We start from the raw sequence: 114070 nt of genomic DNA on the forward strand, positions 1-114070 counted from the left end.
AGCAACGCCGAAAGCGTGACCGCTTTGACCATGGCCATCAGCGCATCATTGCCAAAGTAACGCATCACCGCTCGGTACATACCGAAGCGAATGAAGAAAGGTACGGCTATTAGCGGTGCGACACCGAAGAGCCAAGCGTGCCCGCCAAGCGGCTCGACGAAGCTGAAATCTCCGACACGAACCACAAACGCCAGCCAAAGCGCAGCCCATACCAGAACAACATCAGTCAGCACCTGAATCATTCGCTTGTAACGCCGCGGAACGCGTATCAAGCGAGAGCGCAGCTTCTCGGCAATTCTTAGCACTGCCACCTCACTTTCCAACGGATCCGAGCCATGTAGCTATGCCCGACGTGTCGCATCAGCCATCACCTCGGCCAACACTTCGCATGTTCTGTCTATTTCAAAAGATGTCAGTGTTGGATGGACTAGGAACATAAGGCTTGTTTCACCTAATTCTTGAGCGACAGCAAGACGCTCCGCAGGCCTCCATCCAGTACCGTCAAATGCTTTTTCCAGATATACCTCGGAGCACGACCCAGAGAAGCAAGGGACACCTTTCGCTGAAATCTCTTTCAGGACACGATCCCTTGTCCATCCTTCAGCCAATTCCATCGGTTCAACAAAGACATAACATTTATATCCGGCATGTGAGGTTATTTCTGGCACATCGGGAACACGAAGCCCCGGCAAGCTCTTAGCCACGGTCCAGATGCGTTCGCAATTTTCTAAACGGTTTACGTGCCAAGACTCCATACGCCGCAACTGGATGCGACCAATAACAGCCTGGACCTCCATCATCCGCCAATTAGTGCCGAAGCGCTCATGAAGCCAACGAAACCCAGGCGCATGCTCACGTCCATATACAGTATCCCAACTCTTGCCGTGATCCTTGATAGACCACATGCACTTCCAGAGCGAGCGATCATTGGTGGTGACCATTCCACCCTCGCCACCCGTGGTCATGATCTTGTCCTGGCAAAACGACCAGGCACCTACATCCCCAATCGACCCTACTGAGCGCCCCTTATACCGAGCACCATGAGCTTGGGCGCAGTCTTCGATAACCTTCAGCCCGTGCTCGGTCGCCAATTGCATAATCGGATCCATGTCGCAAGGCCAGCCAGCAAGATGTACACAGACCACCGCCCGAGTCCGCGACGTCAGAACTGCGCGAATGGTAAGTGCCGTAATGTTCTGCGAGTCGCGATCCACGTCTGCGAACACGGGAACCGCGCCGGCATTAACGATGCTCGAAACAGAAGCAAGAAAAGTTCGCGGCGTAACGATAACCTCATCACCCGCCCCGATATCTAAAGCTTTCAAGGCAACATCAAGCGCTACGGTGCCGTTGGCTAGCGAAACGGCATGCTCGGTTCCCACCCATGCAGCGAACTCTTTTTCAAACTCACAACAATGCAGTCCTGTCCAATAGTTAACCTTGTTTGACAGAACGACGTCGCGGACTGCATCGGCTTCCTCTTCGGTGAAGCTCGGCCAAGGGGAAAATGGTGTACTAAGCATAATCGATTACCTTAATTCTTTAGCCGGCACACCAGCGACCGTCATACCATTCGAAATATCACTGACAACTGCCGAACCAGCCCCTACGACTACTCGCTCGCCGATTACAACAAGCTCTCGCACACTGGAGCCGATGCCAACCCAGCTTTCATCGCCAACAAACACACCACCAGCTAACCGAGCTCCAGGGCTTATATGAACAGCATTCCCCAGCTTGCAATCATGATCGACGCTGCACCCAGTGTTAAGAATTACGCCTTGTTCGATAAGGGCACCGGCATTTACTATCACTCCCGCGCAAACGACCGTACCCAGGCCAACTTTAGCGTAACGGCTGATAGTTGCGGAGGGGTGAATCAGCTTCACTAACTGGCAACCGGCAGACCGCAATTCGCGCAATTTGGCGTGCCGGATACGGTTGTTGCCGATAGCTACGAGCACACCATCAAAGCTAGTCAGTCGGCTCAAAAGAGCAGCAGTATCGCCTAGAACAGGCCAAGTGCCGTTTTCCTGAACGTCCGGCCATGCGTCATCAAAAAACACCACAGATTCCCAGCCGCAACATTCAGCCGTATCCGCAACCACCTTGCCGTGACCGCTAGCGCCCAATATGGCTAGTCGTTTCATGATTGACGGCCCGTGAACTTTGGCATGGTCGCTTCACCGGCGGCACTGATGCCATCCCTAAGAACAACCTTCCATATAGTCATCAAGATTATCTTTAAGTCCAGCCATAACGTCCTATTGTCAACATACCAGACGTCCAGATCAAACTTGGCCTCCCAGCTTAGTGAATTGCGACCATTAATTTGTGCCCATCCGGTCAGTCCGGGACGTACCTCATGGCGCCGGAATTGGTCCGCGCTGTAAAGCGGCAGATATTCCATGAGTAATGGGCGAGGGCCAACCAAACTCATGTCGCCTCTTAGTACGTTCCACAGCTCGGGTATCTCATCAAGACTGGTGCTGCGCAGGAAGTTGCCGAGCGCGGTTATGCGCTCAACATCCGGCAGAGGCATACCCTCAGCGTCGAACACATCACGCATGGTTCGGAACTTGACCATCTTGAAGGGTTTACCATGCCGGCCGGGCCGTTGCTGGACGAACAGAACTGGGCCGCCAAGCTTCAGTCGGACGAGCAATGCAACTACCAGCAGGGGTAGCATAAAAAACAACAGCGCCACAGCAGCGGCGCTTATGTCCAGAATTCGCTTGATCATCGGGTACTCTTGTTAGTGACAGACTCTGCCCAGCAGAGGGCGATAATCATAAAACGTGGCGGCTGCAGATCGAACACCCAGAATGACAACCACACTTAGCCGGAACAAACCTGGATGAAACGCTCGGCCAGTAATTGATAATCGTGTTCTTCCAGCACAAACCTGTAGCCCTTTTGACCTAGTGTCTCTCGCTCCTGTGGAGACATCGCCACTAGACGTAAGATCGCTTCGACCAACAACTCTGGACGCTGCGGGGCGGAATCAAAACCGCAACCGGATAGGGCAACCGGATTATCGACGGAGTCGATGCATTGCACGATAGGTTTGGCCGCCTTCATAAACTCAAAAATCTTATTGGCGCTGACACCATATTCATAGAGGTTCTTTTTCTGCCAACCAATAAAGCAGGCATCAGCATAGTGGAGAAGATGCTGCACCTGCGCAGCCGGTACAGGTGCGAGAAAAAACAGGTTGTCCAACCTTAACTCCTCTGCCAACCGTTGCAATCTGGCCTTTTCACCGCCGCTACCAACTAGCACAAAGGCGACCTTGTCGCCGCGCCGCTGAAGTATTTCAGCAGCCTCAAGCAATTGATCCAAAGCATTGGGAACACCATGGGCACCGGTGTACATCACTACGAACTGAAAATTCCGACGAATCTGCACCAAACACGAATCATGTGCCGAAACCACAGGCTCGATAGACTCAGAGGTGAAATCGACACCATTGGGAATATAGGTGAAGCGCTCTGCATTCAAACCTCTGCGGCCCATATGCTGCAAGCCGTTGACCAACAGTGAGATTACTTCATCGGCACTGCGATAAGCCAAGCGCTCGATGCAGGCCAAGACGACATACAATGGGTGCCATTTAGGCACGCCCATCAACTCATGCAGAGTCAAAGGCCAGATATCACGAACCTCGAAAACGAGCCTCGCCCGATAACGCCAAGACAACCACAGAGCAACTGGGTAGTGGAACGGGTGAACCGAGGATACGACAATAACATTAGGGCGAATGTATTCAGTCGGCAGGCTTTTACTCAAGAACAACAACTGCCAACTGTAGACCAGCATATTGATGACTCGCCCCAGGCCATTGCCCTGATAGGCCGGTGTCCGCGCCCAGCCAAACAGCAACTCTCCTACAGTTTGAAAACGAAATCGCTCGACTTGCTCATCCGCACTTTCGGCAAGATGATGCCTGGCGGCCCCCACCACGGCTACCTTATAGCCGCGCCGGGCCACAGCATCGAGAAGATAAAACGCACGCCCCTTCTTCGGTGCCCGGGCCGACGGAATATAGTGATTGAGGTACCAGAATGTGGGCTTCATGGCTTGCGGCCCGTTTCCAGCAACTCGTCATACAGGGCCCACAAACGCTTTTGCTCCACAGTGCGCGCGGCCAACTGCTGGATGATATTACGGTTCACAGATACGACCTGCTGCACACGATCGCCATAGTAGTGATCCCGGTACAATTCAAACATGCGGAGAATTGACTGTGGTTCATCGTTATCACACAGCAGCGCATTCTCTTGCTGAATCAGTAGTTCGTGGTAACAGGGCAGATTGGTAAAAATCGGAAAGCAGCCGACAGCCATGGCCTCGTAGAGACTTTGCGGCATACCATCGTGACCCGCATAGGAAATGACAACATCCGCAGCCGCATAACAGTCAATCATCCCGCTCTTATCCAGTTGTTCCAGACGCAACACTCGTCCAGCCAACTCACTACTGGCCAACATAGCATCTATTTCCGCGCGCACAGCCAGAGCAGGGTTCATGCCGGCCAGTATCAAATAGGCATTGGGTTGCTCGGCGGCAAAAGCCAGGAAAGAACTGACGATATCCGGAATTCGATACAGCGCTTGCATGGCCCTTGGTGAAAAAAACACCATAGCGTCCTGAGCGATACCGAACTTATCGAGCACTTGATCTCGCCGTTGCTTCGCGGAAAAAAATTCTTCGCCTACCCCCCAGGTAAAACGCCGGATGCGAGCCGTCTTTCCTTTCAGCCGCTGAATCGCCTGGTCCATGGAGGCAGACTTCGAGGTAATAACCACCGCACGAGCGAAAGCAAGTCTCGCGAAGAACCGACGACTACCAAAACGCCCTGGTAAGTTGACGTCGCTGCCCATCACGCTGACCATAAGGTTCTTCCACCGCCTCCGAAGTACCAGAGGGAAAAACAAAGCCCAGTGGATATGCAGGATATCAGGCCGTTCGCGCCAGTAAACATACAGAAAAAAAAATGTTGCACAGAGTTTGTTCAAAGGCCCGAGCGGCAGAAATTTGCGGTAGTGATAGACGCGACAATCCGCAATTGGCCTCTGCGCGGACTCACTATACCAGACCACCTCATGGGGTCCCTCTGCGGCCATCTGCACCCGGTCCACCAGCAAAGGGCTATCAGCATTGGCAACGAGGAGGACTTTAGACATGAATTTCACAGGCAAGACGAGATGAATTGCAAGCGTTTGCGCTCGATAATCCGACTATCGAGTCGAGCTTCCGCAAACGCCCTCGCGGCATGTCGAAACTGCTCATCGCGAAAAACCCTGATGACAAAATCACCGAGTGCGGCAAGCGAGTCCGACACATTGGATTCGGTATTGGGCAACTGATAGACAAAGTCCTTTGCCGCAATATCGGTATCATCATAGGCGCTAATAAATGGTATTCCCTGCGCAAGATACTGCCGGGATTTCAAAGGGGAGGCTTCATTCATCGACTTACGGTGTAAAGCCAGAGTGGAAATCCCCACATCCATCGACTGTAACAAATCCTTGGACGCCTGACCGGATAAATAACCGTGAAAAACTATATTCGGCCCCGGCTGAATACCCGAAGCAGAATACTCATCACGCCCTGGGCCAATAATGTGAAAGGTCCACTGCGGATAATAAGAACTCAGCAGGTTGATCTTGTCCAGCCCATGCCAACACTGGCCTGGCGAACCGATAAAACATAGATTGACCTGATCGTTAGCAGTACTACCGACAAAAGGGTAATCACCGCAATCGATACTGTTGGCAATTACATCAGTCTTACCGCGGTACCAATTGAACGAAGGCGACGTGGCCATTTCCCGAGAGATAAAACACAACCCGGCGGCATTGCGCATAAAGCCCTTGCGAAAAAATCGATTGAAACGGCCAGTCCAGGAACTCTTCAGCCCATATTCAACAAGGTCATCGGAGTTGATTTCGATTACATAAGGACAGACCGCACCGAAAAACTGGTGAATACCGGGAAATGGCAAGGCATAACGGGTGTAGACAATATCGGGGCTCAAGTCGGTCAGCACTTCCTTAAGAAAAATGTACTGGTGGCGCAATGCAGCAAGTCGACGAATTTTGCTCAGCTTGATGTCGTAGTAAGCCTCCAGCTTTTTCGCTCGTGCGGCCGGCAAGCTGCTCACCGTATTACCGAGGCAATCGATAACCCGGCCTTCGGAATAGAGCACCACTTTAACTTGGACGCCGCTGGCGGCCCACAACCGGGCGGCACCCAGCACTTTGGAATGCAAACCCGGGTGATGGCGCCACAACCCACCTACGACATAAGCAATATCTTTCATCTAGCCCCTGAATCCATACTTTGAGTCAGCGCTGTCCACAAATCGCAAATCCGCTGTAGTTTTCGTCTCCGAGCGACAGGTGCCACTATCGATTCGATATCTGGCTACAAGCGATTGCGTGGTTACATCCCAAATGCTTCGACTATAACTGCCCTTTATCACGAACCCAGGACAGGCCAAACCCACCGTAACGTACATCTTAAACGCAGATAAATAATATCGAAAGCCCCCGGATAACAGCTCAACGAGGAAGCGGTACGGCCGTCGCTCCAGGGACCATAGATTACACCATACACAAAGCTGTGAAACAGCGGTATGTCGCTAACCTTTAAAGGGACATGACAAAACTCATCGCCAGTTCGATCATGTAGCGTCACAAAAGACTCGATACGATCCGGCCCACTCCCACTTTGAAGAACAGATAGAATCTAATACCGAAGTAAAGCCGGTCAAGTCATTTTCGACACTCGCCCATAATACGCCTCGCCCACAGCTGCTAAAATGAAAAACGCAAAGAAGATAAAATCCCCCAGGACGCTTGAAGGTATACTCGAGGCCACGACAAAAATACTAAAAAAGAACCATCTCCTTTTCCCGACAAAAATAAAAAGGCAAAAAAGAAATAAAAACAACAGAAAAAGCCCTAGCCACCCCAGCCAATAGCCCACCTCAACCACTAGCGAGTGAGGGTTCTGAAACATTAGCGACTTATCGAAGCTTGCTCCGCTAGAATAAGCGTAATAATCGTTCAACTCCATGCTCCCCAGGCCCAACACAGGGAGCTTAGTAACGAAATGCAGGTACGAAACTATTCTGAGCGACATAGAGTTGTCGCTAGAGATCCCCTCGGTGAGAATGCTACTGATAGATGAAAGTTTCGTTATAGACCGCAAGATGGGCCCACTCCCAACCACATTACCGTCCATAAAAAAAACAACGCCAACCGCCGCCCCCACCAATAAAAAAAAGTAGATGATAAGCCGGTTATTTAGCCCACCACGAAATAGAAATATGAATACCCCAACAACTAGGGAGGCACGTGAAGCAGTGAGCAAAATCAAGGAAAAAAACATTATCCAAAACAGCGATGAGTGCGATACCCGGTCTCCTGCCTCGATGACAACATAAACTAAAGAGACCACTAGCACGACAGCGGCCAGATCATTCGGATTATTATATGTGCCGGTGATTAAATTTGAATCCACATAAAACTCGCTGACCGGAAATCCAAACCCATACCGATAGGTTAATAGCTGCCCAGCACAAATCGCAAGCTGAACTATTAAAAAGAAGAAAGCAGAGAGCTTATAAAAACCGAATAACTCTCGCCTACATAATGATGTGTTGATCTTAATTGATGTTAAAACTAGCAACGGAAGAATAGCCATTAAAATGGATACCTTCGTTACAAGTTTTCCTTCAAACGGGGCGCTGCTGTGATACATCAAGGCCAAGAGCGAGAACGGCATGGCCGAACAAGACAAAAACCACCCCAACAAACTAAAACGCGACTCAGAGAGAAAAACTGATAAACAACAAAGTAACAGAAAAAGCAGCATTGGTCCGTAAGATATTACACCATTACCTGACCAGTAAGCCAAAAAACCAAAAGCAATAGTAGCGAAGTAAAAACCCTTATATATATTTACAGTAAACATCACATAAGCTAAACGCTTAATCGAATCTAAGGCCAGATTTTTGGAAGAGCGCAACGAGTTCATTTTTAGCCACAATTATCGATCTTTTATAAAACGAAAATCCTACACACCCAGCCACAAACCAAACCACAGCAGAGAAAAATCTGAACTCTACCTGTATTAACGACACGGTAACGGCTATAGCCAAACATAAAAAGGTCGTACTGTAAAGTTTAAACCTAGGGACTCTTCGCCAAGCAACACATGCAAGCTCGGTGCGACATAGCAAAAAAATCCAGAACGATAAGGCCGTGGAAGCGGCTGCACCCGCAGCCCCATACGTCGGCACAAGCATATAGTTACCAACAAGGTTTGATGAGACTGCAACAACGGAAGCCAGCATAGAGTAGCTAGTTTTTCGCTTGATACTAATACCGATAGCGGCAGCTTCTGACAGTGCGTAAAATAATGGTGCGGCTATGCATGCCGTTATTAAATATTGTACCGGCTCGTAAATATCGGGCAGAAAATAAGGTAGCGTCCAAGATAGCAGGCCGGTTATGACAAAAATAAAAAACGCAGCGGCCGCGACATGCTCCGATATTTCGTCTATCTTTTCAGGGCTAATACCTTCAGCGGCCCACTTAAAAACGGTCGGAGCCCATATAGTGGTAAAAATACCTGAGAAAACTCCTATGCCGGCAGCAATGCTTGTTGTTACCGAGTAAATGCCCAATTCTGTGAAGCCAGATAAAAAACGGAGGAATAACTTGTCCATGAAGTTCAATCCCCAGGAAGCAATACCACCGACAACCAGCGGTAATCCAAACTGTAGCAGATGATGGAGCCTGGCCTTATTTAACGGGCGGCCTGCTGCTAATACCCAGTCGCTGCGGGTATTCCATGCAAAAACCAACATGGCAGTCACGATCGAAATAGCGTGCACTGTAATTAGCGTATAAAAACTAGCCCGAATAGTCATCAAGGCGCCAACACTTATAACAATTATAAATAACAGCTTGGGTAGCAGTTGGCTCATAGAAAAGGCGAGTGCCTTTTCCTGCATTCGTAATATCAATGACAAAAAGCGAGAAATTAGCGCTGCAGCAAAACATCCTATTGTCAATAAAGAAAAAGTTGTACTGGGCTCTGCATACATAATTCGAGAGAGCAATTCGGTATCATAAAACAAGACTACAAAACCCGATATCGCTAATGATAACAAGCCAGGTAACAGTGCGTTTTTTAATAAGGCAGGTCGGTCTTTTTCTTCGTGGTACTCACGCACGTAGGCTTGATCTAAACCAAGGCAAAACAGCAGCACGCAGAAGCTAGTGGCGACCTGCAGCATGGCGATTCGGCCAACATCCTCAGCCGAATAAAACCACGTTATAATTGGTAAAGAAACGAATCCGAGCAGCGCCGAGCCTACTGGACCAACAGCATAACCGAGTACTTTTGATTTATTCATATGCGCCGCGGGGCTTTTTTTAGCTCTTTGAGATGACTGTGGCATAGACTGATTTCAATTGCTGCGCTATAGCTTTTTCGCCAAAACGAGCTACACAAGACTGCCTGATTTCATGGTGATCATACAGTTCGCGATTGTTGTAGATCTCATTCATTGCTGCTGCAAGCCCCACAACATCATCAGTGGAGACTAATATTCCGTCTTGTTTGCGCACTATGGATTCTGGCCCGCCGCAGCGGGTCGCTATTACAGGTTTCCCTAAAGCTAATGCTTCAATAACCACAACACCAAAGGTTTCAAATTTGCTCGACAGCGCAAAAGCGTCTGATTTCGCCATTTCCTCGACGACTTGATCCCGCGTTAACTTTCCAAGGAAGGTAACTTTGTCATTAATTCCTAGGCTAATTGCAAGTTGCTCAAGCTTAACTTTCTCGGGCCCGTCGCCGCCTATCTTTAGCGCTATATCATTGTTTTCTTTGGAAGCGACATTGAACGCACGAATCAAGATATCTAATGACTTTTTTTTTGTTAATGATGCAACGTTTATAAATGTGAACTTACCCTTTCCTTGGCTCTCTAACGGACGTTCCGAGAATTTGCTATTTACAATATTAGCGATGTAATTCCAATTCGCGTGCGCGAGATTGTAAAAACCCTCTAAAAGTTGCGAAAATTCTTTGCTGACGGCTATTCTATAATTAGCTTGCGCAATTGCCGCTGAGCAAAGCGTTTTAAGATCTCCGCTAATTCGATTTCGTGCGTAAGCTGTGCTGTGTTCGGTGATTATATACGGTATACCGTGTTGCGTTGAGAGTTCAAAGGCTAGACATCCCCCATAAATAGCAGAGTGCGCGTGAATGACGTCAGGTCGTCCATGTTCTTTAACATACTCGTTATAAAGGTACTTCCCATGTTTTATCCAAAGCCAAGCACCAATTCGTGCAATTCGTGGAAACCAGCTGATGCCATGGCTTCTATATGTAGGCAAACCATAGTCATCTTCAACGGTTAATCCATATTCACCTTGCAAGACCTTTCGCCAGTCTTTTACCGACCGAAGCTGCGGAAATATTACACCTATTTTGCAGTCGTTTTTCTTAAGTGCTAGCGCCTGCTCGCGAAAGAAGCAGCCACTTAGATCGCCAGGGTATTTCGGATACCACGAAGGGATTATTAAAATGTGCACAGATGTGGTCGTCCATTTAAAAGCGATGAAACGATCTTTTCTTGCTCTTTTTCATTCAAATATGGGTGCATCGGTAAACTCATCACCTCTTCCGATAGCTTATCGCCTACCGGCAACTGTACGACGCTATCAGCAACAGCAGGTTGCTTATTCAGCGGAATTGGATAGTGGACCGCAGTAGGTATGCCAGCTTCCTTGAGACTAGCTTGGATGGCTTCGCGGTTGCTGACGCGTATGGTGTACTGGGCGTAAGCACTGATATTGTGCGGTTCTATATAAGGCATGCTATCAATACCGGCGGCTTGCAGTAGGCAATCATAACGCGTCGCAGCTTGTTGACGAAGTTGCATTTCCTCTTCGAGGATTTCCAGTTTTGGCAGCAGAATAGCGGCTTGCAGCGTATCCAAGCGACTATTCATGCCAACACGAATATGGTGATAACGGCGATCCTGACCGTGACGAGCAATCTCGCGAATAACCTTGGCTATCTCCTCATCGTTAGTGAAGAGCGCCCCGCCGTCGCCATAACATCCCAGCGGTTTGCTGGGAAAGAAGCTGGTGCAGGCAATAGCGGTTAAATTGCAGGAACGTTTGCCCTTGTAAGACGCACCAAAGCTCTGCGCGGCATCCTCTATTACCGGGACGCCATATTTGCATGCAATAGCATTAATGGCGTCGTAATCGGCGCATTGTCCGTACAAGGATACCGGGATAATCGCCTTGGTTTGCGGAGTAATGACAGCGTCTAGCAGCAGCGGGTCAAGGTTATAGGTATGCGGGTCGATATCCACGTACACCGGCTTGGCACCGAGCAGGGCCACGGTTTCGGCAGTGGCGATATAGGTGAAGCCGGGGGTGATGACCTCATCTCCTGGACCGATGCCCAGCGCCATCTGAGCGATCTGCAGCGCATCGGTGCCGTTTGCGCAGGTGATGCAGTATTTAGCGCCGACAAAAGCTGCGAGTTTCTCTTCCAACTCGGCCACTTCTGGGCCGAGAATATACTGGCCGTGAGTCAGGACACGCTGGATGTTTGTATCGATCCGGTCTTTAATTCGGGCTTGCTGGGCTCTTAGGTCAATGAATTCGATCATTACAGCGTGTCCATTTGTTTGAGTAGTGTATTGCCGCTTAGCACGTAACGGGTACCAGTGTGCGGGCAGACGACTTCGCCCTCACCCGTCACCGGCAATTCCAGTCGTTCACCAAACTCGCTCATCCAGCCGATCTGTCGGGCGGGTACGCCGACCAGCAGGGCATAGGCCGGTACGTCCTTGTTGACTACCGCACCCGCTCCGACGAAAGCGTATTCCCCAATAGTCAGTCCGCAGACAACGGTGCAATTGGCCCCGAGAGTGGCGCCCTTCTTTACAAGCGTTTCACGGTATTGGTCTTTGCGCGCTACCAAGGAGCGTGGGTTATAAACATTAGTGAAAACCATGCTTGGGCCGCAAAACACCCCGTCTTCAAGGGTAACGTTGTCGTACACCGAGACGTTATTCTGCACTTTGCAGTTGTCGCCGATAAAAACCTTGTTTCCGACGAATACGTTCTGACCAAGGGATACGCCCTTGCCAATGCGAGCACCGCCACAGACGTGAACAAAATGCCAGACGCGCGAGCCTTCGCCGATCTCTGCGCCGTCATCGATAATGGCGCTAGGGTGCTGATAGTGGGTCATGACGGGACTTAAGCCAGGTGATGGTTAAAAAACGGGTGATAATCTCCTTGCATGCCGACAGGCTGGGCGTCTCGAATGGCGGAGACTGTTGCTATGGCGGTGCGGTTTTCCTCCAGGCCAAAGCCACGGCCGGAAAGAATTTCCTGATAGCTGCGAATATGTAGATCTGTGAAGCCGCCCGAAAACTCAATTTCCTCCTTATCGACCGTGATGGAGCGGAAGGTGCGCTGCCCTACATCCAGTTGTGCCTGGGGAACGTCTTTCACATCTACCGAGAGGTACCAGCGTACACGTGCGTTTTCATACTCCAAATAGCCGGCTGCCCTGGTATCGGAGCGATGATGAAGTCGATTGTCTTGCAGTTCACCAAAGACGAAGTGCAGCATGTCGAAGAAATGCACGCCAATATTGGTAGCAATGCCGCCTGATTTTTTGTTATCACCCTTCCAAGACTGAAAATACCAATGGCCGCGGGAAGTGATATAAGTCAAGTCGACCTCGTGCTTGGATGCGCGTTTTTCTTTTAGGACCTTCTCGCGCAAGGCAATGATGGCAGGGTGCACACGAAGTTGCAGAATCGTGTTGACCTTCTTACCGGTATCCTTTTCGATTTCCAGCAGGCCATCAATGTTCCAGGGATTCAGTACCAGCGGCTTTTCGCAGATGGCATCCGCACCGGAGCGCAGTGCAAAGCGCATATGGGAATCGTGCAGGTAATTGGGTGAGCAAATCGAAACATAGTCCACTTTCTTGTCGTCGTTGCTACGACGGAGTTTGTCGAGGTGGCGATCGAAACGCTCGAATTCAGTAAAAAAATCAGCTTCAGGGAAGTGGCTGTCGATAATGCCGACCGAGTCGTTCGGATCCAACGCTGCGACGAGATTGTTGCCAGTAGCCTTGATTGCTTGCATGTGACGCGGAGCGATATAACCCGCCGCGCCGACCAGAGCGAATTTTTTCATGATTTAGTTCTTCCAGTGTTTGGAATTTTTCAGATTGGCAGGAGGTAATCAACCAACCGCATTTGTGTTTACAGTTAATGGTCAGATCAAGCATGGGCTATATACCAAGGCATAGCACTGGCGAGACCGTCCTGAATTGAGTACTGCGAAGCATATCCGAGCAGGTCTTGGATTTTATTAATGTCGGCCTGGGAGTGGCGTACATCACCAGTGCGAAAACCACGATAAATCGGAACCTTGTCATAGCGGACGCCATTTCCCGCTAGCGTGTCCCTAATAGCGGCAAACAACTGGTTGAGGTTAGTACGGGCGCTGACCGCAACGTTGTAGACTTGATTGCGCGCCGCATCGTCGGTGGTCAGAGCGGCTAACAAGTTAGCTTCCACAGTGTTATCGATGAAGCAAAAATCTCGACTGGTTTCGCCGTCACCGTTGATGAACACGTCTTCACCCTTAATCATTGCCGCTGTCCACTTAGGGATTACGGCGGCGTAGGCACCGTCCGGGTCCTGGCGTTTGCCAAATACATTGAAATACCGTAGGCCGATGGTCGTGAAACCGTAGGTGCGAGCGAATACGTCAGCGTATAGCTCGTTGACGTATTTTGTAACGGCATAAGGCGACAGCGGCTTGCCAATTACATTCTCGACTTTAGGTAGGCCGGGATGGTCACCATAGGTGGAGCTGCTGGCCGCGTAAGTAAAACTTTTCACATCGGCGTCACGGGCGGCGACCAACATATTAAGGAAGCCATCAATATTGGCGCCGTTGGTGGTAATCGGATCGTTAACAGAGCGCGGGACCGAGCCGAGTGCGGCTTGGTGGAGCACGTAATCCACGCTCTCACAGGCCTGGCGGCAGTCATCCAGGTTACGGATATCACCTTGAACGAATTTGAAGCGGGCCCACTGCTGGCATGTGACGAGGCCTTGGATTTCATCCAGGTTGCGCTGATGCCCGGTGGCGAAGTTGTCTAATCCCACCACGCGTTGATCGAGCTTCAGTAGTGTCTCGAGCAGGTTGGAACCAATAAAGCCAGCCACTCCAGTGACAAGCCAGGTCTTAGGGGTCTTTGGAAGCTCTTGCAGCAAAGACTCGTAACGGGTCATATAGCTCTCACCTTTATTCGGCGCGGGTAGTCGCATTGAACAAACGCCGACATTTCGTGACGGCCTGTTCTTCAGCTATCACAAGCGCAGATCTGCCTCTTCGGAACTAAGCAAATATTTCAGATCGTAGAGAACGTGCTCGGGCTTGCCATAGCGCCTAATGTTTTCGGACCCTAGCGCGCGAAATTCGTTGTGAGCGACAGCCAGGACGATACCGTCGTAGGCACTGATGACCGGCTCACCAATCGGACTAATTCCATGTTCATGCTGCGCTTCCGCAGCGGAGACCCAAGGATCGTAAACATCGACTCGTATATTGTACTCCCCCAGTTCGGCGATGATGTCCACTACCCGGGTGTTACGCAGGTCTGGGCAGTTTTCCTTGAAAGTCAAGCCCATCACTAAGACCCGTGCACCGTCGACATGAATACGGCGTTTGAGCATTGCCTTTACCAATTGCGACACAACGTACGCACCCATCCCATCGTTGAGGCGGCGCCCGGCCAGGATGATCTCCGGGTTATAGCCAACGCTCTGGGCCTTATGGGTCAGGTAGTAGGGATCGACCCCTATGCAATGGCCACCCACCAAGCCTGGACGGAACGGAAGAAAATTCCATTTGGTTCCGGCTGCCTGGAGTACGGCTTCGGTATCGATACCCATCCGATTGAAAATGATTGCCAGCTCGTTGATTAAGGCGATATTAAGGTCGCGCTGGGTGTTCTCAATGACTTTCGCCGCCTCAGCAACCTTGATACAGCTGGCCTTGTGGGTACCGGCCGTAATAATCTCCTTGTATAGGTCATCTACTAGGTCGGCTACTACCGGGGTCGAGCCCGATGTTACCTTCCTAATCGTCGTAACACGGTGTTCCTTGTCTCCTGGATTGATGCGCTCAGGGCTATAGCCCGCAAAAAAATCTACGTTGAACTTCAAGCCGGAGACCCTTTCAAGAACGGGTACGCAATCTTCCTCGGTAGCGCCTGGATAGACCGTCGATTCGTAAATTACGATATCGCCTCGTTTCAAAACGGAACCAATGCTTTCAGACGCCTTGATCAGCGGCGTGAGATCGGGCTGTTTATGTTCATCAATAGGCGTAGGAACGGTAACGATGAACACATTGCAACTTTTCAGGTCAGCGAGGCTGGCACTGTAGCTGAGTTTAGAGGCTTCTTTCAGCTCGTCGTCGCTTACTTCTAAGGTAGAGTCATGGCCGGCCCGCAGGGCATTAATGCGCTGTTGATTGATATCGAATCCCACCACTGAACGGTACTTACCGAATTCGACCGCAAGCGGCAGGCCGACATAGCCAAGGCCGATAATAGCAAGTTTGATCTCTTGTAAGCTGAGCATACGAAACATCCATCTAGACAAAGTTTTTCTGAATTAACTGCTGGTACGTTATGGGGCGTTGGTCCAGTCCTGCTTGGCTAGCGCCGAGAACTATCTGAGCGTCACCACGTTAAGTTTCTTGTCCCCCCGTTTGTATTGCTTGTGCAGCTGAGCTGCTAATACTTCCTTGGCCGACGCTTCCCCAGAACCCCCGTATCTCAGTCGACCATTGCCGCATGTCAGTCAAAAAGCCCACTAATCCGTTCTGATCCGCATGCGCTGAGTAGCCGCCAATGCTGGAGATCCCAGCGCGGATTTCGACGCGTTCGCTATCAAGGTCAACATAGCCGCCCTTCGGCCCATAGGCTGGTATCTCATGTCCTGGGGTGCCCTTGGCTTGAAAACCGACGAACAGAACGTTGTGCCTTTTGTCGCCAAGCACGGCCTTCAGATGATTGACGATACGGCCGCCGCTGCACATGCCGCCGCCGGCTATGACGATAGCCGGTCGTGCGGTTTGGGCCAGATGCTGGACGATGCGCTGGTGGTCCATGTGACTGTCTATCGATCTCCACGTAGGCAGACCCGAAAATATGCCCGGCACGCTGCAGCCGAATGCGAGCCAGCAGCTCGTCCGTATCCCTCAGGGTGAACCACTGTTTATTGGGCAGCGCGACGATCCGCTGCCCTACGAGTTGGATATATTTCTCGACCTTTGCCCGGTCACGGCTGAAGCCTAACTTGAAGGCATCTTCCAGCACGATCGGCAGGAGTTTGGCGGAAGGCTCGCTACATAAGATGGGGCCATAGAAGCGTGCCGTTAGCAAATAGGGGATGCGCCCAACGTGGTCGATGTGCACGTGGGTGGCGACCAGCGCTTTTATCGTATCAAGAGGGAACTCAATGGCCAGACGATCCGCGCTTGGCTCACCTGGGATCGAGGCGTCGTTACCTTGGAACAGGCCGCAGTCGGTCAGCAAACTATTGGGAGCATTCATGCGCAGTTGATGGCAGGAGCCGGTTACGCCGTCCTTGGCGCCGTGGTGCTGGATTTGGGGATATCCCACGAACTAGTCCTTTAACTTAGTGGCGATAGCGGCATCACGCCAGATAGGCATGCTTAGCCTTTGCTAATTCGCTTTTTGTACATGATTCGAATCAGTGCAACGAATACACCGAGCATTCCGCCCAGCACGAAGCCCAGCGAGATAATTAAGTTTCGCCTTGGTTTTACAGGGGCCGAGTTGACGGCCGCCGGCTGCTCTAGACGATAGAGAGAGCCAGGCTCGACGCGCTGGGTTATACCGAGACCTGAGAGATAGTCATTTATTTGAGCCGCGGTAACGCGCGAGGTATAAATGAGATAGTTTTCAACCGCGTCCTTCGCTATATCGGCTGCACCTGCAGTTGCTGAGATAGCGATCGGATCAGAAGTGGTACGCCCTTTTGAGACCGTGAGTGCAAACGGCGCCGCGGACGCGAGACTATCTTTAAACACGCGCTGCTCGCTCGGTGAATTCAGATTCATGACAAACACAGAGAAGGTATCGTTCGCCACCTGGGTACCTGCTGCGATACCAGAAGAAGAACGGTCAGACTGCCGAGCCTCAAGCGCGCCGGCAAGAGAGCCAAACGCATTGAGCGGCGCTGACGCAATGGTTGCCTGGGAAGCAAATTGAGGCGCAACGGAGAGATAGTACCCAAGCGCAGCCGATGTCGCAGCGACGATAAAGGCAAGAATTATGATTTTTTCGGCCCAAAGCGCTTGAGCCAATTCGATAAGATCTATTTCGCCATCGGTAGTTCGAAATCGCCTGTCGTTAGTCATGTCATTCTGCCATCCAATAACAAAAAGGCGCGAATCATGTCATAAGCGTGCACGCACTTCCATTACTTGACGATAATCGGCTGCGATAGCCAGCACCCATCAATGCGAGTAGTTCTCAATAAGCTAGAGAATAGCGCTTAAGACAATTTACTCATCTTCGTTCACCCGATCCCGCAATTCCTTCCCCGGCTTGAAATGCGGGACGAACTTGCCGTCGAGCGGGACGGATTGGCCGGTCTTGGGGTTTCGGCCGACGCGGGGGGCGCGGTAATGGAGGGAAAAACTGCCGAAGCCGCGGATTTCAATGCGATCACCAGTGGCCAGTGCCTGAGCCATTTGCTCAAGCATGGTTTTGATTGCCAGTTCCACATCCTTGGACGACAGCAGCCCTTGTTGGGTGACGATACGCTCGATCAACTCCGACTTGGTCATGGTTTTCCCTTCGTTTTCAAGCGGCTAGATCATTTGGGTTCCGGTCGTTTGTAGCATGTTGCTCAGAGTTTGAACAGCCTAGACGTTTGGGTCAGGTTTTTGGATTTGGTAGCGAGGTGCGGACGTTGTGCTTTGGGTTGGTGGATCGGAGAAGCGCGATCACCCTACCATTCCAGCAGCGATACGTGCCGTTTTGGGGACCTTACACGGGCCAGCCAGCAGCAAAAAAGGGCAACTAACGGAGGGTGGATAACGCTTTTCTCATCCACCATAAGCGCCAGTGGTTCTGTCGATTTGTTGGGCGGATTGGCGAAGTGCGATCCACCCTACCGTTCTGGCAAATGGCAGATGCAAAAAAGGGTGGACCGAAGTCCACCCTTTCTTTTCTGACGAGGCATAGCCTCATCGCGTGCCGCTACATCTAAGCATCAATCTTCGCGATAGCGGCGCAGCTTCAGTTGCTTACCACCGACGCGGGTGTCCTTGAGCTTACCCAACAGACGCTCGAGGCCCTCTTCCGGCAGTTCGACCAGGCTGAAGCTGTCGCGCACCTGGATGCGGCCGATAGCTTCGCGGGCCAGGCCGCCTTCGTTGAGGATGGCGCCGAGCAGGTTGCGAGCAGCGATGCCGTCACGGGCGCCCAGTGGGCTGCGGCAGCGAGCGCGGCCTTCAGCCAGCGGGACCGGGGCACGACGCTCGCGGTCACCGCTACGCTCTGGACGATCGGAGCGTTCACCCCGAGGCGCGCTGGTGGGAACCAGCGGCTGCTCTTTCTCGACTTCCGCCAAGGTCAATGCTTGCCCATTAGTGGCTTTGCGCAGCAGCGCAGCGGCCAGTGCGCGCGGACTGCAGCCGATGTCGGCTACCAGCTTGTCAAGCAGCTCGCCATGGCTCGCTTCAGCATCTGCTACCAGCGGAGCCAAGCTGTTGGTCAACTTCTTGATGCGTGCTTCAAGTACTTGCTGACCGTTAGGCAGACGTGCTTCGGCAACCTTTTGATTGGTTACACGCTCGATGACCTGCAGCATGCGGCGCTCACGCGGGGTCACCAGCAGCAGTGCGCGACCTTCGCGACCGGCACGGCCAGTACGGCCGATACGGTGCACGTACGACTCGGGGTCGTAAGGCATATCCACGTTGAAAACGTGGGTGATACGTGACACATCGAGGCCGCGCGCGGCGACGTCGGTTGCGACCACGATGTCCAGGCGACCATCCTTCAGCGATTCGATGACGCGCTCACGCTGGTTCTGGGCGATGTCGCCGTTCAGCGCAGCGGCCTTGTAGCCTTTGGCTTCCAGCGCGGCGGCCAGATCAAGGGTGGCCTGCTTGGTACGCACGAACGCGATCAGTGCGTCGAAGTCTTCGACTTCCAGCAGGCGCAGCACAGCTGCAATCTTCTGGTCGGCATGAACCATCAGGTGCGCCTGCTCGATGCGGGCGACGGTCTGGGTCTTGGTGGCGACTTTGATGTGCTGCGGCTCGCGCAGGTGCTTCTCGGCGATGGCGCGAATCGAATGCGGCAGGGTCGCGGAGAACAGCACGGTCTGACGGCTTTCCGGCATGGCTTCGAAGATGACTTCGAGGTCGTCCATGAAGCCCAGCTTGAGCATTTCGTCAGCTTCGTCGAGTACGAGGTACTGAATGGTGCCGAGCAGTGCGCTGTTACGGCTCAGGTGGTCGACCAGACGACCAGGCGTGGCGACGATGACTTGCGCGCCCTGGCGAATGGCCTTGAGCTGCGGGCCCATCGGTGCGCCACCGTAGACCGCAACAACGGTCAGGCCAGGCATCTGCTTGGAATAGGTTTCGAAAGCGGTGGCAACCTGCAGTGCCAGCTCGCGAGTGGGCGCGAGAATCAGCGCCTGCACTTCCTTACGGGCCGGATCGATCTTTGACAGGATTGGCAACGCGAAGGCGGCAGTTTTGCCGGTACCGGTCTGGGCCTGGCCGATCATGTCGTGGCCGCCGAGAATTACCGGAATAGCCTGGCTCTGGATGGCCGACGGCTCTTCGTAGCCCACAGCGACAACAGCTGCGAGTACGGAGGGGTGAATACCGAGTGCGGCAAAGCCGCCGATTTCTTGGGTCATGGGTCTTTTCCTGATGCTCCGCAAAGACCCATGTTCCGAAGCTGCGCATGCCATGCAAAACCCGAAGGTCACCCTGGCAGCCTTGGTCGGCGGGGTTTGCGAAAACGTAATGAATGATGAATCGTCAAGGACAGCCGCGAGAAGCGGACAGCAGCCGAAGCAGCGCTTCGTGTGTTGCAGTACCTAACGCAAGCTGAGTTTCAGCCGGCGCGTACTATACCGGAATTATGTGACGGTGTGCGTGCAAATTTGTCTTGAAAGTTAGGTTCCCGAACACGGTCTGATCGACAGGACCGCCTCCGACGTTGCATCCGCGATGCGAGCTAGCCTCTACAGATGAGCCGTGCACTGCTGCGCCTGTTTTCAGTAAATCTCATCGAAGCGAGTTCAGAGAGAGGAAACCGAGATGGAACTCAACTCGCCGTTCGCAGCGCATCGATCAGCGAATCGAGCGAGTAGCCCAGGCGCGGAGCAAGCGCGGCGGCCCGTTCACGCAAGGCGGAAATGTCAAGCGCCTGATCAAGATCCGCAGGCACGAACAGCACGACATTGCCCTCCTTTACTGGGCACTCCCAGTAATGACGATGGAACAGGCCACGCAATAGTGCTGCGCCGAGCGGCTTGTCTTCGTCCGTGCCCCACTGGTTGATGATCAGCCAGCCATCGGGATTCAATTTCTGCTGACAGCGTTCGAGAAAGCGCCACGCCAGGTGGGCGGCAGCCGGACCTACGTCGGTATAGAGATCGACGAATATCAAGTCAGCCGTTTCGGCGGATTCGAGCAGTTCGATTGCATCTCCAATGCGAACGTAGAGCCGCGAATCGTTCTGCAGGCCGAGATAGCGCATCGCCAGATCCGGCACGTCGGGACGCAGCTCAATGGCTTCAACGTCTTCCAGGGGTAGGAATTCCAGACACGCCTGTGTCAGGGTGCCGGCGCCTAGGCCAAGAAACAAAGCGGTTTCCGGTGCTGAGTGCATCAGGCCACCCATCAGCATGGCGCGGGTATAGTCGTACTCCAGCCAGCTGGGGTCCTGCGTGAAGACACAGCTTTGCTCGACCGCCGCGCCGAATTCAAGAAACCGATACTCCCCGACTTCCAGCACACGGATCAGGCCGAAAGCGTCCTTCACTTCCGCCAGCAACACTTCCTGCTCGTCCATTGCGCGCTCTCCAAACCGGTCGGCGCATCTTACCAGCCCGATCGGCAAGGGCTATCAGCGCCGCGGCAGCGCATCAGGTAAAATCCGCGCACTTTTTCGCGGACGGACACGACCCTCATGAGCCAAGCCTGGAGCCCCACCAGCTGGAGAACCAAACCCATCCAGCAGCAGCCTGAGTACCCGGACGCCGAACATCTCAAACGCGTCGAGGACACACTGGCGAGCCTGCCTCCGCTGGTATTCGCCGGTGAGGCGCGGGAGCTGCGGCGGCAGTTCGGTGAAGTGACCCAAGGCCGCGCGTTCCTGCTGCAAGGCGGCGATTGCGCTGAAAGCTTCGCCGAGTTCTCCGCGCCGAAGATTCGCGACACCTTCAAGGTCCTACTGCAGATGGCCGTGGTGATGACCTTCGCGGCCGGCTGCCCCGTGATCAAGGTCGGCCGCATGGCCGGTCAGTTCGCCAAGCCGCGCTCCTCCGGCAACGAGACCATCAACGGCGTCACCCTGCCCGCCTACCGCGGCGATATCGTTAACGGCATCGGCTTCGATCAAAAAAGCCGCGTGCCGGACCCGGAGCGCTTGCTACAGGCCTATCACCAATCCACGTCCAGCCTGAATCTATTGCGCGCCTTCGCTCAGGGCGGTTTCGCCGACCTGCATCAAGTGCATCAGTGGAATCTGGATTTCATCGCCAACTCACAGATGGCTGAGAAATATCACCAGCTAGGCGCACGGATCGACCAGGCACTGCGGTTCATGCGCGCGTGCGGGATGGACAACGCACCGCAGTTGCGGGAAACCAACTTTTTTACTGCCCACGAAGCGCTGCTGCTGAACTACGAACAGGCATTCGTGCGTCAGGATAGCCTCAGCGGCGGTTGGTACGACTGCTCTGCGCATATGCTGTGGATTGGCGATCGCACGCGTCAGCTGGACGGCGCCCATGTGGAATTTCTGCGTGGCGTGGGTAACCCGATCGGCGTGAAAGTTGGGCCGAGCATGGGCAGCGAGGATTTGATCCGCCTGATCGACATCCTCAATCCCGAAAACGATCCGGGTCGCTTAAACCTCATCGTCCGAATGGGCGCAGACAAGGTCGAGGAAGGGCTGCCACGTCTGATCCAGACCGTTCAGGCCGAGGGCCGGCAGGTGCTGTGGAGTTCCGACCCGATGCATGGCAACACGATGAAGGCCTCCAGCGGCTATAAAACCCGCGATTTTGCGCGGGTGCTGGCCGAGGTCCGTCGGTTCTTCGACGTGCACCGCGCCGAGGGCAGCTATCCGGGCGGCATCCATATCGAAATGACCGGACAGAACGTGACGGAGTGCATTGGTGGGTCGCGCCCGATTACAGAAGACGGCCTCTCGGACCGTTATCACACGCACTGCGATCCGCGCCTAAACGCCGATCAATCGCTGGAAATGGCGTTTATGATCGCTGAGACACTGAAGCAGGTGCGGCCGGACTGATCAGTTTTCACCGGCGCTTTGATTCAAGCGCTGGTGAATCCTCCACAATGTAGGGTGGCGCTTCAGCCCACCGCTTTTCAGGCAAAAAGATGGTGGGCTGAAGCCCACCCTACCTCGCTATCTCACGCGTACTCGCTCCCCCCGCCGAACGAACGGCACCGGCTCTGGTCCGCGTTATAGAAGCCGGGCGCGTCGCGGGCGTCCTGGTATGGCTGCTGTCGTAGCGGAGTTGCCTGTCATGACTGGCTCACCTCAAAGCAAGGGCGCAGCCCTGGCCGCTTGGATCGGACTGATTTTGGGGCCTTTGCTGTTGATCACCTGCCTGCTCACTGAGCCTCCGGGCGGGCTGTCCGGCGAAGCCTGGTTGACGGTGGGCCTGGCTGGCCTGATGGCAATCTGGTGGTCGACCGAAGCGATCCCGATACCGGCGACCTCGCTGCTGCCCATCCTGCTAATCCCACTGCTGGGTATCGACACGCTGGCCAGAGCCACTGCGCCGTACGCTAACCCGACGATTTTTCTGTTTTTCGGCGGCTTTTTGCTCGGCCTGGCCATGCAGCGCTGGAACCTGCACCGGCGGATTGCGTTGGCGACATTACTGGCGGTAGGCAATCAACCCAGTCGCCAGATTGCCGGGTTCATGATTGCGACTGCCTTCATCAGCATGTGGGTCAGCAATACCGCCACCAGCATCATGATGCTGCCCATCGGATTGTCCGTCATCGGGTTATTGGTGGCGGGCAGCGAGGAGAAGGAAGGCAGTCGGTTCGCCATCGCCCTGCTACTTGGGATCGCTTATTCAGCCAGCGTCGGTGGCATTGCGACACTGATTGGCACACCGCCCAACGCGCTGCTGGCGGCTTTCCTTCGGGAGAATTACGACGTGCAGATCGGCTTTGGCCAATGGATGCTACTCGGGCTGCCGCTGAGCATTGGCATGCTGATCTTCATCTGGTGGTGGCTGACGCGCAGTGGTTTCACGTTGGCCGGCGGCGACAGCCGTGGCCTGTTGGAAACGGAGATGGCCAACCTTGGGCCAATGTCGCGTGCTGAAAAGCTCGTCGCCATGGTGTTTTCCCTGGCAGCTGCCGCCTGGATTCTGCAACCGCTTCTGGCTGGTTACGTCGAGGGCGTGAACGACACCAGTATCGCCATCGCTGCCGCCTTGGCACTGTTTCTGATCCCGGTAAATCTACGTGAGCGGGTTTTTCTGATGGATTGGGAACAGGCGAACAAGGCCCCCTGGGGTGTGTTACTGCTGTTCGGCGGTGGCCTGTCGCTCGCCGGCGCAATCGGCGAATCGGGCCTGGCCGAATGGATCGCCGAAAGCCTGGGTATTTTCGGCGCCTTGCCGTTAGTTCTGATGATCGGCCTCGTTGCACTGGTCATCATTTTTCTTACGGAAATCACCTCCAACACAGCAACAGCCGCAGCCTTCCTGCCCCTGCTCGGCGCATTGGCGGTTGCCCAAGGCATGTCGCCTGAGATGCTGGCGATTCCTGCCGCCGTTGCGGCCAGTTGCGCCTTCATGATGCCGGTGGCGACCCCGCCCAATGCCATCGTGTTCGGCACGGGCCAGCTACCGATACAGGCCATGATCAAGGCGGGCTTCGCCTTGAATCTGTTCGGCGTCGTGCTGGTTACCTTGCTCTGCTATCTGCTGGTCGGCTGGATATGGGGCGGGTGATGCATCCCTCAACGACGAACGCTGAGTGTTGAAAGCGGCGTTGCGGCCAGACAATACGCAGGCTGAAAAACACCACTCCATAAAAGACAAAACCCCGCTATTAAGCGGGGTTCGTCGTCCAATCAGCCAGCGCCGGGCTGGACCAGCAGGGAGCCAGCTGAATCAAGCCTTGATACGGGACTTGTATTCGCCAGTACGGGTGTCGATTTCGATCGAGTCACCAATTTCGCAGAAGGCAGAAACCTGCAGCTCGGCACCGTTCTTGAGGCGGGCAGTTTTCATAACCTTGCCGGACGTGTCGCCACGTACGGACGGCTCGGTGTAAACGATCTCACGAACGATAGTGTTCGGGAGTTCTACCGAGATCACCTTGTCGTTGTAAAAAGTCGCTTCGCAGACGTCAGTCATGCCGTCTTCGATGAAGGTCATCACGCCTTCCAGATCGCTTTTTTCGATTTCGTACTGATTGAACTCTTCGTCCATGAAGACATACAGCGGGTCGGCGAAGTAGGAATAGGTCACTTCCTTGCGCTCGAGAATAACCGGCTCCAGCTTGTCATCAGCCTTGTACACGGTTTCGGTCGCCGAACCATTGAGCAGGTTCTTCAGCTTCATCTTGACCACGGCACTGTTACGACCGGACTTGTTGAACTCGGCTTTCTGGATAATCCAGGGTGCGCCGTTGATAACGGCCACTTGGCCGGCACGGAACTCTTGTGCGGTTTTCATACGAATATCCGAATGGAATTAGAGACAAAAAACAGGCCGCGTATCATAGCCAATCTGTGTAAAAAAACACCAGCTTTCCAGCCAGATCCCCGTTGGCGACCTGCTTGTGTGTCCAGCGCTCGGCATGGGCGTTCAGCTCGGCCTCGTGTTCCAGGATGCTTGACCATGCTGCGGCGCTGCCCTCGCCTGCGTTCCAGGCATACCAGAATTTTCGCAGCGCGCCAGCTGGCCCTGGCGCCAAATCACGCAGATAGAGATCGAGGAACGCGTTGAGCTTGTCCCAATGCGCATCCTCCTCCTGGGGGTAGATGTGCCAGACCAGTGGGCGCCCCGCCCATTGAGCGCGGATAAACGATTCCTCGCCGCGCACAGCGTTGAAATCACAGCACCACAGAAGCATGTCGTACTGGTTCTGCGTCATGAACGGCAACACATCGATCTGCAATGCGCCACGCCCATGGCGGTCGCCCGCGCTTAGCTGTTCCAGCCCTAGCCAATGCGCAACATCGGCTAGAACCCGCCCCTCCGGGACCAAAAGATGCGTCGACCGCCGGTCCGCCGCCAGCGCATCCAGCCATCCTGCGACTGCCGGGTTTTCGTACGCGAACAGCGAGAGCAGTCGAGCACCGGGTTGCACATTCAAATCCAAACCGTGCAAAAAGGCTTCACGCAGCGTCGGATCATTCTGAAATGCCTCCCGGCGCGCCAGCAGATCGCCTTCGCGAATAAGCCCGCCGGTACCCTGCTCGAATCCCGGAAAGAAAAAGTATTTCTGCAGGCCATCGGGCTGCATCGAAGGCAACGCGTGGCAGCCCACCACCCAATCTTCGGCACTGAGGTATTCAAGATTGAGCCAGAGGATGCGGCGACCGCTGCCCGCCATCGCCTCGATATAAGCGGCAGGCAATTGGCAGGCGAAGGCTTCGATCACGATGTCCGCCGGTTCAGCGCCCGGCCATTCAGGCGACCAGTGCCGAACCTCAACACCCTCATGCCATTGCTGGCCAGCCGTAGCGCTGGTGCCCGGGCACAGCCGAGCGAACGTAGCGAGGTCATCGACCCATAGCCGAACGCACTGACCGTGCTCGGCGACGAGCTGCCGCGCCAGCCGCCAGGTCACGCCAATATCACCGTAGTTATCCACGACAACGCAGAAAATGTCCCAGCTCGCCTTGACCGACAAACCGTTCTCCTTCGATACACGAGGTAGTAGACCGCTCTGGCGCAGCCTTCTTGAGCGGTAAAGAATACAGGTTAGAAGCACCATGCATCTGTGCAGGCGCAAACGACAACCACGCGAAATCGCCGGAGCCTATGGGCGCCAGGGCGAAATAAACGAAGGGGAAAAGTCAGAGCGTTATGGAGGTGAACCCTACCAGCCACACCCCGGCACACAATGTCACCGCTGCGGCTGCTCCCTTCCGGGCCTGACCGGGTTCACGGCTGATCGTTGCGGGGGGACCGGCAGGGCCCACCATAACAAAACCCGCCTGGCGGCGAGCGGCGCCATTGTACCGGCTTATTCCTAACTTACAACCGGTCTCCGCACGGGTAAGACATTGAGTCTTCGAGCAATAACGACGCGCGGCCTTTTGGCGCGTTGCGCATCAGACCCACCCATCACAGAGCCGCACACCCAGCGACTCAGAACGAACTGGCCGCAGGGTCCTGCAAATCTATCCGTAATGTCGCGCCCCTCAGGCCAAAGCGCAGATGGCCCGTGCATTACCCGCCTGTAAAAAAATGCCGTGAGCCAAACCGCACCGCTCGTCAGCAAGATAAAAGATAGCCCCGCCGTGTGTCTCTCTGCCGCACAGAACCCCTATGCAAATTCGACGGCGTGTTCGAGGATAGGAAGTGCTCGAACGTGCCCACCAACGCGAATGGCACGAGGACCGAACGAACCAGCGCAGTTGTCGCGCAGCGGAGACTGGCGGCGCTATCGAAAGAGGTAAGCATGAGCGAAGCTCCAATTGCCATCGTCGGCACCGGCATCGCCGGGCTTTCCGCCGCGCATGCATTGCATGCAGCGGGACAGCCTGTTCAGTTATTCGACAAGAGCCGCGGTCTCGGCGGACGCATGACCAGCAAACGCAGCGAAGCTGGGCATCTCGACCTCGGGACTCAATACTTCACCAGCCGAGATCGTCGCTTCACTGAAACCGTTCGCCACTGGCAAACCCAAGGCTGGGTTGCCGAGTGGTCGCCCAACCTTTATCAGGCGCGAGAGGGTCTGCTGTCGCCGTCCGCAGATGAACAATTGCGCTGGGTGGGCGTGCCACGCATGAGTGCGATTGCGACGGGCCTGCTTGGTGACCTACCGATCAAGCTGTCCTGCCGGATCACCGATGTATTTCGAGGCGAGGAAAACTGGACGCTGGTCGATGCCGAAGGGAATAACCACGGACCATTCAGTCAGGTGATCATCGCTATTCCGGCGCCGCAGGCAAGCACCTTGCTGGCCTCGGCGCCAAAACTGGCCGCCGTCGCGGCCAGTGTTGCCATGGAGCCTACCTGGTCCGTTGCCCTGGGCTTCGCCAAACCACTCGAAACCAAGGTGGAGGCCTGTTTCGTTCAGGACGACGCCCTTGATTGGCTGGCTCGACACCGCAGCAAGCCCGGGCGCGACGACCTGCAGGATGTCTGGGTACTACATGCGAGCAGCGCGTGGAGCCGGCAACACCTGGACATGTCCCGGGAATCTGTCATCGAACACTTGCACGGCGCCTTCGCTGAACTGATCGACTGCGTCGTGCCCGCACCAGAGTTCACCCTCGCCCACCGCTGGCTCTATGCGCGCCCGAGCCAGTCTCATGAATGGACAGCACTGGCCGACGCTCACCTCGGCCTCTATGCCTGTGGCGATTGGTGCCTCTCAGGCCGCGTCGAAGGAGCATGGCTGAGCGGTCAAGAAGCTGCACGGCGTTTACTCGAACAGCGTTGATCGCGCCCTTGCCGCCGCCTACAGCAGCGGCACTGACATCCATCACTGATGAACCTAAATCTCAGTGAAGGCATGCGTCGTACCCCGTGCGCTCTACCCTAAGGCAGTATCTAGAAACATCATCACCGCAAATCCGCCCATCAGGCCGACCGTCGCCGGCGTCTGATGGCCGTTGCGGTGGGTTTCTGGAATGACCTCGTGCGACACCACAAAAATCATCGCACCGGCTGCCAAGCCGAGACTGACGGGGTACGCGACAGCCAGCCCGCTCGATATCCCCAAGCCCACCAGCGCGCCAATCGGCTCCATCAGCCCCGAGGCGGCGGCAACCAATATCGATCGCCAGGCGGAGAGACCGGTCGTCCGCAGCGCCAAGGCAATCGCCAGGCCTTCCGGAATGTCCTGTATAGCAATTGCCGTGGTGAGAGGCAGCCCCACTTCCAGATCACCATTAGCGAAACTGACCCCGATCGCCATGCCCTCCGGAATGTTGTGGAGGATGATCGCGAAGACAAACAACCACACCCGACTCACTCGCTGATGATGAGGCCCAAAGGCCCCGGCGGCCTCGTGCTCGTGCGGGGTGAAATAATCCAATCCGAGCATCAACAGCACGCCGAACCCGAGCCCAACGACCACCGTTAGCGCCGCAGCTGGCCCACTGCCAAATAGATCACGCGCAGCAGCAAGACCCGGAAGAATCAGCGAAAAGGAGCTGGCCGCGAGCATCATCCCAGCTGCAAAGCCCAGCATGGTGTCCTGTGTGCGTGTGGAAATGTTGCCCAGCGCAATGGCTAGCAGCGCGCCGAAAGCGGTCGTGACGAACCCTGCGGTACCGCCCAATAAGGCATAACGGATATTGCTCTCATCGCCATTCTGGAACGCGCTATAGCCACTGGCACCCAACAACAGCACAACAATCAATACGGTGCCAATCAGCCCCACCGCAATGATCGGATTCGCCTGAGCATGAGCGATCCATGCCGAGCGTAGCGTCGCTGCAGCGCTTTGAGTGCTTGCCATGATGTCAGCCCCGAGATGTAAGTCTTGTCGTCTGCCTACACTGGCGAAGGGGCAACCGAGCGGTCAACCATCGATCTACCCGCGGGCACCACTTCGTGCTAGGCGCGACGAGCGTCTATGTATGGGACCGTAACCGGCTTGCTGAGTTTTGACGGAGTGCCTGGATAAGCTGACTGAGCCCAAGCGGCACCGGTGGCGGCTGCTGATAGGCCAGCGCTGCCCGAATTCCGGGCACAAAAAAAGCGACGCTAAGGTCGCTTTTATTGCGCTGACGATGGGCCTTAGCCTCACACCAGCAAATTTGGAGCGGGAAACGAGACTCGAACTCGCGACCCCGACCTTGGCAAGGTCGTGCTCTACCAACTGAGCTATTCCCGCGGGGTTTACAGCAAATATGGCGTCCCCTAGGGGACTCGAACCCCTGTTACCGCCGTGAAAGGGCGGTGTCCTAGGCCACTAGACGAAGGGGACGCAGCCCGGAAACTACAGCTTTCATTCCGGCTTCCAGCGTCTGCGATGTGCTTCACGCTGCAAGTGGCGCGCATTCTATGGAGCGACGATTAGGCCGTCAAGCGCGATGTGAAAATTTTTTATAGCCTGAATCCACGCGCAGCGTTGCGCTATCAGCTTGCCATCTAACCCACTACACTCGCCATAAAACCGCCCGGTTCGAGAGGTGTGTCTCGTGTCTCCAGTTCTCATTACAGGATTGGTCGTTGCTGGCCTGTTCGTTTTAATAGCGATTGGCGTGATCAATCAGATCGTCGAAAAAAACAATTTGGAAAAGGCCCGCATGCGGGCCGAACTCAGTGATCGCATGCGCCGCTGCGCCAATCTGTCCGAGAGCTTTCCAGGCCAGATGATGACACCCCCGCTGAAGTTGCTGCTGACGCGTCTGGAACTGCATTTGGGCGAACGACTGCTGCCGCTCGACAAAAAGAACCCAGCGCTTGGCGCGCGCGTCGACGCCCTGCGCACCGCCGCGGCCAAGGGTGAAGATATTCCGGTGCAAAACGCGCCGGTAAACGTGGCTACCGAGGCGCAGGCGAAAGAGATTCGCCTGTTGCTCGAGGATTTGCACGCTCTAATCGTTTGGGCGAACAAACAGAATCAGCTCGATACGACTGCCGCCAAACGGTGGATCCAGCAGATCCAGCGGATGATGGTGATGCTGCATGTTGAGTATTTTACCAATGCGGGTAAGCAGGCCCTGCAACAGGGCAGCGCACACAAAGCGCGTTTGGCATTCGAGCGTGGCATTCAACATATTCGCAAGCAGTCGAACCCCGCGGATTATCAGCCCCAGCTGGCGCAGCTCGAGGCGAGCTACGCCCATGCCAACAAGCTGGAGCAGACCCAACAGCAACCGAAACTTGACGAACCCAGCGAGCTGGCGGAAGGTTTGAAAAGCCTCGAAAGCGAAGATGACTGGAAGAAAAACAACATTTACTAAGCGTCGGGCGGGACGAGCACGATCGGAGACGTAGCAGCGCGGCGCGCCAGCACCTCGGTACGTGACACTGCGATTGGAACGCTCGGCGCCCGGCTGCGTAACCTGTCTTGCTGTGGAGAATTTCGATGTCCTTAACCGTATTCGGCGCCCCACTGTCGCCATTCGTTCGTAAGGTACGCCTCTGCCTTCTGGAGAAAGGCCTGGATTACCAGCTCGAAGTCGTCATGCCGTTCACTCCCCCTGATTGGTACCTGCAGCTCAACCCTCTGGGGCGCATTCCCGCCATGAAGGACGGTGAGCTTTGCCTAGCCGACTCCAGTGTGATCTGCCAGTACCTCGAAGACGCCTATGAGCAGGCGCCGAAGCTGTACGGCAGCACCGCTGTGGAGCGGGCGCAGGTCCGCTGGTTCGAAAAATACGCTGACTACGAACTTGCGCCGCTGACGACCTTTGGTGTGTTCCGCAACCGGGTGCTAAAGCCGAGCTCGGGCCACGCCTGCAATGAGGAGAGCGTACAGGCTGCACTCACCCAGAAATTGCCGCCGCACTTCGATTACCTTGAAAGCCAGCTAGGCCAAAAGGCATTCTTTTTGGGCGACCACGTTTCGATGGCTGACATCGCCTTCACGTGCCAGTTGATCAACATGGAGCACGGCGGCGAAGTGATCAATGGAGACCGCTGGCCAGCGCTGGCAGCCCTCTATTCGCGTGTGAAGACGCGCGCTTCTGTGGAAAACGTGCTCCCAGGTGAACAGCGCATGGCCGCCAAACTCATCGAAATGGGCAAGAAAGCAACGCCGCCTAACTGAGGCTAGTTCCGCGCACGTCTTTGCCTCAACGCGCACCACCTAATCGCTGTACTAGCGAGCTCGAACGAGGCAACCACGTGCCGGGGGTTCTAAAGGCTCCCGCTGCGCCCTGTTGCAACTCAAAGCAGGCGAATCCCCACCCACTGCCGGGCAAATTGATAGGCGCAGCGGCCGTTGCGATTGCCGCGCGCCGTGGCCCAGCGAATCGCATCCTTTTCCAACTCCTCATCCCAGCTCCAGCTGAGACCAACCTGATCGGCCAGGGCGCCAACCCAGTGCCGGACGACATTCAGATAGTGCTCCTGACTAAACGGGTAAAACGAGAGCCAAAGACCAAAGCGATCCGACAGGGCAATCTTGTCTTCTACCGCTTCATTTGGATGCAGCTCGCCATCAACCATCTGCCAATTCTCGTTATCGCTCTGTCGCTCAGGCACCAGATGGCGACGATTGGAGGTGGCATACAGCAGCACGTTTTCAGGCGCTCGTTCAAGCGAGCCGTCTAGCACGCTCTTCAGCACACGGTAGTCACCTTCTCCCGCTTCGAATGAAAGATCATCGCAGAAGACTACGAAGTGCTGCGGCTGACCAGATAGCTGATCTACAACTTTCGGCAAGTCGGCCAGGTGATCGCGCTCGATCTCGATCAGGCGAAGGCCTGCCGCCGCATGCTCCGCCAGCAGCGCCCGAATCAAAGACGATTTCCCCGTCCCTCGCGCCCCCCAAAGCAGAACATGATTCGCGGGCAGGCCCGAGACGAACTGCCGGGTATTGCTCGATAGCAGCTCCCGCTGCCGGTCGATACCAATCAGATCAGTCAGATTCAGATCCAGCGACACATTCAAAGGCTGCAGGTAACCGCCCTGCCCTTCACGGTGCCAGCGCGCGGCCAGGCTGGCGCTCCAGTCGATCGATGCACGCGGTGCAGGCAGCAGCGGCTCCAGTCGCGCCATCAACGCATCGGCGCGCAACAGAAAGGCTTTGAGCTCGGCGTCCATCACAACACTCCAGAAATCCACAAACAGGGGCTACACCGTTACAGGCGTTGTCGCAGCGATAACTACAGGTGAGCTTCGATGTGAGAGGCCAGCGAATCGGGCGACGTTCGCGATGAAAAACGCGCTACCGACCGCCCCTCATCGGTGATCAGAAACTTCGTGAAGTTCCATTTGATCGCCTTGCTGCCGAGCAAACCGGGGGCGCGCTTCTTCAGCTGCACAAACAAGGGGTGCGCTTCACCGCCATTGACCTTGACCTTGGAGAACAGGGGAAAGCTGACACCGAAGTTGCGCTCACAGAACGTGGCAATCTGCGCCTCGCTCCCTGGCTCCTGATGGCCGAACTGGTCACAGGGGAACCCAAGCACCACCAGCCCCCGCTCGTGATAACGCTTCCAGAGCGCTTCCAACTCCTTGTACTGGGGTGTGAAGCCGCATTTACTGGCCGTGTTGACCACCAGCAGAACCTTGGCATCGAAATCACCCAACGTCTTTTGTTGGCCATCGATCGTGAGGCAAGGGACATCCAATAGCGCATCGTGCATGGCGGTATTCCATTGAAGCGTTGCGAAGCGGTCTCAGGCGTCGCGCGGCTTGTGATTGAGAGAGGCCGAGTTAATGCAATAACGCAGACCGGTCGGCGCTGGGCCATCCGGGAACACGTGCCCCAGATGGGCATCGCAACGCGCACATTTAACCTCGATACGATGCATCCCGTGGCTGAAATCATCGACGCTGGAAATGGCGGTGTCGCTGACGGGCTGGAAGTAGCTGGGCCAGCCACAGCCGGAGTCGAACTTCGCATCCGAGTCGAACAACGGCGCGTCGCAGCAGGCGCAGTGATAATTGCCGGGCGTCTTGGTGTCGTTATATCTACCCGTAAAAGGGCGTTCTGTTGCACCCAAACGACAAACCTGGAACTGCTCGTCAGAGAGCTCTTCACGCCAGGTTTCGAGCGGTTTTTCTAGCTTATCCATCGATACACTCCTCAGCTCAAAAAAGGCCGATCTGTACCTTTTCCGGTGGTCGGGCCGCACGTATGATGCGTTGCTCTTAGACGCCTAGTCTGGCAGCGGGGTTGCACACTGCCAAGGCGCCCGGGTTCACGCTAAACGTTGCCAGCCATCGAGAGCCGGGCGCGTCTTCACTTCGGGACACTCAGGATCATGCAGGTCAGCAAATCGAACAAGCTCGCCAACGTCTGCTACGACATCCGCGGGCCGGTGCTCAAGCACGCCAAACGCCTGGAAGAGGAAGGCCATCGCATCCTCAAGCTGAACATCGGCAATCCGGCGCCGTTCGGTTTCGAAGCCCCGGAGGAAATCCTCCAGGACGTGATCCGCAACCTGCCCACCGCGCAAGGCTACAGCGATTCGAAAGGCCTGTTCAGTGCGCGCAAGGCGATCATGCAGTACTACCAACAGAAGCAGGTGGAAGGCATCACCATCGAGGACATCTACCTCGGCAACGGTGTGTCTGAGCTGATCGTGATGTCCATGCAGGCATTGCTGAACAATGGCGACGAAGTGCTGATTCCTGCGCCCGACTACCCGTTGTGGACAGCGGCGGTGAGCCTGGCCGGCGGCAAGCCGGTTCACTATCTGTGTGACGAACAAGCCAACTGGTGGCCTGACCTAGCCGACATCAAGGCCAAGATCACTCCGAACACCAAAGCGCTCGTGCTGATCAATCCCAACAACCCGACCGGTGCGGTCTATCCGCGCGAAGTCTTGGAAGGCATGGTGGAACTGGCGCGCCAGAACAACCTGGTGCTTTTCTCAGACGAAATCTACGACAAGATTCTCTATGACGGTGCAGTCCACGTCTGCACCGCATCGCTGGCACCCGACGTGCTGTGCCTGACATTCAACGGGCTGTCAAAGTCCTATCGTGTCGCTGGCTTCCGCTCAGGCTGGGTCGCTATCTCCGGTCCCAAGCACAAGGCGCAAAGCTACATCGAAGGGATCGACATACTGGCGAACATGCGGCTCTGCGCCAATGTGCCGTCCCAGCACGCCATCCAGACCGCGCTAGGCGGCTACCAGAGCATCAACGACCTCGTTCTTCCGCCGGGCCGTCTGCTGGAGCAACGTAACCGGACGTGGGAACTGCTCAATGACATTCCCGGGGTCAGTTGCGTAAAGCCGATGGGTGCGCTCTACGCGTTCCCCCGGATCGATCCGAAGATCTGCCCGATTCACAATGATGAAAAATTCGTCCTTGATTTGCTCTTGTCCGAAAAGCTGCTGATCGTGCAGGGCACCGCCTTCAACTGGCCGTGGCCGGATCACTTCCGCGTGGTCACGCTGCCGCGCGTGGATGACCTTGAACAGGCCATCGGACGCATCGGCAGTTTCCTCAAAACTTACCGCCAATAGCCGCGTATATGGATTTGCAGATCGACGACTTCTACCGCGACGCCGCGTCCGGTCTGCTGTTGCTCTATCAGGCCTTCCCGCGAAAAATCACGCTGTATGTCGAAGACCTCATCGGGCATGAAGAGCCCGATGAGTTTGGCCTGCCCAGTAAGCGGCATCAGAGTTGCCTGGGTGCCTTGCTGTGGCTGGCGGAGGAAGGCTACCTGCGCTTCGAAAGCACCATTCAGTTTCTCGCCATCGACCAGGCCGTGCTGACCGAAAAGGGGTTTCTGCGGCTGACCCGCGTGTCTCGTGAAGCTGAACGATCCGGGACATTGCCACCTGCCGTTGAACGTGTGCATGCAAGCACAGCGTTTCAGCTGCGACAGGCGCTACGGGATGAGGATGGCGAACAAATCGCTCGGCTGACCCGAGCGCTGTTTGGCTAACTACGCAAGCCGGTCCGAGCGCAACGGCGCGGCAGGCGACATAGCTTGAAATAGTCGCCCGGTTGAATAGCACCGAGCCGCACCTTATATAGCCTATCGTTCTTAATTGTTCCCCTTGGAGTTTGCCGCAACATGATGCGCATTTTCTTGTTCCTGGCCACCAACCTGGCTGTATTGGTCGTCGCCAGCATCACCCTGAAGCTACTCGGAGTGGATCGTTACACGGGTCAGAACTACGGCAGCCTGCTGGCGTTCTGCGCCGTTTTCGGCTTTGCTGGCGCGCTCATTTCGCTGTTCATCTCCAAGTGGATGGCGAAGATGAGCACGCGGACCGAAATCATCAGCCAACCCCGCACCCGCCATGAACAGTGGCTGCTGCAGACCGTCGAGCAATTATCACGAGATGCCGGCATCAAGATGCCCGAGGTCGGTATCTTCCCCGCCTACGAGGCTAACGCCTTCGCGACCGGCTGGAACAAGAACGACGCGCTGGTCGCCGTTAGCCAGGGCTTGCTCGAGCGCTTTTCCCCGGATGAAGTCAAGGCCGTGCTCGCCCATGAAATCGGCCATGTGTCTAACGGGGACATGGTGACATTGGCACTGATACAAGGTGTCGTGAACACCTTCGTGATGTTCTTTGCGCGAATATTCGGCAGCTTCGTGGATCGCGTGATCCTAAAAAACGAAGACGGTCACGGCATCGGCTATTTTGTCGCCACCATATTCGCGGAGCTGGTGCTGGGCATTCTCGCCAGCATCATCGTCATGTGGTTCTCACGCAAACGCGAGTACCGCGCTGACGAAGCAGGGGCGCAGCTGGCCGGCACCAACGCGATGATCGGCGCACTGCAGCGGCTACGCACCGAACAGGGTGTGCCGGTCGATATGCCGGACAGCCTCAAGGCGTTCAGTATCAACGGCGCACTGCGTAACGGCCTGGCCGGGTTGTTGATGACGCACCCGACACTTGAGGATCGCATCGAAGCCCTGCGTCAGCGCGGCTGAATGAACGGAGCAACCAAAGGGCGGCCATGAGCCGCCCTTTTTTTCGCCCGCGTTTTGCACGTAGTGGCTGTATGCCTGTCGAAACAAACGCATTCATCGAACAAGGAATTCATCATGCGCTACGCCGCCGTACTCGGCTTCGCCCTGCTCACCCTCACCGGTTGCCAGAGCGCCTATTACTCTGCGATGGAAAAAGTCGGACTGCACAAGCGGGATATCCTTGTGGACCGCGTCGAAGAGGCCCGCGACTCGCAGCAACAGGCCAAAGAACAGTTCAAAGACGCGCTCGAACGCTATCGCAGCGTTGTGCAGGTCAAAGGGGGCGAGCTGGAAGAGCGTTACGAAGCACTGAACAGTGAGTTCGAAGCCAGCGAGAACAGTGCCCGCGACGTGAGAAACAGAATCGAGGCCGTGGAAGATGTCGCCGATGCGCTGTTCAAGGAGTGGAAGCAGGAGCTCGGCGAGTACAGCAATGCGAGCCTGAAGGCCGCGAGCGCAAAGGATCTGGCGCGCACCCAGAAAGACTATCGCGTGCTTCTGCAGCGCATGAAAGCAGCGGAGAAGCGTATTGACCCGGTGCTCGACGTGTTACGCGATCAGGTGCTGTTTCTCAAGCACAACCTCAATGCTCGTGCCATCGGTGCTCTGCAGGGGGAATACCGCACGCTTGAAGGTAATGTCGATCAGTTGCTAGCCGACATGCAGCGGGCGATTGACGAGGCCGACCTGTTCATTCGCCAGCTTCAGGGCAGCAAGCAGTAATTCAGGTGAGGGCGGGGCTAGAACATAGCTGCGCCCTCCTTGGCTATCAGCGATCAGGCTCGGCGGAAACCGCTAGGGATTCCTGACGAGCCGGTAGCAGCTTTCCTCCAGCCGCGTCAGGCCACGCTGCAAAAATTTCCAGTTGCCTTCATTGTCCAGTGCGTCGACCCGCTCCAGCCGTTCGATGTCCCAGTGAGCGCCAAAGAGCCGCCTGACCTCTCCTTCACTCACTGCAAAGGGTGGTCCAGACATCTGCGGCTGCTCGTAATCCAGCGTAATCAACAACGCTTGGCAGCTTTTCGGGAGGATTTTCGTCAGATGCTCGGCATAGCGTTGTCGCATCTCGGCAGGCAATGCAATCAGCGCCGCACGGTCGTACAAGGCCTGGCAATCGGAGACGTCGCTTTGGGTCAGGGCGAAGAAATCGCCACGGCGGATCTCCAACGCACCGGCACGATACAGTGCGTGTTCACCCTGAACGGCCACTTCGGGAGTCAAACCCTGCTCGGCAAAGAAGTCATCCACAGCGCGTTCACTTAACTCGACACCAAGCACTGCAAAGCCCTGCTCTGCCAACCATGCCATGTCGAGCGTCTTGCCGCACAACGGCACCAGGACCCGGGTGCCATTGGATAGCCCGATAGCCGGCCAGTGACGACGGAGATAAGGATTGACCTCGTTCAGATGAAAGCCGATTTCGTTGCGTGACCAACGCCGTTCCCAGAAGCCCTCGTCCACGTTGCTACCCTCATAACGATGATGTGGGAGCTTATCAGAGCCGATCGCTAACGCTCGTCTTAACCGGCCAGAAGCGCTTCGAGGTCCATCCCGGCGTCGCGCATTTGCGCCAGCTTATAACGCAGAGTCCGCGCGCTGATCCCCAAACGGTCGGCGGTCTCCTTGCGACGCCCGTGTTCGGCACGCAAGGTATCGAGGATCAGTTCAAATTCTCGCCGCCGCAGGTCATCACCCAGCGCGCCCGACGTATCGGCTACCACTGGCGGAACCACAGGCGACGGCACAAACCGCTCGGCATCATGTGCGGCGCCCCGTGCCTGCGACGCGAAACCAGTCGGAGCGGTCAGGCAGAGGTCGTCTGGCTCGATCACGCCACCCTGCTGCAGGATCAGCGCACGCTGAATGGCGTTATCCAGCTCGCGGACATTCCCTGGCCATGAATGGGAGAGAAGGCATTGGCGGGCCTCGTCCGAAAGCCTGGCGATCGGCTGGCGCATCTTGGTCGCGTGGTTAACCAACAACCGCTCGGCAAGCGGGATAATGTCGGCCGGCCGATCGCGCAACGCTGGCCAGGCAAGCGGAAACACCGAAAGACGATAGAACAGATCTTCACGGAAATACCCGCTACGAACCGCCTCGGCCAAGTCACGATTGGTCGTGGCGACGATTCGAATATCGAGCGGTATCGGCTTGCGCCCACCGACGCGCTCGACCTCGCGCTCCTGCAGCACCCGAAGTAACTTGGCCTGGAGCGCCAACGGCATTTCGGAGATCTCGTCGAGGAGCAACGTACCGCCTTCGGCCAGCTCGAACTTGCCCGGCTGCATAGCAATGGCACCGGTGAAAGCGCCCTTCTCGTGACCGAACAGAGTTGCCTCGAGCATGTTGTCGGGTATTGCCGCACAGTTGATCGCAATGAACGGCTTGTGAGCGCGTGTGGATTGCTGGTGGATGTATCCCGCCAGGACTTCCTTGCCGGTCCCGGACTCACCGGAGACCAGTACGGTTGAATCGCTCCGCGCGACTCGCGCCGCCAGCGCCAACAGCTGCAGGCTTGCCGGCTCGACCGCGACCGGTCCATCCAGATCCGCAGCGCCGAGTCGGCCGCAAGCATGTCGCGCCACCAGCCCGAGCAGTACCTTCGGTTCGAACGGTTTGACCAGATAATCGACAGCGCCCTGACGCATGGCTTCGACTGCTCGCTCGACAGCGCCGTATGCCGTCATCAGCAGGACGGGCGTCTGTGGGTACTGGTTGCGGACCAACACCTGCAGCGCGTGACCATCCATGCCCGGCATGTTCACGTCGCTGACCATCAAGCCAAAGGCTTCATGTTCCAAGGCCGACAATGCCGCTTCGGCGCTATCGACAGCCCGATAGGAATAGCCACCGAGCTCCAGCGTATCGCCTAGTGCCTCGCGCAATGCGCGGTCGTCCTCGACCAAGAGAATCTTCGCGACCATATGCTTCACTCCGAACCTACCGCCGCAACTGCGCAAAGCAATGGCAGCTGCAAGATGGCACAGGTCCCGCGACCGGGTCGGGAGCGCAGCTCAAGTGCCCCTGAGTGCGCGCGCGCGACCGATTTGGCGACGGCCAGACCCAGCCCGGTACCGGTCGCCCTGGTGGTGAAAAACGGCTCACCGAGCCGAGCCAGGATGACCGCATCCATCCCGGCGCCGTTATCGCTGATGCTGATGCGCAGGACCTGCCCGCGCGCGTAAAGATGGACTTTCAGCCTCGGGTCACGCCCCGACGCCTGAACCGCATTCTCAATCAGATTACTCAGTGCACCCACCAAGGTGTCGCGGTTGCACAGAAGCGCGCCTTCATGCACGTCACACTGCCAGCGGACGTCCATGCCCTCCAGAAGCGGCTCGGAAGCGGTCCGCAAAGCCGTGAGCAGATCGACCGGAGCCAGCCGATTTTCCAGCGGCAGGTCGCCACGTGCGAAGACCAGCATGTCACGGACCTGGTTTTCCAGTTCGTTCAGACGATCTTTAAGACGTCCCGCAAAGCGCTGCTGATGTTCGGCAGACAGCCCGCCTTGCTCAAGATGGCTTGCATACAACAATGCCGTGGAGAGCGGCGTGCGAATCTGATGAGCTAACGAAGCCACCATCCGCCCTAGCGCAGACAAACGTTCATGACGAGCCAACTGCTCTTGAAGCCGCCGGGTTTCGGTCAGGTCGGTCAGGAGCACCAGTTGGCCGGGCTCGCCATTCAGTGAGCGCGTAGCGATGGAGACACGACGTCCATCCTTCAGCGAGACTTCATGACCATCGTCCCGGCGAGGGGCGAAACTTCGAGCAATCACGTCGCGCCACAGCTGCCCATCGAGCGGCCCACCTAAAAGCTCCAGCGCCACCGGATTGGTCTCGCGGATCACACCCTGCCCGTCTATAACGATCACGCCGCCTGGCAGCAAATCCAACAGGCTTTGCAAGCGGTTGGCTAGACGCTCTTTCTCGTCAAGCTCTTCGAGACGCCGTGCGCTGGTGTCCGCCAGTTGATCCTTTAACTCGGCTACGCGCGCCTGTAGCAATTGCCGGGACTCGCCCAAACGCCCGGACATTCGGGTAAACAGCTCGAGCGACTGTTCGAGCTCGCTAGAGGCTGCAGCGCTGGCGGGACGCACATTCAAAGCCGATGATGAGGACGCTGAAGTCACTGCACTCGTATCCGTCAAAAGATGGTCGGTCATTTGACGGGAGCAAGGATCATGCCTGGCTAGGCGGGACAGCTGAAGAACTACCACACCGCCGGAATCGGCGGCGTGGCGAGACACTCACTCGTCGAGATCGTCGTCCCGTCGATTCATGCCGTACTTGCGCATCTTTTCAACCAGAGTGGTTCGCCTGATGCGTAAACGCTCAGCCGCCCGCGCCACGACGCCATTGGCATCATCGAGCGCCTGCTGGATAAGCCCTTGTTCCAGATTACCCAAGTAGTCCTTGAGATCGAGGCCTTCGGAGGGGAGCATCGCATGGGCATCCGACGCGACGATGGGGGCGTTGATCGCGGCGCGCTCTTCCATCTCATCGTGCATGCCGACGGCATACTGCTCGTCATCATCATCGACATGGCGGAACTTCTTAGGCAGCTCCATCACCCCAATGACCCCGTAGGGATGCATGATCGCCATGCGCTCGACAAGGTTCGCCAGCTCGCGCACGTTGCCCGGCCAATCGTGACGGCACAGCGACATGATGGCAGCGGAGTTGAAACGGATCGAGCCGCGCTTCTCATGCTCCATGCGCGAGATGAGCTCATTCATCAACAGCGGAATGTCCTCGATACGCTCGCGCAACGGTGCCATTTCGATTGGGAAGACGTTCAGACGGTAATACAGATCCTCACGGAAACTACCGTCCACGATCATCTTCTCCAAATCCTTGTGAGTTGCCGCAATGATGCGAACGTCCGCATTTTGCGTACGGTTGCTACCCACGCGCTCAAAGGTACGCTCCTGCAGCACGCGCAGCAGCTTGACCTGCATAGGCAGCGGCATGTCGCCGATTTCGTCCAGGAACAGCGTTCCGCCATCAGCCAGTTCGAAGCGGCCCGCACGCGATGAGATGGCGCCGGTGAACGCACCTTTCTCGTGGCCAAACAGCTCGCTTTCAAGCAACTCCGCTGGAATCGCCCCGCAGTTAACGGGTACAAAGGGCCCGCCGCGGCGCTTGGAGTGGTAATGCAGATTGCGCGCGACTACCTCTTTGCCGGTTCCGGACTCACCCAGAATCAACACGCTCGCTTCGGTGTCAGCGACCTGTTGCATCATCTGCCGAACATGCTGAACGGCACGACTGGTCCCTACCAGGCTACGGAACAGATTCGGCTCACGCTGCCGTCCGCGCGCCTTCGCCTGGTCATTCATCTCACGGTAGATCTGAGCGCGATGAAGCGAGTCGAGCAACTTGTTGTAACTTGGCGGCATCTCGAGGCTGGTCAGTACGCGTCGCCGGATATCATCCGGCCAGTCTGCGGGTACCGGCTCGCCGATCAGCATAAGCGGCAGGTTCTCATCCCACTTGCTGAGCTGTTTAAGCAGTTCCACCGCGCCGCCCTTGGCGGAAACCTCACCGAGCATCACTCCCAGTACGCTGCGGCTTGACTCAAGCCCATCGACAGCACCCCGCCACTCACTGCTGGCGCAGGCGAGATGGTCTTCACTCAGAAAATTGAAAATGACCGTCAAGTCTCGGCGGCGGTCCTGATCGTCATCTATCAACAATATTTTCGTTTCACGCCACATCTTATTAATAGCTCTAGAGGCTGAAAGAAAGCCTGCGCTCGTCTCCGGCAGAAACGACTGCGTCATCGGCAGATAGCCAGTAGTTAATTAAAAAAAACGGCGCGAGTCAAATTTATGACGTGATTCAACGACAAAAAGACTAGAAACAGGGCGTGATGAGTTCAGTTGGGAAGAAATGGCGACCTGACAGGACACAAGAGGGCTACCGGGGGAATCGCCCTTCCACACCACGCGCCGAATGCTCAATCAGAAGCCACGCGGTATGTGAGTAATTTGAAGTGCGGATCGCCAATTCACCTTGCGCTTGATCTGATACGTCACCAATGACGAATACTGCGGCTGTCAGACTGGCAAACGTGGATCGATCGTCACATCAAATGTCGGCGTAACGAGCGGTATCACCGCAGAAGCCAGCTCAACCAAATAGCTTGTAGACATTGGCACCCTGGCGAGACTGATTAAGCTGGATCAGTTCATCCGCAACCCGACGTTGTTCAGCCTGGCAAGTCGTAACCAATTCGCGGTAGAGATTCACCAGCTCTTCCAGACGTTGACGAATAGCCGACTCGTTCTCGCGCGGCTCTTCCATTACCGCGTCGATAACCTGCCGGCATTGCAGATCAAGGACGCTAATCGCCGTCCAGTCCTGTTGCACCATCGCATCGCGCAGCGCGCTGCCAGTTTCTTCGAGACGCTTGACTGCTGCACTCATGGATCCGCTCCGGATGAACTGGTGACAAGGCCGAGCCCGTGCAACGGCCGCACGCCTTAGCCGTGCTTGAAGCTTATCGGCACCTTGCGATTCGTCTTTAGCCCGTTAACACAACGGGCCTAGACGGAATCAATGCAGGCTACGCAGCCCCGTCGGGACGCTGGGGGGGGCTACCGGCTCCCAAGGGCCGTCGGGCCGGCCGGCGCAGTACCAGTCACCATCCCAGCGGTAATAAAGGCGTTCGCGGTAGAACATGTTTCGCCCTTCCACGACGTACACGTTCAGCCGATTGTCCCAATGAGCTGGCGCATGGGGGGGAGGCGCATAGCGAGGGTGGCTTTTCTGGGTCGCCGGCGGACGCGGTGCTGGCGGCGTGCGAACCGGCGGAGGGCTTACAACGGGTTCGCGCGGCTCTTGCATCGGCGGTGACGGCGGCCGTGTCGGTTCCGAGGCCTCATATGGGTTTCCCGCACAGGCGCCCAGCAGCAGTGCCAGCACCGCTACCCCACCCGCTCGTGAAGCCGGGCAAATACTCCTCGAAAACGATTTTTTCAGCGTCATCTTCACCTTCTTGAGCGCTGCGCAGATCAGCGCGTTTCCGGTTGATCGATGGTCAGTTTGACCGCGCCGTCGGCACCCAGCGCAAGCGGCTCGCTGCTACCCGTCCACTCACCGCGCGTCGCATCACCGGTACGGGAGATCCGGGCGACCAGCCTGACCTGTTCGAAGTTGGACAAGCGAAGTTGCGGAGTCATTGCATCGTCATCGCTCAAACTGACCGTAGCTGGCAAATCCGCTACCGTCAGCCGCTTCACAGCCAAGGGCATCGGCGGGCCAGAAACTGCGCGAGCGAAGACAAACACGGTATCAGTGGGTTGCACTTGATCTGACAGCGATGTATCCAACCGAACATCTACGGTCAGGCTGGGCGCGGCAACCGTCGCCGTCTCGTCAGCCGGTTCCGGCACTTGTGCCGGCGCGGATTGGCCTAGCTGCTCGCGAGCCCGCGCAATCCCACCCTGAATGGCTTCACGGGACGGATCTTCTGCCGGCAGTGTCGCGACCAACCGCTCCCAGAACGCTACCGCCTCTTCGAACCGCTCACTCTCATAGGCCGCAATGCCCAGCAAGCCAAGGCTGGTAACTTCGTGCGGATCGCCTTTTAGCGCCTCGTCGGTAAGCTGCTGCATCTGCGGAGACCACTGGCGGTTCTCAGCAAAGTAAAGCGCCTGCGCCCATTGGCCCAACAGTTCAGGCTGGCGACCGGCACGCTTGATGAGCTGCTCGTACGCCGCAGCGGCTTCCGCCGGGCGCTCCTGATTCATATAGGTCCTGGCCAGGAAATACCATGCTTCCGTTGATTCGGGCTGCGCCTTCACCGCACGCTCCAGTCGCCCGATCATCTCTTCCATGTTTCCGGGCTGCTCGGTGAACTCCCGCGCCAACTGGACCTTATCGCTCGCGCCCCAGTGCGAATACAACCCGAGACCCACTAGCGGCACGAGGATCGCAGCGATCAACGGAACCACGCGGCCCAAATTGCCGTTGCGGCGTACGTCGCCACCTTCGGTATCGTCGAGCAGTTCGCGCGCCGCATCGGCCCGGCCCATCTCGAACTGCTCCGTTGTCAGGGTTCCGGCGTTCTGCTGGGCGGCCAGCTCAGCGAGCCGCTCTTCGTAGAGCGCCACGTTCAGCGCCGTCCGATCCTCCTCCGCTTGTAAACGACGCCCCCGTAAAAGCGGGAGCAGCAGGAACGCCAGGGCAGCCGCCAATAGCAGGCCCGCACCTATCCAGAAATCGATCATGGTTCTTTTTTATCCAGCAACATGGCGAGGCGCGCACGCTCGGCCTCGGAAAGTGTGTTCGACGCCTGACTGGCCGAGCCCCGGCGACGGCGTACTAGGATGAGCGCAAGCACCCCGATACCGATAGCGAGTAACCCGAACGGCCCGTACCAGAGCAGAAATGTCTTGGCATTAACGGGCGGCTTGTATCGCACGAAGTCACCGTAACGGGCCACGAGGTAATCGATGATCTGCTCGTTGCTCTGACCTTCTTCGAGCATGCGGTAGATTTCACGACGCAGATCCATGGCAATGGGTGCGTTGGAATCGGCAATATTTTGATTCTGACACTTCGGGCAGCGCAGCTCCTCGACCAACGTGCGATAGCGCTCTCGCTCAGCCTCGTCTTTGAACTCGTACGCATCGATGGCCCCCTGTGCGCTGAGCACCAGGCACAGTGTCAACAGAACGCCCTGGATCAGTTGTTTCATTCGTCCACCAGTTCCTGATAAAGCGCGGCGAGCTCCTCACGCCACACGCGTTCATCGATCACGCCGACGTACTTGTGACGAATGATGCCCTGCTTGTCGACGAGGAATGTTTCCGGCGCGCCGTACACGCCCAAGTCCAGCCCGAGGCTGCCCTGCTCATCACGAATGTTCAGCTGGTATGGATCGTGAAAATCCCGCAGCCATTTTTGCGCGGATTCGTTTTCATCCTTGTAGTTCACCCCGTGGATATTGACGCCTTGGGCCGCTAGCTTGTTGAGCACTGGGTGCTCAACCTTGCAGGCCACACACCAGGTCGCCCAGACATTGACCAGCGCCGGCTTGCCCTTAATGTCCTCTGCGGTGATCAGCGTCTGCGGATCCTCGACCGAAGGCAGCGAAAAGGTAGGGAGCGGCTTGCCGATCAGCGCCGACGGTAGCTCGGTCGGATCCAGAAAAAGCCCGCGATAGAGAAACACGGCCACCAGCAGGAATATCGCCAGCGGCAGCAACATCAGCAAACGTTTCATCTCAAGCTCCTTGCTGGGCCAAGCCGAGCGCATCACGGACCCGGGTCCGGACTTTTACCCGGTAGCGCTTGTCGGTTACGGAGAGCACTCCACCCAGCGACATCAGCAACGCCCCCAGCCAGATCCAACGCACGAACGGCTTGATATGCACCCTCACCGCCCACGCGCCGTTTTCCAGCGGCTCGCCCAATGCCACGTAAAGATCCCGGGTAAAGCCTGCGTCGATACCGGCCTCGGTCATCGGCATCTGCTGGACGGTGTAGAGGCGCTTCTCTGGATGCAGAGTCGCGATCTGTTTGTCGCCGTCGAACACCCGAATGGTGCCCTTATCCGAGGTGAAGTTAGGACCGTCGAAATGCTTGGCACCGTCAAAGACGAAGCTGTAACCGCCCAACTGTAGCGACTCGCCTGGCGCAAGACGCAGGTCGCGCTCGTCGCTCTGCTGGCTTGTCAGCACCACACCCAATGCGCACATTACCAAACCGAAGTGCGCCAGCTGCATGCCCCAATAACTTGGCGCCAGGCTGCGCATGCCTTTCAGCAGGCCCTTGTGTCGGGTCTTGTCCAGAATGTCGCGCACCCCCGCGGTGACAACCCAGGCGGCTAACATCGACACAGCCAACACTGCCCAATGGAAATCACCGAATAACATTGAGCCCAGCCCGCCCAACACGGCGCTCGTGATCAGCACCGGTGTCAGCATGCCGATCAGCCATTTCACTGGCGTATCTTTCCAGCGCACCAGCACACCGACGCCGAGTGCCAGCATCAGTGCGCCAACGAGCGGCAGGAACATGGCATTGAAATAAGGAGGACCAACCGACAGTTTGGTGTTCGAGAGCGCGTCGAGCAGCAGCGGGTACAGGGTGCCGAGCAAGATCATCGAGGTAGCGACCACCAAGAGCAGGTTGTTTACCAGCAGCAACGTCTCGCGCGACCACAGGCCGAAGCCGATCTGACTTTTCACCACCGGCGCGCGGAGAGCAAACAGGGTCAGCGAACCGCCCACGACCAACAGCAGGAAGGCGAGAATAAAGACGCCACGCTCAGGGTCCGTCGCAAAAGCATGGACGGACGTCAGAACACCGGAGCGGACCAGGAAAGTACCCAGCAGACTGAGCGAGAAGGCCGCAATCGCCAGCAAAACAGTCCAGCTCTTGAATACGCCTCGCTTCTCGGTCACCGCCAACGAGTGAATGAGCGCTGTGCCCACCAGCCACGGCATGAAGGATGCGTTCTCAACCGGGTCCCAGAACCACCAGCCTCCCCAGCCCAGTTCGTAATAAGCCCACCAGGAGCCCAAGGCGATACCGGTCCCCAGAAACGCCCAGGCGATCAGCGTCCAGGGGCGCGACCACCGTGCCCAGGCCGCATCCAGGCGACCCCCTAGCAGCGCCGCGATGGCGAACGCAAACGCTACGGAGAAACCGACATAACCCATGTATAGCATCGGCGGGTGCACAACCAGACCGAAGTCCTGAAGCAGCGGGTTGAGGTCTCGACCATCCATCGGCGCTTGCGGCAGCAAGCGTTCGAAAGGGTTGGAGGTGACGATTAGAAAGAGCAGAAAACCAATGCTGATCAGTCCCATAACGCCCAGGACCCGCGCCAGCATGTCTTCGGGCAGCTGCCGTGAAAAAATAGCCACCGCGAATGTCCAAGCCGACAATATAAAGGCCCAAAGGAGCAAGGAGCCCTCGTGCGCGCCCCACACGGCGCTGAACTTGTAGTACCAGGGCAGCGCACTATTGGAGTTCTGCGCGACGTACGCGACAGAGAAATCGTCGACCATGAACGCGTAAGTCAGACAGGCGAAAGAGAACGCCAGAAAGGAGAACTGTCCCCACGCGGCTGGCTGCGCCAACCCCATCCATTGGTGATCACCGCGCCAGGCGCCGATCAGTGGAAGCGTGCCCTGAACGACCGCCAGGCACAGCGCCAAAATCATTGCCAGATGACCTAGCTCGGGGATCATTTCGCATACTCCTGCTTGTCGCCTTCGTAATGCTTCATCATCCCGCTCTGCTCCAGCGCCTGGCTGACCTCCGGCGGCATGTAATTTTCGTCGTGTTTGGCCAGTACTTCATCAGCAATCAGAACACCATCGGCATTCACGCGCCCCAGAGCGACGATGCCCTGCCCCTCTCGGAACAGGTCAGGGAGAATGCCCTGATACTGGATAGTGACCGTTTCGTTGTTATCGGTGACACGGAACGACACGGTAAGTGAATCGCTGCTGCGGTTCACCGAACCATTTTCGACCAGCCCACCCGCGCGAATCCGCGTGCCTTCGGGCGCTTCGCCCGCGGCAATTTGAGTCGGGGTGTAGAAGAGATTGATGTTCTCTTGCAAGGCAGACAATGCCAGCGTTACCGCAACACCTACACCGGCCAGAATGGCCAGGATGATGAACAAACGCTTCTTGCGCACAGGATTCACTTCATTTCCTCCCGGCGCATACGACGCGCCTCGTCTTGCAAGTAACGCCGACGCGCCATTGCGGGCAGCGCGACGTTTAGAATCAGGACCGCGAGGCTGATGCCATACGAGGTCCAGACGTAGAGTCCATGGTTGCCCATGGCGATGAATTCGGAAAAAGACGAGAAATTCATGTCGCTTTACCCACCAGCGCTTTTACTTCGGCCTTAACCCAGCTGCTCCGCGACTCGCGGCGCAGCACTTCCAGCCGCATGCGCATCAGCAGCACCAGGGTGAAGAAGCAATAGAAGCCAAGCACCATCACCAATAATGGCATCCACATTTCGACTGGCATGGCCGGCTTTTCCGTCACAGTAAAGGTGGCGGGCTGATGCAGCGTGTTCCACCACTCCACCGAATATTTGATGATCGGAATGTTGACCACGCCGACGATGGAGAGCACCGCGCACGCCTTGGCCGCACTGTCGCGGTTGGAGATAGCCTGTCCCAAAGCAATGATGCCGAAGTAGAGAAACAGCAGAATCAGCATCGATGTCAGACGCGCGTCCCATACCCACCAGGCGCCCCAGGTCGGCTTGCCCCAGACCGCTCCGGTGAGTAGTGCAATAAATGTCATCCAAGCGCCAATGGGCGCCGCCTGCTGCAAGGCGACATCGGCGAGCTTCATCTTCCATACCAGCCCGACGACCCCTGCTACTGCCAGCATCACATAGATCGATTGCGCCAGAAATGCCGCCGGAACGTGGATATAAATGATCCGGAAGCTATTCCCCTGCTGGTAATCCTGGGGCGCAAAGGCGAGTCCCCAAACCGTTCCTACCCCAATCAACAGCAATGCGGCCACCGCCAGCCAGGGCATCCAGCGGCTGCTGATTTCGTAGAACCATTTAGGCGAACCCAGTTTATGAAACCACGTCCAGTTCATAGCCCCTGCCTCACATTCACCATACGAGGCGATAATGCCTCTAAAGGGGACGGTCGCTTCTTGTTCGTAATCAGTAAAACCGCCGCTGCCGCAGCAGCTTGTCTGGCACCCGCGACACAGGTTTCGTTATTCGATAAAAACATTGTGCAATCCGTCATTCGCCAACACTGATTTTCAGGCCGGCCGCTATTGCGAAAGGTGTCAGGGTAACCGCTAGAGCAGTCAGGCTGGATAGCCAAAGTAGATAACCGAGCGCAGGTAAACCTTGTAACGCAGCCTGCAGTGCCCCGCTCCCGAGAATCAGTACGGGGATATAGAGCGGGAGGATCAAAAGTGCCAGCAACAGGCCGCCGCGCTTGAGCCCGACGGTCAGGGCCGCTCCAACTGCCCCCAGCAGGCTCAGCACCGGCGTACCGAGCAGCAGCGCCATCAGCAGCACCGGCAAGGCGCTCACCGGCATACCCAGCATGAGGCCCAACAGTGGCGCCAATAACACCAAGGCGAGGCCTGAAAACACCCAGTGTGCCAACACCTTGGCGAGCACCAGAAGCGCAAGAGGGTGCGGCGAAACGACCCATTGCTCGAGCGAGCCGTCCTCGAAATCACTGCGAAACAAGCCGTCCAACGACAGCAACACCGCCAGCAATGCCGCCACCCAGATCAGCCCCGGGGAAATCGTTTGTAGCAATTGCGACTCGGGGCCAACCGCGAGTGGGAATAACGCAATGACAATGGCGAAGAACACCAGCGGGTTGGCCAGCTCAGCCGGGCGGCGGAACAGCAGGCGGCTTTCGCGGGCTAAAAGTAGCGTAAACACGTTACTCATGCGGCTCGCTGCCCCAGATCTATTTCACGAAAGCCTGCCGGCGTCTCTGTTAACAAATGATGCGTGGTCAGCACGACCAAACCACCCTGCTCACAGTGCCCCGCCAAGTGTCGCTCGAGCTGCGCCACTCCATGTTTGTCGAGCGCAGTAAAGGGCTCGTCGAGGATCCATAAGGGTGGTGGTGCGAGGTACAACCGGGCCAGCCCGACACGACGCTGCTGGCCGGCCGACAAGGTATGGCAGGCCACATCCTCGAAGCCGCGCAGCCCCACGGAATCCAGCGCTTGCCAGATCGCATCGCGGGACGCAGGCTGATGCAGAGCACAGAGCCACGTGAGGTTTTCCTCGGCGGTCAGCAGCCCCTTGATGCCCGCGGCATGACCGATCCACAACAGATTGCGGGCCAGCTCGCCGCGCTGACGCTCGAGGTCCTGCCCATTCAGGAGCACCTTCCCGGCGGTTGGCTGCATCAGCCCGGATAGCAAGCGCAACAGGCTGGTCTTGCCGCTGCCGTTGGGGCCGGTGATCTGCAACATTTCCCCTTGGGCGATCTGCAGGTCTAACCTCTCAAACAGAAGACGCCAGTCCCGCTCACAGGAAAGCGCTACAGCTTCTAGAAAGGGACTGGGCACGCTAGGACTACCTCAAGATGAAAGGGGCCCGGCCGCTATATCAATGGCAGCTTGGCGGCCGGAATTATACATGCCGAGCCCCTGTACCAAAGGGCACAACGGTGAAAGGTTGTAAGAGCATTTAAGTAAGATGACCGAGATCAAAAGTACCCAGGCAATGCCCGCCTCCGGCCCTGCTCGCCCCCTCGCGAGCTCCGCCGAAATGGCGCTGAAATTGCTGCAGCCTATGCAGGGGTTATTGGTTGCAGGAGAAAGCGCAGACGCTGAGGTCATCAGCATCAAGGAGGCGCTGCAGACGTTCCAGTTGACGCTGCGCCTGACGCTCAACAACGGCCGACAGGCGGTCGTCGAGACCAGCAGCCCCAAAACCGCCCAGCCGGGAGCGGCCATGCTCGTCACTGCCCTTTCCGACACGCGCCTGATTGCCGCTCTGCAGCCGGGCAACCGTCAGCCGCAGAACATCATAGACCTCGGTCAGCTTCCAATAGGCACGGTCGTGCAGGGCAAGGTAACGGCCAGCCAGCAGACACAGCAGCCAGGCAAAAGCCTGTTCAATGTGGTTATCACACTGCTCAATTCGCCGCTGGCGGGCCAGAAGCTGAACGTTGAATCCACCATGCCGCTCGCGCCCGGCAGCCTCATAACAGCCCGCGTCCAGAGCGACCAATCACTGTCGTTCATGCCACTGAGTGGGCGCCTCGATCAGCTGGTGCTGGGCCAGCAGTTGACCGCACAGCATAGTCGTCAAGGGTCATTCGAAGCGTTGTTTGGCGCGCTCGGATCTCCTTCGGCGTTGCCGGAGCAATTGCGAGGCGCCGCGGAGCGTTTACTCGGCCTGGTCCCCGACATGCAACAGCTCAGCGATTCAAAGACCTTGAGTCAGGCCCTGGCACGCAGTGGTGTGTTTCTCGAATCAGGCTTGCTCAGCAGCCAGGCGGGCAGTTTGCCCACGGATATGAAAGCCGCCCTGCTCCGCCTGATTGCTCAGCTGCCCGGGCAACCGGGCGGTGGGGCACTCGCTGCCGCACAGGCGGGTGCAGCGCTGGGCCAGGCATTGCCAGCGTTTGCCCGCAATGCATTGGGTGCGCTGGGGCAACCAAACGTCCGCCACCTCGCACAGAGCTTTCCGTTGCCAAGCCGCTCTGCACCAAACGCCGAGGATGAGACTGACTTGGAATTGATACTGAAACTGGCCGCCGCCGCAGTATCCAGGTTGCAGACGCATCAGCTGTCGAGCCTAGCGCAAACCCAGACCAGCCCGGACGGCACGCAAGTTACGACCTGGCAGATCGAAGTGCCTATGCGTGACCACCGCGATATCGTTCCACTGCAGGTGAAATTTCAGCGCGAAGACGAACAGCCACAAAACCGCAAGGACAAGCAGGAAACGTTGTGGAAAGTCGAACTTGCGTTCGATGTGGCCCCACTCGGCCCGCTACAGGTCCAGGCGCAGCTGGCTCAGGGCAGCCTGTCCAGCCAGATATGGGCAGAGCGCAGCGGAACCGCCGAGCTGATTGCAGCGGAACTGGATCATCTGCGACAGCGCCTAGTTACGGCCGGGCTGAATGTCGGTGAATTGGCCTGCCGACAGGGGACGCCGCCACAGGGGCCGCGGACATCATTGGATCAACGTTTCGTGGACGAAACCGCATGACTGCTAGTACACCGCGTCAAGCGATCGCGCTGACCTACGACGGCGCGAACACACCGACCCTCTCAGCCAAAGGCGACGATGAGTTGGCGGAAGCGATACTGGCGATTGCCCGGGAGCACGACGTACCGATTTACGAAAATGCCGAATTGGTGAAACTGCTGGCTCGCCTGGAACTGGGCGATGCCATTCCCGAAGCGCTCTACCGCACCATCGCCGAAATCATTGCGTTCGCGTGGTATCTCAAAGGCAAGTGCCCGCCGGGCTTTGCGGCGTCACAGGAGGGAACTGCCATACCGCGTATCAGTGGGCCTGAGCATTAAGGGTCGTAACCCCGTTAAACCGGCCCTTGTCCAGCGGAAAATCTGCCAGCATCCAGGCAAAGTAGCCTTCGCGGAAATAGAACACCTGTTCGTAGCCCCACTCCACTGCCAGACGAACCGCCTCGGCACTGGCTGGGCAGACCTCGCTGTCGCAATACACTACCAACGGTACGGTTCTGGGCCATTCAGTCTGAGAGAGGCCGAAGAATTCGCGTGCAAGATCCATATGCACCGCGCCCTCGATATGTCCCCAGCTCCACTCCCGGCTCGGTCGAACATCGACGAACACCGCACCAAGCTCATGAAGTTGCCTGGCCTGGTACACGTCGATGGTCATCGCACCTTCGACCTCGGCGGGTGCCTCTGCTGCATTGAGCCAGGGTGGGCTCACCAGCAGGCACAACATCAGAATGCGCAGCATCACATCCTCCTCGCCCGGCGTCGGGCCCAAGCCTACGCCAGACATGGCGAAGCTCTGTCCAACTTGGAGGAAGCAAAGATGAGATCGTTCAGTGCCACGGCCGGACGGCCGGACTTGCATCACAAAGATTCGAACCGAAAACAGTGTCGATTTGCGGTTCGTTAGCTGGGGTTTCGCCTGGCCTGGTGCAATTTGCGTACTAGCTCGGCTTCGGACTGAGACAGGCCGCAAGATTGGGTCAAGTCATCCACGCTGGCACCCATGCCGACCAGCTTTGCGGCTTGAGTGAAGGAGAAGTTGTTCGGATCGCGCTGTTCCAGCTGACTGAGCTGTTCTGGCAGCGGTGCCACGATGCGCGACAGGTCGCGCAATTCCTGGCCCATGCGCACGCTGCCCTCCAGGTAGCTGTTCAATCGAGAGCTGAGCTCCTTGATGCGCTGATCACGGGCCGCGTTATCAAGCGCTTGCAGCTGAGCCTGCTGTCGCTGGCGTCTGAACAGCCAAATGCAGCAGCCCAGCAACGCCAGGCAACACAGCGCAAGCGCAACGACCGCCGCCACCAGCGACTCGATCATCTATCAGATACTCTCAAGTTCCGCCCATTCTTCTTCGCTCATCATCTTGTCCAGCTCGACCAGAATCAGCAGCTCGTTGTTCTTGTTGCAAACGCCCTGGATGAACTTCGCCGACTCGTCGTTTCCGACGTTGGGTGCGGTTTCGATCTCGGACTGACGCAAGTAAACCACCTCAGCGACGCTGTCGACCAGAATGCCAACCACCTGACGGTCCGCCTCGATGATCACGATGCGGGTGTTGTCGGACACCGGTGCGGTTTCAAGGCCGAAACGCTGGCGCGTATCGATCACCGTGACAACGTTGCCGCGCAGATTGATGATGCCGAGAACGTAGCTCGGCGCGCCTGGCACCGGTGCGATTTCGGTATAGCGCAACACTTCCTGAACCTGCATCACGTTGATGCCATAGGTCTCGTTATCCAGACGGAAGGTTACCCACTGCAGGACCGGATCATCGGAACCCTGTGCGGAAGTCATCTTCATAGCCCCACCTCTTCATGTACCGCTGTGGCGGTTGATTCTATCGATTACACGGCGCGCTTATGCGCGCCCTAAGTTTTGTTCAGTTCGCTTACGACGGGATGCCCTTGAGATGGCGAGTTCCGCCGCTGGCTATCAGCTCGGCAAGCGCGGCAACATCCACCAGCGCGCACATATGATCGATGACCGTCCCGGCTAGCCAGGGTCGCTGGGTACGCTGCGAGCGCCATTTGACTTCCTTCGGATCCAGGCGAATCGAACGACTGACCTGGTGCACGGCCAACCCCCACTCGTATCCCTGTACCGAGATCACATACTGCAGACCCTCGCGAAAATCGTCGCGATAGCGCTCAGCCATGACCCAGCGCGCAGTATCCAGCACCTTCAGATTACCGGCCTGGCTCGGCAAGATGCCGAGAAACCACGCGGGCTGGCCGAACAGCGGTGTCAGCTCCTGTCCTGCCAGCGGGTAGATCGAACCCAGACTGACCAGCGGCACCGCAAGCGTCAGGCCCGCGACGTCAAACAGCAGACATTCGAACGGTTCCTCGCCCCACTTCGGCTGGTCGTTCCGCTGCGCTGGTGGGCCACCAGGCGTCTGAGCTTGCGACTCGAAATTGGCAATCGGCTCGACGCGCACAGGCTCAGGCAACGGCTCGACCGGCGCTTCGGGCGGCAGCTCGAGCAATGCCTCTGGCTCCGCCACGATGGGGGCGACTATCAGTTCGGGCTCGGGCAGTACAACCGGTCGCAGCGGAACCACCCGCAGAACGTCACGCTGCTGCTCTTCCAGTACCGCAGCCTGGAATTCGTCATGGCTGACCGAGTCGGTCAGCTCCATAACCGCATCCTGCAAGAGTGCATCGAGATAGGACTGTAGCGTCTGTTGCGAACGGCTTTCTTTAAGAAGGGTACGGCTCATGGATCCAACTCGTGCGAACCAACTGGGTAGGCTATCGGCCGCAACCACGGCGAACTTGAACCGCTTAGGTGCCCGTATGTCGACATCAGGCCACCTGCGGAGCAGCTTGCGCAGCGAGCAGTGTTTTGAGCAGCGCGCGGTAGGCCAGTACAGCTCTACCATTGGGGTCATGCTGCGAAGGCGTGACACCCGCCCGACTGGCGTCACGCAAGCGCGTGTCGATGGGTATGAAGGCCTGCCAGAGATTGGCCTGGTAGCCGTGACGAAGGACTTTCAGCGTACTCATAGACGCCTGGGTACGCCTGTCGAACATGGTCGGGACGATGGTGTACGGCAGCGCTTGCTTACGTGAGCGATTGATCATCGCAAGCGTGCTGACCATCCGCTCCAGGCCCTTCATTGCCAGAAACTCAGTCTGGACCGGAATGACCAGCTGCTGGCTGGCGGCTAGCGCGTTGACCATCAATACGCCGAGCAACGGCGGGCTGTCGATGATGGCGTAATCGAAATCCTGCCAGAGCTGTGAAAGGCTTTTGGCAATCACCAGACCGAGGCCATTCTGCCCGGGGGATTGACGCTCCAGCGTCGCCAACACTGGGCTCGACGGCAGCAGAGAAAGACGTTCGTGACTGGTAGGCAACAACAGCTGCCAGGGCAGACCTTCCGGAACGGAGCCCTGATGCTGAAACAGATCGAAGACGCTGTGCTCGAGGTTATCCGGATCATGACCGAAATAGCTGGTCATCGATCCGTGGGGATCGAGATCCACTGCGACGACCCGTTTGCCGGAATCGGCCAGCAACCCCGCAAGCGCGATGGACGTGGTGGTTTTACCCACGCCGCCTTTTTGATTAGCTACAGCCCAGACTCTCATAACTCTCTTTCCATCCGGATCGAAGCAGACCGGGAACGGCCGTGACGGCGCGGCCGACGACGGTGAATTGACGACGCCGATAGCGGCACCTGACGTTTCTAAGGACTAGCAGGTTGTGTGCCAGAGTGCAGATTCGCTCCGGCAGCACGGGCATTGCCGCTGCCCACACCGCTGACGCTGCGGCGTACGTCGAGATTGCGCGAGATCACCAAAATCACCCGACGGTTGCGTGCCCTCCCCTCCGCCGTGGTGTTATCAGCGATAGGCTGAAACTCCCCGTAACCCACGGCCGCCAGGCGTGACGGGTCGACGCCGTCCGCGGCCAACATCCGCACAACACTGCCGGCACGTGCGGCAGAAAGCTCCCAGTTCGTGGGGTATTTATCCGTACGGATCGGAAGGTTGTCCGTGAACCCTTCGACGTGAATCGGGTTATCGAAAGGCGCCAGAATCCTGGCAACCTTCTCCAACAGATCGAAGGCATGGTCGTTCGGTAACGCGTCCCCGCTGGGGAACAGAAGGCTCGAGTTCAGCTCGATCTCTATCCAAAGCTCGTTGCCACGCAAGGTCAGCTGCTTTGCGTCGATCAGATCGGCGAACGCTTCCTGCATGCTGTGCATGATGCTTTCCAGCGGATCGATCGGCTGCGGCGATGATTGCGGTTCGTCTACCTGCGAGACGTCGGGCTGCGTAGTACGGGGTCGCTCCTCACCAATCGGGATCGGTTTAACGGCACGGTCGGCCTGATTGAACACGCCGACCAGTGAGTCAGAAAGAATCTTGTACTTGCCTTCGTTGAGCGATGAGATCGAATACATCACCACGAAGAAGGCAAACAGCAGCGTAATGAAGTCCGCGTATGAAACCAGCCAGCGCTCGTGGTTCTCCGGCTCTTCGTGTGTACGGCGGCGACCCATGATCAGGCAGCTCCAGGCAATGACCGATCGCCGACGGACACCGCTCTGAGGCAAGCCGTCACGACGTCGTTAGCGCAGGCTGGAACTGTGGTGTGAGCGTTTGCCATGTTCATTCCGTTTTGACGGTGCGGGCTGCGCACCGTCGGCACCTAGCCGATCAATCCATAAAGCCTTGAAGCTTCATTTCGATCGACCGCGGGTTCTCACCTTCGGCGATCGACAGGACACCTTCGAGCAGCATTTCGCGATAGGCAGTTTGCTTCTGCACAACGCTTTTGAGCTTGTTACCCATCGGCAACACCAGCAGGTTGGCAAAGGCCACACCATAAATAGTGGCGACGAAGGCGACGGCGATACCGCTGCCCAGCTGGCTCGGGTCGGCGAGGTTGCCCATCACATGAATCAACCCCATCACCGCACCAATGATGCCGACCGTCGGGGAGTACCCTCCCATGCTCTCGAACACCTTGGCGGCACGGAGATCACGGGTTTCCTGCGTATACAGATCCACCTCGAGAATACTGCGGATCACTTCGGGCTCGGCACCATCGACCAGCAGCTGCAACCCTTTGCGGGCATAGGGATCGGGCTCGGTTTCTGCAATCGGCTCGAGCCCCAGCAATCCTTCTTTACGTGCCGTCGCGCTCCACCCCGTAACCAGGCTGATGCCACCCGCCATGTCGACACGCGGAGGAAAGAAAATCCAGCCGACCACGGACATCGCGCGCATGAACACCGCCATCGGCGTCTGCAGTAACACCGCGCCCAAGGTACCGCCCAGCACGATTAGGGCTGCCGGACCGTTGAGCAGTGCCGAGACGTGGCCGCCCTCAAGAAAGTTGCCACCCACGATGGCAACAAACGCAAGAACCAGCCCGATGAGGCTGAGCACATCCATCAGAGGCACGCCTCGCTCAAATGCCGCCCGATGTCATCGAGGCCGTACACCGCATCGCTGAGGTTGGCTTTCACGATCGCCATCGGCATGCCATAAATCACGCAGCTCGCCTCATCTTGCGCCCAGACCTGGCTGCCGCTCTGCTTCAGCATTCGCGCACCTTCACGGCCGTCAGCGCCCATACCGGTCAGCACAACCGCCAATACCTTGTCGCCATAGGCCTTGGCGGCAGACCCAAATGTGACGTCCACACAAGGTCGGTAGTTGAGTCGTTCATCGCCGGGGAGAATGCGCACCGAGCCACGACCGTCGACCATCATTTGCTTGCCGCCCGGCGCTAGCAAGGCCAGGCCGGGACGCAGCAGGTCACCGTCTTCGGCTTCCTTGACGCGGATGTTGCACAGCTTGTCCAGCCGTTCGGCAAATGCCTTGGTGAAGGCCGCGGGCATGTGTTGAATCAGTACGATCGGCGCAGGAAAACTGGCGGGAAGTTGGGTCAGCACACGCTGCAGCGCTACTGGGCCACCGGTGGACGTGCCAATCGCTACCAACCGATACGACTTACGACGCGGAGCCGGCGCATGCGCATGTACTGGCGCAGTACGCGGCGTCGAGGAGGCCAAACCCGCCGAAGTGGAATGACTGCGCACTGCGGGCGTTGCAGGGGCCGGCTCGCTGGCGTTGCCGCTATAGCGACGGTTGCTGCGCGAAATCGTATGGATCTTCTCGCATAGCAGTTGCTTGACCTTGTCCGGGTTGCGCGAAATGTCTTCGAAATTCTTCGGAAGAAAATCCACCGCCCCGGCGTCCAGAGCGTCCAGCGTGACGCGAGCGCCTTCGTGCGTAAGCGAAGAGAACATCAGCACAGGCGTCGGGCAACGCTGCATGATCTGCCGGACGGCAGTGATGCCGTCCATCATCGGCATCTCGTAATCCATGGTGATGACGTCGGGTTTCAACGCCAGCGCCTTGTCGATGGCTTCGCGCCCGTTGGTTGCGGTTCCGATTACCTGGATATTCGAATCTGCCGAAAGGATCTCCGATACCCGACGACGGAAAAAACCGGAATCGTCCACCACCAGGACTTTTACTGCCATAAAACACTCCTAGTGGCAGCGGTCCGTATGGGCCGCTGCCGGCTGATCAGATCCGACGCGCGTAACGCTTGAGCATGCTCGGAACATCGAGGATCAAGGCGATACGACCATCGCCGGTGATTGTCGCGCCGGACATGCCCGGAGTGCCTTGCAGCATCTTGCCCAACGGCTTGATCACCACTTCTTCCTGCCCGACCAACTGATCGACGACAAAACCGATGCTCTGGTTGCCGACATTCAGGATCACCACATGCCCTTCACGTTGCTCCTCGTGCTCGGCACCGCGCACCAGCCAACGCTTGAGATAGAACAGCGGCAGTGCCTTGTCGCGCACGATCACCACTTCCTGACCGTCAACCACGTTGGTACGTGAAAGGTCGAGGTGGAATATTTCGTTGACGCTGACCAGCGGGAACGCAAACGCCTGGTTGCCCAGCATCACCATTAGCGTTGGCATGATTGCCAGCGTCAACGGCACCTTGATGACGACACGGGAGCCCTGGCCCTTGCTGGAAAACACGTTAACCGTGCCATTGAGCTGCGAGATCTTGGTCTTGACCACGTCCATGCCCACACCGCGGCCTGAGACGTCGGAAATTTCCGATTTGGTGGAGAAGCCCGGCGCGAAAATCAGGTTGTAGCATTCCAGATCGTTCAGACGGTCGGCTGCATCTCTGTCGAGCAAGCCCTTCTCTACCGCCTTGGCACGCAGCACGTCGGCGTCCATTCCTTTGCCGTCATCGGTGATGAGCAGCAGAATGTGGTCCCCTTCCTGCTCGGCCGACAGCACCACCTTGCCAGTACGCGGCTTGCCGGCGGCCTCACGCTCTTCCGGCGTTTCAATGCCGTGATCGACCGCGTTGCGCACCAAGTGCACCAACGGATCGGCGAGCGCCTCGACAAGGTTCTTGTCCAGATCGGTCTCTTCGCCAACCAGCTCCAGGTTGATTTCTTTTTTGAGGCTCCGAGCCAGATCACGAACCAGGCGCGGGAAACGGCCGAATACCTTCTTGATGGGCTGCATGCGCGTTTTCATCACAGCGCTCTGCAGATCAGCCGTCACCACATCCAGATTGGACACGGCTTTGGCCATGGCTTCGTCCGCGCTGTTGGAGCCCAGGCGTACCAAACGGTTACGCACCAGCACCAGTTCGCCGACCATGTTCATGATTTCGTCGAGCCGTGCGGTATCGACCCGTACGGTGGTCTCGGCTTCACTCGCCGGTTTCTCAGGCGCCGGGGCGGCTTTGGTCGAAACGTCCGCCTTCGCCGGCGCCGCTGCGGGCTTGGGCACAGGTGCCGCTACCGGCTTCGCAGGTGCGTCCTTCTTCGCAGCAGGCGCCGCGGGGACAGGCTTTGCAGCCGGAGCGGCCGCAGTTGCCGACGGTGCGGCGTCTGCCTCGAACTTACCCTTGCCGTGCAATTGATCGAGCAGCGCTTCGAACTCGTCATCGGTGATTTCATCGCCACCCGCCGCGGCGGGTTTGGCATCAGCCTTAGCGCTTTCGGCAGGCGCAGCCGCCGCCGGCTCAGCAAACTGGCCTTTGCCATGCAACTGATCGAGCAGCGCCTCGAATTCGTCGTCGGTAATCTCGTCACTCACCGGCGCCTTAGCTGCGTCGGGGATCGGTGTGACTACGGGCTCGGCAGCGAAAGCCCCTTTGCCATGAAGCTGATCAAGCAACGACTCGAATTCTTCGTCGGTGATTTCGTCACCGGCCTGGGCAGGTGCGGATTCAGCCGGCTGCTCCAACGCGCCAAGGAATTGCTCGAACTCGTTGTCGGCAGTCGTGATCTCAGGCTCCGGCTCTGGTGCTGCCTCGACCGGCAACTCATGCGCGCCGGCCGGCTCGGCCAAACGCGTCAGCGCGGCCAGCAGCTCAGGGGTCGCAGGGGTTACGGCGGTGCGCTCTCGCACCTGCGTAAACATTTCGTTGACGGAGTCCAGTGCCTGGAGCACGACGTCCATCAATTCCGAATCGACGCGACGCTCACCCTTACGCAGGATGTCGAAGACGTTTTCCGCGATGTGGCAGCACTCGACCAGCTCATGCAGCTGGAGGAAACCGGCACCGCCTTTTACCGTGTGGAAACCGCGAAAAATCGCATTGAGCAACGCGGCGTCGTCGGGGCTGCTTTCCAGCTCCACCAGTTGCTCTGACAATAGTTCGAGAATCTCGCCGGCCTCAACCAGGAAGTCCTGGAGGATTTCTTCATCGGCGTCGAAGCTCATATTCACCTTCCCCTAAAAGCCCAGGCTCGAAAGCAGATCATCGACATCGTCCTGCCCGGATACGACATCCTCACGTATATCGGCATGCATCTGCGGACCTTCACCATGGGAAGGCTCTTTTTCTTGTTTTTTCTTTTCCTGCTCGGCGCGCATGGCGTCGCGGTCATGCTGAATGCCGGCGACGCGATCAACTTGCCCCGCCATCAGAACAAGATTGAGCAGGTTGCTTTCGAGTTCGGTGATCAGGCGCGTGACGCGTTTGATGACTTGTCCGGTCAGGTCCTGAAAATCCTGAGCCAGCATGATCTCGCTTAGATTCTGAGAGAGCTGGCTGCCATCGTTCATGCTGCGCTGAAGAAACTGATCGATTCGCTTGACCAACTCACGGAACTGCTCAGCGTTCATTTCGCGGCGCATGAAGCGCTGCCAATCGGCGGTCAAGCTCTGCGCTTCGTAGCTGACGTAGTTCACCAACGGCGCTGATTCTTCCACCAGATCCATGGTGCGGTTGGCCGCTTTTTCGGTCATCTCCACGACGTAGGAAAGGCGATCGGTCGCATCGGTAATTGGCGATGGATCACCACCTGTCGCGCAGGTATCCATTTCAAGCTTGACGATGGCGTTGTGCAATTCGCGGGTGAGCTTGCCAACTTCGAGATAGAGCCCGTGATTACGCGCCTGATTGAGCTCGTTGAACATCTGCGTGGCTTCGTCGAAGCGGCCCTGTTGCAGACTTTCAATTAATTGGGGTGCATGAGCCTTCAGAGTTGCTTCGAACTCTGCCAGGCTTTGGTCTGCTTGCGTCATAGTGCCCTCGCGGCGTTACTGCTTCAGCCGTTGACGCGCTCGAAGATCTTTTCAATCTTCTCTTTGAGCACTTGAGCCGTGAATGGCTTGACGACGTAACCGTTTACCCCGGCCTGCGCGGCCTCGATGATCTGATCGCGCTTTGCTTCGGCGGTCACCATCAACACAGGCAGGTGCTTCAGACGTTCGTCGGCACGCACGGCGCGCAGCAAGTCGATACCGCTCATGCCAGGCATGTTCCAGTCTGTAACGAGGAAATCGAAGCTACCGCTTTTCAACATCGGCAAGGCAGTGGTGCCATCATCCGCTTCGGCGGTGTTGGTAAATCCCAGATCACGCAAAAGGTTCTTGATGATCCGTCTCATGGTCGAAAAGTCGTCGACGATGAGGATTTTCATGTTCTTGTCCAAGTACACCTCCGTAAATCACGAATCTCAGAACCTGCTCACGGTCTGTTGCGGGCTTCACGAATGAAGCGCGTAAGCGGTCTAATACTTTATTGCCGACCTGCCGTTAACGAGCGCGCCATTCACCCAGGCGAGCCCGCAGACGTGCCGCGCACTGACTGTGCAGCTGACTCACCCGCGATTCGCTCACACCTAGCACCTGGCCTATTTCCTTCAAATTCAACTCTTCGTCGTAATACAGCGAAAGCACCAGCTTTTCACGCTCAGGCAAGTTGCCAATGGCCTCGGCCAGCGCCTGTTGGAATCGCTCATCTTCGAGATCGCGAAACGGCTCCGGATGAGTGCTTGCCGCATCTTCCTCGAACTCGCCGTGCTCACCTTCCTGAAGCAGATCATCAAAACTGAACAAACGGCTACCCAAGGTGTCGCCCAGAATGCCGTAGTACTCATCGAGACTCAATTTAAGTTCGGCCGCAACGTCCTGATCTTTAGCGTCGCGACCGGTTCTGGCTTCAATTGCCCGAATCGCCTCACTGACCATCCGCGAATTGCGATGCACCGAACGCGGCGCCCAATCGCCCTTGCGCACCTCGTCAAGCATCGCGCCGCGGATGCGGATACCGGCATAGGTCTCGAAACTGGCGCCCTTGCCTGCGTCGTATTTTTTTGACGCTTCCAGCAAGCCGATCATCCCGGCCTGCATCAGATCATCGACCTGCACGCTCGCCGGCAAACGCGCCAGGAGGTGATAGGCGATGCGTTTGACTAACGGCGCGTATTGGTCGATGAGCTGATATTGCGAGTCTTTAGCGTGAGCTTTGCTGTAATACATACTGAACCCAGCCGCTTGTTATTCGTGAGGCTCTGCGGCGGGCCTGACGAGGCGCTCCACAAAGAATTCCAAATGACCACGTGGCGATGCGGGCAGCGGCCAGCTGTCCACCTTCTGCGCGATGGCCTTGAATGCCAATGAGCACTTGGCTCGCGGATAGGCTTCGTACACGGCGCGCTGCTTCTGTACCGCCTTGCGCACCGCTTCGTCGTAAGGAATCGCGCCGACATATTGCAACGCCACGTCGAGAAATCGCTCGGTGACTTTGGTCAGCTTGGCGAACAGGTTGCGGCCTTCCTGCGGCGCGTGTGCCATGTTTGCCAGGACCCGAAAACGGCTGATGCCATAGTCGCGGTTGAGCAACTTGATCAATGCGTAAGCATCGGTGATTGAGGTGGGCTCGTCAGTCACCACCAGCAGGACTTCCTGCGCCGCGCGCACGAAGCTCACTACGCCGTCGCCAATACCGGCGGCCGTGTCGATGATCAGCACATCGATGTCGTTGCCGATGTCGCTGAAGGCCTGAATCAGCCCCGAATGCTGCAGCGAAGAGAGCTGCACCATGCTCTGCGTACCGGATGCCGCGGGCACGACGCGAATACCGCCCGGTCCCTGAATCATCACGTCACGCAAATCGCATTCCCCGGCGATGACATCAGCCAGCGTGCGCTTGGTGGTCAACCCCAGCAGCACGTCCACGTTGGCCAAACCAAGGTCGGCATCAAGCAGCACCACCCGGCGACCGAGCTCAGCCAGGGCCAGCGACAGATTGACCGACACGTTGGTCTTGCCGACGCCACCTTTGCCGCCAGTCACCGCAATAACCTGTACGGGATGAATACCCATGTTCAAACGCCTATCTCTTTCTGGAGCCCTAGGGCCATCGATGCGTTCAGCCAGAACGCGTCTACTTGGTGTGCGTCACGGAGCAAAGCGTTCATCCGACCCTCCGTGAAGATGCGTTGTACAGACCCGAGAACATATCAGCCATGGTTTCCTCGCTGGGATCTTCCTGGGTCTGCAAGCTCACCGCTCGGCTCACCAGTTGATGGCTGCGCGGCAGATGCAGATCTTCAGGGATGCGCGGCCCGTCGGCGAGGTAGGCGATGGGCAGATGCTGGCTGATGGTAAGACCCAGCACATCACCCAGGCTCCCGGCCTCATCCAGTTTAGTCAGAATGCAGCCAGCCAGCCCGCAACCGCGGTAATGATGCCAGGTCGCCTTGAGCACCTGGCTCTGGCTGGTCGCCGGCAAGACCAGGTAATTCTTCGACTTGATACCGCGATCGGCCAGCGCCTCGAGCTGCGCACGCATCATCGGGTCACCGGCAGGCAGGCCAGCCGTGTCGATAAGAATCAGACGCTTGCGGGCCAGAGGGGCGAGACTTTTGCTCAGCGGCTGGCTTGGGTCGATCTGGATGACCGGCACGTTGAGGATGCGGCCCAGTGTATTCAGCTGCTCCTGTGCGCCGATACGATAGTTGTCCATGCTTGCCAGGGCGATGCTCTGAGGGCCGTGCTTGAGCACATAACGGGCCGCGAGCTTGGCGAGTGTAGTGGTTTTGCCGGCACCGGCAGGGCCAACCAACGCGATGATCCCACCCTCTTCCAGCGGCTCGGTCTTGGTAACCTTGATCGATTGCGCCAGGTGCGCCAGTACCATACGCCACGCCTGGCGCGGCTCGGTCACGGCCGATACTTTTTCAAGCAGGGCGCGAGACAGGTCTGCCGGCAGGCCGATGCGCTGCAGACGACGCCAGAGGCTGGCTTGCTGCGGACGGCGGCTCTGCTCGTGTCCCCAGGCAAGCGATCCGAGTTGCACCTCGATCAGCTCGCGCAACCCCTGGAGCTCCGATTGCATGGCCTCCATTGCTCGGGAATCCGACGCGGCAGGAGCGGCAACCGGCTTCGACTGTGCGGGCGCGGCAGGTTTCTCGGCATGCAGTTGACGGTCCTGTCCGGCCGGATGGCGCGACGGCGCTTGCAGCTCGGCGTGAGCACTGGCGATGCGTGCCTGAGTCTTGCGCAGCTCGGCTTCGAGCGCCGCATTCGGCTGCTTCGGGGCTGCTGGCTCCATCGGGTAATCAAGCACAGCGGTCAGCTCGACGCCGCCAGCGACCCGACGGTTTCCCGTGATCACCGCATCGGCGCCCAGTTCGTCACGGATCATTTTCATGGCGATCCGCATGTCGGCTGCGAAGAAACGTTTGACCTGCATGGCCTGTACCCTCGATTAATTCTGGCCCACCGTTGAAACGATGGTGACTTGCTTGTTATCCGGTATTTCCTGATAGGCCAGCACATGAATGTTCGGTACGGCGAGTCGGGCGAAGCGCGACAGCATCGCGCGGACCGGACCTGCCACCAGCAGAATCGCTGGCTTACCCATCATTTCTTGACGCTGTGCCGCTTCTACCAGAGACCTTTGCAATTTTTCGGCCATTCCTGGCTCGAGGAGAATGCCATCTTCCGAGCCCTGTCCAGCCTTCTGCAGACTGTTTAGCAATATCTGTTCCAACCTGGGCTCAAGGGTGATCACAGGCAGCTGCGGCTCAAGCCCTACAACGTTTTGCACAATGGCACGGGACAACGCGACCCGCACCGCCGCCACCATCGCGGCGGGATCTTGACTCTTGGCTGCGACATTCGCGATGGCCTCGGCGATGGTTCGAATGTCCCGAACCGGTACCTGCTCCTGCAGCAGCGCCTGAAGCACCTTGAGCAGCGTCGACAGTGAAATCATCCCCGGCACCAGCTCTTCAGCCAGCTTCGGCGAGCTCTTCGCGAGAAGCTGCATCAGCTGTTGAACCTCCTCATGACCGAGGAGCTCGTGCGCATGCTTGTGCAAGACCTGATTAAGATGCGTCGCAACCACGGTGCTGGCATCCACGACCGTGTAGCCCAGCGATTGCGCTTGATCACGTTGACTGGCCTCGATCCATACCGCCTCCAGGCCAAAGGCCGGATCTTTGGCGGCGATGCCGTTCAGAGGCCCGAACACCTGTCCCGGGTTGATTGCCAACTCGCGATCCGGATACACCTCGGCTTCAGCCAGACTGACGCCCATGAGCGTCAACCGATAGGCGTTCGGCAACAGGTCAAGGTTGTCGCGGATGTGCACCGACGGCATCAGGAACCCGAGATCCTGAGACAGCTTCTTACGAACGCCCTTGATCCGCGCCAGCAACTGGCCACCCTGGTTGCGATCGACCAGCGGAATCAATCGGTAGCCCACCTCCAGGCCCACCATATCCACGGGGGTTACGTCGTCCCAGCCCAGCTCTTTGGTTTCGGCGGTGCGCTGCGCGGGAAGCAATTCCTGCTGTTTCTGAACCTCTTGCTCAGCGTGTTGCTTGACCTGCTTCTGACGATGCCAGATCCAGTACGCGCCGCCAGCAGCCACCGCACCGAGACCAAGGAAGGACATATGCGGCATGCCGGGCACCAGGCCCATGGCAATCATGATGCCCGCCGACACGGCCAGGGCCTTGGGCGAGGCGAACATCTGCCGGTTGACCTGCTGGCCCATGTCTTCCGAGCTGGTGACGCGCGTCACCATAATGGCGGCGGCAGTGGAAAGCAGGAGCGAGGGGATCTGCGCGACGAGGCCGTCACCGATGGTCAGCAGCGCGTACACCTGGCCGGCTTCGCTGAAGCTCATGCCGTGCTGCGCCATGCCGATACCGACGCCGCCGATCAGGTTGATGAACAGGATCAGCAAACCCGCGATGGCGTCACCGCGCACGAACTTGCTCGCACCGTCCATCGAGCCATAGAAGTCCGCTTCAGACGCCACTTCGACACGGCGCAGCTTGGCCTCGGACTGGTCGATCAGGCCGGCGTTGAGGTCGGCGTCGATGGCCATCTGCTTGCCGGGCATGGCATCAAGGGTAAAGCGCGCGCTGACTTCGGAAATCCGCCCGGCACCCTTTGTCACCACGACGAAGTTGATGATCATCAGGATCGCGAACACGACGATACCGACAACGTAGTTGCCGCCGATCACAACATTACCGAAGGCTTCGATCACGTGACCGGCCGCCGAACCGCCTTCGTGACCGTTGATCAGTACCACCCGCGTCGACGCGACGTTCAATGCCAGACGCATCAGGGTCGCAACCAGCAAGATCGTAGGGAATACCGCGAAATCCAGCGGGCGCAGCGCATAAACGCTGACCAGCAACACAACGATCGACAGAGCGATGTTGAAGGTGAACAGCAGATCCAGAAGGAACGGCGGCACCGACAGCATCATCATGCCCATCATCACGAGCAACAGCAGCGGCACGCCAAGGTTGCCGCGGCCCGCGCCTGTTATCCCGTTGCGGATGCCGATGAGTTGAGTGCGATCCAACGTAGCCCCCGGTAGAGCAGAACAAAGAATTGACGCAATACGCGCCCTGCCGAAGCTATAGCAAGAAGGGGTCCAACTTCGCCGGGGCGAGCCGGCGTGCACCGCGCGTCAGACGCTTGCCCTCGCGAAACGGGTTCGAACCGACTGGCCTTGGGGCAGTCTCACCCCTAGCGGGATAGACGGCCGTCGCGTAGCCGTTCAGTGCTCGCTCCTCTGCGGCACGTCCGCTTTGTCCACCCTCAACAGGAGTCTTTGCCATGAAACAGTGGATCATCGCAGCCCTTGCCGGCTGCACGGCCATGAGCCTGCAAGCCGAAACCCTCAGCGTGCCGGTGAACGCGGTATCGGCTGACGGCGTCGGCAAATCCGTCGGGACCATCAAGATCGAGAGCAGCGAGTACGGGCTCGTCTTCCGTCCGGAGCTATCGGGTCTGGACGCCGGCGCCCATGGCTTCCATATCCATGCCAAAGGCAGCTGCGACCCAGCGGAGAAAGACGGCGAGACCATCGCAGCAGGCGCCGCCGGAGGGCACTGGGACCCGAAGAACACCGGTACGCATGGCGAGCCGTGGGGCGAAGGCCATATGGGCGACCTCCCCGCGCTCATGGTGAGCGGCGACGGCACCGCCAATCAGCCGGTCCTCGCCCCACGCTTGAAAAGCCTGGGCGACATCAAGGGCCTGGCACTGATGGTTCACAAAGGTGGCGATAACCACGCTGACCACCCACAGCCACTCGGTGGCGGAGGCGCTCGAGTGGCCTGCGGGTTGATCGAGTAACGTTGCGGGAAGCTCAGGACTGGGCCGATTGGGTTGTATGCCGAACAGCGCCCAGTTGTGCGCCCTGTCACGACTGCTCACAGCCCGCCCGGGGGTGGGCTTCAGCCCACCACATTCGGTCTGCAGTCCCGCAGCAGGCTGACCTCATCCTGCAAAGCCCCAGGCTCAACGTTTCAGAGCGACCGCCCGCCGCTCATTCGTCTCGGCGAAGGTCCGGCGGGATCGGCAGGTTGCTCAATGGATCTGGCCGTTTACCCTTGCCGGAGCGGTACTGGCGAAGCTGGTAGACATACGCGAGCACCTGCGCCACGGCGAGGTACAGACCCGCGGGAATCTCCTGATCAAGCTCGGTGGAGTAATACACCGACCTCGCCAGCGCCGGCGACTCGAGTACTGTCACCTTGTGCTCGTTGGCAATCTCACGAATCTTCAGCGCAACAAAGTCGCCGCCCTTAGCCACCAGCATCGGCGCGCCGCCCTTATCGCCGTCATATTTCAGTGCTACGGCAAAGTGGGTCGGGTTGGTGATGACCACGTCAGCCTCCGGCACCGCCTGCATCATCCGGCGTTGCGCTGCGTCGCGCTGCAACTGACGAATCCGCGACTTCACCTCGGGCTTGCCTTCGCTGTCCTTGTACTCGTCGCGCACTTCCTGCTTGGTCATCATCATTTTCTGTTTGTTGTCCCAGAGCTGGAACGGGACATCCACCGCGGCGATCAAGATCAGCCCACAGGCCATCCACAGTGCGCACCAGCCCACCACTTCGGCACTGTGCATGATGGCGAGATCCAGCGGTTGCTTGGCGATGGACAGCAGGTCGTCCTGATAGGCGCTGAGAACCGCCAGCGCCACCATTAACACCACCAGAAACTTGCCGAGCGCCTTCAGCAATTCGACCAGTGCTTTGGTCGAAAACATCCGTTTCAAACCGGGCCCGGGATTCATCCGACTAAATTTAGGTGCCATCGATTTGGCCGAGAACAGCCAGCCACCCAACGAAATCGGGCCGATGATGGAGACGATCATCAGCACGATCAGCAACGGTATGACAGCCTCGAGTGCGATCATCCCGCTGCTCATGAGCAGCCGCACCATGGCACCTTCATCCAATAGGGTTTCCCGGCTCAGCTCAAAGCTGCCCTGCATCATCGCCATCAGGCTGCCCGCCAGGCTGCCGCCAGACGCCAGTAAGCCGCCAATCCCTCCAAGCGTCACCGCGACCGTATTCAGCTCTTTGGAGCGGGCAAGCTGACCTTTCTCGCGAGATTCACGGATGCGTTTCTCCGTGGGTTCCTCGCTTTTGTCGGCACCGCTTTCGCTCTCAGCCATGAATGGCCTCCGGCAGCTCTGTAGTAGGAGTTGGCATCAGCGCAAGCCGATCAATTCACGAAGCATTGCCAGCGCTTCACTGACGAAGGTCTGATACTGCGCCAGGATGTCGGCCATGCCGATCCAGACGATGATCAGGCCAAGCACCAGGGTCAACGGGAAACCGATGGAGAAAATGTTCAGCTGCGGGGCCGCCCGGGTCATTAGGCCGAACGCCAGGTTGACCACCAGCAGCGCGGTAATCGCTGGCAACACCAGCAACAAACCGGCGCCGAGCACCCATCCCAGCTTGCCGGCGACTTCCCAGAAGTGATTGGTACCAACCAACCAGCCGCCGATGGGCAGCGTTGTGAAACTCTCGGTGAGAATCTCCAGCACCACCAGATGACCGTTCATGGCCAAAAACAGCAGGATCACCAGCATATTGAAGAACTGGCCAATCACCGGGACCGAGACGCCGTTGGCCGGATCGACCATTGATGCGAAACCCAGGCCCATCTGCATGGCGAGCAGCTGACCGGAAACGATGAACACCTGAAAGAACAGCTGCAGCACAAAGCCCAGCATCACGCCGATCAGGATCTGCTCGGCGATCAGCACTAACGCCTGCCCGCTCAGCGCTTCCACCACCGGGACGGCCGGTAGCCCAGGGACGAGAACAACCGCGATTGCAACGGCCAGGTAGAGGCGCACGCGCATCGGTACCAGTTGCGTACCGATAATCGGCATGCTCATGAGCAGTGCCGCGATCCGGAACAACGGCAGCAGAAATTGCCCGACCCAGGCGCCGATCTGCGCATCGCTGAGCTCAAGCACGGGCGCAGGCCTTGCGCGTGGTCTTGTTCATCATGGCTAGCCGATGATCAACGGGATGTTCTGGATCAAGCCCTGGGTGTATTCCATCAACTCGCGAACCAGCCAGGGGCCCGCCCAGATCAGCGTCATCAGCATCACTAACAGTCGCGGCAGAAAACTCAGGGTTTGTTCGTTGATCTGCGTCGCCGCCTGGAACATCGCGACCACGAGGCCGACCAGCAGACTCGGCACCACCAGTACACCGACGATCATGGCCGTCATCCACAGGCTTTCTCGAAACAAATCAACCGCGACTTCGGGTGTCATGCGTGTCTCCCTTTAGCCGCTAAAGCGTGCCGAAACTGCTCGCGAGCGTACCGATGATCAGCCCCCAGCCATCGACCAGCACGAACAGCATGATCTTGAAGGGCAACGAAATGATGAGCGGCGAGAGCATCATCATGCCCATCGCCATCAGCACGCTGGCCACCACCATGTCGATGATCAGAAACGGAATGAAGATCATGAAACCGATCTGGAAGGCCGTCTTCAGCTCTGACGTCACGAATGCCGGGACCAAAATTGTCAGCGGCGCGGCGTCCGGCGTCTGGATGTCGGTGCGGCGCGACAGCCGCACAAACAACTCCAGATCGCTCTCGCGCGTTTGCGCCAGCATGAAGTTCTTCAACGGGATCTCTGCCCGCGCGATCGCATCAGGCGCCGACAATTGTTCGTTGAGGTAAGGCTGCACCGCCTCGTTGTTAATCCGCTCGAACACCGGCGCCATGATGAACAGCGTCAAGAAAATCGTCAGACCCACCAGAATCTGATTCGACGGCGTCTGCTGCAAGCCCAACGCCTGACGCAAAATGGAAAAGACGATGATGATCCGGGTGAAGCTGGTCATCAGCATGACGAACGCCGGGATGAAGCTCAGCGCCGTCATGATCAGCAGAATCTGCAGGCTGACCGAATACTCCTGCTGCCCTTCGGCATCGGTACTCAGCGTAATCGCCGGTATCGACAGCGGATTGTCGCCCTGAGCAATCAAACCACCGGCATCCTGACCCACGGCAAACGGGGCGGCCAGCATCAGCACGGCCGCCAACAGCAATCGAAGCATCAGGGCTTGTCCTTCTGGTCCCTGCCAAGCAGCTCCATGAGGCGCTGGGCAAACTCCGGGTTGGCAGGCTCAGCGTCCGGCAGATGAACCGGCTCTTCAAGCACATGCAGAGGGGTGATCCGGCCTGCACTCAGCCCGAGCAACACCTGCTCACTGCCGACCTGCACCAGCACCAACCGTTCGCGCGGGCCCAGCGCATGGCTGGAAATCAGCTTGATCGCCTGGTTACTGCGCGGATTGATCTGCTGCATGCGTCTGAGCAACCAGGCGAGCAAGAAGATCAGGCCGATCACCAACAGCAGGCCGAACAGCAGTTTGGTCATCTGAGCGCCCATACCGGAACTGTTCATGCTCGCCGCGGGCTCGGCGGCCATTACCGGCACGGCCAGCAATAGCGAAAGAAAGGCCAGAATTCGCATGTCAGCGCAGCTTCTTGATGCGTTCGCTTGGACTGATTACATCAGTCAAACGGATGCCGAATTTTTCGTTCACCACCACGACCTCGCCGTGGGCGATCAGGGTGCCGTTCACCAGCACGTCCAGCGGTTCACCCGCCAAACGGTCAAGCTCGACCACCGAGCCCTGGTTGAGCTGGAGCAGGTTGCGGATGCTGATTTCGGTGCTTCCGACCTCCATCGAGATCGAAACCGGAATATCCAGAATCACGTCGAGATTCGGCCCTTCAAGACCGGCCTGCAGCGGCGCGCCCTTCGGACTGCTGCCGAATTCTTCCAACGGCGCCCGTGGCGGGGCCACAGGCGTCGCCGGGCCCTGATTGAGCAGCGCGTCGATATCGTCCTGATTCGCGTCCCCCGCCTCGGCCAACGCCGAGGCCCACTCATCGGCCAGGGCCTGCTCTTCAGGAGATGTGTTTTCGTAATCGTCTGCCATCGCTAAACCTCGACCGGCTGGTAATTGAATGTGGACTTAATCAACGAGGTCGCATGACCGACTCAAGCACCTGCAGGGCCAGGTTGCCCTTGTGCGCGCCCAGCTTGACCTTGAACGTCGGCATGCCGTTGGCACGCATGATCATGTCTTCGGGCATTTCAACCGGGATCACATCGCCCGGCTGCATGTTCAGGATGTCGCGCAGCTTGAGCTGACGGCGCACAACGGTCGAACTGAGCGGGACCTTCACGTCCAGCACGTCTTCGCGCAACGCATTGATCCAGCGCTCGTCCTGGTCGCTGACGTCCGATTGGAAGCCGGCATCGAGCATTTCGCGGATCGGCTCGATCATCGAATACGGCATGGTCACATGGAAGTCACCACCACCACTCTCGAGTTCGATGTGGAAGGTCGACACCACCACCACTTCACTCGGGCTGACGATGTTGGCTAATGCCGGGTTCACTTCCGAATGCACATACTCGAAATTGACGTCGAGCACCGCGTGCCAGGCTTCCTTCAGGTCAACGAAAGCTTGATCCAACACCATGCGCACCACGCGCAGCTCGGTTGGCGTGAACTCGCGCCCCTCGATCTTCGCGTGCCGCCCGTCCCCGCCGAAGAAGTTGTCGACCAGCTTGAACACCAGCTTGGCGTCCAGAATGAACAGCGACGTGCCGCGCAGCGGCTTGATTTTCACCAGGTTGAGGCTGGTAGGTACGTAGAGCGAATGCACGTACTCGCCGAACTTCATCACCTGAACGCCACCGACCGACACATCAGCCGAGCGACGTAACAGGTTGAACATGCTGATGCGTGTGTAACGAGCGAAGCGCTCGTTGACCATTTCCAGCGTCGGCATACGGCCGCGGACGATACGGTCCTGGCTGGTCAGGTCATAGCTTTTGATGCTGCCCGGTTCGGCATCGCTCTCGGTATCGACCAGACCGTCGTCGACCCCGTGCAGGAGCGCGTCAATCTCGTCTTGCGAGAGCAGGTCTTGAACAGCCATCTACAACGACCCCTATTGCAATACGAAGTTGGTGAACAGCACTTGCTCGACGGCAAGCTTGCCGATTTCCTTCTGTGCCAGCGCCTGAACGCTAGCGGTCGCCTTTTGCCGAAGCATCTCCTGGCCGACCGGAGTCGCCAAGCTGGCAAACTCTTCGCTGGAGAACAGCATAACCAGTTGATTGCGCAACAGCGGCATGTGTTCCTTCAACGCGTCGAGCGCGGCCTGGTCACGCGACATCAACGCCACGCTGACTTGCATATAGCGCTGACGCCCATTGGTATTCGTGAAGTTGACAATGAATGCAGGCGCTAATACTTCATAGATCGCGGCCTGCCGCTGCGGTGCCGCCTGAGCGTCCTCAGCGCCTTCCGAGGGTTGTTCCGTATCGCCCCGGCTCATGAAATAAAAGGTGCCGCCTATCGACAACCCGACCGCTAACAGCAGACCGAGCACGATCAAAATAATCAGCTTGAGCTTTCCCTTCCCCTCGGCCGACGCTGCAGGACTCGCTACGTCTGGGGGCCCCTGTTTCTTCGCCATGCCAAATATCCGTCATCACGGGTGGTTTCACTCGCATCAAAGCGTTACGAGCAACTGCTGTGCCAAAGTATCGGCCAGCGAAGAGACGCCGTAAACGATTGCCGCGCGCCTGGGCCAAATTGCAGACGAGCCGTTGCAAGGTGAGCCTCCTCTGGCGTTCATGATCGCCATCGGCGCGTGTCACCGTTCCGTAGGAACAGGCACGAGGTAGGGTCCGCAGTAGCGGGCGGTGCCGTGCGGCTGACGCTGCGTGCGTCCAAGACTGCATCGCACCATCGCTCGGCCACAACGCCGTCAGGCTTGGCGTCCTCGGCGAGGAAGCTTGGTATCCTGACGCGTCCTACTGTCATCGGGGGTTACGTGTTCTCACTCAAGCGCAAGGGCGATTTCCGCCTGCAGCTGACCCGTACGCTGAAACAGCCTGGACGGCACACGATCGAGCTGTATCTGTTCACCCCGCACGAAAGCAACCTGTCGGCCTGGACCCTGTCGGAAGAGCAGTTTTTCTTCACCACGCTGACACACCGATTCGGGTTGCTGGGCATGCCGTCGAAGGACCGACTCAGCAAGGCGGATCAGTCCTTCGTGCTGCTCTCGCCGCACTACGAAATCATGTATGGCTCCTGGTTTTTCCAGTACCAGGCCTCGATGGAACGGCTGCGCCAGCAAATGCTCGCCTCCGGAGCCGGCGCAGAGCCGATCATGCGGGCGCTGCGGCTCAGCCAGAACTTTGCGCAGCGCCTGCGCAAATCCAGCCCGAAGCAGAGCAATCAGCAGCGCTATTTCCGCCAGATGGACATCTACTTTTCGTGGCACGCCGAGCAGTTCCTCCTGGAAAGCATGACGCTGGAAGGCTTTGCCACCCTCGACGAAGCGCTCAAGCAAGCGGTGGCAGAATTCCTCCGTCAGGAACACAGATACCGCAAGGAACGTGAGTACGTCAGTGATTTTCACGGCACCCCGACACGCATTTGGAACCGCATGGGGCTGTATCACCGTTTGCTGGAGTATCCGGTGCTGTTGCGCTCCAAGGTCACAGAGCTGGGCGCCGGCACTCACAAGTTGGTCAAGGCGGCATCGACGATGCTGATCATGTCGCTGTTCACCTATTTCCTGTTTAACGCGCGTGACGCCAGCGAGAAACTCTCGCTCACCCTTCTGCTGGTGATTGCGCTGGTCTACGCCGTTCGCGACCTGCTGCGTGATGACATGATCACCGTCATCACCCGCAAGTTGCGCAAAGGCAAGCCGCGATGGAAGGTTCGTCTGTTCATGCCCTACACCCGAAAGCTGCTTGCGCAGCAGTGGGTCTGGCTCCATTACCGCAAGCTGCCCGATCTGCCGCCGCTGGTACGGGAACATTCCGGCAAGTGGGCCACCAACGAGGAACGGCAAATCATCTGCTATCGCGCCCAGCTAAACCTGGACAAGGTCGCACTAGAACACGACGAGATCCGAGAACGGCTCACACTGGATTGCGAACAGCTTTGCGCGATGATCCAGGCCAGCCACAACCGGCTGTTCGTGCGCACTGAGGACAATGACTCCACGGGCGACGGTGCCACTGACACAGTCCAGGCCCACCCGATCGAAAAGCAGCACGACTACAACCTGCTGCTATTGCATACCGAGCCCGGCCAGCATTTCCCCTCAGCTCAACGTTGGCGCTTGAGGCTCGGCACGAGCGGCATCGTGCAATGCGAAAACAAGAAGGCCCACTGGCCTGAACCACCGGAACGGCAACGCTCCGCATGGCACCGGCTGAGCCGCCTGTGGCGACGCGGATGAATTCCGTTGCCCAGAGAAGTTGACGCGCCGAGCTTCGCCGCTGGCCCAGCACGTCGTGGCGCACCTGCCGTTCAGCCAGTCGCAGAGCCGCGATGAGCAGTGCCTGTGGCCGAACCTGCATCGCCAGTATCGCGGTAATCAGACAACGAAACGACAACCTTCCCCCTGAATGAGAAACAGCAGGACCAGGATTGCGGGTGCAAACGCGAGATTCAGACTGCGGTCAGTTTTCTGGCATCACGCGTAGTAATCAACCAGGCCGCGGTCTGCGCCCATTCGGCCAGCTCGAATTTCCGTCGTGCCCTGGATAACTTCCTCGTCGCCGCCAGCCAAGCCTCCTGCAACGCCCCGGTTGCGCGACTCGCCGCCGTCGTCACCTTTCCAGCCACGCGACTGGTCGGAAACATTGACGTCCATCGTCATGCCTTGCTGCGCGAAGCTGTCTCGCAGCCGTTGCATCTGGCCTTCCAGCGCATCCCGAACACCCGCATGGGGGCTCATGAACGTGACTTGAGCCTGGTCCTTGTTCATATCGATCCGCACTTCCATACGCCCCAGCTCGGCGGGGTCGAGCTGAATCTCAGCTGACTTGAGGTTTTGACTCGATAGCCACATCACCTTATCGACGACCGCTTCGCTCCAGCCCGATTGCTGCATGTTTACCGGTTGCCCGGGCACCATCGCGGGCCGCTGCGCTTGCTGCACCTGATTCTGTTGCGCAATCGCCTGCGTCAGCGGACTGAGTCGGTTGATCGCCGCATCGGTGGCGCTTGTGCGGCTGTCCTTGGGGGCATCCAGCATCTCAAGCACCTCACCGAAGCTCTCATCCAGCGTAGGCTCAGCGGAATCCTCGGCGAGCTGTTCATCTGAGAGGAGAAGGTTCGTCGGAATTGACTCCTGCGTACCCATAGACAGCTCGTCCTGCAGAACAAGAACCGGAGCGGGACTCTTCTGAAGACCCGTCTGGATCTCCAATGCGCGCTGACCTGCCAGCGCCGTCTCGCCATTAGCGTCAGCCTCACCAACAGCGGTCTGCGCCTGCGCTAAACCAACCAGAAATTCGCTGCCGGACGGCGGCTGTGCGGGCAGCGTTTCGTCGCCTTGCGTGCCCTGCCCGCCCAGCCCGAATAGCAGAAGCGGGTCTAGCTCGGCCTCAGGCTCTAACGAATCGCTTTCGGCCAACTCGGGCTCCGCAGGCAATTCATTGCCGGTGTCGGCAGTGACCGGCTTTTCAGTGCCGCCCGACTCGGCGGTTTCCTGACTCGGCTTTTCGGCGACCGGCTTGTCACGCACGGGCTTTGCTGGCGCATCCTGACGTTCGACAGGTTTGGCCTGGCGTTCCTTGGCATAGACATTGGCGAAGCTGGAGGGCTCGTCCCGACTGGGTTGCGGGGCGGCTTTAGGCGACGCGTTGGCCGCCTTGATTGCAGCGCTCGGCGCCTTGAGGTTCAGTAGCAGATCGGGGGAAACGGCCATGGGTCTTTCCGCTTAAGGTGATGACATGCATCTCGTTAAGCAAAGTCCAGGCCATCAGCTCATGTCGATCTGCCCCAGCGGATCGACGGGCGCGGCCACTGCTCGTATCCGAGCCCGGGCGCAATGCCAAGGCTAGCCAGGCCCGCCCCAGCGCTGGCGCTCGGCCCGATAGAGAATCCGCACGATGGCGAATTCGCGCTCGATGCGTTCGATTAAACCGGGTGCCGCTTCAAGCTGTTCAAGCCGGGCGGTTTCCTCCAGCTCGCGACAAAGTTCCGCCAGCAGAGTTGCGCCCATGTTGCTGCAACTGCCCTTGAAACTGTGTGCAGCTTGGCGCAGCTGTTCCGCCTGGCCACTCCGGCAGGCCGTTTTCAACAGGCACAGCCGCTCTTCCGAATCTGTGAGAAAGGTATCCAACAGCACCGGATACTCTGCATCCATCACGTCTTGAAGGGTGGCCAGCACGCTACTGTCGAGATGATCGACCACGAATGTGCCCCTGGTGGAAAAGCGGCGGATTATGCATGACGCGTCCAGTGGAACTCTACCGTCAGGAGTGCCCCCTCCGAGTCCCAATAGAATCGCTCACTCAACTGACGAATCATGCGCAACCCGCGGCCTCCAAGACCCTCAGCACAGTACTGCTTGTTCAGGGCCCGCTGTACGTCGAAGCCGCGACCACTATCACGCACACCGATCCTTAGATAACCGTTAGGGCCGTCAGACTTGACCGTCAGGGCGATGGACACAAAGCCCTCGCTGAGGTCACGCAGACGTTGCTCACGTTCCTGGTAGTAGCGTGCAAACCCGTCGGCATCGCGCTTCAGCGCGGTGTCGAGCGATAGCACGCCATGCTCCAGCGCATTCGAATAAAGCTCACTGAGCACTGTGTAGATAGTCCCTGCGCGGTGGCGCAAGGGCGAAATCTGTAACAGCAGCTGCATCGTCATGGGTAACGGGTTGGCTGCGCGTAAGCTACTGGGGTGCAGCTCAAAGTTGACCGACCAATCCCTCGCCCGAGGCTGCTTGGCGTCGAGATACGGATCGAAGGACTGAAATATCGCGGGCACCATCTCGCCAGTGATGCTCACTTCGACGAGGCTGAGGTCATCGTCAAGTATTTGACCGTGGAACGCATGAAGTGCGTTCTGAATCTCTTCGAACAAGGCGGAGGGCTCAACGTTCTCGTTCATCACACCCAGCAACCGCTGTTCGCCGAAGAACTCACCCTTCGTGTTACAGCTTTCCGTGACGCCATCAGACATCAGCAGCAGGCGGTCGCCTACCGCCAATGGCATCGTCTCGAAACGGTCATCAAACTGGGAGGCGTCGAGCACGCCAAGCGGCAGATGCCTGGACGGCAACGGCAGCCGCTCGCCCCCCTCGGCCCGGAGCAGATAGCCATCCGGCAGCCCGCCATTCCATACGCGCAGCATGCCTTGCTTGAGGTTGATATCCAGCAGCGTGGCGCAGCAAAACATTTCCACGGGCAGGATCAGCTTCAGCTTGGCGTTGATCTCGCGCAGGATCTCGGTACTGGAATAGCCTTTGGCGGTCATGCCGTAAAAGGTTTCCGCGAGCGGCATGGCGCCAACCGCTGCCGGCAAACCATGACCGGTAAAGTCGCCCAGCAGCACGAACATGCGGCTCGCAGGCGCGTGGGCCGCAAGCAGTAAATCGCCGTTGAACAAGGCACGCGGTGATTGCCGATATCGGATATTGGGCGCGTTCAGGCAGCCCGCGTGCGCGACCTTGTCGAAGATCGCTTTGGCAGCACGCTGCTCGTCGAGCAGTTGCTGGTTGCGCCGTGCAATGAGATCACGCTGCTCCAGCACGGTAGCCTGCAAGCGGCGCAAGCGATGCATGGCCTGAATCTTCGCTTCGAGAATGATCGGGTTGTAAGGCTTGGCGATAAAATCATCGCCCCCCGCTTCGAGGCAGCGCACAAGCGCTTCGTTCTCGGCCAGCGACGTCAGAAAAATGATGGGGACCAGTTCGTTACCCGCGAGCTGCTTGATCTGGCGCGCGGCATCGAAGCCATCCATGACAGGCATCAACGCATCCATCAAGACCAGCTGCGGCCGCTCGCGCTTGAACAGCTCCACCGCCTCCGCGCCATTCGCCGCGGTAACGACATGATGCCCCTGCCGACGAACGATGGCCGCCAACAGCATGCGGTCGGCCGCGCCATCCTCGGCGATGAGTATGGAGAGCCGGCCGGGCATCAAGCGATTGCGAACAATTGTTCGAAGTTGGAAACCGAAAGGACTTTCCGCACATCAGGATTGCAGTTGATCAAGCGGATGTCGGCTTTGTCACTGCCACCGTGATCACGAAGCAGCAGCAACATACCGAGGGCCGAGCTGTCGAGGTAGGTCGCGCCGTTGAGGTCGACAACGTAGCGGCGAGGTGAATTGCCTGCTTGCTGATAGGCGTCACGAAACGCCTGATGGGTGTTGAAATCGAAGCGCCCTTGAATCGTGATTGTCAGCTCCTGTCCATCCGCCGATAGCTGTGAACTGATGGTCATTTAACACTCCTGGTTCGAACGAGGTCGTGGCCGTTCGCCACGGCTATCGTGTATTGCTGGGCGGCGCCAGCGATGCGGAATGGTGCCTCGCCAAGCCTGCGCCCAATGCATGATGTAAGCGCGGAGCGATTGCGAAGAAACTGATGAAGATTTAGCACCCAACGCCCTGCACAGCAAGCTTCATTCCTGTCTAGGTCGCCCCGCCAAGCGCTGAGAGAACTCATCGAGCAGCTTTTGCTCGCGCTTGTCTGCCGCCGTTCTGGCTTCCAGCAGGTAGCGCTCGACCAGCTTGCGCAGCCCATCGAGCCGTGCGCGACGCTGCTGCCATTGATCGCGAAGCTTGTCGAGGTTGCCGCGGTGCCAATCCACGCTACGTTGCTGTTGGGCAATGGCGGATTCCAGCTGAGACAGGAAGCGCTGATAGTTGAGCAGCCATTGCCCGGACACGCCCTGGCTGCCCTGAGTCATCCACTGCTGCTGGTAATCGCCGAAATACTGTCGCAGTTCGCCCAGTTTGACCTCGGCCTGAGCCAGTTGCGTCTGGCCCTGACCGAATAGCCGAGCAGCATCGCGTTCGGCACGCTCGGCCATATCGATCACCGGCGCCAGACGCGCCGCGCGGCTCGCTGCCAAGGGTTAGCCTGCGGCCTTGGGGTTGAACACGCTGGTCAGGAGCGCCTCGCTCTGCGCCAAGTGCTCGGCCTCGTTCAGACCCTGTCGAAGATAACGGGTCATCTCCGCCTGCCGGGCGATGGCCAGGTCGGTTTCCGGATCGCCGCCGGGTACGTAGGCACCGACGCTGATCAAGTCGCGGCTCTGCTGAAAACGTGACCAGAGCTGCTTGAAGCGCTGGGCATTGCGCATATGTTCGGCGCTGACCACCTGTGGCATGACACGGCTGATCGAGGCCTCGATGTCGATGGCGGGGTAATGACCCTCCTCTGCCAAACGGCGAGACAACACGAAGTGGCCATCCAGCACACCACGCGCAGCATCGGCGATGGGGTCCTGCTGGTCGTCACCTTCAGACAGCACGGTGTAGAACGCCGTGATAGAACCGCCCCCCGCCTCCGCATTACCCGCGCGCTCCACAAGACTCGGCAGTTTGGCGAAAACCGACGGTGGATAGCCCTTGGTCGCCGGCGGCTCGCCGATGGCCAAGGCGATCTCGCGCTGGGCCTGGGCGAAGCGAGTCAGCGAATCCATGAGCAGCAGAACGTTCTTGCCTTTGTCGCGGAAATACTCGGCGATGCGCGTGCAGTACATCGCCGCCCGCAGGCGCATCAGTGGCGCATCGTCAGCGGGCGATGCGACAACGACCGAACGCTTGATACTTTCTTCGGTGAGGATGTTTTCAATGAATTCCTTCACCTCCCGGCCACGCTCTCCGATCAGCCCGACCACGATGATGTCGGCCTCGGTGAAGCGCGTCATCATCCCGAGCAGCACCGACTTGCCCACACCGGTGCCGGCAAACAGGCCGAGCCGCTGGCCGCGGCCGACGGTCAGCAGCCCGTTGATGCTGCGAATGCCGACATCCAATGGCTCGCTGATGGGATGGCGCTTGAGCGGGTTGATCACCGGGCCATCCATGGGCACCCAGTCTTCGGCCTTCATTCCGCCCTTGCCGTCCAATGCGCGGCCCGCGCCGTCGAGCACACGGCCCAGCATCGAGGTGCCCATTGGCAGCCGCCCAGTATTGGCCAGCGGAACAACCCGGGCCCCCGGCGCGATACCCGCCAGACTGCCGACCGGCATCAGATACAGCTTGCCGCCGGAGAAGCCCATGACTTCCGCTTCGACCTGCGTCGGGTGGTAGTTGTCTTCGTTGATCACCAGGCAACGGCTGCCGACCGCCGCGCGCAACCCTTCGGCCTCAAGCGTCAAACCGACCATACGCAACAACCGACCCTCGAGGATCGGCTGGCTGGGGAGCTTGATGGCTTCGCTGTAGGTTTCGAAGCGCTTGGCGAAGCTGGTCCGCTCAAGGCGCATCGGGTCGCTCCAGCGTCGAATTCAAATCGAGATGCAAGTCGGCCTCGGGCGGGCTGGTCGCGTTCTCTCGCTGCTGTTCGAACAACTGGCTGATGGCCTGGCCGAGACGGGTTTCGACACTGGCATCGATGCGGCTCTGCTCGGTTTCAATCCGGCAGCCGCCCGGCAACAGATCGCTGTCCTCGACGATCTTCCAGTTCTCTTCGTGGCGCTCCCGCAGCGCCTTGACCAACTCGAAGTCCTGCGGATTGATATGAATGCGCACGTTGCTGGCCCCCATGGGCAGCAGTTTCAGCGCTTCGCGCAGGACCTGTCGGATCTGGCTGGAGTCGATCAACAAGTCGCGCTGAATGACTTCGCGCGCCAACTGGCTGACCAACGTGACCATGGCGTGTTCGAGGTTGCGATCCTGATCGGCAATGGGCTCGAGCAGCTGCGTCATCAGCTGCTCGAGGTTAGCGAGTTTGGGGGCGAGTGCAGCGTCGGCTTCCTGCCGCGCTTTCAGCTGGCCGGCATGAAACCCATCTTTTTCACCTGTGCTGAAGCCTTCGTTATAGGCCTCCTGTCGAATCGCCTCGAGCTCGTCGAGCGTCAGCGGTTTGACTTCCTCTACCGGAACGTCCTCGCTGCGCGACAGCGAGTCGTCCGCGATCGGTTCGTCGACCGTTTCCGGTTCCGCGGGCTCCGCACCCAGCGGATCGAAGCTCGGCAGTGACCAGCGATCAAAGACGTTGACGTCTTTCGCGCGGATGACATCGCTGGGGTTTTCCTTGGACATGGGATTTCAGTGCCTTGCTAAACCATTTCTTCGCCGCCTTTGCCGCCGAGCACGATTTCTCCGGCTTCGGCCATGCGGCGGGCGATGGTGAGAATTTCCTTCTGGGCGCCTTCGACTTCGCTGATGCGCACCGGCCCTTTTGCTTCCAGGTCGTCGCGCAGCAATTCGCCGGCACGCTTGGACATGTTCTTGAAGATCTTTTCCTTGATCGCTTCGTCCGCGCCCTTGAGCGCCATGACCAGCACATCGGAGGATACTTCGCGCAGCAGCACCTGAATGCCCCGGTCGTCGACATCGGCGAGATTGTCGAACACGAACATCAAGTCTTCGATCTGCGATGACAGATCCTCGTCTACATCGCGGATCGCGTCCATGAGCTGGCCTTCGACCGAGCTGTCGAGGTAGTTCATAATATCTGCCGCCCGTTTGACGCCGCCCAGGGTCGCACGCGTGGTGTTGGCATTGCCCGAGAACTGCTTTTCGAGAATCAGGTTGAGCTCTTTCAGCGCCGCCGGCTGAACGGTGTTAAGCGAGGACACGCGAAGCACGATGTCGAGCCGCACCTTGTGATCGAAATGCGACAGCACTTCGCCCGCCTGGTCGGGGTCGAGGTAGGCCACCACAATCGCCTGAATCTGCGGATGCTCATAGCGGATCACGTCCGCGACGGCGCGCGGCTCCATCCATTTCAGGCTGTCCAGGCCGCTGGTGTTGCCACCGAGCAGGATGCGATCGATCAGGCCGCCGGCTTTGTCCTCTCCCAGCGCCTGGGTGAGCATTTTGCGGATGTAACCGTCCGAACCGACACCGAGGCTGGTCTGATCGCCGACGATTTCGACGAACTCGCCCATTACCTGTTCGATCTGGTTTTTCTGCACGTTGCGCAGCTGCGCCATGGCCGTGCCGACCTTTTGTACTTCCTTCGGACCGAGGTGCCGCAGCACCTGCGCCGCGTCGGCCTCACCCAGCGAAAGCAGCAAGACCGCAGCCTTGTCGACCTTGTTCAGTTTGACCGGAACTCGAGCATCACTCATCTGCGTTGATCCACTCTTTGACGACCTGAGCCACCCGGCCCGGATCTTCAGCTACCAGATTTTTGATGGCATTCAATTGCGCATCGTATCCCTCGGTCGGGCTCGGCAGCATGATGCTCTGCGGCCCACTGAGGCTCACACGGTCATTGCTCAACCCCCCGTCGAGACCGTCGATATCGCCCAGCTCGGCATCGCCACCCACAGATTGCAGCTCTTTGCCCTTCCCGGCGTTGGTCAGATTATTCAACACCGGCCGCAGCACACCGAATACCAATACCAGGATGAACAACACGCCGAGCACTTGCTTGACGATGTCCCAGAACCACGGTTGCGAGTAGAACGGCACATCGATGAAGGTCTCGTCGAGTGAGTCTGCGGCAAACGGTGCGTTGATCACGCTCACGCTGTCACCACGACTGGCATCGAACCCGACGGCGTCCTGTACCAGCCGGGTAAAGCGCGCCAGTTCTTCGGCGGTGCGCGGCACACGGGTAGTGGTTCCATCGGCAGCGACTGTCATTTGATCGTCAAGTACGACGGCGACCGACAGGCGGCGCAGGCGGCCCTGTTGCTGCTTGGTGTAGCTGATCGAACGATCCAGCTCGTAATTACGGGTGGCTTGCTCACGCTTGTCCGCCGGATAGGGCGCCAGCATCGGCTGACCGGTGGCCGGGTCCATGACCTGTTGACCGTTGGCATCCAGCAGCGGCTGTCCCGGCGCAATGGCGCCCGCCGCGCCAGCCTGCCCGGCGATAGCGTTCTCGGGCGCAGCGGCCGGACCTGGCGGCTGATTGCTGAGTGCACCTGGTACGCCTTGTGGACCGAGGCTGCTTTGACGCTGTTCGCTGACGCTTTGCTCGCTGCGCAGCGCGGGCTGATCCGGATTGAAAGTTTCGGAGGTCGACTCGACGGCGCTGAAATCCACGTCGGCAGACACTTCGGCCTTGTAGCGGCCACTGCCAACCACCGGCTGCAAGATGTTGTGCACGCGCTGGGTGTAGAGGCTTTCCATGCGGCGGCTGTAGTCGAACTGCTTGCCCGCCATGCTCAGCTCGGTGAGTTCCTGCTGATCGGACAGCAAATTGCCTTTCTGGTCGACGACAGTGATCTGCGACTTGGTCAGCTCCGGCACGCTGGTGGCGACCAGGTTGATAATCGCCATCACCTGACTCGGCTCCAGGTTGCGGCCCGGATAGAGTTCGACCAGTACCGACGCGCTTGGCTTGCGCTCGTCACGAACAAATACCGAACTCTTCGGAATAGCCAGGTGAACCCGAGCGGCCTTGACGTTGTTCAGGCTGGATACCGTACGGCCCAGCTCGCCCTCGAGACCGCGACGGTAGCGGGTGGCTTCCATGAACTGGCTCGTGCCGAGGCCCTGCTCTTTGTCGAGGATTTCGAAACCGATGTTGCTGTCGGTCGGCGCGATACCGGCGCTGGCAAGTTTCAGGCGTGCACGCGCCAGGTCGTCTGCCTTGACCAGCAGAGCGCCGGAGTTGGGCTCGACGGTGTAGGAAATGTCTGCCGCCGCCAGGGTTTCCATCACCTGATTGGCATCCATCCCGGCGAGGCTGCCGAGCAATGGACGATAATCCGGTTGCTGCGACCACAGCACCACGGCAAAACCGATGGCCACGCTCGCAGCCAGCCCGACCAGCAGGCCAATCTGCCGCAGCATCGACATGTCGGAGAGATTTTCGAGAAACGACAGGCCCAGCAGAGGCTTCTTCGGAGCCTCCGAATCAACCGGTACGGGTACCTTGCTCAGCGCTTCAGCCATTATTCAAACCCTGCCTTAAACCGGCATCTGCATGATGTCTTGATACGCCTGGACCAGCTTGTTACGGACCTGGGTCATGGCTTGGAATGAAACACTGGCTTTCTGCGAGGCAATCATGACCTCGGTGAGGTCGATACCGCCCTGCCCCATCTCGAAGGCAGTCGCCAGTTGGCTGGAGGCTTGCTGGGTTTCATTCACTTTGTTGACGGCCTGGCCGAGCATCTCGGAAAAGCTCGGGGCGCCTATTTCAGGCGCGGCAGTCACGGGCTTGGAACGCGCCATTGCATCAGTCTGCATGGCCCGCATTTCCAGCATCAAGCGATTGAATTCAATACCCTGGCTCATCTACCCCTCCAACAGCTGCGGTTTTTTTGACGCTTCGCAGCAAGCACAGAGTGAATAGCAACATCGGTGCCAGTGTTTGATCAAGCAGACGACCCTTCGCCTTTGCGGGAGACAAGCGGTACTCGCGCCGCGGTGGCACTGTTACGCTGATCCAGCTAATGGCTGTATCGCGACGCAGCGCGCCACCTCACCTAGCCTGCGCTGGGTAAAGCAAGGATCGTGCGCAAAGAGACCGCCTCCTCATCCGATAGCCCATTCTCACCGACGTCCGCTTCATGAAATTGGATCGAAACCTGACAATGACTACCCCCGCGACTCAGCTGTTTCAGCCGCTCAGAGACACCTCAGCCTCGACTATCGTGGCCGGCTTCATTGCCATGCTCACCGGCTACACCAGCTCGCTCGTGCTGATGTTCCGGGCCGGGCAGGCAGCCGGGCTCAGCAGCGGACAGATATCGTCATGGATCTGGGCGCTGTCTATCGGCATGGCGGTGTGCAGCATCGGGTTGTCACTGCGCTACCGAACGCCTGTCGTGATCGCCTGGTCGACGCCCGGTGCGGCCCTGCTGATCACAAGCTTGCCCGGCGTCCCCTACGGGGAAGCGATCGGTGCCTTTATCTTTGCCTCGGCGCTGATCGCGCTGTGCGGCTTGACCGGCAGCTTCGAACGCCTGATGCGCAAGGTGCCCGCTTCGCTCGCGGCGGCGCTGTTAGCCGGCGTGTTATTCAACATCGGCATCGAGATATTCCGTGCCGTAGAAGTCCAGCCTGTATTGGTGTTGGGTATGTTCTTCAGCTATCTGCTGGCTAAGCGACTGCTGCCGCGTTACGCCGTCCTCTCGGCGCTGATCGCGGGCTGCGTGCTGGCTGGCGGGTTGGGCTTGCTGGATTTCGGAGGCCTACGCCTGGACGTTGCGATTCCGGTCTGGACAACGCCGACGCTGTCCTTCGCGGCGATCTTCAGCATCGGTATTCCCCTGTTCGTCATTGCCATGGCGTCACAGAACATGCCCGGCCTGGCGGTACTGCGAGCCGAGGGTTATCAGGTACCCGCCTCGCCGCTGATTTCCGTCACGGGTATTGCATCGGTTCTGCTCGCCCCGTTCGGCTCCCATGGCATTCACCTGGCTGCGATCACGATGGCGATTTGCAGCGGGCCGGAAGCACACCCGGATCCGTCCCGGCGTTATACAGCCGCGGTTTGGTGCGGGCTGTTCTATGGCATCGCCGGTATTTTCGGCGCGACGTTGGCCGCCCTGTTCGCAGCGTTCCCGCCCGCACTGGTGTTGTCCATTGCCGCACTGGCGCTGCTCGGCTCGATCAGCAGCGGCCTGACCCAGGCCATGCAGCTGCCGCGCGAGCGCGAGGCCGCACTGATTACCTTCATGGTCACGGCGTCGGGCCTGACGCTGTTCGGAATCGGCTCTGCGCTGTGGGGGTTGGTGGCAGGCGTGTTTACGCTGCTGATTGTCAGCGGACGCAACGCCCCAGCGTGATCACCCCGAATGGGCCCGATCAGATGGCGGTCGCGCCGCCATCCACTGCTAACGCGTGCCCTGTCGTGAAGGCGGCGCCGTCGCTGCAGAGATAAAGAACCGCGGCGGCGATCTCCTCGGCTTTGCCGACGCGGCCGACCGGATGCATCGCCGCGGCGAACTCTGCCTTGCGCGGATCAGCTTCATAGGCACGGCGGAACATGTCGGTATCGATGACCGCCGGGCAAACCGCATTGACGCGAATTTTCTTCTTGGCGTACTCAATGGCGGCCGATTTGGTCAGCCCGATGACGGCGTGCTTGGACGCTGAATAAATGCTCATCTTTGGCGCCGCCCCCAAGCCCGCAACCGACGCGGTATTGACGATGGCTCCACCTCCCTGCGCCAGCATGACCGGCAGCTGGTGCTTCATGCACAGCCACACGCCTTTCACATTGACGTTCATGATCGCGTCGAATTCGGCTTCACTGCCTTCGGCCAGGCGGCCCTGCTCGATCTCGATGCCCGCATTGTTGAAGGCGTAGTCGAGGCGACCATAGCTCACAACGGCTTGCTCGACCATCGCCAGGACCTCGTGATCTCGCGTTACATCGCAGCGCACGAACACCGCCTCGCCGCCTGCTTCGCGAATGGCTTCGACGCAGGTCGCACCAGCTGTTTCGTCCAGATCGGCCACCACCACTTTCAAACCTTGCTGGGCGAACGCCAGCGCGGTGGCGCGACCAATGCCTGCCGCTCCCCCAGTAACCAAAGCAACCTGACCGGAAAAAGACATACTCATGCTAGATACCCTGATCAATTAACGTAAATTTCGAGTCCGAAAGTGACTACAAGCCAACCGCTGGTCATGGTTATACCGGCATCGTCGTCTCCGAATAAGTAGCACATGCCGATATCACTCAGACGGATGCCATTGCATTCCAACCGTCCCGCCTTGCTTGCGAGGATGAGCTCGTCGGGCTACACCAATGGTTTGCACACCACCCGAGGTTTTCATGGACAACACCAACCGCCAGTTCTTACTGGCCAAGCGCCCGGTCGGCGCACCTAACCGCGACACGTTCGAATTCACCGAGAAGCCCTTGGGCGAGCCAGGCCCGAACCAGATTCTGGTCAAAAACGAATACCTATCGCTGGACCCAGCCATGCGGGGCTGGATGAACGACGCCAAGTCCTACATCCCGCCAGTGGGTATTGGTGAGGTGATGCGTGCGCTCGGGGTGGGCAGAGTGATCGCATCGAACCACCCAGACTATGCGGAAGGCGATTACGTCAACGGCGCGCTTGGCGTGCAGGACTATTTCCTGGGCGAGCCAAAAGGCTTCTACAAGGTCGATCCGAATCAAGCACCGCTGCCGCGCTACTTGTCCGCCCTTGGCATGACCGGCATGACGGCGTATTTCGGCCTGCTCGCGGTAGGCGAACCCAAATCCGGCGAAACCGTGGTGATCTCTGGCGCGGCGGGCGCTGTTGGCAGCGTCGCAGGACAGATCGCCAAAATTAAGGGCTGTCGTGTAGTCGGAATCGCCGGCGGCGCGGACAAGTGCCGTTTCCTGACCGAAGAACTCGGCTTCGACGCGGCCATCGACTACAAGAACGAAGACTTGCACGCCGCACTGAAACGCGAGTGTCCGAAAGGCGTAGACGTCTATTTCGACAATGTGGGCGGCGACATTCTTGATGCGGTATTGACCCGAATCACCGTGGGCGCGCGCATCGTCATATGCGGAGCCATCAGCCAGTACAACAATAAGGAAGCGGTCAAAGGGCCGGCAAACTACCTGTCATTGCTGGTCAATCGCGGCCGCATGCAGGGCATGGTGGTGATGGACTACGTGTCCCGCTATCCGGAAGCCATGAAGGACATGGCCGGCTGGATGCAGAGCGGAGAGCTGAAAAGCAAGGAAGACATCGTCGAAGGCCTGGAAACCTTTCCCGATACGCTGATGAAGCTGTTCACCGGCGGCAATTTCGGCAAGTTGGTCCTGAAGGTCAGCTAACCCGTCCGAGGCGGTGGCGGTCGCGCTTCATTTGACGACCGCCACCACACATATCAGGCCAGTTCAGCGACAACCGAGGCGAGCGCCTGCGCCGGATCGGCCGCCTGTGCAATGGGCCGGCCAATGACGAGGTAATCCGAACCCGCCGCCATGGCCTGCGCCGGCGTCAGGATCCGTCGCTGGTCATCCGCGCTACTGCCTGCTGGCCGGATGCCAGGAGTCACCAGCTGCAATTGCGCAAAGCTCTTCTTCAAGGCTTGCGCTTCATGGGCCGAACACACCAACCCATCCAGCCCCGCTTTGGCGGCAAGTCCCGCCAGGCGCAAAACCTGTTGCTGTGGCTCTAGATCCAGACCTATGTCCGCAAGATCGTCTTGCTCCATGCTGGTCAGTACCGTGACGCCGATGAGTAACGGCCTGTGCCCGCTCACCTTGTCCAGGGTTTCTCGGCAGGCACTCATCATGCGCAGCCCGCCGGAGCAATGCACGTTGACCATCCATACGCCCAATTCGGCTGCGGCCTTCACCGCCATTGCCGTGGTGTTGGGAATGTCATGGAATTTAAGGTCGAGAAACACCTCAAAACCCTGGGTTTGAAGCGCCTCAATGATTTGCGGGCCACAGCGCGTGAACAGCTCTTTACCGACCTTGACGCGGCATAGCGCAGGATTCAACTGGCCAGCCAATGCCAGCGCAGCATCACGGGAGGGAAAATCGAGCGCAACGATGAGGGGAGTCTGGCAAGTCATGGCGATTCCTCGGCGAATTTCGGCGCGCATTGTGGCAGAAAACTTCCTCGTCGACGCAGCACCCGAGGCCCGCTTGCTGAGCGGCCCGGTCACGCATGGCGCAGCTATTCACGGTGGCGTAAGGTTTGAAGCAAACCCGCCCCCATCAGGAGATTGAACATGCCTTGGTATATCTGGTTATTGCTGGCGTTAGTGCTCGGTACGATCGTTGGCGGCTTACTGATGCTGCGCGCCGGCGCACGCAAGATTCCGCTGACTGACGAACAGAAACAGCGTATCGCCCAGCGTAACGCCGAGGCAGATGCCGAGGACCTGCGCAATCGATAGCGGCTTCGACGATTCGACACCCGCGCGGCACCGCGTCACGCCAATAAAATGACTGACCCTTCAGTCATTGATGGCGCTTTGCCTTCATTCGAGTGATCATCCGCGTCCCCTGAAGGAAGCACCCATGGCATCACTTCCCGCTCCGGACACAGATGGTCCAAAAGCCCAAACAACATTCTCGAGGCGCATCCTCCCCGGTATCGCGTGCGTGCTGGCTGCTGCCCTGCTCGCAGCGGCCGCCATCGTCATACAGATCGCACGCACCATCGACCAGGATGCGCTGCTCCAGGAGAAATATCTTGCAGGAAAGGCGTTCGAGCAGCGCCTGGAAGGTATGTCTCGGCATATCGAAGACAACGCATTCTGGGGTGATGCGTACGCCAACCTGAGTAAACGGGTGAATGTTGAGTGGGCCTACGAACAGGCAAACCTGGGCGCCTCGCTGTATGACGACTTCGGGTATGACGCCCTCTTCGTCATCAACGCTAAGGGCGAAACGACCTACTCAGTCATCCGCGGCGAACTGGTCCCGCTCGACGCCCGACAATGGTTCGGCGATGGTCTCGCGCATCTGCTCACCCAGGCGCGCCAAGCGGTTGAAGACGAAGAATCGGCGGCCGGCGTGCTGTTGGCCGAAAGCCATCCGACCATGGTGGCCGCCGCCGTCATGACCACCGGCGGCAGTACCATCGAAGAGAGTGATGAACCCGCTTCGATACTGTTGTTCGCCAGCGTGATGGAGCCTGACTGGCTGCTTGATCTCGGCCGGGAGTACGCGATTGAAGGACTGCGCGTGAACGGCGACACCGCGCAAGACAACGACGCAACGATTCACCTGCGTCTACTAAACGGGACGCCGCTCACATTGACCTGGAGCGTTTCCCAACCGGGCCACTACCTGTTGTGGATGGCGTTGCCTGTGTTGGCTGCGGCGACGCTAGGCCTCGGCCTGCTCGCCTGGTTGCTGCTGCGCCAGGCGTTGAAAACCGTCCGGCTGATGGATGCCAGCTACCGCCGGCTGTCGAAAAGCCGCACCGCGTTGGCCGCCAGCGAAGAACGCTTCCGCGACGTGGCCGAAGCGGCATCCGACTGGATATGGGAAACCGATCGGAACGCCCGATTGACCTATCTTTCCAGTCGTTTCGAGGAAATCACTGGCCACACGCCTGCCGCCTGGATTGGCCGGCCCTTGATCGACCTGCTGATCAGCGATCATGCCGCGCTGCACGACTGGCTGGCAGCCCCTCACCGAGGGCCGCTGCGCTGCAGTTACCAAGCGGCCGATGGGTGCGAGCGACACTGCCGGCTATCGGCTCGCGCCATCTACCAGGCAGATGAACTCGTGGGGTATAGAGGCACGGCAAGCGATATCACTGAGGAAACCCGTGCTCAGGCGCGCGCTCAATACCTCTCTCAGCACGATGCGCTGACGGGCCTGCCCAACCGCAACCGGCTACGCGACTACCTGGATGCCAAGCTCAGTTCGCTTACCGCCGACGCCAAGCTGACCGTCCTCTATATCGACCTGGACCGTTTCAAACCGGTGAATGACACGCTGGGGCATGGTGCGGGTGACGAGGTATTGATCGGCGTATCCCAACGCTTAAAGCAGTGCATCAGAGGCGATGATTTAGTGGCTCGCCTGGGCGGCGACGAGTTCGTCATGGTAATGAGTCGTCTGCAGAACAATGAAGACGTCGACAAGCTATGCACGCGCGTGGTCGAAGCCATCAGCTCGCCCTTTCTCTACGAAGAACAACAAATCCATATTGGTGCCAGCATCGGGATCGCCCTTGCGCCTTCCGATGCGGTGCAGCCCAACGAACTCTTGCGTTGTGCGGATATAGCGCTGTATCAGGCCAAGGCGGACGGCCGCGGAACCTGGCGGTTCTATGGCAGCGAGATGGACAAACGCCTGCTTGAGCGGCGCCGCCAGGAAGATGAGCTTCGCCTAGCCATTTCAGAAAGCCAATTCGAGGTTCATTACCAGCCCCGCTATTACAGCGACAGCATGCGTATCAATGGAGCCGAAGCCCTGCTGCGCTGGCGGCATCCGACACGTGGGCTGCTGCTGCCCGAGCAGTTCATTCCGCTGGCTGAGGAAACCGGGTTGATCGTCCCGCTGGGCGAGTGGGTTCTGCGTCAGGCGTGTAATGAAGCGATGGGCTGGACGCCGGACCTCATGGTCGCGGTCAACCTCTCGCCCGTACAACTACGAGGTGACGGGCTTGCCGGAATGGTAAAAACGGCGCTGCAAGCAAGTGGGCTGTCGCCCAGCCGCCTCGAGCTCGAGATAACCGAAACGGCGCTCCTGCAGGAAAACCAGCGCACACTCGCTGTGCTCAATGAGCTGAAGGCAATTGGCGTACGGCTTGCCATGGATGATTTTGGCACCGGTTATTCGTCGCTGAGCAACTTGCGCCGCTACCCGTTCGACATGATCAAGATAGACGGCAGCTTTGTCGCCGGCATGACCCATTCGGCCGAAGACCACTCCATCGTCAAGACCCTTATCGATCTCGGCCGCGGGCTGCGCATGCGGGTCACAGCAGAAGGGGTCGAAACCCCGGAGCAGCTGGCGCGGCTGCTTGCCGATGGCTGCAGCGAAATCCAGGGGTTTCATATGAGCCGCCCTCTCCCAGCAGAGGAACTTCGCACTCTACTGGCTGACGTTAGCCGGGTTTAGCCCTTGAACCCGGACCCGGCATGAGCGCGACCGAGCCGGTTATCGCCTAAGTTCGAAGTTGATCTGCGCCCCGTCAATCAAGGCTTCATTCTGCTCATCCCCGGGAAGAAGCCGCCCGCTCATCTCCAAACGAGACCGCTCATTGGAGTCGAACAAGGGCGGCAATAGCTGCATGGCCGCGGTTTCCTGGTCCGGCTCCAGCTCTTCTGCCCAGTCCTCAGGCAGGCTGAGATCAAGCTCCGGTTCGGGTAGGTCAATCTCTTCGACCGCAACGGTGTTCGTTCCCTTAGGCTCAGCCGAATCTACCGGCTTGGCCGGCGGGGTTGACGGACGCCGTTCGGATGGCAGCTCCTCGGGATCTCCCAACGTAACTGGCTCGATTTCAATTTCGATCGGGGGAATGCCGCCTTCACTTTCGACCGGCGCGATCGGCTGATTAGGCTTGCGCGTCGCGATAGGTTTTGGCGCTGGTGCGTGGACCTCAGGCTTCGCCGGCGGGCCGGGCTGAGGCGGCAGTTTGTCGTCGTCGCAAGCACCCAAGAAAGGCAGCGCGAACAGCACCGTTAACCACCTCATAGCTCAATGCCTCCTTTGGTCCAGTTAGTTCGTGAGTCGGCACAGCGCTCCTGCCAGCTCGCCAAGCGTCTTTAATGCTCGCTCCGCCTCGGCCGTCCAGGGCAACCCACAATTGAGTCGCACACAGTGATTGAATTGCTCGGTGTTGCTGAAAATGAGCCCCGGCGCGATGCTGATCCCCCGCTTCAACGCCTGCACATGCAATTCCTTGGTATTGACCCGGGCCGGCAGGCTAACCCAAAGAATGAAGCCGCCCGATGGACGACTCATCTGCGTTCCCTCGGGGAAGTAACGTTGCACCGCCAGTTGGAAGGCGCTGAGATTCTTCCGATATTCATGGCGGATGTAGCGTAAATGACGGTCATAACCGCCATTTTCCAAGTAAGCAGCAACACCCATCTGAGTCACGCTACAGGCCGAATGGGTACTGAACGTCTGCAGACGCTGGACCTCTTCACGGTAGCGGCCAGGAATAATCCAGCCAATACGAACGCCTGGCGAAATCGTCTTCGAAAAGCTCGAACAATAAATCACACGGCCTTCTTCATCATTGGACTTCAGTGCCTTGATCGATCCGACATCGAATAACAACTCGCCATAGATATCGTCTTCGACAAGCTGAATGTCGAAATGCGCCGCCAGTTTCAGAAGCTGTTTCTGCCGTGCGTCGGGCACGCTCCCTCCAAGCGGATTGCTGAGACGGGCCGTTAACACCAACGCCTTGATCGGCCACTGACTGGCCGCAAGCTGCAATGCTTCGAGGCTCAGGCCTGTATCGGGATCACACGGAATCTCGATTACCTTGAGTCCAAGCAGATCGGCCAATTGGAGCAAGCCGTAATAACTCGGTGATTCCGCTGCGATAAGGTCGCCTGGCTTGGTCAACACGCGTAGTGACATTTGCAGTGCATCGACGCAGCCATGGGTAATCACGACTTCGTCAGGCCCGACGATCACCCCAGCATCACGCATCCGAATCGCCACCTGTCGACGCAACGGCTCATAACCCGGACTGAACATATAGCTGAACGCCCGCTCGCTCTGGAAACGGGTGACCTTGGCAAGCTGCTGGTGCAAGGCGCGGGCCGGCAGGTAATCCACATGAGGGACCGCAGCGCCCAATGGGATGAGCCCGTCACGACGTGATTCGCTGAGTACCTGATTGATAATGCTGCTGCGGGTAACCAGCGTAGGCCGCTCAACCTGGGCGATGTCTGGCGTAGGGGCAGTCAATGCGGGGGTGTGGTGGACGTAGAAGCCGGACTGGGGGCGAGCCCGGATCATTCCCTGGTCTTCCAGGTTGGCATAGGCCTGCAGAACGGTCGCGTGGCTGACGTTCAATTGCATGCTCATCTTGCGCACCGACGGCACGCGCTCACCTGGACGGTAAACGCCCCGCCGGATGTCTTCAGCGAGCTGATGTGCAATGCGCTGATATAGCAACAGATTGGTCATATCGTCCGTCTCCGCCAACTGGACCATAACAGTAGTACAACACTGTTAATCCCGACCAATACAGTTATCAGCTAACTCGACGACACAGTCCGTTACGTTTAACGACCTTGGCACCCATCAACGCGGGCTGCCGAGCCGCCCCACCGCATCGGAAAAAAGAATCTCAACTCGCCGATTCTGCGCCCGCCCACGTACGGATGCATTCTCTGCAATGCGATGCTTCTCGCCATATCCGACCACTTCCATGCGGCGAGCCTCAATGCCCAAGCTCTCCAGGAAGTCGGCTACCGCTTGCGCACGCGCCTGGGACAAGGCGAGGTTCTCATCCGCATCGCCCCGGTTATCGGTATACCCCTCTATCCGCACTCGACGGTTGGGATTGAGTTGGAGAAAATGCGCAGCCTTGAATAGGGTACGGCTAGCAGACGGCGCTAACTCGGCACTGGCTGCGTTAAACAGTACGTCCCCTAGGGTCATCACGAGGCCGCGATCGGTTTCGTCGGCCGCCAGACTGATCATTTGATCCTCCAGCGAACGACCGCGGTGTTCCATCGCGAGCAGTTTGGCTTCCTGCAGGGCCTGACGTAGACGTTCCCGCTCCATGGCCAGCTGGGTCACTCGGCGCCTATTCTGCATCTGCTCGCTGTTTTGGCGAGCAATCTCGCTATAGCGCTGACTGAGATATGCGTAATGACTGACGTCCTCCGCACTCCCCCAATAGGTGGCGAATCGCTCCGCTCTTTCCAGCGATTCAGCCGCGCGCATCACATCCTTGGGTGCATCGTGAAGCACCTGCAGATCGTTGCTGTTGTGCTTAAACACAACTGCGGCCTGTTCCAACTGCTGTTGCGATTGCTGCGCTGCACATCCGTGGAGTCCCGCAAGCGCCGCCAGCAATACCGACGTGAGCAAAACCGGCTTCACCGCAATTCTCCTAATTGTTCACGCAGCCGAGCGATACGTCGGTTCAGCTCTGCAAGCTCCTGCTGCGTCTTATGATTCAGCACGCTGGCTTCTGCCAGGCGCGCATCCAGCTCTGCTTTCTCGGCGAGCAGGCGTGCCGACCTGTAGTCCTCATCCTTCATGGCTGCGATCGCGGCCGCAAGATTCTGCTCGGCCAGCATCAACTCTGGTATTTGCTCCGTGGCACCCGCCGAACGTGCCTGGATCAATGCCTGCTCGGTAAGTCGCAACTGCTCAGAGGGCGCTGGATCACCGGCACAGCCGACCACTACGGACAGAGCCAGCACAGAGGAAAAATGTCTAATCAAGAGAGATACCCTAGTTACTAGTCGACACCGGACGTTGTTGCTTCCAGCGCTCCAGATTTTCCACCAGCAGCTGCTGTGGCACTCCCGCAGCGCGCAGTTCAGTCATTTTGATCGCCAGTTGCCCCCGTAACCAAGGGCCGTTACACGCCGAATCGTGTGCCAGCGCAACGTGCATACCGCGAGTGAACACAGGCGGCTCCAGCCGCTGTATATCGTCAAGCAATCCTTGAGGGCCGGCCTGGGCGATCATGCTGTACCGCTCATGCAGGACGTAATCGGTTTTGGTCGCTAACAAGCGTTGGATCGCCTCGCCCAAGCTAGGAGCCACGTTCAAGTTTAAGTTGTCTTTGGCATAGGCCTCGAAGCTGTTATTGAAGCGCGTCGTTGAAGCATAAGTTCCAGGACGGCCCGCTAGCTCAGTGCGACCGGAATAGAGAAATCCTGGCTCGTTGCGCACCCAGGCGGCACTCTCCAGGACGGTAATAGAAGGATGAATAAAATCCAGGTGGGCCAGCTCGGGCAGGCTCAGCACTGCGTCAGCCAGCACGTCGACCCGACCGCTGCGGACCTCCTCGAGCGCCTTGTCGGCATCACCCGTATAGAGCACCTCGAGCTTCAGGCCGAGTGATTCGGCAATCGATTTTAAAAGATCGGCATTCGCGCCTACTAGTCGCTTGGGATTCTGGGGATCGCGCCACAGGAATGGCGGATTGTCCGCTCCACCAGTCGCAATCAAACGGTCGCACTTTGCAGCCGCCGCGCTCGCTGCGAGTGGCGTTGCCAACAGCAAGGCGAGTAAGGCTGATATCAGCGGTACAGCACAGCGCATGGATGAACCTCATGGTCAGAGTCGAGCCTGCTTATAGCCCAAGACGGAATGTTAACACTGGCCAAAGCAGCCGAGCGCTCACAAAAAAACCCGCTACTTGAGCGGGTTTTTCTCGACAACGGCTCGCTTATACGAGCTTTTCTAGCTCAGGCACGATCTCGAAGAGATCACCAACCAGGCCGTAATCGGCAACTTGGAAGATAGGCGCTTCCTCGTCCTTGTTGATCGCAACGATCACCTTGGAATCCTTCATGCCTGCCAAGTGCTGGATCGCGCCGGAGATACCGACCGCGATGTACAGCTGAGGTGCAACGATCTTACCGGTTTGACCGACCTGCATGTCGTTGGGTACGAAGCCAGCATCAACCGCCGCACGAGACGCACCTACTGCTGCGCCGAGCTTGTCGGCCAGCGAATACAGGTGCTTGAAGTTCTCGCCGTTCTGCATACCACGGCCACCGGAAACGACGATCTTGGCAGCAGTCAGTTCGGGACGATCAGACTTGGCGAGCTCTTCACCAACGAAGGACGAAACGCCGGCGTCGCCCGTAGCGGAGACTTGTTCGACCGACGCCGAACCGCCTTCAGCATTAACCGGGTCAAAACCAGTTGCGCGAACGGTGATGACCTTGATCGGCGCACTGGACTGAACAGTCGCAATGGCGTTACCGGCATAAATGGGACGCTTGAAGGTATCAGCGCTTTCGACCGCGATGATTTCAGAGATCTGATCGACGTCCAGCTGAGCGGCTACGCGCGGCAGGAAGTTCTTGCCATTGGTGGTGGCAGCAGCCAGCACGTGGGTGTAATTCTTGGCCAGACCGGCGATCAACGGCGCAACGTTTTCGGGCAGTTGGTGGCCATAGGCAGCATCGTCTGCAACCAGTACCTTGGAAACGCCTTCAATCCTTGAAGCCGCTTCGCCAATGGCCGCGCAATTGCTACCGGCTACCAGCACGTGAATGTCGCCGCCAATGGCTTTGGCTGCAGCCACAGTGTTAAGGGTCGCGGCAGCTAGAACAGCATTATTATGTTCAGCGATAACCAGGATAGTCATTTAGATTACCTTCGCCTCGTTCTTCAGTTTCTCGACCAGTTCAGCCACGGACTTGACCTTGATACCCGCGCTGCGAGCAGCAGGAGCTTCGACTTTCAAGGTCTTCACGGTGGAGCCGGTGGATACGCCCAGCGCATCTGGAGTCAGCACTTCCAGCGGCTTTTTCTTAGCCTTCATGATGTTCGGCAGCGATGCATAACGCGGCTCGTTCAGGCGCAAGTCGGTGGTTACGATGGCAGGCAAATTCAAAGCAACGGTTTGCGCGCCGCCGTCGATTTCACGCTCAACATTAACCTTATCGCCAGATACTTCGACCTTCGAAGCAAAAGTGCCCTGGGCGAAGCCAGTCAGCGCACCCAGCATTTGGCCGGTCTGGTTGTTGTCGCTATCGATGGCCTGTTTGCCAAGGATGACCAGCTGCGGCTGCTCCTTGTCGACGACCGCCTTCAACAGTTTGGCCACTGCCAAGCTGTTGAGCTCCTCGGTCGACTCGACCAGCACAGCGCGATCAGCACCCAGTGCCAGCGCGGTACGCAGCTGCTCTTGAGCGGCGGTCGGGCCAATGGAAACCACGACGATCTCGCTCGCGACACCCTTCTCTTTCAGGCGAACGGCTTCTTCCACGGCGATTTCGCAGAAGGGGTTCATCGACATCTTGACGTTGGCGAGGTCGACGCCGGAGTTATCCGCCTTGACGCGAACCTTGACGTTGTAATCGACCACTCGTTTGACAGCTACAAGAATCTTCATGGATTCCTCGTTACTCTCCGGTGAATAGAATTTCGCCGAGGCGAACCGAGCCATGCTCACGGCCGGGACCGTCAAATGGCCTCCGGACCTGTTCGGCGAGCACAAAACTGCCCGTATCTTGACTGCAGGCAATAGCTGGGGTCAACAACGCAAATACCCGTCTATAAGCCTCAGTTTCCCGATTCTAGCAGGCCGGAGAGAAATTCAAACAAACGTTTGTATTGGACCCATTCGGACGGCTATATATAATGCGGCAGCTCGGCTTGATCAGGGAAACGATCTAGCCCTCCCTTACCTATAAAATAATCAAGCCCTGAGTAGGAGATAGCCAATGGAACGCGAATACATGGAATTCGACGTAGTCATCGTCGGCGCCGGCCCCGCGGGCCTGTCCGCTGCCTGCCGGCTGAAGCAGCGTGCCTCCGATGCCGGAAAGGAAATCAGCGTCTGCGTCGTTGAGAAGGGTTCCGAAGTAGGCGCCCACATTCTATCGGGCGCCGTGTTTGAGCCGCGCGCACTGAATGAATTGTTTCCGAATTGGAAAGAACTCGAAGCGCCCTTGAACACGCCGGTCAAGCGCGACGACATCTACCTGCTCAAGAGCGCTGAAGCCGCTCGCAAGCTGCCCAACGCACTGGTCCCGAAGACCATGCATAACGAGGGCAACTATATTATTTCTCTGGGCAATCTGTGCCGCTGGCTGGCGCAGCAGGCCGAGAATCTCGGCGTCGAGATCTACCCTGGCTTCGCGGCTCAGGAAGCGCTGATCGATGAGCAGGGCGTGGTACGCGGCATCCTCACCGGCGATCTTGGCGTCGACCGTGAGGGCAATCCCAAAGAAGGCATGTACACCCCCGGCATGGAGCTGCGCGCCAAGTACACCCTTTTCGCTGAAGGCTGCCGCGGTCACATCGGCAAGCAATTGATTAATCGCTATCAGCTCAACGCCAATGTCGATCCGCAACATTACGGCATCGGTATCAAGGAGCTCTGGGACATCGACCCTTCCAAGCATGAACAAGGTTTGGTTGTGCATACCGCAGGTTGGCCTTTGAACGACGCCAACACCGGCGGCTCGTTCCTCTATCACCTCGAGAACAACCAGGTCGTGGTCGGTCTGATCGTCGACCTGTCCTACAGCAACCCGTTCCTTTCGCCGTTCGACGAGTTCCAGCGCTACAAGCATCACCCCGTGATCAAGCAATATCTCGAAGGCGGCAAACGCGTCTCCTACGGTGCGCGCGCCATCGCCAAAGGTGGCATCAACTCGCTACCGAAGATGGTATTTAACGGTGGCGCGCTGATTGGCTGCGATGCCGGCACCCTGAACTTCGCCAAGATCAAGGGCAGCCATACTGCGATGAAGTCCGGCATGCTGGCTGCAGAAGCGGTAGCAGATGCGTTGTTCGCCGGCCGTGAGGGTGGTGACGAACTGACCGGTTACGAAGAGGGCTTCAAGTCAAGCTGGCTTTACGAAGAGCTGTACGCCAGCCGGAACTTCGGCGCGGCGATTCACAAGTGGGGCGCAGTTAAAGGCGGTGCGTTCAACTTCATCGATCAGAACATCTTTGGCGGCAAGATTCCGTTTACGCTGCACGATACCAAGCCGGATTATGCCTGCCTGAAAACGGCAGCCGAGTCGACGAAAATCGATTACCCCAAGCCTGACGGCAAGCTCAGCTTCGACAAGCTCAGTTCGGTATTCCTCTCAAATACCAACCACGAAGAAGAACAGCCGGTCCATCTCAAGCTGGCCGATCCGAGCATTCCGATTGAGAAAAATCTGCCGATGTACGACGAGCCGGCCCAGCGCTATTGCCCGGCTGGCGTCTACGAGGTAGTCGAGAACGACGATGGCAGCAAGCGCTTCCAAATCAACGCGCAGAACTGCGTGCATTGCAAAACATGCGACATCAAGGACCCCGCGCAGAACATCACCTGGGTAGCGCCCGAGGGCACAGGCGGGCCCAACTACCCCAACATGTAAGAATAGAAAAGGCTCCCTCGGGAGCCTTTTTCATGTCTGCCGCGTCAATAGCCGCTGCGACGCAGCGCCTCATCTCGTTCTGGTTATTCGGTACGGCCGATCGGGAAATATTCGCCTCGGCTCCAGACACCCAGCCAATCGACGCCATCTATTTTTCGCGGCACCGCTAGCTCGACCAGTTGATAGAAAACGTTGCGATGAATAAGCGCTTCAAGGTTGGCGCGCACATGCACATAGGGCGCTGGCTCCTGGCTCTCAGGATTGAGCTCAACCCGCATCGGATGCTCGCCCCCAGCTTCACTTTCGTCACCCACGTTAGTGATGAAGCGGAGTACCTGGTCTTCGCCCCCCCCCTCTACCACTAGCTCAACCGCCACGAAGGGCGCGTCATCGACTTTGATGCCCACCTTCTCTACCGGAGTCACCAGAAAATAATCGTCGCCGTCTCGCCGAATGACCGTGGAAAACAGGCGAACCATGGCCGGCCGCCCTATCGGCGTGCCCATGTAGAACCAACTGCCGTCGCGAGCGATTCGCATATCCAGATCACCACAGAACGGAGGATTCCACAGGTGCACCGGGGGCAAGCCCCTTTTCTCAGCTCTCGGAATTTGACCCAGCAGGTCCGCAGCTTTACCAGAATCGCTCATGTGTGCTCCTCAACGGCTAAGGCCTGTCAGGCGCTGGGCATAGTTGCGCAAGGGCGGTCCTAGCAGCACCTGAGGCGTCGCGTCATATATATTCAGCAGCCCACCCCGGCTGCGGATTCTTGCTGTATCGACCAGATAGCGATTCCCGGTCTCGATCAGCATCAACTGAACCACGCTGGTATCGACGCCCAGACGATCAAGCGCTCGCTGATCGTTGAGCTCGTCGAAACTGCCGATGCGGTCGTCAGCAGCAGCAAACCGCGTATACAGCAAGTAATGGGCACCGATAGATGCCGCCTGGTTCAACGCTTCTTCCAACCCAGCCGGCTCCGGAGCGCGCCGTACGAGCGGAAAATACTCAACGAATCCCTTAAAAGCTTCTTCGGCCACCACGTTCGGCCTTGGATAGGCGTCACCGGGCGGGACGAAGTGGCCTTGGGCAATATAGATGAATGAATCTGGCTGTAACCGCCAGGAGGCGGACCTTACGGTCTCGCTGTGATCAAGAATGCCCACATCCCGCAACTGGTAGCGAGCGCCTTCGGCCATATCGCTTACCTTCATACACCCAGCCAGCACGAGAGCGGCCGCGATAAGGCTAAACGCTTTCATCTTCTGCTCCTACAACTGACGGAAAACCGACGAATAGCGAAGCAATGCAGCAAACACGCCAGTTGTGACCCAGGTTGACTCAAAGACCGCGCTGCCACTCTTGGCGCAACGGCGAGCCTTGCGGGTTCTCGATAGCGCGACGAATATATGCCAGCAATCCCGCCTTGTCCTGTCCAAGCACCCCTTTCAGTGCGAGGTAATTTGACGCATGGTCGCTGCGGAACACCGTGCTTTTCAACTCCAGTGATTCCAATAACATTTCGAGTTCGGCGAGTAGCGATTGCTGGTCGAGCGGCTCGAAATCCGTGAACCCTTCACGGAAGCGCCCATCCCCATCAGGAAAACTAACGACAAGTGTAGAAAGGTACTCCGGTTGTGTCTGGTTCATCAGCCGCGCTGAGTTCTGCGCGTGTTGCTTGCTGAGCGCCTCACCACCGAGACCGTTTAGAATCATCACCGAACGGGTGATGCCCGCTTGCTGAAGCTTGACTAGCGCGCTTCTCGTGGATTCGTAGGTCTCGCCTTTGTTAACGCGCGCCAAGACCTCGTCGTCACCTGACTCGGCACCGACATAGACCAATTTAAGTCCGGCATCGGCCAGCTCTTTCAGCTCGTCGACGGATTTCTTGCGCAGGTTTCGCGGCAGACAATAGCTCGCCACCCGCTCAACCTCCGGCATATGTTCACGAAGGTGGCGGAGTATCGTGAGCAGCCGATGGGTGGGTAGTACCAAAGCATCACCATCTGCCAGGAATACACGCTGAACGATAAGTCGTTCGCCGCATCGGCGTATTTCATCGAGCACCTCAGCTTCATCGCGGGCCCGAAATTTCTTCTGCGGCTGGGTATACATCTCGCAGAAGCGGCAGTTGTTCCAGGAACAGCCGTTGGTGACAGGGAGGATGAGCGAATTGGCTTCGCTCGGCGGACGGAATACCGGCTCGATATAGCGGATGGGAAAGGTGTCCATCGGGTGTGGCTCCTGTTCGCCAGGCAGCAATCGTCACCCAGCAGCGGGTGGCTAATCGCGCTTGCGCTTGTTGCCCATGCGCACGCCAATGTCCATCAGAAATTGGAAAAAACCTTCCTGATCTTCCAGGACGTTGCTCCAGAACGGCGAGTGATAAAGCGCTACTGCGCCGTGCACGAGCGCCCATGCTGCGCAATAGTGGAAGTACGGGGGCACGTCTTCCAGCTTGCCTTCGGAGATGCGCCCCTTGATCAACAGCGTCAGGTGCTCGAAGTTCGATGCGCGAATACGGTGAAGCTCTTCGACCATATCGGGAACCTGATTGCCTTTGACGACCTTTTCTTCAAGTCGATCGAACAGACGATAGCGCTGAGGATCGCGCATGCGAAACTCGAAATAGGCGCGCGACAACGCCTCTTTGTCTTGATCAAGACTGGGCGAATGCAAAATCTCGTTCAGATCCCGCTCGTAATCGAGCATGAGCCGGAGGTAAATCTCCGCTTTGGATTTGAAGTGCTTATAGATGGTGCCTTTGCCGATGCCGACCATGTCGGCGATCATCTCGACGGTAACGCTGTCCTCTCCCTGATCAAGAAACAGCTGGAGCGCGGTATCGAGAATCTCTTGCTCGCGACGGCGAAATTCGCGGACCTTCCGGGGTTCATTTTGCATATGAGGCTGCGGCGTGGAATTGAAGCAGATGATTATGCCTATCTAGTCAGAAAATGCACGGAACATTGCCCATGAGTACATTGAATGACGAATTCCCACAAATCGATGGATTGCGATACCTGAACCATGCAGCCGTTGCGCCATGGCCTCGTCGCGCGACCGAAGCAGTGGCCGCCTTCGCGCAGCAGAACATGACGCTCGGAGCCCGTGATTACCCCCAGTGGCTCGCGGTTGAAACCAGACTGAGGGCACGTTTAACGCGCATGCTAAATGCGCCGACATCAGCGGACATCGCGTTGGTCAAGAACACTTCCGAGGCGCTGTCTTTCGTGGCATTCGGTCTTGACTGGAAACCGGGCGACCAGATCGTTATCAGCGACGAAGAATTTCCATCCAACCGCGTCGTTTGGGAGGCCTTGCAACCCAATGGGGTGGAGGTGATCCAGGTCAGCCTCAAGGGCGACGACCCCGAAGGCGCGCTGCTAGCCGCCTGCGGACCAAAGGTGCGCCTGATGGCTATCAGTGCCGTTCAGTACGCCAGCGGCCTGCGCCTCGACCTGCGTCGGCTTGGGGAGGGATGCGAAGAACGCGGCGTGCTGTTGTGCATCGATGCCATTCAACAGCTTGGCGCAATGCCTTTTGATGTTCAGCAATACCGATGTGCATTCGCCATGGCCGATGGACACAAATGGCTGCTAGGACCCGAAGGACTCGGCGTGTTTTATTGTCGGAGCGATCTGCGGCCGACATTGAAGCTACATGAGTACGGCTGGCATATGCTTGAGCACGCCGGCGACTACGATCGGACCGACTGGCAACCAGCCCGCAGCGCACGTCGATTCGAGTGCGGGAGTCCAAACCTGCTTGGCGCGATGGCACTAGAAGCAAGTCTGTCGCTATTGGAAGAAGTCGGCATGACGGAGGTGGGCCAGGCACTGGCCCAACGCCTCGATCAGCTGCAAGAGGGACTATCGGCCATGCCTGGCGTCAGGCTGCTGAGCCCGACGGACCCGGTCCGACGAGCCGGCATCATGACATTCACACTAGACGGGGTGGATAACGCTGACTTGTTCGAGCGGCTCAAGGCCGAGCAGATCGTCTGCGCCCTCCGTGGCGGCGGCGTGAGGCTGTCACCTCACTTCTATACCCGACCAGACGTGATCGAACAAACATTGACCGTGATCCGTAGGTTGGTTGCAAAGTGAGCGATCAACCGCCGTCCAACTATTCCAAATCCGTTTTAAAAACGATGCGATTCTGCCGGCAGATTTGTCCATCCGGGCCAATACTTCAGGCACTGGCCGCGCAACCCCCCAATGCTCGGCCAGCTGAGGGAGCGAGGAACGTGACCTCATACTCCTAATGGTCTTGACCCGGCTCCTAGCGAGGCCGGGTTTTTTTTGCCCGCTGCTGAAGGCTGGTAAATCAGGCCTGACGAGTCCGCCGGCTAAACACACGGACCTGGAAACAAATCCAGATGAATAGCGCCCAGAACGGTATGGCTATGATCGAGGTGCGCAACCCGGGCATGGACAGCATGATCACCGCTATCAGCGCCACGAAGGCCAGACATAGGTAGTTACTGAACGGATACCAGAAGGCTTTGAATGAAGGCTCGACACGCTGCGCGGTCATCGCTTTGCGAAACTTGAGGTGCGCGAGACTGATCATCGCCCAGTTAATCAAAAGCGCCGCGACTACCAGCGACATGAGCAGCTCAAGCGCATTCTGAGGCAAGAGATAGTTGACCAGCACGCAGAGCATCGTCACCAGTGCCGACAGAGCGATTGCCAACACAGGCACCCCGCGGCGGTTAACCGACATCAGCACCTTAGGTGCATCGCCCTGCTCGGCCAAGCCATACAGCATCCGGCTGTTGCAATACACACCGCTGTTGTAAACCGATAGCGCTGCAGTCAACACCACGAAGTTGAGAATGTGCGCTGCGGTATCGCTACCAATCAGCGAAAAGATCTGCACGAACGGGCTACCGCTGTACGGGTCACCGGCGGCACCGAGGGTCGCCAGCAAGCTGTCCCAGGGATACAAGGCAAGCAGGACGCTCAGCGCACCGATGTAGAAAATAAGTATGCGGTAAACCACCTGGTTGATCGCCTTCGGAATCACGGTTTTCGGGTCTGCCGCTTCGGCGGCAGTGATTCCTACCAGTTCAAGTCCGCCAAAGGAAAACATGATGATTGCGAGCGCCATCACCATGCCGCTGATGCCATTGGGGAAAAAACCACCATGGCTCCAGAGGTTACTGAAGCTGGCCTGGTCTCCCCCCTTTCCGCTCAAGAGCAGATACAGCCCCAGCGCAATCATCCCGATGATGGCGCCAACCTTGATGATGGCGAACCAGAACTCGGTCTCACCGAAGGTCTTTACGTTCACCAAATTGATGAGATTAATTAACACGAAAAAGGACGCCGCGGTCACCCACGTCGGCACGTCAGGCCACCAGAATTGTACGTACTTGCCCACCGCCGTGAGCTCAGCCATCCCCACCAAGACATAGAGTACCCAGTAGTTCCAACCAGAGAGAAAACCCGCATAAGGTGCCCAATATTTATGGGCAAAATGGCTGAAAGACCCGGCGACCGGCTCTTCGACAATCATTTCTCCAAGCTGGCGCATGATCAGGAAGGCGATCAGCCCGCCGATGGCATAGCCGAGGATCATCGACGGGCCTGCACTGCGAAGCACGCCAGCAGACCCGAGGAAAAGGCCAGTGCCGATAGCGCCCCCTAGCGCGATTAACTGGATGTGCCGATTTTTCAGACCGCGCTGAAGCGGCCCGGTATGCAGTGTCTCGCTGGACATGCGTCACCCTATTGGTCTGCAGCTAGGAAGCGATACGGCGAATAGGATCTGTGAATGATCGAAGCCGAGCTATCTCATCGCGCATACGTGCTGGCTTTTAAGCATCTAGACGTAAGGCGGCGCGGATTGTACACGGCATCACGCGATGGCGCTTAGCACGTGCCTGCTAACCCGTCAGATGCACGTGTCACTCGCGACCCGGGCCAGCGGAAATAACCGCTTGAAGTTGTCGGTGGTCAGCTCTGCAAAGGTGTCAAAGTCGACCCCTCGCAGATCCGCCAGGAATTCAGCGACTTCTCGCACGTATTGCGGCAGGTTCGGCTTACCCCTGTAAGGAATCGGAGCCAGATACGGGGAATCCGTTTCGACCAGAAGCCGGTCCGCCGGCACTCGGCGGGCTACATCCCGAAGGGCTTCAGCATTGCGGAAGGTCACGATGCCAGAGAGTGAAATGTAATAACCGAGATCCAGCGCGGCCTTGGCCATCTCCCAGTCTTCGGTGAAGCAATGCAGTACGCCAGCCTGGGGCAACGCCGCTTCGCGAAGCAGGCCCAGGGTATCGGCTCGGGCCGCACGGGTATGCACGATTACTGGCTTACCACTGAGTCGGGCTGCATCCAGATGCAGACGGAAGGACCGCTGCTGCAGCTCGGCCGCTTCGGGCTCGTAGTGATAGTCGAGACCGGTCTCGCCGATCGCCACAACCCCAGGGGCTTCCAGCTCGCGCAGCAACCAGTCCAGCGCGGGCTCGGCACCAGGCGCGAGGTCCAGTGGATGCACTCCTACTGAACAATCGACGTCTACATAACGCTTCGCAAGCGCCTTTACCGCAGCGGTGTTGTCTGCACTGACTCCAATGCACAGGAAATGCCCAACGCCCCGCTGACGCGCAGCATCAAGCGCAGCATCGAGGGAGCCATCGTGCAGAGCGAGATCGAGACGATCAAGATGGCAATGCGAGTCGACCAGCATAAAAGTACCTGTACCGAAAACCGACCATTGTAGAGCAAAAAAACAGCCGCTCGGGCGGCTTCAGGTCAGTGCGGTGTGGGTGACAATGTTTGGCGAAGCTGAAGTCCAGCGGAAGATGCCGACAGGCCGACCTACATCGTGTGGGTTGGCCGATCAGATTTCATGGCGCCTGCCAGATAGGTTTCGATCTTGTTGCGAGCAGTCGAGTCACCTTCATTGAACTGCACTCCAACGCCGGCAGCTCGGTTGCCCTGCGCGCCCTTGGGCGTGATCCAGACGACCTTGCCGGCAACTGGAATCTTTTCCGGCTCGTCCATCAGACTCAGCAGCATGAAGACTTCATCGCCGAGCTTGTAGCTCTTGTTCGTGGGAATGAACAACCCACCATGCTTGATAAAGGGCATGAACGCTGCGTAAAGCACCGATTTGTCCTTGATGGTCAAGGACAAAATACCGTTACGCGGACCAAGGTTTGCAGGCAGGCTCATGCGGTATTCCTAACAACAGTTTCAAAGTGGAGTCTAGCTTGACCCGGGCAAGCTTGCCCACTGCACCAGGAGCGCTTCGAGAAGCAAGACACGGTTGAGGTTCGCTTTGCCCAAGACCTTCTGCCGATGAGCCAACAGCCAATCCTGCAGTTGAAGCAATTTAGCAGGGGACGTTTTCTGGGCCAGGTATTGAATCACCTTCCGCATATCGGCGGCACCCAGCCCTTCTTCATCACCAGTCATCTGGTAACGCAGTATCAGATGCGCCCACTCGCAGAACCAATCGAACAGCAGAATCAGCGACACTGAATTCCACGCTTCTGCCAGCTGACTGGGGGATTGCTGCCGCTTCAGAAGCTTTTTTATGCCCTCGACCACCTGAACGCGCATATCCAACACGCCGTCGTCGTGCAACTTAAGAGCTGCCAGCGGCGAACTGGCCGCGAGGGTCAGCAATTCCTCGCGCTGATCTGCCGGTAAGTCCGGAAGTCGTGAGGCGAGCCACTCCAGGCTCTGCTCACGACCAGGCAAAGGACAGCGTTGCTGTACACAGCGGCTCTTGATCGTTGGTAGCAGCCGGCTTGGCTGATGGCTGATCAACAGCAATACGGTATCGCCCGCTGGCTCTTCGAGGCTTTTCAAGAGCGCGTTTGCAGCGTTCAGATTCATCGCCTCGGCAGGTTCAAGCAGAACGACTTTACGTCCGCCGAGTTGTGCAGTCTGGGTAACAAACCCAACCAGCTGGCGGACCTGATCGACACGAATGGCCTTGTCAACTTCCTCGGGCTCGAGAATGTAATGATCCGGGTGCGTATGGGCTGCCAGCAACTTGCAGCCTTTGCAATGACCGCAGGCACCACTAGGATCAGGTTGCTGACACAGCAGAAGCGCCATGAGCTGTTCGGCCAGCGCGCGCTTGCCAATGCCCGCGGGGCCGTGCAACAGATAGGCATGGGCGTGCTGACGGCGACCTGCCAGCAACCGCCAAAGATCGGTCTGCCATGGGAGAATGCGCTCAGCCAAGCGCACGCTCCAATAACTCGGGTAGCAGGCCGTCCAAGTCCTGTTGCACCGCGGACAGCGACCGGCCCGCATCGATCACTCGATAGCGCTCAGGAGCGTGTTTGGCCCGCTCAAGATAGGCGCTGCGCACAGACTCAAAGAATGTCAGCCCTTCCTGCTCGAACCGATCGAGACGCCCCCGTGCAGCAGCACGGCTTAGCCCCACTTCGACAGGCAGGTCGAAGATCAGCGTGAGGTCCGGCCGCATCTCGCCTTGAACGAAATGCTCAAGCTGCTCGATACGCTGATAGGACAGGCCCCGCCCCCCGCCTTGATAGGCATACGTGGCATCAGTGAAGCGATCACAGATCACTACAGCGCCCCGAGCCAGCGCGGGTCGGATGATCCGCGCAAGGTGTTGCGCACGCGCCGCGAACACGAGCAGCAACTCAGCATCACTGCTCATCGGTTCGTCGGTGGGCGCTAACAGTATTTCTCGAATGCGCTCTGCGAGCGGCGTTCCGCCGGGTTCGCGGGTCAGTACAACTTCAAGACCGCGCCCGCGAAGCCGCTGGGCGAGGTGCTCACGATTGGTGCTCTTGCCCGCGCCTTCGGGGCCCTCCAGGGTGATGAAGAATCCTTTCACTGGGTGTTCTCGATGGGCGTAGCCGGGACTTTCGCCGGGCTGGAGCGATAGTCAGCGCGGCGCTTGAGCTGGTACTCCCGCACCGCACGATTGTGCTCGGTCAGCGAATCACTGAACACATGGCTGCCATCACCGCGAGCCACGAAGTAGAGGCTTTTGCCATCGACCGGATGCAATGCCGCGTGAATGGCTTCGCGGCCGACCATCGCGATAGGCGTTGGCGGCAGACCTCCGTTTGTATACGTGTTGTACGGCGTCGGCCTGCGTAGATCGCTGCGGGTGATACGCCCCGTGTATCGCTCGCCCATCCCGTATATGACTGTCGGATCCGTTTGCAATAGCATGCCCCGTTCCAACCGGCGGACAAAGACGCCCGCAATTTCGCCGCGCTCCGATGGCACACCGGTTTCCTTCTCGATGATCGAGGCCATGATCAGCGCTTCGTAGGGCTCACGGTATGGCAATCCCTCACTGCGCTGTTGCCACTCCTCAGCCAGAACGGCCTCCAGGCGAGAAAAGGCTCGCTGCAATAACTCGAGATCGGTCACGCCCCGGGTAAAACTGTAGGTGTCAGGAAAGAAGCGGCCTTCCGGATGCAGCGCCGGATGACCGACTCGAGCCATGACCTCTCTATCCGTGAGATCCCCAAGTGTTTGTTTGATCGTAGGCGTAGCCGCCAGCGCCGAGCGGACCTGGCGGAAGTTCCAGCCCTCGACGATGGTCAGGGTGTATTGAACAACCTCGCCACGCTGCCATAGGCCGATGAGCTCGCCTGCCGACATTTCTGGGCGCAGCTGATATTCGCCGCTGTGCAGAGTTTGGTCAGGAAGATTCAGTCGCCAGTGCAACCGCAACCAGAACGAGTCGCTCAGCAGCCCATCTCGCTCGAGACGCTGGAACAGGCCGCTGGGCGTATCCCCGGGTTTGACTTCCAGCGTCTGCGCTTCGCTGAGCTGCAACGGCTGCTCCAATACGGCATGGAGTTTCCAAGCGCCCAAACCGAGCGCCAGCATAGCGACGAGTAAGGCCGCTATCAGCGCAAAAGACAGTTTTCGAATCACGTATTTCTCGTCAGATCAGCAATCAGGCGTTGGAGTTTACGTGTGAGCTGCCCGACCGGCCAGACGCTGGCCTCGAACTGCCGCACAGGCCAGATGCCATATAGGCTATTGCAGACGAACACCTCATCGGCGCAAAACAGCTGTTCGAGCGAAACATCGGCGACCTGGGTCGGTATCCCCACCTGGCGGGCCAGCTCAAGAAGCTCAGCGCGCGTGACGCCTGCCACACCGCATCGGTGCACAGAAGGCGTCAGCAATGTGCCGGATTGCACAAAAAAGAGGTTACTGAAAACGGCCTCGATGACGCGCCCCGAGGTGTCGCGCATCAGGCCTTCGGCGAAGGCGGGGTCTTGCCATTCAGCCCGCGCTAATACCTGTTCCAACCGGTTGAGATGTTTCAGCCCAGCCAGAGCGGGCTGCTCGGCGAGACGGGTCGCACATGAATACAGGCGTATTCCGGTGTCGGCGTGTTCCGCTGGATAGTCTGGCAACGGCGAGCCGAGTAGAACTGTTCGTGGTTGGCAGGATGGCAACGGGGCATAGCCACGCGTGCCGTCGCCACGCGTCAGGATCAGCTTGGCTACGCCGGTCCCCAGCTCTGCCGAAAAGGCCTCAATCTGTGATCGGGTAACCGCCATATCATAGGGAATCGCCAAGCGCTGACAGCCCAGAGCAAGACGATCCAAATGGCGATTCAATAATGCCGGATGGCCGCCGGCAACCTTGATGGTTTCGAACAACCCGTCGCCGTACGCAAATCCGCGATCGTGAACGGACAACCCATAGGTAGGCTGCCCGTCTACCCAGCTCAACGTCACTCGGCGAACCGGCGGAAGACCAGCGATCCGTTGGTGCCACCAAAACCAAAGGAGTTGGAAACGGCGACGTCGATCTTTCTTGGCTTGGCTTCATGAGGTACGAAGTCCAAATCGCAGCCGTCGCCCGGCTCATCAAGATTGATGGTCGGAGGCGCTACTTGATCGCGAAGCGCCAGCACGCTGAAGATGGCCTCGACAGCCCCGGCAGCACCTAGCAAGTGGCCAACCATGGACTTGGTTGAGCTGACCGACAGCGCATATGCATGGTCACCGAACACTGTTTTGATTGCGGCAGCTTCGGCCTTATCGCCGGCTGGCGTCGACGTACCATGAGCATTGATGTAATCGACCTGCGCGGCATCTATGCCGGCATCAACGATCGCGTTACGAATACAGCGAGCGGCACCTGCCCCGTCATCCGGTGGTGAGGTCATATGGAACGCATCTGCACTCATTCCGAAGCCGATCAGCTCGGCATAGATCTTTGCGCCGCGAGCCTTGGCATGCTCAAGTTCCTCTAATACCAGTGCGCCCGCGCCGTCGGACAATACAAAGCCATCCCGATCTTTGTCCCACGGCCGGCTTGCTGCGGCCGGGTCATCATTGCGAGTCGACAGCGCTCTGGCCGCAGCGAACCCACCAATTCCGAGACCGCTCGCCGCCATTTCCGAGCCGCCCGCGACCATAACGTCCGCTTCGCCATAGGCAATGTTCCGTGCCGCCATGCCGATGCAGTGGGTGCCCGTCGTACAGGCGGTCGCTATTGCGTAGTTGGGGCCTTGCAGCCCTAGATGGATCGACAAGAAACCCGACACCATGTTGATAATCGAGCCGGGCACAAAAAAGGGCGAAATTCTTCGTGGCCCTTGCTCAATCAACGCCTTGCAACTGTTCTCTATATTGGTCAGACCACCAATACCAGACCCCATGGCGACACCGATGCGCTCGCGATTAGCATCAGTAATCTCCAAGCCAGAGTCGCGTACCGCCTGGAAACTGGCGGCCAGACCATACTGGATAAACAGGTCAAGCTTGCGTGCTTCTTTCGCGGGCAAGTACTGCTCGACATCGAAATTCTTGACCGATCCGCCAAAGCGAGTGGAATAAGCCGAAAGGTCCATGTGTTCTATCAGGCCGATACCACTGCGGCCGGCGAGAATCCCCTGCCAGCTGCTTGGCACATCGTTACCCAGCGGCGAGAGCATGCCCATACCGGTAATTACGACGCGTCTACGCGACACAGCAATTCTCCTTGCATTCATTCGACTCGCCCTGTTCCGCTAGCATTTGCAACGGAAAGAGAGCCGCCTTCACAGAAGTCGGCCACAGGCACGACCAGCTGCATTCAACTAACTCAAACAAAAGCCGCACTGCCCTTTCGAGGCAGTGCGGCTTACTGGTTCGAAGCAGACTACGACTTACTGCGCGTGCGCGTTGATGTAATCGATAGCTTCTTGAACAGTGGTGATCTTCTCGGCTTGCTCGTCGGGGATTTCGGTCTCGAATTCCTCTTCCAGTGCCATCACCAGCTCAACGGTGTCAAGGGAGTCGGCACCCAAGTCTTCGACGAAGGAAGCGCTGTTGGTGACTTCCTCTTCTTTGACGCCAAGTTGCTCGGCAACGATTTTCTTGACGCGTTCTTCGATGGTGCTCATACCTTGTTTTCACTCCTATGGAAAAATCAGGCAGCTGGTCTGCGCGGTAGTGTATAGAAAGCGATTTCCGCATTTCAAGCTGAAAGCGGGCAAGCATGAACCTGCTTTCAACCATCTGTCTATAAACAAACCGCAGTTTTATAACGAAACTAATCAGCCGTTATGACTGCATACATGCGTTGGGCGTCACATTAGCTCATGTACATACCGCCGTTCACCGGGACAGTAGCCCCGGTGACATAGGCGGCGCCGTCAGAAGCTAGGAAGGCGACGACCTTGGCAATCTCTTCCGCCTGACCGAGGCGACCTAATGGAATCTGCCCCAGCAATGCGTCACGCTGAGCTTCTGGCAGCTCACGCGTCATATCCGTATCTATGAAGCCCGGCGCCACGGCATTGACCGTGATACCGCGCGAACCGACCTCACGCGCCAGCGCTCGGCTGAAGCCTTCGAGGCCGGCTTTGGCCGCGGCGTAGTTTACCTGTCCGGCGTTACCCATGGCACCCACCACGGAACCGATACTGATGATTCTCCCCCAACGGGCTTTGGTCATGCCACGCAGAACACCCTTGGTCAGACGATAAAGGCTGCTGAGATTGGTATTGATCACCTCGTGCCACTCGTCGTCTTTCATTCGCAACATCAGGTTGTCCCGGGTGATACCCGCGTTATTGACCAGAATAGCGGGCTGACCGAGATGCTGCTGAATATGCTCCAACGTGGTGGCTACGGACTCGTCATTGGTGACGTCCAATACCAGCCCGACACCTTCTATGCCGTTCTCTTTGAGCGTCTCGGCGATGCGCTCAGCCCCTGAAGAAGAAGTCGCCGTGCCGATCACAATGGCACCCTGACGACCAAGCTCAAGCGCGATGGCCTGACCGATTCCACGACTGGCGCCTGTTACAAGCGCGACCTTGCCTTGCAGATTCATACATTTTCTCCTTGTTCAGATCACTGCGCCACGGGTGGCCGCGAAACCTTCGGGGGTATCCAGATTGTAGGTATTGAGGCCTTTGACGCAGCGCTTGTTAAGACCAGAAAGCACCTTGCCAGGACCGCACTCGATCAGATCGGTCACACCATGCTTACTCAACACGACAATGCTTTCGACCCAGCGAACCGGGCTATAAAGCTGAGCCAGCAGGTCGCGCTTAAGCGAATCGAGACCCGAAACGATCGCAGCACTGACATTCTGCACCAACGGGATCTCAGGAGCCTGCCAGGCAGCGTCCGTCACGGCAGCGGCAAACCGCTCAGCCGCCGAGCGCATCAGATCACAATGAGAAG

115 protein-coding genes, 2 tRNA genes, 1 other RNA gene and 2 pseudogenes (2 of these 120 running past the window's edge) are annotated in these 114070 nt (G+C 58.1%); 19 read left to right on the top strand and 101 right to left on the bottom strand.

Annotation, left to right across the window (positions count from 1 at the left end; translation table 11 throughout):
* The 20 genes and pseudogenes from K4O48_RS12860 to K4O48_RS12955 form a co-directional block, all read right to left on the bottom strand.
* Nucleotides 1-305, bottom strand: partial view of a polysaccharide biosynthesis protein gene (locus K4O48_RS12860; protein WP_222912094.1) — the 5' end (the start) only. 1708 nt of this gene lie to the left of the window's left edge; the window shows 305 of its 2013 coding nt (coding positions 1-305); its start codon is at nt 303-305; its stop codon lies off the left edge, out of view.
* A gap of 36 nt (nt 306-341) precedes the next feature.
* The gene (locus K4O48_RS12865) at nt 342-1523 is read right to left on the bottom strand and encodes a DegT/DnrJ/EryC1/StrS aminotransferase family protein (RefSeq protein WP_222908747.1); all 1182 of its coding nucleotides are present in this window, start codon (nt 1521-1523) and stop codon (nt 342-344) included.
* 6 nt (nt 1524-1529) lie between these two features.
* The gene (locus tag K4O48_RS12870) at nt 1530-2150 is read right to left on the bottom strand and encodes an acetyltransferase (RefSeq protein ID WP_222908748.1); all 621 of its coding nucleotides are present in this window, start codon (nt 2148-2150) and stop codon (nt 1530-1532) included.
* Nucleotides 2147-2743 carry a sugar transferase gene (locus K4O48_RS12875; RefSeq protein ID WP_222908749.1) on the bottom strand — a complete coding sequence of 199 codons (597 nt, stop codon included), beginning with the start codon at nt 2741-2743 and terminating at the stop codon, nt 2147-2149. The genes K4O48_RS12870 and K4O48_RS12875 overlap by 4 nt, the downstream gene beginning before the upstream one ends.
* A 95-nt stretch (nt 2744-2838) precedes the next feature.
* On the bottom strand, nt 2839-4077 hold the full coding sequence (locus K4O48_RS12880; protein WP_222908750.1) for a glycosyltransferase family 4 protein: 1239 nt from the start codon (nt 4075-4077) through the stop codon (nt 2839-2841).
* Nucleotides 4074-5186 carry a glycosyltransferase gene (locus tag K4O48_RS12885; RefSeq protein WP_222908752.1) on the bottom strand — a complete coding sequence of 371 codons (1113 nt, stop codon included), beginning with the start codon at nt 5184-5186 and terminating at the stop codon, nt 4074-4076. Before K4O48_RS12885 ends, K4O48_RS12880 begins: the two co-directional genes overlap by 4 nt.
* Before the next feature lie 5 nt (nt 5187-5191).
* Nucleotides 5192-6325, bottom strand: coding sequence for a glycosyltransferase (locus K4O48_RS12890; protein ID WP_222908754.1), 1134 nt, complete (start codon nt 6323-6325; stop codon nt 5192-5194).
* A gap of 449 nt (nt 6326-6774) precedes the next feature.
* Nucleotides 6775-8046 (bottom strand): O-antigen ligase family protein, encoded by a 1272-nt coding sequence (locus tag K4O48_RS12895; protein WP_222908756.1) that lies wholly within the window; start codon nt 8044-8046, stop codon nt 6775-6777.
* Nucleotides 8000-9433, bottom strand: a complete 1434-nt coding sequence (locus K4O48_RS12900) for a lipopolysaccharide biosynthesis protein (protein ID WP_222908758.1) — start codon at nt 9431-9433, stop codon at nt 8000-8002. The genes K4O48_RS12895 and K4O48_RS12900 overlap by 47 nt, the downstream gene beginning before the upstream one ends.
* A 19-nt stretch (nt 9434-9452) precedes the next feature.
* Nucleotides 9453-10619: a glycosyltransferase gene (locus K4O48_RS12905; RefSeq protein ID WP_222908759.1), complete on the bottom strand. Its 1167-nt coding sequence runs from the start codon at nt 10617-10619 to the stop codon at nt 9453-9455.
* Nucleotides 10607-11713, bottom strand: coding sequence for a DegT/DnrJ/EryC1/StrS family aminotransferase (locus tag K4O48_RS12910; RefSeq protein ID WP_222908761.1), 1107 nt, complete (start codon nt 11711-11713; stop codon nt 10607-10609). The genes K4O48_RS12905 and K4O48_RS12910 overlap by 13 nt, the downstream gene beginning before the upstream one ends.
* Entirely contained in the window at nt 11713-12300 is a 588-nt protein-coding gene (wbpD, locus tag K4O48_RS12915; protein ID WP_222908763.1) for a UDP-2-acetamido-3-amino-2,3-dideoxy-D-glucuronate N-acetyltransferase, read from the bottom strand. The genes K4O48_RS12910 and wbpD overlap by 1 nt, the downstream gene beginning before the upstream one ends.
* A gap of 8 nt (nt 12301-12308) precedes the next feature.
* On the bottom strand, nt 12309-13262 hold the full coding sequence (locus K4O48_RS12920; protein WP_222908764.1) for a Gfo/Idh/MocA family protein: 954 nt from the start codon (nt 13260-13262) through the stop codon (nt 12309-12311).
* A gap of 86 nt (nt 13263-13348) precedes the next feature.
* On the bottom strand, nt 13349-14371 hold the full coding sequence (locus K4O48_RS12925) for an NAD-dependent epimerase/dehydratase family protein (protein WP_222908766.1): 1023 nt from the start codon (nt 14369-14371) through the stop codon (nt 13349-13351).
* A 78-nt stretch (nt 14372-14449) separates the two neighbouring features.
* Complete coding sequence (gene tviB / locus K4O48_RS12930; RefSeq protein WP_222908767.1) at nt 14450-15727, bottom strand: Vi polysaccharide biosynthesis UDP-N-acetylglucosamine C-6 dehydrogenase TviB; 1278 nt, start codon at nt 15725-15727, stop codon at nt 14450-14452.
* Between the two features lie 90 nt (nt 15728-15817).
* A pseudogene (locus K4O48_RS12935) lies at nt 15818-16773 on the bottom strand (MBL fold metallo-hydrolase).
* 53 nt (nt 16774-16826) lie between these two features.
* On the bottom strand, nt 16827-17534 hold the full coding sequence (locus K4O48_RS12940) for a Wzz/FepE/Etk N-terminal domain-containing protein (protein WP_222908768.1): 708 nt from the start codon (nt 17532-17534) through the stop codon (nt 16827-16829).
* 147 nt (nt 17535-17681) lie between these two features.
* On the bottom strand, nt 17682-17966 hold the full coding sequence (ihfB, locus tag K4O48_RS12945; RefSeq protein ID WP_019340642.1) for an integration host factor subunit beta: 285 nt from the start codon (nt 17964-17966) through the stop codon (nt 17682-17684).
* A 428-nt stretch (nt 17967-18394) separates the two neighbouring features.
* Nucleotides 18395-20091, bottom strand: a pseudogene (locus tag K4O48_RS12950) (DEAD/DEAH box helicase).
* A 381-nt stretch (nt 20092-20472) separates the two neighbouring features.
* Entirely contained in the window at nt 20473-21222 is a 750-nt protein-coding gene (locus tag K4O48_RS12955) for a spermidine synthase (RefSeq protein WP_222908771.1), read from the bottom strand.
* Between the two features lie 117 nt (nt 21223-21339).
* Between K4O48_RS12955 and K4O48_RS12960 the strand changes: the two genes are divergently transcribed.
* Both K4O48_RS12960 and K4O48_RS12965 read left to right on the top strand, forming a co-directional pair.
* Nucleotides 21340-22689 (top strand): class II 3-deoxy-7-phosphoheptulonate synthase, encoded by a 1350-nt coding sequence (locus K4O48_RS12960; protein ID WP_222908773.1) that lies wholly within the window; start codon nt 21340-21342, stop codon nt 22687-22689.
* A 238-nt stretch (nt 22690-22927) separates the two neighbouring features.
* Entirely contained in the window at nt 22928-24376 is a 1449-nt protein-coding gene (locus K4O48_RS12965; RefSeq protein ID WP_222908775.1) for an SLC13 family permease, read from the top strand.
* A 162-nt stretch (nt 24377-24538) separates the two neighbouring features.
* On the opposite strand, the gene efp is transcribed toward K4O48_RS12965, so the two are convergent.
* The 3 genes from efp to ffs all read right to left on the bottom strand — a co-directional run bounded on the left by efp (nt 24539) and on the right by ffs (nt 26572).
* Nucleotides 24539-25105, bottom strand: a complete 567-nt coding sequence (gene efp / locus K4O48_RS12970) for an elongation factor P (RefSeq protein ID WP_122164233.1) — start codon at nt 25103-25105, stop codon at nt 24539-24541.
* 43 nt (nt 25106-25148) lie between these two features.
* Nucleotides 25149-26288 carry an elongation factor P maturation arginine rhamnosyltransferase EarP gene (earP, locus tag K4O48_RS12975; protein WP_222908777.1) on the bottom strand — a complete coding sequence of 380 codons (1140 nt, stop codon included), beginning with the start codon at nt 26286-26288 and terminating at the stop codon, nt 25149-25151.
* Between the two features lie 187 nt (nt 26289-26475).
* Nucleotides 26476-26572, bottom strand: an RNA gene (gene ffs, locus K4O48_RS12980) — signal recognition particle sRNA small type.
* 490 nt (nt 26573-27062) lie between these two features.
* On the opposite strand from ffs, the gene K4O48_RS12985 reads away from it, so the two are divergent.
* Nucleotides 27063-28049 carry an NAD(P)/FAD-dependent oxidoreductase gene (locus tag K4O48_RS12985; protein WP_222908778.1) on the top strand — a complete coding sequence of 329 codons (987 nt, stop codon included), beginning with the start codon at nt 27063-27065 and terminating at the stop codon, nt 28047-28049.
* 93 nt (nt 28050-28142) lie between these two features.
* Here the strand turns inward: K4O48_RS12985 and K4O48_RS12990 are convergent, their stop codons facing one another.
* The 3 genes from K4O48_RS12990 to K4O48_RS13000 form a co-directional block, all read right to left on the bottom strand.
* Nucleotides 28143-29072, bottom strand: coding sequence for a ZIP family metal transporter (locus K4O48_RS12990; protein WP_222908780.1), 930 nt, complete (start codon nt 29070-29072; stop codon nt 28143-28145).
* 302 nt (nt 29073-29374) lie between these two features.
* Nucleotides 29375-29450: transfer RNA gene (locus K4O48_RS12995), tRNA-Gly, on the bottom strand.
* A gap of 17 nt (nt 29451-29467) precedes the next feature.
* A tRNA-Glu gene (locus K4O48_RS13000) sits at nt 29468-29543 on the bottom strand.
* 214 nt (nt 29544-29757) lie between these two features.
* Between K4O48_RS13000 and K4O48_RS13005 the strand changes: the two genes are divergently transcribed.
* Complete coding sequence (locus K4O48_RS13005) at nt 29758-30525, top strand: hypothetical protein (protein ID WP_222908782.1); 768 nt, start codon at nt 29758-29760, stop codon at nt 30523-30525.
* Between the two features lie 125 nt (nt 30526-30650).
* Nucleotides 30651-31334: a glutathione S-transferase family protein gene (locus K4O48_RS13010; protein ID WP_222908784.1), complete on the top strand. Its 684-nt coding sequence runs from the start codon at nt 30651-30653 to the stop codon at nt 31332-31334.
* 119 nt (nt 31335-31453) lie between these two features.
* Here K4O48_RS13010 and K4O48_RS13015 read toward each other — a convergent pair whose 3' ends face one another.
* The 3 genes from K4O48_RS13015 to msrB all read right to left on the bottom strand — a co-directional run bounded on the left by K4O48_RS13015 (nt 31454) and on the right by msrB (nt 33309).
* Nucleotides 31454-32332, bottom strand: a complete 879-nt coding sequence (locus tag K4O48_RS13015) for an ATP-binding protein (protein WP_222908785.1) — start codon at nt 32330-32332, stop codon at nt 31454-31456.
* A gap of 62 nt (nt 32333-32394) precedes the next feature.
* A complete protein-coding gene (locus K4O48_RS13020) occupies nt 32395-32877 on the bottom strand; it encodes a glutathione peroxidase (protein ID WP_222908786.1) in 483 nt (160 codons plus the stop codon).
* A gap of 33 nt (nt 32878-32910) precedes the next feature.
* Nucleotides 32911-33309 carry a peptide-methionine (R)-S-oxide reductase MsrB gene (msrB, locus tag K4O48_RS13025; protein WP_222908787.1) on the bottom strand — a complete coding sequence of 133 codons (399 nt, stop codon included), beginning with the start codon at nt 33307-33309 and terminating at the stop codon, nt 32911-32913.
* A 189-nt stretch (nt 33310-33498) separates the two neighbouring features.
* Here msrB and K4O48_RS13030 point away from each other — a divergent pair, with 189 nt between their 5' ends.
* From K4O48_RS13030 to K4O48_RS13045, 4 genes are all read left to right on the top strand, one after another.
* Nucleotides 33499-34710: a pyridoxal phosphate-dependent aminotransferase gene (locus K4O48_RS13030; protein WP_222908789.1), complete on the top strand. Its 1212-nt coding sequence runs from the start codon at nt 33499-33501 to the stop codon at nt 34708-34710.
* Between the two features lie 8 nt (nt 34711-34718).
* Nucleotides 34719-35138, top strand: a complete 420-nt coding sequence (locus tag K4O48_RS13035) for a hypothetical protein (RefSeq protein WP_222908791.1) — start codon at nt 34719-34721, stop codon at nt 35136-35138.
* 132 nt (nt 35139-35270) lie between these two features.
* Nucleotides 35271-36143, top strand: a complete 873-nt coding sequence (gene htpX, locus K4O48_RS13040) for a protease HtpX (protein WP_222908793.1) — start codon at nt 35271-35273, stop codon at nt 36141-36143.
* Between the two features lie 114 nt (nt 36144-36257).
* Nucleotides 36258-36905 carry a DUF2959 domain-containing protein gene (locus K4O48_RS13045; protein WP_222908795.1) on the top strand — a complete coding sequence of 216 codons (648 nt, stop codon included), beginning with the start codon at nt 36258-36260 and terminating at the stop codon, nt 36903-36905.
* Between the two features lie 72 nt (nt 36906-36977).
* Here K4O48_RS13045 and K4O48_RS13050 read toward each other — a convergent pair whose 3' ends face one another.
* The 15 genes from K4O48_RS13050 to ccmA all read right to left on the bottom strand — a co-directional run bounded on the left by K4O48_RS13050 (nt 36978) and on the right by ccmA (nt 50237).
* Nucleotides 36978-37643, bottom strand: a complete 666-nt coding sequence (locus K4O48_RS13050; RefSeq protein ID WP_222908796.1) for a thiopurine S-methyltransferase — start codon at nt 37641-37643, stop codon at nt 36978-36980.
* 59 nt (nt 37644-37702) lie between these two features.
* Nucleotides 37703-39106 carry a sigma-54-dependent transcriptional regulator gene (locus K4O48_RS13055; RefSeq protein WP_222908798.1) on the bottom strand — a complete coding sequence of 468 codons (1404 nt, stop codon included), beginning with the start codon at nt 39104-39106 and terminating at the stop codon, nt 37703-37705.
* Between the two features lie 5 nt (nt 39107-39111).
* A complete protein-coding gene (locus K4O48_RS13060) occupies nt 39112-40332 on the bottom strand; it encodes a sensor histidine kinase (RefSeq protein ID WP_260523739.1) in 1221 nt (406 codons plus the stop codon).
* A gap of 99 nt (nt 40333-40431) precedes the next feature.
* Nucleotides 40432-41901 carry a sigma-54 dependent transcriptional regulator gene (locus K4O48_RS13065; protein WP_222908802.1) on the bottom strand — a complete coding sequence of 490 codons (1470 nt, stop codon included), beginning with the start codon at nt 41899-41901 and terminating at the stop codon, nt 40432-40434.
* Nucleotides 41902-42316: 415 nt separating this feature from the next.
* Entirely contained in the window at nt 42317-42613 is a 297-nt protein-coding gene (fliT, locus tag K4O48_RS13070; protein ID WP_222908803.1) for a flagellar protein FliT, read from the bottom strand.
* A 129-nt stretch (nt 42614-42742) separates the two neighbouring features.
* Nucleotides 42743-43174, bottom strand: a complete 432-nt coding sequence (locus tag K4O48_RS20515) for a hypothetical protein (RefSeq protein ID WP_260523626.1) — start codon at nt 43172-43174, stop codon at nt 42743-42745.
* Between the two features lie 26 nt (nt 43175-43200).
* Complete coding sequence (gene ccmI / locus K4O48_RS13075) at nt 43201-44418, bottom strand: c-type cytochrome biogenesis protein CcmI (protein ID WP_222908804.1); 1218 nt, start codon at nt 44416-44418, stop codon at nt 43201-43203.
* On the bottom strand, nt 44415-44888 hold the full coding sequence (locus K4O48_RS13080) for a cytochrome c-type biogenesis protein (RefSeq protein ID WP_222908805.1): 474 nt from the start codon (nt 44886-44888) through the stop codon (nt 44415-44417). The genes ccmI and K4O48_RS13080 overlap by 4 nt, the downstream gene beginning before the upstream one ends.
* Complete coding sequence (locus K4O48_RS13085) at nt 44885-45415, bottom strand: DsbE family thiol:disulfide interchange protein (RefSeq protein WP_222908807.1); 531 nt, start codon at nt 45413-45415, stop codon at nt 44885-44887. Before K4O48_RS13085 ends, K4O48_RS13080 begins: the two co-directional genes overlap by 4 nt.
* Before the next feature lies 1 nt (nt 45416).
* The gene (locus K4O48_RS13090) at nt 45417-47390 is read right to left on the bottom strand and encodes a heme lyase CcmF/NrfE family subunit (protein ID WP_222908809.1); all 1974 of its coding nucleotides are present in this window, start codon (nt 47388-47390) and stop codon (nt 45417-45419) included.
* Nucleotides 47387-47854 (bottom strand): cytochrome c maturation protein CcmE, encoded by a 468-nt coding sequence (ccmE, locus tag K4O48_RS13095; RefSeq protein WP_222908811.1) that lies wholly within the window; start codon nt 47852-47854, stop codon nt 47387-47389. The genes K4O48_RS13090 and ccmE overlap by 4 nt, the downstream gene beginning before the upstream one ends.
* Nucleotides 47851-48027, bottom strand: coding sequence for a heme exporter protein CcmD (gene ccmD, locus K4O48_RS13100; RefSeq protein WP_222908812.1), 177 nt, complete (start codon nt 48025-48027; stop codon nt 47851-47853). The genes ccmE and ccmD overlap by 4 nt, the downstream gene beginning before the upstream one ends.
* Nucleotides 48024-48779 carry a heme ABC transporter permease gene (locus tag K4O48_RS13105; protein ID WP_222908813.1) on the bottom strand — a complete coding sequence of 252 codons (756 nt, stop codon included), beginning with the start codon at nt 48777-48779 and terminating at the stop codon, nt 48024-48026. Before K4O48_RS13105 ends, ccmD begins: the two co-directional genes overlap by 4 nt.
* Before the next feature lie 154 nt (nt 48780-48933).
* Nucleotides 48934-49605 (bottom strand): heme exporter protein CcmB, encoded by a 672-nt coding sequence (ccmB, locus tag K4O48_RS13110; RefSeq protein ID WP_222908815.1) that lies wholly within the window; start codon nt 49603-49605, stop codon nt 48934-48936.
* Complete coding sequence (gene ccmA / locus K4O48_RS13115; RefSeq protein WP_222908817.1) at nt 49602-50237, bottom strand: cytochrome c biogenesis heme-transporting ATPase CcmA; 636 nt, start codon at nt 50235-50237, stop codon at nt 49602-49604. The genes ccmB and ccmA overlap by 4 nt, the downstream gene beginning before the upstream one ends.
* A gap of 130 nt (nt 50238-50367) precedes the next feature.
* Between ccmA and K4O48_RS13120 the strand changes: the two genes are divergently transcribed.
* Together K4O48_RS13120 and K4O48_RS13125 are read left to right on the top strand one after the other, a co-directional pair.
* On the top strand, nt 50368-51891 hold the full coding sequence (locus K4O48_RS13120) for a flagellar hook-length control protein FliK (RefSeq protein ID WP_222908819.1): 1524 nt from the start codon (nt 50368-50370) through the stop codon (nt 51889-51891).
* Nucleotides 51888-52211 (top strand): EscU/YscU/HrcU family type III secretion system export apparatus switch protein, encoded by a 324-nt coding sequence (locus K4O48_RS13125; protein WP_222908821.1) that lies wholly within the window; start codon nt 51888-51890, stop codon nt 52209-52211. The genes K4O48_RS13120 and K4O48_RS13125 overlap by 4 nt, the downstream gene beginning before the upstream one ends.
* On the opposite strand, the gene K4O48_RS13130 is transcribed toward K4O48_RS13125, so the two are convergent.
* From K4O48_RS13130 to flhA, 15 genes are all read right to left on the bottom strand, one after another.
* Nucleotides 52192-52632 carry a rhodanese-like domain-containing protein gene (locus K4O48_RS13130; protein WP_222912095.1) on the bottom strand — a complete coding sequence of 147 codons (441 nt, stop codon included), beginning with the start codon at nt 52630-52632 and terminating at the stop codon, nt 52192-52194. The two genes, K4O48_RS13125 and K4O48_RS13130, sit on opposite strands and share 20 nt — an antisense overlap.
* Nucleotides 52633-52793: 161 nt before the next feature.
* Entirely contained in the window at nt 52794-53207 is a 414-nt protein-coding gene (locus tag K4O48_RS13135; protein WP_222908823.1) for a DUF2802 domain-containing protein, read from the bottom strand.
* A 3-nt stretch (nt 53208-53210) separates the two neighbouring features.
* A complete protein-coding gene (locus tag K4O48_RS13140; RefSeq protein ID WP_122164264.1) occupies nt 53211-53690 on the bottom strand; it encodes a chemotaxis protein CheW in 480 nt (159 codons plus the stop codon).
* Between the two features lie 88 nt (nt 53691-53778).
* Nucleotides 53779-54609: a CheW domain-containing protein gene (locus K4O48_RS13145; RefSeq protein ID WP_222908824.1), complete on the bottom strand. Its 831-nt coding sequence runs from the start codon at nt 54607-54609 to the stop codon at nt 53779-53781.
* Nucleotides 54610-54694: 85 nt separating this feature from the next.
* Nucleotides 54695-55483, bottom strand: coding sequence for a ParA family protein (locus K4O48_RS13150; protein ID WP_222908826.1), 789 nt, complete (start codon nt 55481-55483; stop codon nt 54695-54697).
* A 98-nt stretch (nt 55484-55581) separates the two neighbouring features.
* Nucleotides 55582-56400 carry a flagellar motor protein MotD gene (motD, locus tag K4O48_RS13155; protein ID WP_222908828.1) on the bottom strand — a complete coding sequence of 273 codons (819 nt, stop codon included), beginning with the start codon at nt 56398-56400 and terminating at the stop codon, nt 55582-55584.
* A gap of 157 nt (nt 56401-56557) precedes the next feature.
* Nucleotides 56558-57298, bottom strand: a complete 741-nt coding sequence (locus tag K4O48_RS13160; protein WP_222908830.1) for a flagellar motor protein — start codon at nt 57296-57298, stop codon at nt 56558-56560.
* Entirely contained in the window at nt 57298-58395 is a 1098-nt protein-coding gene (locus tag K4O48_RS13165; protein ID WP_222908832.1) for a chemotaxis response regulator protein-glutamate methylesterase, read from the bottom strand. The genes K4O48_RS13160 and K4O48_RS13165 overlap by 1 nt, the downstream gene beginning before the upstream one ends.
* A gap of 46 nt (nt 58396-58441) precedes the next feature.
* The gene (locus K4O48_RS13170; RefSeq protein ID WP_222908834.1) at nt 58442-60628 is read right to left on the bottom strand and encodes a chemotaxis protein CheA; all 2187 of its coding nucleotides are present in this window, start codon (nt 60626-60628) and stop codon (nt 58442-58444) included.
* Nucleotides 60629-60640: 12 nt separating this feature from the next.
* Nucleotides 60641-61435 carry a protein phosphatase CheZ gene (locus tag K4O48_RS13175; RefSeq protein WP_222908836.1) on the bottom strand — a complete coding sequence of 265 codons (795 nt, stop codon included), beginning with the start codon at nt 61433-61435 and terminating at the stop codon, nt 60641-60643.
* 23 nt (nt 61436-61458) lie between these two features.
* The gene (locus K4O48_RS13180; RefSeq protein ID WP_172830728.1) at nt 61459-61833 is read right to left on the bottom strand and encodes a chemotaxis response regulator CheY; all 375 of its coding nucleotides are present in this window, start codon (nt 61831-61833) and stop codon (nt 61459-61461) included.
* A gap of 115 nt (nt 61834-61948) precedes the next feature.
* A complete protein-coding gene (gene fliA / locus K4O48_RS13185; protein WP_222908838.1) occupies nt 61949-62674 on the bottom strand; it encodes an RNA polymerase sigma factor FliA in 726 nt (241 codons plus the stop codon).
* An 18-nt stretch (nt 62675-62692) separates the two neighbouring features.
* The gene (gene fleN, locus K4O48_RS13190) at nt 62693-63520 is read right to left on the bottom strand and encodes a flagellar synthesis regulator FleN (RefSeq protein WP_222908839.1); all 828 of its coding nucleotides are present in this window, start codon (nt 63518-63520) and stop codon (nt 62693-62695) included.
* A 91-nt stretch (nt 63521-63611) separates the two neighbouring features.
* A complete protein-coding gene (flhF, locus tag K4O48_RS13195; protein ID WP_222908841.1) occupies nt 63612-64892 on the bottom strand; it encodes a flagellar biosynthesis protein FlhF in 1281 nt (426 codons plus the stop codon).
* A gap of 15 nt (nt 64893-64907) precedes the next feature.
* Entirely contained in the window at nt 64908-67028 is a 2121-nt protein-coding gene (flhA, locus tag K4O48_RS13200; protein WP_222908843.1) for a flagellar biosynthesis protein FlhA, read from the bottom strand.
* 257 nt (nt 67029-67285) lie between these two features.
* Here flhA and sodC point away from each other — a divergent pair, with 257 nt between their 5' ends.
* Entirely contained in the window at nt 67286-67807 is a 522-nt protein-coding gene (gene sodC / locus K4O48_RS13205) for a superoxide dismutase family protein (protein ID WP_222908845.1), read from the top strand.
* A 193-nt stretch (nt 67808-68000) separates the two neighbouring features.
* Here the strand turns inward: sodC and flhB are convergent, their stop codons facing one another.
* Genes flhB through fliL form a run of 8 tightly spaced genes read right to left on the bottom strand, consistent with a single transcriptional unit; the run spans nt 68001 to nt 73501 of the window.
* Nucleotides 68001-69137: a flagellar biosynthesis protein FlhB gene (flhB, locus tag K4O48_RS13210; protein WP_222908847.1), complete on the bottom strand. Its 1137-nt coding sequence runs from the start codon at nt 69135-69137 to the stop codon at nt 68001-68003.
* A 36-nt stretch (nt 69138-69173) separates the two neighbouring features.
* The gene (fliR, locus tag K4O48_RS13215; protein WP_222908850.1) at nt 69174-69953 is read right to left on the bottom strand and encodes a flagellar biosynthetic protein FliR; all 780 of its coding nucleotides are present in this window, start codon (nt 69951-69953) and stop codon (nt 69174-69176) included.
* Nucleotides 69954-69989: 36 nt separating this feature from the next.
* The gene (gene fliQ, locus K4O48_RS13220) at nt 69990-70259 is read right to left on the bottom strand and encodes a flagellar biosynthesis protein FliQ (protein WP_222908851.1); all 270 of its coding nucleotides are present in this window, start codon (nt 70257-70259) and stop codon (nt 69990-69992) included.
* Between the two features lie 19 nt (nt 70260-70278).
* Nucleotides 70279-71055, bottom strand: coding sequence for a flagellar type III secretion system pore protein FliP (fliP, locus tag K4O48_RS13225; RefSeq protein WP_222908857.1), 777 nt, complete (start codon nt 71053-71055; stop codon nt 70279-70281).
* On the bottom strand, nt 71055-71474 hold the full coding sequence (fliO, locus tag K4O48_RS13230) for a flagellar biosynthetic protein FliO (RefSeq protein WP_222908859.1): 420 nt from the start codon (nt 71472-71474) through the stop codon (nt 71055-71057). Before fliO ends, fliP begins: the two co-directional genes overlap by 1 nt.
* Before the next feature lies 1 nt (nt 71475).
* Nucleotides 71476-71946 carry a flagellar motor switch protein FliN gene (gene fliN, locus K4O48_RS13235; protein WP_222908861.1) on the bottom strand — a complete coding sequence of 157 codons (471 nt, stop codon included), beginning with the start codon at nt 71944-71946 and terminating at the stop codon, nt 71476-71478.
* Between the two features lie 40 nt (nt 71947-71986).
* Nucleotides 71987-72958 (bottom strand): flagellar motor switch protein FliM, encoded by a 972-nt coding sequence (fliM, locus tag K4O48_RS13240; RefSeq protein WP_021207730.1) that lies wholly within the window; start codon nt 72956-72958, stop codon nt 71987-71989.
* A 12-nt stretch (nt 72959-72970) separates the two neighbouring features.
* Nucleotides 72971-73501: a flagellar basal body-associated protein FliL gene (gene fliL / locus K4O48_RS13245; protein WP_222908862.1), complete on the bottom strand. Its 531-nt coding sequence runs from the start codon at nt 73499-73501 to the stop codon at nt 72971-72973.
* A gap of 360 nt (nt 73502-73861) precedes the next feature.
* On the opposite strand from fliL, the gene K4O48_RS13250 reads away from it, so the two are divergent.
* Complete coding sequence (locus K4O48_RS13250; protein ID WP_222908864.1) at nt 73862-75289, top strand: hypothetical protein; 1428 nt, start codon at nt 73862-73864, stop codon at nt 75287-75289.
* 237 nt (nt 75290-75526) lie between these two features.
* On the opposite strand, the gene K4O48_RS13255 is transcribed toward K4O48_RS13250, so the two are convergent.
* The 10 genes from K4O48_RS13255 to fliE form a co-directional block, all read right to left on the bottom strand.
* On the bottom strand, nt 75527-76765 hold the full coding sequence (locus K4O48_RS13255; RefSeq protein WP_222908865.1) for a flagellar hook-length control protein FliK: 1239 nt from the start codon (nt 76763-76765) through the stop codon (nt 75527-75529).
* Between the two features lie 132 nt (nt 76766-76897).
* On the bottom strand, nt 76898-77206 hold the full coding sequence (locus K4O48_RS13260; RefSeq protein ID WP_222912096.1) for an Hpt domain-containing protein: 309 nt from the start codon (nt 77204-77206) through the stop codon (nt 76898-76900).
* A 77-nt stretch (nt 77207-77283) separates the two neighbouring features.
* Nucleotides 77284-78990, bottom strand: a complete 1707-nt coding sequence (locus K4O48_RS13265; protein ID WP_222908867.1) for a fused response regulator/phosphatase — start codon at nt 78988-78990, stop codon at nt 77284-77286.
* Nucleotides 78990-79295, bottom strand: a complete 306-nt coding sequence (locus tag K4O48_RS13270; protein ID WP_222908869.1) for an STAS domain-containing protein — start codon at nt 79293-79295, stop codon at nt 78990-78992. The genes K4O48_RS13265 and K4O48_RS13270 overlap by 1 nt, the downstream gene beginning before the upstream one ends.
* 180 nt (nt 79296-79475) lie before the next feature.
* Nucleotides 79476-79928, bottom strand: coding sequence for a flagellar export protein FliJ (fliJ, locus tag K4O48_RS13275; protein WP_222908870.1), 453 nt, complete (start codon nt 79926-79928; stop codon nt 79476-79478).
* 3 nt (nt 79929-79931) lie between these two features.
* Nucleotides 79932-81290, bottom strand: a complete 1359-nt coding sequence (fliI, locus tag K4O48_RS13280) for a flagellar protein export ATPase FliI (RefSeq protein ID WP_222908872.1) — start codon at nt 81288-81290, stop codon at nt 79932-79934.
* Nucleotides 81280-82068, bottom strand: a complete 789-nt coding sequence (fliH, locus tag K4O48_RS13285; RefSeq protein WP_222908874.1) for a flagellar assembly protein FliH — start codon at nt 82066-82068, stop codon at nt 81280-81282. The genes fliI and fliH overlap by 11 nt, the downstream gene beginning before the upstream one ends.
* Nucleotides 82069-82085: 17 nt before the next feature.
* Nucleotides 82086-83102 (bottom strand): flagellar motor switch protein FliG, encoded by a 1017-nt coding sequence (fliG, locus tag K4O48_RS13290; RefSeq protein ID WP_222908876.1) that lies wholly within the window; start codon nt 83100-83102, stop codon nt 82086-82088.
* On the bottom strand, nt 83095-84882 hold the full coding sequence (gene fliF, locus K4O48_RS13295; RefSeq protein WP_222908878.1) for a flagellar basal-body MS-ring/collar protein FliF: 1788 nt from the start codon (nt 84880-84882) through the stop codon (nt 83095-83097). The genes fliG and fliF overlap by 8 nt, the downstream gene beginning before the upstream one ends.
* Nucleotides 84883-84897: 15 nt before the next feature.
* The gene (fliE, locus tag K4O48_RS13300) at nt 84898-85227 is read right to left on the bottom strand and encodes a flagellar hook-basal body complex protein FliE (protein WP_222908879.1); all 330 of its coding nucleotides are present in this window, start codon (nt 85225-85227) and stop codon (nt 84898-84900) included.
* 299 nt (nt 85228-85526) lie between these two features.
* Here fliE and K4O48_RS13305 point away from each other — a divergent pair, with 299 nt between their 5' ends.
* Nucleotides 85527-86723 carry a benzoate/H(+) symporter BenE family transporter gene (locus K4O48_RS13305; protein WP_222908881.1) on the top strand — a complete coding sequence of 399 codons (1197 nt, stop codon included), beginning with the start codon at nt 85527-85529 and terminating at the stop codon, nt 86721-86723.
* A 19-nt stretch (nt 86724-86742) separates the two neighbouring features.
* Here the strand turns inward: K4O48_RS13305 and K4O48_RS13310 are convergent, their stop codons facing one another.
* Nucleotides 86743-87504 (bottom strand): SDR family oxidoreductase, encoded by a 762-nt coding sequence (locus K4O48_RS13310; protein ID WP_222908882.1) that lies wholly within the window; start codon nt 87502-87504, stop codon nt 86743-86745.
* A 214-nt stretch (nt 87505-87718) separates the two neighbouring features.
* Here K4O48_RS13310 and K4O48_RS13315 point away from each other — a divergent pair, with 214 nt between their 5' ends.
* Nucleotides 87719-88723 carry an NADP-dependent oxidoreductase gene (locus K4O48_RS13315; protein WP_222908883.1) on the top strand — a complete coding sequence of 335 codons (1005 nt, stop codon included), beginning with the start codon at nt 87719-87721 and terminating at the stop codon, nt 88721-88723.
* Nucleotides 88724-88776: 53 nt separating this feature from the next.
* Here the strand turns inward: K4O48_RS13315 and pyrF are convergent, their stop codons facing one another.
* Nucleotides 88777-89472 carry an orotidine-5'-phosphate decarboxylase gene (gene pyrF, locus K4O48_RS13320; protein ID WP_222908885.1) on the bottom strand — a complete coding sequence of 232 codons (696 nt, stop codon included), beginning with the start codon at nt 89470-89472 and terminating at the stop codon, nt 88777-88779.
* Nucleotides 89473-89631: 159 nt separating this feature from the next.
* Here pyrF and K4O48_RS13325 point away from each other — a divergent pair, with 159 nt between their 5' ends.
* Together K4O48_RS13325 and K4O48_RS13330 are read left to right on the top strand one after the other, a co-directional pair.
* A complete protein-coding gene (locus K4O48_RS13325; RefSeq protein WP_222908887.1) occupies nt 89632-89799 on the top strand; it encodes a DUF2897 family protein in 168 nt (55 codons plus the stop codon).
* Nucleotides 89800-89923: 124 nt separating this feature from the next.
* Nucleotides 89924-92485 carry an EAL domain-containing protein gene (locus K4O48_RS13330; RefSeq protein ID WP_222908889.1) on the top strand — a complete coding sequence of 854 codons (2562 nt, stop codon included), beginning with the start codon at nt 89924-89926 and terminating at the stop codon, nt 92483-92485.
* Between the two features lie 39 nt (nt 92486-92524).
* Here the strand turns inward: K4O48_RS13330 and K4O48_RS13335 are convergent, their stop codons facing one another.
* The 7 genes from K4O48_RS13335 to K4O48_RS13365 form a co-directional block, all read right to left on the bottom strand.
* A complete protein-coding gene (locus K4O48_RS13335) occupies nt 92525-93061 on the bottom strand; it encodes a hypothetical protein (RefSeq protein ID WP_222908890.1) in 537 nt (178 codons plus the stop codon).
* Nucleotides 93062-93085: 24 nt separating this feature from the next.
* Complete coding sequence (locus tag K4O48_RS13340; RefSeq protein ID WP_222908892.1) at nt 93086-94516, bottom strand: PLP-dependent aminotransferase family protein; 1431 nt, start codon at nt 94514-94516, stop codon at nt 93086-93088.
* A gap of 117 nt (nt 94517-94633) precedes the next feature.
* Nucleotides 94634-95440, bottom strand: coding sequence for an OmpA family protein (locus K4O48_RS13345; RefSeq protein WP_260523627.1), 807 nt, complete (start codon nt 95438-95440; stop codon nt 94634-94636).
* On the bottom strand, nt 95437-95787 hold the full coding sequence (locus tag K4O48_RS13350; protein ID WP_260523628.1) for a DUF4398 domain-containing protein: 351 nt from the start codon (nt 95785-95787) through the stop codon (nt 95437-95439). The genes K4O48_RS13345 and K4O48_RS13350 overlap by 4 nt, the downstream gene beginning before the upstream one ends.
* A gap of 10 nt (nt 95788-95797) precedes the next feature.
* Entirely contained in the window at nt 95798-96616 is an 819-nt protein-coding gene (locus tag K4O48_RS13355; RefSeq protein ID WP_222908893.1) for a substrate-binding periplasmic protein, read from the bottom strand.
* Nucleotides 96617-96743: 127 nt separating this feature from the next.
* The gene (locus K4O48_RS13360; protein ID WP_222908895.1) at nt 96744-97673 is read right to left on the bottom strand and encodes an electron transfer flavoprotein subunit alpha/FixB family protein; all 930 of its coding nucleotides are present in this window, start codon (nt 97671-97673) and stop codon (nt 96744-96746) included.
* Nucleotides 97674-98423, bottom strand: a complete 750-nt coding sequence (locus tag K4O48_RS13365; RefSeq protein ID WP_168424224.1) for an electron transfer flavoprotein subunit beta/FixA family protein — start codon at nt 98421-98423, stop codon at nt 97674-97676. It lies immediately after the preceding gene.
* A gap of 331 nt (nt 98424-98754) precedes the next feature.
* On the opposite strand from K4O48_RS13365, the gene K4O48_RS13370 reads away from it, so the two are divergent.
* Nucleotides 98755-100410, top strand: coding sequence for an electron transfer flavoprotein-ubiquinone oxidoreductase (locus K4O48_RS13370; RefSeq protein WP_222908897.1), 1656 nt, complete (start codon nt 98755-98757; stop codon nt 100408-100410).
* 83 nt (nt 100411-100493) lie between these two features.
* Here the strand turns inward: K4O48_RS13370 and K4O48_RS13375 are convergent, their stop codons facing one another.
* The 4 genes from K4O48_RS13375 to K4O48_RS13390 all read right to left on the bottom strand — a co-directional run bounded on the left by K4O48_RS13375 (nt 100494) and on the right by K4O48_RS13390 (nt 103314).
* Nucleotides 100494-101060 (bottom strand): DUF1285 domain-containing protein, encoded by a 567-nt coding sequence (locus tag K4O48_RS13375; protein ID WP_222908899.1) that lies wholly within the window; start codon nt 101058-101060, stop codon nt 100494-100496.
* Between the two features lie 9 nt (nt 101061-101069).
* Nucleotides 101070-101672, bottom strand: coding sequence for a DUF4823 domain-containing protein (locus K4O48_RS13380; protein ID WP_222908901.1), 603 nt, complete (start codon nt 101670-101672; stop codon nt 101070-101072).
* A 79-nt stretch (nt 101673-101751) separates the two neighbouring features.
* The gene (locus tag K4O48_RS13385) at nt 101752-102642 is read right to left on the bottom strand and encodes a radical SAM protein (RefSeq protein WP_222908903.1); all 891 of its coding nucleotides are present in this window, start codon (nt 102640-102642) and stop codon (nt 101752-101754) included.
* Between the two features lie 51 nt (nt 102643-102693).
* Nucleotides 102694-103314: a TetR/AcrR family transcriptional regulator gene (locus tag K4O48_RS13390; RefSeq protein WP_222908905.1), complete on the bottom strand. Its 621-nt coding sequence runs from the start codon at nt 103312-103314 to the stop codon at nt 102694-102696.
* A gap of 71 nt (nt 103315-103385) precedes the next feature.
* Here K4O48_RS13390 and K4O48_RS13395 point away from each other — a divergent pair, with 71 nt between their 5' ends.
* Entirely contained in the window at nt 103386-104519 is a 1134-nt protein-coding gene (locus K4O48_RS13395) for an aminotransferase class V-fold PLP-dependent enzyme (RefSeq protein WP_222908906.1), read from the top strand.
* 220 nt (nt 104520-104739) lie between these two features.
* Here the strand turns inward: K4O48_RS13395 and K4O48_RS13400 are convergent, their stop codons facing one another.
* The 11 genes from K4O48_RS13400 to fabD form a co-directional block, all read right to left on the bottom strand.
* Nucleotides 104740-106137, bottom strand: a complete 1398-nt coding sequence (locus K4O48_RS13400; protein WP_222908907.1) for an amino acid permease — start codon at nt 106135-106137, stop codon at nt 104740-104742.
* A 174-nt stretch (nt 106138-106311) separates the two neighbouring features.
* Nucleotides 106312-107109 (bottom strand): TatD family hydrolase, encoded by a 798-nt coding sequence (locus K4O48_RS13405; protein ID WP_222908908.1) that lies wholly within the window; start codon nt 107107-107109, stop codon nt 106312-106314.
* A gap of 131 nt (nt 107110-107240) precedes the next feature.
* Nucleotides 107241-107597 carry a PilZ domain-containing protein gene (locus K4O48_RS13410; RefSeq protein WP_019342489.1) on the bottom strand — a complete coding sequence of 119 codons (357 nt, stop codon included), beginning with the start codon at nt 107595-107597 and terminating at the stop codon, nt 107241-107243.
* A 33-nt stretch (nt 107598-107630) separates the two neighbouring features.
* The gene (locus K4O48_RS13415; RefSeq protein WP_222908909.1) at nt 107631-108620 is read right to left on the bottom strand and encodes a DNA polymerase III subunit delta'; all 990 of its coding nucleotides are present in this window, start codon (nt 108618-108620) and stop codon (nt 107631-107633) included.
* A complete protein-coding gene (gene tmk, locus K4O48_RS13420) occupies nt 108613-109245 on the bottom strand; it encodes a dTMP kinase (protein WP_222908910.1) in 633 nt (210 codons plus the stop codon). Before tmk ends, K4O48_RS13415 begins: the two co-directional genes overlap by 8 nt.
* On the bottom strand, nt 109242-110306 hold the full coding sequence (gene mltG, locus K4O48_RS13425; RefSeq protein WP_222908911.1) for an endolytic transglycosylase MltG: 1065 nt from the start codon (nt 110304-110306) through the stop codon (nt 109242-109244). Before mltG ends, tmk begins: the two co-directional genes overlap by 4 nt.
* Nucleotides 110303-111118 carry an aminodeoxychorismate lyase gene (gene pabC / locus K4O48_RS13430; RefSeq protein ID WP_222908912.1) on the bottom strand — a complete coding sequence of 272 codons (816 nt, stop codon included), beginning with the start codon at nt 111116-111118 and terminating at the stop codon, nt 110303-110305. The genes mltG and pabC overlap by 4 nt, the downstream gene beginning before the upstream one ends.
* Before the next feature lie 2 nt (nt 111119-111120).
* On the bottom strand, nt 111121-112365 hold the full coding sequence (gene fabF, locus K4O48_RS13435) for a beta-ketoacyl-ACP synthase II (protein ID WP_222908913.1): 1245 nt from the start codon (nt 112363-112365) through the stop codon (nt 111121-111123).
* A 177-nt stretch (nt 112366-112542) separates the two neighbouring features.
* Nucleotides 112543-112779 (bottom strand): acyl carrier protein, encoded by a 237-nt coding sequence (gene acpP, locus K4O48_RS13440; protein ID WP_003283670.1) that lies wholly within the window; start codon nt 112777-112779, stop codon nt 112543-112545.
* 191 nt (nt 112780-112970) lie between these two features.
* Nucleotides 112971-113714: a 3-oxoacyl-ACP reductase FabG gene (gene fabG, locus K4O48_RS13445; RefSeq protein ID WP_222908914.1), complete on the bottom strand. Its 744-nt coding sequence runs from the start codon at nt 113712-113714 to the stop codon at nt 112971-112973.
* 15 nt (nt 113715-113729) lie between these two features.
* Nucleotides 113730-114070 carry the final stretch of an ACP S-malonyltransferase gene (fabD, locus tag K4O48_RS13450; RefSeq protein WP_222908915.1) on the bottom strand. The gene runs 598 nt beyond the window's last position, so 341 of the gene's 939 nt are visible here — the last part of the coding sequence; its start codon lies beyond the right edge, outside the window; it ends in the stop codon at nt 113730-113732.

The sequence above is a fragment of the Pseudomonas sp. DNDY-54 genome (genome assembly GCF_019880365.1).
GTDB lineage: Bacteria > Pseudomonadota > Gammaproteobacteria > Pseudomonadales > Pseudomonadaceae > Stutzerimonas > Stutzerimonas stutzeri_P.

Bases quoted from the DNA above. Each gene is read 5' to 3' on its own strand.
- K4O48_RS12865 (WP_222908747.1), bottom strand. From the start codon at position 1,523: ATGCTTAGTACACCATTTTCCCCTTGGCCGAGCTTCACCGAAGAGGAA.
- K4O48_RS13150 (WP_222908826.1), bottom strand. From the start codon at position 55,483: ATGAGAGTCTGGGCTGTAGCTAATCAAAAAGGCGGCGTGGGTAAAACC.
- K4O48_RS13305 (WP_222908881.1), top strand. From the start codon at position 85,527: ATGACTACCCCCGCGACTCAGCTGTTTCAGCCGCTCAGAGACACCTCA.
- K4O48_RS13045 (WP_222908795.1), top strand. From the start codon at position 36,258: ATGCGCTACGCCGCCGTACTCGGCTTCGCCCTGCTCACCCTCACCGGT.
- K4O48_RS13375 (WP_222908899.1), bottom strand. From the start codon at position 101,060: ATGAGCGATTCTGGTAAAGCTGCGGACCTGCTGGGTCAAATTCCGAGA.
- fliL (WP_222908862.1), bottom strand. From the start codon at position 73,501: ATGGCGAAGAAACAGGGGCCCCCAGACGTAGCGAGTCCTGCAGCGTCG.
- K4O48_RS12965 (WP_222908775.1), top strand. From the start codon at position 22,928: ATGACTGGCTCACCTCAAAGCAAGGGCGCAGCCCTGGCCGCTTGGATC.
- K4O48_RS13365 (WP_168424224.1), bottom strand. From the start codon at position 98,423: ATGAAGATTCTTGTAGCTGTCAAACGAGTGGTCGATTACAACGTCAAG.
- K4O48_RS13255 (WP_222908865.1), bottom strand. From the start codon at position 76,765: ATGGCCGTTTCCCCCGATCTGCTACTGAACCTCAAGGCGCCGAGCGCT.
- K4O48_RS12875 (WP_222908749.1), bottom strand. From the start codon at position 2,743: ATGATCAAGCGAATTCTGGACATAAGCGCCGCTGCTGTGGCGCTGTTG.
- K4O48_RS12885 (WP_222908752.1), bottom strand. From the start codon at position 5,186: ATGTCTAAAGTCCTCCTCGTTGCCAATGCTGATAGCCCTTTGCTGGTG.
- tviB (WP_222908767.1), bottom strand. From the start codon at position 15,727: ATGCTCAGCTTACAAGAGATCAAACTTGCTATTATCGGCCTTGGCTAT.
- K4O48_RS13030 (WP_222908789.1), top strand. From the start codon at position 33,499: ATGCAGGTCAGCAAATCGAACAAGCTCGCCAACGTCTGCTACGACATC.
- K4O48_RS13340 (WP_222908892.1), bottom strand. From the start codon at position 94,516: ATGACCAATCTGTTGCTATATCAGCGCATTGCACATCAGCTCGCTGAA.
- K4O48_RS13140 (WP_122164264.1), bottom strand. From the start codon at position 53,690: ATGAAGATGACTTCCGCACAGGGTTCCGATGATCCGGTCCTGCAGTGG.
- fliT (WP_222908803.1), bottom strand. From the start codon at position 42,613: ATGAGTGCAGCAGTCAAGCGTCTCGAAGAAACTGGCAGCGCGCTGCGC.
- htpX (WP_222908793.1), top strand. From the start codon at position 35,271: ATGATGCGCATTTTCTTGTTCCTGGCCACCAACCTGGCTGTATTGGTC.
- K4O48_RS13145 (WP_222908824.1), bottom strand. From the start codon at position 54,609: ATGAGCCGTACCCTTCTTAAAGAAAGCCGTTCGCAACAGACGCTACAG.
- K4O48_RS12990 (WP_222908780.1), bottom strand. From the start codon at position 29,072: ATGGCAAGCACTCAAAGCGCTGCAGCGACGCTACGCTCGGCATGGATC.
- K4O48_RS13130 (WP_222912095.1), bottom strand. From the start codon at position 52,632: ATGCTGCGCATTCTGATGTTGTGCCTGCTGGTGAGCCCACCCTGGCTC.
- msrB (WP_222908787.1), bottom strand. From the start codon at position 33,309: ATGGATAAGCTAGAAAAACCGCTCGAAACCTGGCGTGAAGAGCTCTCT.
- K4O48_RS13055 (WP_222908798.1), bottom strand. From the start codon at position 39,106: ATGGTCGCGAAGATTCTCTTGGTCGAGGACGACCGCGCATTGCGCGAG.
- K4O48_RS13385 (WP_222908903.1), bottom strand. From the start codon at position 102,642: ATGGACACCTTTCCCATCCGCTATATCGAGCCGGTATTCCGTCCGCCG.
- K4O48_RS13175 (WP_222908836.1), bottom strand. From the start codon at position 61,435: ATGACGCAAGCAGACCAAAGCCTGGCAGAGTTCGAAGCAACTCTGAAG.
- K4O48_RS13325 (WP_222908887.1), top strand. From the start codon at position 89,632: ATGCCTTGGTATATCTGGTTATTGCTGGCGTTAGTGCTCGGTACGATC.
- K4O48_RS13265 (WP_222908867.1), bottom strand. From the start codon at position 78,990: ATGCCCGGCCGGCTCTCCATACTCATCGCCGAGGATGGCGCGGCCGAC.
- K4O48_RS12870 (WP_222908748.1), bottom strand. From the start codon at position 2,150: ATGAAACGACTAGCCATATTGGGCGCTAGCGGTCACGGCAAGGTGGTT.
- fliI (WP_222908872.1), bottom strand. From the start codon at position 81,290: ATGCGCCTTGAGCGGACCAGCTTCGCCAAGCGCTTCGAAACCTACAGC.
- flhF (WP_222908841.1), bottom strand. From the start codon at position 64,892: ATGCAGGTCAAACGTTTCTTCGCAGCCGACATGCGGATCGCCATGAAA.
- fliG (WP_222908876.1), bottom strand. From the start codon at position 83,102: ATGAGTGATGCTCGAGTTCCGGTCAAACTGAACAAGGTCGACAAGGCT.
- K4O48_RS13160 (WP_222908830.1), bottom strand. From the start codon at position 57,298: ATGGATGTGCTCAGCCTCATCGGGCTGGTTCTTGCGTTTGTTGCCATC.
- K4O48_RS13330 (WP_222908889.1), top strand. From the start codon at position 89,924: ATGGCATCACTTCCCGCTCCGGACACAGATGGTCCAAAAGCCCAAACA.
- K4O48_RS20515 (WP_260523626.1), bottom strand. From the start codon at position 43,174: ATGACGCTGAAAAAATCGTTTTCGAGGAGTATTTGCCCGGCTTCACGA.
- ihfB (WP_019340642.1), bottom strand. From the start codon at position 17,966: ATGACCAAGTCGGAGTTGATCGAGCGTATCGTCACCCAACAAGGGCTG.
- K4O48_RS12895 (WP_222908756.1), bottom strand. From the start codon at position 8,046: ATGAACTCGTTGCGCTCTTCCAAAAATCTGGCCTTAGATTCGATTAAG.
- K4O48_RS13065 (WP_222908802.1), bottom strand. From the start codon at position 41,901: ATGTGGCGTGAAACGAAAATATTGTTGATAGATGACGATCAGGACCGC.
- fliM (WP_021207730.1), bottom strand. From the start codon at position 72,958: ATGGCTGTTCAAGACCTGCTCTCGCAAGACGAGATTGACGCGCTCCTG.
- ccmD (WP_222908812.1), bottom strand. From the start codon at position 48,027: ATGAATTTCTCGTCTTTTTCCGAATTCATCGCCATGGGCAACCATGGA.
- K4O48_RS13090 (WP_222908809.1), bottom strand. From the start codon at position 47,390: ATGATCCCCGAGCTAGGTCATCTGGCAATGATTTTGGCGCTGTGCCTG.
- acpP (WP_003283670.1), bottom strand. From the start codon at position 112,779: ATGAGCACCATCGAAGAACGCGTCAAGAAAATCGTTGCCGAGCAACTT.
- motD (WP_222908828.1), bottom strand. From the start codon at position 56,400: ATGGGTCGCCGCCGTACACACGAAGAGCCGGAGAACCACGAGCGCTGG.
- fabG (WP_222908914.1), bottom strand. From the start codon at position 113,714: ATGAATCTGCAAGGCAAGGTCGCGCTTGTAACAGGCGCCAGTCGTGGA.
- K4O48_RS12890 (WP_222908754.1), bottom strand. From the start codon at position 6,325: ATGAAAGATATTGCTTATGTCGTAGGTGGGTTGTGGCGCCATCACCCG.
- sodC (WP_222908845.1), top strand. From the start codon at position 67,286: ATGAAACAGTGGATCATCGCAGCCCTTGCCGGCTGCACGGCCATGAGC.
- K4O48_RS12960 (WP_222908773.1), top strand. From the start codon at position 21,340: ATGAGCCAAGCCTGGAGCCCCACCAGCTGGAGAACCAAACCCATCCAG.
- K4O48_RS13020 (WP_222908786.1), bottom strand. From the start codon at position 32,877: ATGCACGATGCGCTATTGGATGTCCCTTGCCTCACGATCGATGGCCAA.
- flhB (WP_222908847.1), bottom strand. From the start codon at position 69,137: ATGGCTGAGAGCGAAAGCGGTGCCGACAAAAGCGAGGAACCCACGGAG.
- fliE (WP_222908879.1), bottom strand. From the start codon at position 85,227: ATGAGCCAGGGTATTGAATTCAATCGCTTGATGCTGGAAATGCGGGCC.
- K4O48_RS13135 (WP_222908823.1), bottom strand. From the start codon at position 53,207: ATGATCGAGTCGCTGGTGGCGGCGGTCGTTGCGCTTGCGCTGTGTTGC.
- K4O48_RS13370 (WP_222908897.1), top strand. From the start codon at position 98,755: ATGGAACGCGAATACATGGAATTCGACGTAGTCATCGTCGGCGCCGGC.
- K4O48_RS13105 (WP_222908813.1), bottom strand. From the start codon at position 48,779: ATGAACTGGACGTGGTTTCATAAACTGGGTTCGCCTAAATGGTTCTAC.
- K4O48_RS13010 (WP_222908784.1), top strand. From the start codon at position 30,651: ATGTCCTTAACCGTATTCGGCGCCCCACTGTCGCCATTCGTTCGTAAG.
- K4O48_RS13080 (WP_222908805.1), bottom strand. From the start codon at position 44,888: ATGAAACAACTGATCCAGGGCGTTCTGTTGACACTGTGCCTGGTGCTC.
- fliN (WP_222908861.1), bottom strand. From the start codon at position 71,946: ATGGCAGACGATTACGAAAACACATCTCCTGAAGAGCAGGCCCTGGCC.
- K4O48_RS13085 (WP_222908807.1), bottom strand. From the start codon at position 45,415: ATGAAACGTTTGCTGATGTTGCTGCCGCTGGCGATATTCCTGCTGGTG.
- K4O48_RS13405 (WP_222908908.1), bottom strand. From the start codon at position 107,109: ATGCTGGTCGACTCGCATTGCCATCTTGATCGTCTCGATCTCGCTCTG.
- efp (WP_122164233.1), bottom strand. From the start codon at position 25,105: ATGAAAACCGCACAAGAGTTCCGTGCCGGCCAAGTGGCCGTTATCAAC.
- K4O48_RS13395 (WP_222908906.1), top strand. From the start codon at position 103,386: ATGAGTACATTGAATGACGAATTCCCACAAATCGATGGATTGCGATAC.
- K4O48_RS13035 (WP_222908791.1), top strand. From the start codon at position 34,719: ATGGATTTGCAGATCGACGACTTCTACCGCGACGCCGCGTCCGGTCTG.
- K4O48_RS12900 (WP_222908758.1), bottom strand. From the start codon at position 9,433: ATGAATAAATCAAAAGTACTCGGTTATGCTGTTGGTCCAGTAGGCTCG.
- K4O48_RS13400 (WP_222908907.1), bottom strand. From the start codon at position 106,137: ATGTCCAGCGAGACACTGCATACCGGGCCGCTTCAGCGCGGTCTGAAA.
- K4O48_RS12985 (WP_222908778.1), top strand. From the start codon at position 27,063: ATGAGCGAAGCTCCAATTGCCATCGTCGGCACCGGCATCGCCGGGCTT.
- K4O48_RS13390 (WP_222908905.1), bottom strand. From the start codon at position 103,314: ATGCAAAATGAACCCCGGAAGGTCCGCGAATTTCGCCGTCGCGAGCAA.
- fliA (WP_222908838.1), bottom strand. From the start codon at position 62,674: ATGTATTACAGCAAAGCTCACGCTAAAGACTCGCAATATCAGCTCATC.
- fliO (WP_222908859.1), bottom strand. From the start codon at position 71,474: ATGCGAATTCTGGCCTTTCTTTCGCTATTGCTGGCCGTGCCGGTAATG.
- K4O48_RS13165 (WP_222908832.1), bottom strand. From the start codon at position 58,395: ATGGCAGTAAAAGTCCTGGTGGTGGACGATTCCGGTTTTTTCCGTCGT.
- K4O48_RS13335 (WP_222908890.1), bottom strand. From the start codon at position 93,061: ATGAGGTGGTTAACGGTGCTGTTCGCGCTGCCTTTCTTGGGTGCTTGC.
- fliP (WP_222908857.1), bottom strand. From the start codon at position 71,055: ATGCTTCGATTGCTGTTGGCGGCCGTGCTGATGCTGGCCGCCCCGTTT.
- K4O48_RS13360 (WP_222908895.1), bottom strand. From the start codon at position 97,673: ATGACTATCCTGGTTATCGCTGAACATAATAATGCTGTTCTAGCTGCC.
- wbpD (WP_222908763.1), bottom strand. From the start codon at position 12,300: ATGACCCACTATCAGCACCCTAGCGCCATTATCGATGACGGCGCAGAG.
- K4O48_RS12910 (WP_222908761.1), bottom strand. From the start codon at position 11,713: ATGATCGAATTCATTGACCTAAGAGCCCAGCAAGCCCGAATTAAAGAC.
- fliH (WP_222908874.1), bottom strand. From the start codon at position 82,068: ATGTCCAAGGAAAACCCCAGCGATGTCATCCGCGCGAAAGACGTCAAC.
- K4O48_RS13015 (WP_222908785.1), bottom strand. From the start codon at position 32,332: ATGGACGCCGAGCTCAAAGCCTTTCTGTTGCGCGCCGATGCGTTGATG.
- fliF (WP_222908878.1), bottom strand. From the start codon at position 84,882: ATGGCTGAAGCGCTGAGCAAGGTACCCGTACCGGTTGATTCGGAGGCT.
- K4O48_RS13120 (WP_222908819.1), top strand. From the start codon at position 50,368: ATGACCGAGATCAAAAGTACCCAGGCAATGCCCGCCTCCGGCCCTGCT.
- K4O48_RS13260 (WP_222912096.1), bottom strand. From the start codon at position 77,206: ATGGATGCAGAGTATCCGGTGCTGTTGGATACCTTTCTCACAGATTCG.
- K4O48_RS12920 (WP_222908764.1), bottom strand. From the start codon at position 13,262: ATGAAAAAATTCGCTCTGGTCGGCGCGGCGGGTTATATCGCTCCGCGT.
- K4O48_RS13315 (WP_222908883.1), top strand. From the start codon at position 87,719: ATGGACAACACCAACCGCCAGTTCTTACTGGCCAAGCGCCCGGTCGGC.
- K4O48_RS13125 (WP_222908821.1), top strand. From the start codon at position 51,888: ATGACTGCTAGTACACCGCGTCAAGCGATCGCGCTGACCTACGACGGC.
- ccmB (WP_222908815.1), bottom strand. From the start codon at position 49,605: ATGAGTAACGTGTTTACGCTACTTTTAGCCCGCGAAAGCCGCCTGCTG.
- K4O48_RS12955 (WP_222908771.1), bottom strand. From the start codon at position 21,222: ATGGACGAGCAGGAAGTGTTGCTGGCGGAAGTGAAGGACGCTTTCGGC.
- pyrF (WP_222908885.1), bottom strand. From the start codon at position 89,472: ATGACTTGCCAGACTCCCCTCATCGTTGCGCTCGATTTTCCCTCCCGT.
- K4O48_RS13270 (WP_222908869.1), bottom strand. From the start codon at position 79,295: ATGACCATCAGTTCACAGCTATCGGCGGATGGACAGGAGCTGACAATC.
- K4O48_RS13180 (WP_172830728.1), bottom strand. From the start codon at position 61,833: ATGAAAATCCTCATCGTCGACGACTTTTCGACCATGAGACGGATCATC.
- K4O48_RS13310 (WP_222908882.1), bottom strand. From the start codon at position 87,504: ATGAGTATGTCTTTTTCCGGTCAGGTTGCTTTGGTTACTGGGGGAGCG.
- fleN (WP_222908839.1), bottom strand. From the start codon at position 63,520: ATGGGTATTCATCCCGTACAGGTTATTGCGGTGACTGGCGGCAAAGGT.
- K4O48_RS13170 (WP_222908834.1), bottom strand. From the start codon at position 60,628: ATGAGCTTCGACGCCGATGAAGAAATCCTCCAGGACTTCCTGGTTGAG.
- K4O48_RS12880 (WP_222908750.1), bottom strand. From the start codon at position 4,077: ATGAAGCCCACATTCTGGTACCTCAATCACTATATTCCGTCGGCCCGG.
- fliQ (WP_222908851.1), bottom strand. From the start codon at position 70,259: ATGACACCCGAAGTCGCGGTTGATTTGTTTCGAGAAAGCCTGTGGATG.
- K4O48_RS13380 (WP_222908901.1), bottom strand. From the start codon at position 101,672: ATGAAAGCGTTTAGCCTTATCGCGGCCGCTCTCGTGCTGGCTGGGTGT.
- K4O48_RS13410 (WP_019342489.1), bottom strand. From the start codon at position 107,597: ATGAGCCTGCCTGCAAACCTTGGTCCGCGTAACGGTATTTTGTCCTTG.
- K4O48_RS12925 (WP_222908766.1), bottom strand. From the start codon at position 14,371: ATGACCCGTTACGAGTCTTTGCTGCAAGAGCTTCCAAAGACCCCTAAG.
- K4O48_RS12940 (WP_222908768.1), bottom strand. From the start codon at position 17,534: ATGACTAACGACAGGCGATTTCGAACTACCGATGGCGAAATAGATCTT.
- ccmI (WP_222908804.1), bottom strand. From the start codon at position 44,418: ATGATCGATTTCTGGATAGGTGCGGGCCTGCTATTGGCGGCTGCCCTG.
- K4O48_RS13355 (WP_222908893.1), bottom strand. From the start codon at position 96,616: ATGCGCTGTGCTGTACCGCTGATATCAGCCTTACTCGCCTTGCTGTTG.